This is a genomic window from Amycolatopsis sp. cmx-4-54, from assembly GCF_046548895.1.
Lineage (GTDB): Bacteria > Actinomycetota > Actinomycetes > Mycobacteriales > Pseudonocardiaceae > Amycolatopsis.
This window is the reverse complement of sequence record NZ_JAEBEJ010000003.1, coordinates 1-112,198: the sequence shown is the minus strand read 5'-3', so window position 1 is coordinate 112,198 and position 112,198 is coordinate 1. Positions and strand designations below refer to the sequence as shown.

Sequence of the window (112,198 nt, the reverse complement as noted above, 5' to 3'; positions counted from 1 at the left end):
ACCACAACCACTACACCCGCACCCGCCTGCGCCACCCTGGCCACGCGCTCGCCGACCGGCGCCTCGATCGCGGTGACCTGCTGTCGGTTCCTGAGCTGGCGGCGCTGGCGCACATACCGACCGACGCCGCAATCCCCGGCGTCGAACGCGCCGGAGCCAAAGCCGTCGCCCCACCACCCGGCATCCCCATCCCAAGCCCTGGGGTGATGCCCCTAGGCCAGTCCGACACCGGGCATGCCCGCCCGGTCGGCCTGCGGCTCGCCGACGCCCGCTACCACCTGCACCTCATCGGACCGACCGGCTCCGGGAAATCCACTCTGCTCGGCCAGATCATCCTCGACGACGTCGACGCACACCGTGGTGTCGTGCTGATCGACCCGAAAGGCGACCTGGTCACCGACATCCTCAACCGGCTCCCCCGCAGTGCTGCCGACCGGGTGGTGCTGTTCGACGCCGACTCCCGGCACCGACCACCCGTCCTCAACCCCTTAGAGGGCGGGGAAACTGACCGCGAGGTCGACAACCTCGTCTCCGTCTTCCGCCGCGTGTACTCGGCGTTCTGGGGGCCACGCACCGACGACCTCATGCGCGCCGCCTGCCTCACCCTGCGCGCCCAAGAAGCCGTACCAACCCTCGCCGACCTCCCGAAACTGCTCACCAGCGAAGCCTTCCGCTCCCGCATCACCACCGGGCTGACCGACCCGGTTCTGCGCGGATTCTGGGAGTGGTACGACGAACTCACCGACAGCTCTCGCTCCCAGGTGATCTCGCCGCTGATGAACAAGCTGCGCGCGTTCCTGCTGCGGCCCTTCGTGAAAGAGGCCATCGCCGGAGGACGCTCCACAGTGGACATGTCACAGGTGCTCAACGAGGGCGGCATCTGCCTCGTGCGCATCCCCAAAGGCTCCCTCGGGGAAGAAACCACACGGCTGGTCGGGTCGCTGGTCGTGGCACGAACCTGGCAGGCCACCACCGCCCGCGCCCGCGTCCCGCAGCGCCTGCGCCCCGACGCGCACACCGTGATCGACGAATGCCACAACTTCCTGCATCTCCCCTACCCCATGGAAGACATGCTCGCCGAAGCACGAGCGTTCCGGAACGGATTCATCCTCGCCCACCAGCACCTCGGCCAGCTATCGAGGGAACTGAAAGAAGGCCTCTCCACCAACGCCCGCAACAAAATCATCTACTCCTCCTCCCCCGAAGACGCCCGCGAACTCGCCCGCCACACCACACCCCGCCTCTCCGAACACGACCTCTCCCACCTCGGCGTCTACCACGCCGCCGCACGCCTGGTCGTACACGGCGAGGAAACCGAACCCTTCACCATGACCACCACACCCCTGCCCGACCCGATCCCCGGGCGGGCCCGCGAAATCCGGGCCGCGCTTCGCGCCCAGCGCCGCGCACACACCACCACTACCGGCGACAGCGGCACGACACCCAGCGCCACAACCCCAGCGGCCACCATCGCGACACAGCCCAGACATCGGCTTCCGCCGCCCCGCCCACCCAGGACCGACCCACGCCGCACCCGGCCCTAGACACCCACGCAACACAAACTTTCCCACGCATTACAAGGAAACAGCCACTCGCATCCAGTCCTCGGCCGACGCCTGCACCGGTCTGTCCACAGCACTTGTCCACAGCCTGTTCACAACCACGGGAGTGCCCGTTGATCACGACCACCACCCGCCAGCACACCTTGCGGGATCACCTGCCCGGACCTCAAACCGCCCGAGCCGCCAGTTCCGTTGAGCACCAGGCCATGCTCGCCTCCCGCCTTACCACCCGCGACAAGTGGCTACTCGCTCTGCTGCACGAACACCGGGTCCTGACGAGTTTTCAGATCCAGGACGCCGCCTTCCCGTCTGGCCGCTCGGCACGCCAGCGGGTACGGGATCTCTACCTCTGGCGTGCGGTATCGCGGTTCCAGCCCTTCCAGCAACTCGGCTCCGCACCCATGCACTACGTCCTCGGCCCCGCCGGGGCCGCCGTGCTCGCCGCCGAACACGGCCTCGAGGTCAAAGAACTCGGCTACCGGCACGACCGCGCCATGGCCATCGCCCACAACCAGCGCCTCGCCCACACCGTCGGCGTCAACGACTTCTTCACCTCGCTGATCGCCCGCACCCGCCACAGTGCTGGCGAGGTGGTGGCGGCGTGGTGGTCGGAATCCCGCTGCGCCCGCCACTTCGGCGACCTCGTCATCCCCGACGGCTACGGCCGCTGGCGCACCCGCCACCCCGGCTCCACGCGCGAGGTGGAGTGGTTTCTCGAATACGACACCGGCACCGAGTCCCTCACCAAGGTCGGCCGCAAGCTGGCGGCTTACGCACGGCTGGCCGAGTCCACCGGGATCGCCACCCCGGTCCTGGTGTGGCTGCCCACCACCCGCCGCGAGGCCGGAGCCCGCACAGCCCTGGCCCGCGTGCACGCCGGACTCGACGACCCTCGCGCGGTGCCCGTGGCCACCGCCGCGGCCGACCTGCTCGACCCGGCCGCGCCGCATCCGAGCCCGGCCGAAGCGGTGTGGCTGCCGCTGACCTCAGCACGCCCCGGCCGCGCCGGCCCGCGCTACAACCTCGCCGACCTCGCCGACGCCTGGCCCGGCCTGAAACCACCAGCCGACCCAGGCACCGAGGACAGCGAGGACGAGGCCGGTGACGCCGCGGCGGCCTCGCCGTACCGGCTGCCACCACCGAGTCCGATCCCGCCGCAGGCCACGCCGAACCGGTTCGTACGCGGCAAGCACTAACCCCGGGGGCCCACCCTCCGCCGCACCGGGCCCTCTGACGTTCCGGTGACCACCACCGCGAGAAGGAGCGCAATTCAGCCATGGGAAGCAAACTCGGGGCCGGGATCGCCGCCATGGTCTTCGCCATTCCGCTGCTCATCGGCGCCGGTGTCGCCGGCATCGGCATCGCCCTGTTCGGCGGCAGTGGTGCGGCGAGTTCAATGATCTGCACGCCCGACGGGAGACCGACCGGCGTGGTGCCGGGCCTGACCGCCGAGCAGATGGACAACGCTGGCGTCATCGTCGCGATCGGCAAGCAGATGGGCGTACCCGAGGCGGGCTGGGTGGTCGCGATCGCCGCCGCCATGCAGGAATCCAAGCTCCGCAACCTGCACTACGGCGACCGCGACTCCCTCGGGCTTTTCCAGCAACGCCCCTCGATGGGGTGGGGAACAGCGCAGCAGATCACCACACCGACCTACGCGGCGACCAAGTTCTTCGAACGCCTCACCGCCGCACCGAACTGGCAGACCATGAGCGTCAACGACGCCGCCCAAACCGTGCAGGGCTCCGGCTTCCCCAACGCTTACGCCCAGCACGAAGACACGGCGCGCGCGATCGTTGCTGCTGTGTCCGGCGTGCGCTGCCAGCCCGCGCCCGCGATGGCCGGGACCGGGGACTGCAACAACATCCGGGCGCCGAACGCCGCTGCGATGACCGCGATCAACTTCGCCTGCGGGCAACGCGGGCTGCCGTATATGTGGGGTGGCAACGGCCCGCAGAACGGCGACGCGGGATTCGACTGCTCAGGCCTGACCAAAGCCGCCTACACTGCGGCCGGGATCTCCCTTCCCCGCACCGCGCACACCCAGTACCACGCCGGACCACGAGTGCCCGACGGGTCTCTGCTGCCAGGCGACCTCGTCTTCTACGGCCCGCGCTCGAAAATCAGGCACGTCGGACTCTACATCGGGAACGGGAAAATGCTGAACGCCCCGACCTTCGGCCAGCCCGTGCAGATCGACAACTACCGCTCCCCCGGCGACGATTATGCGGGCGCCACACGACCCGCACGCTAATCAAAGTGTAGCTACCACGGGAACATGGCATGTTCTGCGCCTAAATGACAAGTACGCAGTCTTGACTGTGTTTCACCTTAGCCACTTGAATTCGACGTCGAGGTCACGGGAGGAGGTTGACCAATTCCGACGTATTTGCTTCCGATCCAGTACGGCGCAGTCAGACTGCCGAGCTTTGATCCTTCCGTGCGGATAACGGCGAAGTCACTTGTGTAAGCCGCGTCGTCCGCACGGTGGCCTTCTAGCCTCAGAACGGCAGTGGGGCCACCCTCCTCGTCAAAGTGCGAGAATGCAACCACCTTCGGGCGCTCGAGGCCAGGCTGCTGCCTCGACCGAGCTGCGCCCTCGAGCTGGTTTCGGCAATTCTGCTCAGCTGCGGCCACGACCTGGCACAAGCGGTCATAGTTTTTTTCTTGCGCCAGGTCGATGGCCTGGTTAAGCAGATTTTCAGCCTCCGCGCGCGAGATAGGCGACCGTGAAGGAAGCGGGGCACCGTGGGGCGCGCACGAGGCAACGCCAATCACCGCGAAGCCGACTAGCATCCAGCCGAAAAATGCTGATACTTCTTCCTTCACCTCAACCACCTCAACTTGCCGAGTGCTTCATCTTAGCAAGCAGGCAACACCCGAGTATTACTGGGTATCGTTACACCTGTCTCCGAGACCGGTACCTCGACAAGGAGCCCAAGACATTACAATACGGGGATCGCCCGACACACCTGCACCCTCTGGCGCCGTGAATGAGAAGACCAATTCCGAACCTCGGGTTTTACCCCATGCACGCCCGGCCCACCACGCCTTCAAGTAGACCTGCGGGTTCCATTTATCGATCTTGATCGTATCGCAGGCCGGATAACTCCATTGGCCAGTAATTGGCCCTACTGTAACTCCATAGGCAATTGTCTTGCACTGCCCGACGGGCAGCTCGGAGCGCGGGCTCCAGTCGACCCACCTGGGGTCCGGCGAGGTAATGAGGTTCTGCACCGCACATGCGGTCAAGGTGAATATCTGACGATTCTGCTGAGTGGCACACGTTTGCCACATGCGGAAGATCCAGTTTCCCCGGCCCGCCGTCGGCGGCAACCATCCCAGTTGTGTGCAGGCGTCCTGCCATCCAACTACGGTATCGCCTACCACCCCATCCGGATCCGGATCCACCCAAACAACGCGCCGGAAACACTCGACCGGGAACCAGTTCGGCTCGGCCTGAATTCCCAAAGAGACCCGATCTCTCGACTTTGAGACCTCCGCAGATGACGGCGGAGCGACGTTAAAGCCAAGCACCGAAGCTTCAGATCTCGCACCGTCGCCACCTACCGTTGGCGCCACTTCGGGAACAGGCCCGCCGGAACGGTATGCCGCCGAAACTCCGGATTTCTTCTTTGCGCGAATCGAGACCTCCCCCTTTTGGGAGACCACTTCATAGTCCGCTGGATTTATCTGGATATTATGTCTATCGGCGATGCCGTTTACGAATTCGGCGATCATTTTCTCAGACTGCGATGCCGAGATAGCCTCGCCCGGCTTCCACTCCGAGCTCGAATTCGCGTCCGCTATTGCGACTTGCGGAACGCTAAGTAATGTGGTCGCTGCTACGGCAGCGACCAGCTTCCAATCGGACAAACGCACGGCAGTTGGCCTCCTTTAGTCACTACATCTTGAACGACCAGAAGCAGGACGACCTACTGAAGGCAGACTCGCCCCGACGCGGAAACCTACCGCCACCTTCACCCTCCCCTGGCGAGTGGTTGCACTCCACGTAAATTCAACACAACACGTTAGATACCCAACAGGGGCCAACTGGGTGAATGATCAACTAATGACAGCTTCACAGGCTTGCTCGGTGCAGCTTCAGCGGAGTACAAGTCCGGCATCCGGCCTAACAGGCCTCGCGTAGCACGCCTCCGTAAATAGAGGGCGAATCTTCAGGGCGCCTGCATTCAGGATGTGCGCCTGCGCGAGCGTGGCGTTCGTCACATATCCCTGCCAAGGTGCGATCGTCTTCTGTGCGCTGCCACGTCGCCCGGCCGTCTGTCCCCTTGCTCTTGGTAGCCGCAGCGACGGCTGCAACGGGACTGCGATGACGACTCCCGTCAACGAGTTGCCGCCGGCCGTCGTCGAGCACATGGGCGATGTGCACCTCTCCTTGACTCGGCGCACGACCTGGAGTTCATCACCGGACAATAGCGCTCCATTACTGCCATATGTCTTGCCGCGTATAGGTTTTGTCTAGATCCGCGCGCGATGTCCATCGAATCACCGTGTACGTCCCACACGAGACATCTGACTCGCGCGGACATGAGTGTCGAACATGCAGCGGCCTACAACCAGGTGTGTAAGCCAAGGGAACCCAAACGATCCGGTGACATCGCGACGTGGATAGAGTCAAAACCTATATCCGGCTTGACATCCCGACGTACACGAGCGTCCCTGGACGTGCCATAGCGCGGATCGCGCACCGCATTGTCGAAGGGGTGTGTCTCTTATGGACGAACTACACGCAGCCGTTCCCGGCTGTGCCGCGGTACTTCCGGTGATGCCGGAGGGCGAGGTGTGGGTGGCGATGCCGTACAAACCGGCATTCCCCGGCATCATCCCCGCTGACGAGACACCACCGGGGGTCATAGAGGACCAGACCCGGTTCCCCGTCCTGCACAACCCGGACAACGACGTCGAGGTCGGGTTGCGGTGCCGCCCCACTGTCGCGCGCTGGATCGGGATCCATCTGGAAGCGTTCTACGGCACCGCCAGTACAGCTTCACCTGGCACGGGGACACGCTGGAGATCCACGACGACCCATGGAACGAGTCGGACGAACCCCAGCCGCGTGTGACCCAACCTGGGAACGATGGCCGCTACGAGATCCGGGATCTGTGGTATCCCGTGGCCCCGGTGGCGGTCGATGACTTGTGCCAGCGCCATCCGGACGCGCTGGCAGTGCTGACACGGGACGACGTCCCAGCCCCTGTGCCGCACATGCTGGCGTACTTGACCGACCATCCCGGCGCGTCGTCGAGGATGCGGCAGAACGTCGAGACCGCGCTGGCGAAACTTGCCGCCGAACAAGGTCGGTCACCTCCGTGGTAGCCGTCACGGCGCGTGACATGCCCGAGATCCGGGCACGGATGAGCGAATGGACCCGGGATCCCGGAATGGACGGCGCGGGCAACTGGTTCCGGTTCTTCGTCGGCCCCCGACCTGAGGACACGGCGGGAGAGCCCGCGTTCCCGCCGTTGGACGACGTCGGCGCCACGATCGCGGACACGCTCGGCGCCCAACTTCCCGCCGCCGAACTGTTCTATGTGTCCGCCGACCTGGCCGACATCGCGAGCTACGCCGCGACCACTCTGGTCGATTACCGTCTCCAACCCGAAGACCTGCCCGCCCCCGTGGGACTCATGGTCTACGAACACCCCGCCCGTCGCCCAGACCGCCACCGCACGGCACAACGCGGTCTCCCTTATCTCGTGGGGTCCCGGGCGTGGCGGCTTGTGGGTGCACGGCTGGGGCACCGTCCCCGAGCCACAGCCACTAGCTATCGACATCGGACGCAAACTCGCCCGCGTACCCCGCGACCTTGCCCTCGCCCAGATGCGGAAAGCCGCCGCGCTGAACCTGCCACCACCCACCCAGGACAACAAACCCGCCACCCATAAGGACGCCGTCGACCAAGGCGCCGAACACATCCTGGCCACGTTTCTGCGCAACACCGAACGCGCACCGATTCCGCCGTCGTTCACCCCGCCGCACGGCTACGAATGGTGCGGCCTCACACCCATGTTTTCACGGACATGACGGGCTGGCCGAGCGCGCTGACCGAAGGAACCTCCGCCGATATCGACGTGCAAGTCACCCTGCAGCGCACCATCCTCACCACCTGGCTCCTGATGGGCCAGACCCTCGTGCGTTCCGAACGCACCATCGCGCCCCGCGCCGCCCGCCGCCGCATCGAACGCTACGACCCGCCCTCAACCACGGCGTCCGCATGGTCGACCTCCGGCGCGCCCGCACCACACCCACCGACCGCCCCAGCGACGCCTCCGGCAAAGGCACCCGCGACTACCGCCACAGCTGGATCGTGCGCGGCCACTGGCGCAACCAGTACTACCGCAGCCGAGGCGACCACCGCCCCATCTGGATCGCCGACCACCTCGCCGGACCAGGAGACAAACCACTCATCGGCGGCGAACGCGTCAACGTCCTGCGCCGCTAACCCCGAACAGCCACCGCCCGTTGCCCACACACCCACGTTGGCGCGAGCCGACTACGACTGTCCACAACAGACGACCTGCACCTGCAGGCGACCGAAAACACAAGGAAGGGAACCAGAAACATGACCACCACAGAAGGCACCAGCGCCCCGGCGACCGAATCCGCACCCGCCCCCGTGGCGATCATCGGCGACCTTTACGGCAACACCGTCGAGCTGCCACTTCGGGACATCGCGGCCCGCATCCGCGAAGACCTCATCGCCGTCCAGGACGACGACATGATCCACGCCGACGCGGAATTCACGATCACGGTCGACGAATCCGGCCCGCAAAACCAGATCCACATCACGATCTCGGGCCTGCCCCACAGCGATCACGGCACCGCCGACGCGCCGACCATGGATATCACCCAGGACGTGTTTCGGGTGGCGTTCGCACTGGCTGGCCACTACAACCGGTTCACCAGCAGCCCCTATCAGCTGCGGTACCTCGTGGTCATCCACGCCGTCCACGACAGCGGCACCGTGTATGCCGAAGGCGTCGGCGCCATCGGACTCTGGGGCACGCTGCCCCAGCCCGAACTTGCGAAAGCACCCTCCGACAACAGGTAACAGGTGCCCGAGGCCGACAACAAGCCCACTATGGGGGGCGGCAGTCACGAGCCGTGCTCCGTAGTGGGTTTATGGCGACGGGCCCTTCGCGCGTGGACGGTTTCGACCGCTGCGCGTCATTGCCAGCGATAGTTGTCGCTGGCCAGATCGTCATTGACGGACTTGACTTCGTGCATTGACGGAGGCATCAATGGTGACAACTCCGAGCCCTACCCTGCGCACCGCGAACCTTTGGGAGAGGGCTTCGCGCGGGGAGAGTATCAGCTCAACAAAGAAGGGGAAGGCAATGCCGGGTATGAGCGCCTCTCGTCGTCACCGTGGCGTACGCAAGGTGGATAGTGACCATTTCGATGACGGTCACTACCAGGCCTACGGGTTCAAGCGCGGATACGGCCGCGCCCACAACGGCAAGGGCGGAGGGCGTCTCAGGCGCCGTCTTGTCCGCCGCCGGGAAACCTCGTGTGGCGTCACGACCACAACTAGTGACAGCTTCTTTTGACTAGTTGCCGTTGCCGCATGACACGTCACCGGTTAGTCAACAAACAGCGCTGTCCACATGAGACACATATCTTGTTTGACGGATCGCTTGACAATGGCGCGGTGACGAAGCGTCCATAGACGTGTAGCCCGAACAACCGGATGCGCACCGGCGGGCCACACGGCCCCGGCCGGGGCATGACCATCCCCATTCCATACCTAACGCATGGAGTCCGTCATGTCCCGCAAGAACCACACCACCTCGATCCCTGACGCCACCGACAGCGACCGCCACCTGCATGTCGTGTCCGATGCGCCCGGCACGCAGAACGCGCCCACCACGGAAGACAAAGTGCGGACGGCGCTGACCGCCAATCCCGCCTCCACGACCGCCGCACTGGCGATGGCCGCCGGGGTCGGCCGTTCGACCGCCGCGAAGATCCTGGCCCGCTGGGGGCGCGACGGCACCGCGATCCGGACCGCCGGAGACGGCCCGCGCAATCCCGACACGTGGGCGCTCGCCCCGTCGGACCGTGATGCCACACCCGGCACCGAAGACACGCGACCGGACACCACAGCGAGCGACACCACCGACGGCGCCGAGGCGGCAGCGGAGACCACCTCCGACACCGACGGCGCGACCATCACGGACACCACGGCAGCGCAGGACACCACCACCGGTTCGGACACGGATGACGACGCGGAGTCCCCCGCCACGGACACCACCAACGACAAGGTCGGCCCGGTAACTGCCGCCGACGTCGAGAACGACACCAGCCCGGTGCCCGACACCGCACCGGGGGATCCGGCCGACAGCACGACCGGGACCGAGCCGTCTGCGGCGGAACCGCCTGCGGTCGCCGACACCACCGACACCGCCCGCCCGGACAAGGACCGACTGCCCAAGGGCGGACTGCGAGCCATGGTGGAGGAATACCTGACCGAACACCCGGGCGAGGACTTCGGGCCCGCCAAAATCGGCAAGGACCTCGGCCGTTCGGGCGGCGCGGTCAACAACGCCCTGGAGAAGCTCGTCGCCGACGGGTACGCGCGCAAAACCTGCGAGGCACCGAAGCGGTTCACCATCAACCCGGACAAGACCGACATCCCGAACACGAACAACGACGCCGCCGAGCCCGCGCTGAAAGCCTGACGGCTCGCCCGCCTGGATCCGCGCGCAGGACCGCCACCCCGCCCCAGGGGCAACCGGTCCTGCGCGCGAATCTTCCTGCCTCCGGCGCGTAAGTCGAGACCCAGGTAGTGCCGTGGATCGCCTGCGACACCGGGTGTTAGGCGGCGGTGCCAGCAATGACCTTCGCCGCCCCATTCGGCACGTGGCGGTGACACCTACTACCGCCGCCGTAGGCCGCATCGCGCCCGGCCCTGAACGCGGGGCGGCTGTTCCTTTCGTTGCTCTACAACGTCGATGGGCCGTATATCCCATGGGACTGGTGACAGCGGCGGGACCTGTCGGCTACGTGTCGATCAGGTCGTGCAGCAGGGCGCGGGTTTCGGCATCGGTGGAGTAGAGCACGGTGCCCGCCCTGGCGCGGGTGAGCAGGACGCGGTAGGTGCGGCGCACCCACAGGTCGACGTCGGCCGCTGCCCCGCCGTCGAGGGCGTCGTCGCGGGTGGCGGCGGGATCGGTGACCCACCCATCGTCGCGCCAGAGCAGATCAGGGCCGAGGATGACGCCGCCATAGTCGTACTCGAAGCCTTGCGCGCTGTAGACGCTGCCGACCTGGCCGGCGCCCGCGGGATCGATCGCCCACAACGGCGAGGGCGGCAGCCCGTTGACCGCGCGCTGGCCCTTCACACTCCACGGGCGGCGCCAGTCGCCGATCACGATGTCGTCGACCAGCGGATTTCCTGGCCTCGCCTCGCTGCACGGCCAGCACAGCCCGGCCGTCATTCGAGCGCTCGCGCCGAGGTCGGTTTTCGTGCGCAGCAGCTGCTCCAGCTCACCGGGGCTGTCGGCCACCCGTAGTTCGAACCGCGGCGCGGGTTCCTCGTCCGCGTTCCATGAGGTCGGCAGGCAGGGTGCGCCGTCGAGGCCGAGGAGCCGACGGACCCAGCTGTCGTAACGGACGCTGCGGTGGCGGTGCTGGCTCGTCAGCTCGGTGCTGTGCACGGTCACGCCGCAGGCTTGGGCGGCGGTGGCGAGGTAGTCGCGGGTGCCGAGCTGGCCGGGGCGGATCGCCTGGTCCTCGTCGAGGAGGAACACCACGACGCGGGCGGTCTCGAGTAATTGTGCGGTCTGGGTACGGTCGCTGCGGCGCGAGGCGGGGGTGTAGCGGGTGTTCGAGGTGACCCGGAGCTGGTGCGCGTCGTCGCACACGAGCAGGTCCAGCCTGTCGGGCTCGGTTTCCGTGGCGGTGCCGAAGTACTGGAAGAGCTTCTGGTTCTGGCGGGAGCCGTGTCCGGCGGTCTTGCGCAGCGCGGTGGTGAACGCCTGTGAGCCGGTGGCGTGTCGGGCCCGGTGGCCGGCGCGCAGTGCCTCGCCGAGCAAAGTGAGCGCGAGGGCGCTCTTCCCTGTGCCCGCGGCGCCGGCGATCACCGCTACAGCCTTCGGCCTGTCCTCGTCGGCGAGGCATCGCCGCACGTGGTCGAGGACGGCCTGCTGATCGTCGGCCAAGGTGAACACGTCGGGGTGGAGGAGAGAGCGGGCCGCGAGGTCGAACAGAGTGGGCGTCGCGGAGTGCGAGGGTGATCCGGCGGTCGGCATGACGAGTACGTCCTCCTCGACGCGGCGTTGAACGTTGTGCCAGGGGTCTCAAGACTCGACCTGGCCTGTCTGGAAGCGCCCCCTGGGGGCCCCTTCGGGCGAGCGCCGCGGGGGTCGGATACCGCCCCGGGCACAGTCGCGCTCGGCCGTTGGTGCCTTGCCCGCGCGCTGGCGAAACCGATCACACAGGTTCGCCGGTCTCTCCCACCAGGTCGAGTGCACCTCACCCTCGGATTTCTCCGAGACGGCTGCTGTCCAATTGGGTCGGATCCGGTGGTGAGAGCGTTCATCGCGGCTCTCCTTCGACGGTCGTGTCCCGGTCGGCCGAGGTCTGGTGGTCGGGACGGCTCCAGCGGTGCGCGACCGGATCCCAGGTCGCCGTGGTCATCAGGCGATTGAGGTCGGGCAAGCCAGATCCGTACAGCCAGCCGAACTCGATGCATTCGGCTTCCCCGGGCCACCACCCGGACCACTTGTCCCGAGGGCACCGGCAGGTCTCCAAGTCATGACCGTGGCGCTGCAGCCCGGTGGCCAGACAGCGAGCTACGTCGCACCACTCGTGGTGGACGTGGCCGATCTCGGCATGACAGTCCGGGCAGAACGGCTCCAGCGGCGAAGTGCTCGACGAGAGCCTGGGCGGGGTGGTCATGCTGACCTCCCGGTCGCGTTGTTCTGGGCTTCGATGAACTCATTCCAGTGCCGGGTCTCGGCACTGACGTAGGTGTTGTGCAGGCGCACGTCGGGATTTGCGAGCAGTTCGCGGTGCGCGAGGACCAGGCTGGCCCCGGCAGTGATGGCCTCGGCGAGACGTAGGTGCATGCACGCCCAGTCGAAGCAGCGCCGGTATTCATCCTGGTCGTACGCGCGGCTGCTGAGCGTCGGGTAGATCTCGCGGGCGCGGGTGAACAGGGCCTCGGCGGCTGCGCAGTGCTCGGCGGCGCTGTGCGGCTCTGTGGCGGTGGCCGGATCGGCGGGTGCAGTGTTCGGCGACATGGGATGGCATCTCCTTCACGGTTGCGGCTTGAACGCGGGATGTCAGTGGGCGGTGAGCACCGCGCGGGCGCGCGGATCGGCGAGCATTGGGTGGGTGGTGTTGGCGGCCGTCGTCGGCGATAAGCACGCGTACGCCGAGCGGGGCGGCCCGCCGAGGGGATCGGTCCAGCCGTAGAGGGCGGGCATCGTCGATAAGGCGTGCGCGGTGGCGTCGGCGGCGGGGCCGCCGAAGACCTCGAATCCCAGCTCTGCTGGTGGGCCAGGGCCACGGCCACGCATGGTTGCCGAGGGTCGCCTCGCCGGCCTCGTGGATCTCAGCGGTGTGCAGGAAGAGGGCGGCGAGGGTGATGAACCCTCGCGCGGACGGGCTCGCGTGATCTCGTGGAGCCAGCGGCCGTCCCAGCTGGCTAGGCGGACCGAGCCGAGCCAGTCGGCGTCCGCGCCGCGCCCGAGGTAGAAGTCGTGCGTCGTGCTGCTCATCGGGTGTCACCGCCGATGATGGGCATCTCGGCGGGTTTCTTCCGCATCAGCGGCATCGGCACCGATGGCGGCGCGGCCGGATCACGCAGCCACGCGTACAGGTCCGGCGGGCCGAGGGGTCGTCCCCGCCTTCGGGAAACCAGGGGTCGTGCGAGTCGATGCGGTGCCAGCGGACACCGCCGCCGACGGTGGCGAACACCGCGCTGTCGCCGGGGTCGAAGGTGATGATCCAGCTGCTGTTGTGGCTGGAGTACCACGGCCACGGCCAGCCGAGCTCGCGCCGGTACGCGTGACCGAGCCGTTCGTCCGCCCAGATATCGAAGGTGTCGGCCACGGCCGCGCGGAACGTCGCCTCGTCGGTCGCGGTCACCGCCAGCCGCAAGGGTGGGACGGCGAGGAAGTTCTCGGGATAGCACTCCCCGTGCAGGGAGCCGATCCACTCGGCCGCCTCGCCTCGTCCGAGGTAGAAGTCGGTGGTGCTCGACATCGAGGTCCTCCTTAACGTGACGACGCGATGTGGTTCCGGCACTCTGGCGCCGGGACGCAGGCGTACGGATCGGGTGGCGGGTACGGCGGGGCCCCGTCGTGGCGCAGGGTCTCCCTGTCGCTGTCGGCGACGCGGTCGAGGACGTAGGCGAGCACGATCACCGGGGTCCACGGTCCAGGTAAGACCACGGCCAGCACTGTCCACAAGAGACGCTTCTTCCTGTCCTGCATCAGTTCTCCTCCGATTCGTTTAAGTGGCGCGAAAATGGGGCTGTCTTCCACAGGGTTGGTACTCAGGGCTGCTGCCAGCTGGACACGGGGTCGGTCACGCCGGGAGTACGGAAGGTCGGGAGCCGGAGCGCGGGTGGCGCGCCCGGGTCGCACAGCCACCTCGCGACGTCCGGCGGGCCGCACCGCAACGGCGGGCACGGGTCGTCGGGGTTAAGGCGGTGCCAGCGGTCGCCGCCGCCCGCCGTCATGTGCGCGGCGCCGTCGTAGTGGGTGATGATCCAGTCGTTGCGGTGGCTGGTGTCCCAGTCCCAGGGCCACCCGTTGCGGGGCTCATGTGCCGCGCCGAACTCCTTGACGGCCCAAATCGGCAGCAGGTCTCGCACCGCTTCCCGGTAGGCAGTGGGCTGCCTCGCGGTCAGCGCGGTGCGGCCGTGGGGGTCTTTGAGGAGGTTGTCGGGGTGGCAGACGAACTGCAGGGAACCGAGCCAGGTCGCCGATGGTCCGGTGCCGAGGTAAAAGTCGGTGCGCGTGACCATCACGATGCCTTCTCGCTGGTGGCGGTTGGCTTCGTGAACTGTCCGGTCTGGTGCGGGCATGCCGACGTGTGGCCGACGCCGTACCTCGATTCGGGTGAGCAGGCAACGAGGTGGCTATCGGTCCGCGCACCGAGGAATCGGCCGAGGGACACCAGATCGGTGACGTCCGCCAGTGGCACCTCGCGACCGCAGTCCGGGCACGGCCCCAGGACACGCAGGTCGTCTCCTCTGCCGCTGAATGACGTGAATCGGTAGTCGCTGCCGTCGTCGGTGATGGTCACGCGAAACCAGCGCCACCCGCCGTGCATCCGGTCGGGATCGTCGGTGACCGTCACCGCCGATTGCGCGACCCCGAAGATCTCGGTCACGTCGTGGATCAGCTCGCGGCGACAGGTATCGCGTTCGAAGTCACCTCGGCGGAGGTCGAATTCGGGATCCTGACGGCGGGCCCGGTCGACCGCGTCGCACGCGCGTCCCGCGAGAGTGCTGGCCCCGGTCGCCGGGGTAGCGGACAGCGCGCGGCCGAGGGTGATGTTCTGCCAGTCGTTCTCGGCGTCGTCGATGCTGGGGCGGCCCGCAGGAAGGTACAGGACTCGTCCTCCGTCGAAGGTGTACGAGCTGCCCACGCGAAGGTCCGAACGCCACCACTTGTCCAGCGTCGCGAGTTCGTCATCGCAGCCGGATACCGCCAGTCCGAATCCACTCAGCGTCCACGCCTCGGCCAGGTTGTCCAGCGCGGTCAGGAAATCGGGCTCGGTGGTGGCGGTGAGGAACTCGCGCCCGACGGGAAGCGCCGCGACGGTCTCTGGGTCGGCCACTCTGTCCGGCCATGCGGATCCGAGGTAGCCGTTTAACTCGGCTCTCGGGCCCGTACCGATGAAGACCTCTGCGCGGGAGGAGTCGTAGAAATCACCGGGGCACAAGCGTGAGACGGCAATGGTCATCGAGGTCATTTCTTCTCCTAGGTTTCCGTCGGTGTGGACGGCGCGGTGGTGGCGTCATCGGGACGGAGTGCCTGTGCGAGCGCGGGAATGCGGGCGAGTGCGTCGTCGACAGCCATGGTCAGCGTGATGCTCACGAGGTCGCCGCTGAGGAAGTAGATGCGAGCAGGTTGAGGTGCCTGCGGAAACGCCTTTTCCAGTTGGTCGGCGATCGCGCGCTGAGCTTTGTACAGACGGGTTTGAGCGTGGAGACGTTCGCGTCGGGCGGTCTGGGCACGGTCGAGCCACTGGTGGAAGGCCGGGATCAGCCGCTGGTGAATGTCGGTCGCGATCTCGGCGGCCGGAGCACCGACGGCGAACGTGGCATCGGGAAACGGGTCTCGGCAGTACCAGAGGAAAACGTCGTCAAGTTCTCGCGGCAGGTCCCCCGGAACGAGCCGGTAGTGCCACGCGCCCGGTCCTGGTACCGGCTCGAAGCCGACACGGACCCCGGTGGCCAAGCACACGACGTCGGCGACCTGGTTTCGGCCTCGGCCACGGCCGACCGTCCACTTGCCCGGTAGCGCGGTCGCGACGTCGATCGCGGCGAGGGCCACTCGGTCGTTTTTACTGATGCGTGCGGGTTTGTCAGCCGCCGCGACTGTACTTGTTGTCATGCCAGGGGCTCCTTTCGGTGTCCCGCGCGGAGTTCCGACGCGTTTGCGGAGTAGAGGCAGTGCGGGTGGTGGCCAGGGTCGCCGTGGAATTCGGTGGGCGCGGTGTCGAGACCGTGGTGCTCGGACTCGGGGTCGAGGTACGCGCCGAGGTCGGCGAGGCCGGCGACTCGCGCGATGGGGACCCGCGGTGCCTCGCAGTCCGGGCACGGGCCAAGCAGCAGCCAGGACCACAGCACGGCCCCGGTCACGTCGGGGATGAAGAGCCAAGGGCGGCCGTCGCTGGTGACCTCGATCAAATCTCCCGGGCTGGTACTGGCCTCGGTGCCGTAGTGGCGTTCGGGGTCGTCCCGCACGATCACGGTGTCAACATCGACGCCGAGCGCGGCCGCGATATGGGTGGTGGTGATCGCACGGCGACCCCATGAGGACCGGATCAGGTAGCGGTCGGCGAACCCGTGCGGGGCGATGGCGCGGTGCCGACGGGCGGCGGCGATCGCGCGGTCGGTCAGCGAGGCGGGTGTGCCGCTGTGCGTCTCGTCGGTGGTCATCACGACCACCCCAACGCGTCGGCTACGGGCGCGGGAACATACCCGACCTGGTCGCCCGCACCGAGCCACACCACGGGCTGGTCGGTGTCGGCAGGACTGTCGCCGTCAGCACGGTCCGGGGTGCACGCGACCCGCGCGAGAAGGTGTTCCAGGGGGTAGCCGGGTTGTGTCGCGAGCCGTAGCGGGGCGGCCGGGTCGTATCGGTCGGGGGCGGCGATCAGCTCGCCCACGGTGGCGATGGTGGTGTCGGTCATCGGTAAGTCATCTCCAGGTCTTGGTGTGGGCCCGGGCGGGGCGGAGGTGAGGGGGAGGGTGTCCGCCCCGCCCGGGGTCTGGGGGGTGGTTAGCGTGTGGCGCGTAGCGCGGCGGTGGCGGCTTGCCCGATGGCGCGGGCGGTGGCGGCGGGGTCGGTGAGGGTGTGGTTCGTGACGCCGTCCATCGGCCGAAGCCACGGGCTACCGCCGGGAAGCAGCCACAAGACCGCGCAACCGGTAGCGCGTAGGCGATCGAGGAGCCGCTGGCCCGGGTCGCGGGTCTCGTCTTCGAAGTCGCCGTCGGAGATGACGACCAGGAGCCGGGCGGCGTTCGGGCGGGATAGGTCGAGGGCGCCGTCGAGGGCTTCGATGGCGTCATCGATGACGTGACCGGAGAGGCCTGTGCCGAATTCGGTGATCCGGGCGGGGGTGGCTCCGGGGTGTGTGATCGGGGTGACCAGGCCCGAGCCGAAGGTCACGGTCGCGGTGGTGGCGGGCACGTCGGTGTGGTGGGCGGCGTGGGCGAGAATCCACGCGGCCGAGGCGACGGGTTCCGTGTATTCCTTCATGGAATCGGTGACGTCGCAGGCGATGCCGAGCCGTAGTGGTGGTGCGGGAACGGTTTTGCGGGTGGTGCGGGTGAACGGTTCGGCGGTGGGGATGGCTCCCGCCGCGCGTTGCGCGGCGGCGGTCATCGCACCGCGCACCCGTAGCCGCCCGGGCGGTATCGCGGAGGTGGTCGTGGTGGTGGTGCGGTCACGGACTCCGGCGGTGGTCAGCGCGCGAGCCAAGTGGCGCGCGGCGGTGCGTTCGGCCGTGGTGGGTGGACGGGTGCCCGTGATGTGGGTGGCGTGCGGGCTGGTCCCGCTGCCGAAGGTCTTGTTCGCCACGCGAACCGCGCGGACGCGGGCGGCGTCCTCGGCGGCCCGTGCCTCCATCGCCACCGTGACGGGGTCGGTGGGCGCGGCGTCGGCGGCGGCCGCGCTAGTGATCGCGGCGGCAGCGGCGGTGATCGCTTGCGCCAACGGTGACGGCGCGCCGTTGCCGCTACCGGGTTGCGCGCCCGGGTCGGTGGCGCCGCGTTCGGGCGGCGGCTGGTCGGGGTCGTCGCCGAGTGCTTCGCACCAGCGGCGCCCGAGTTCGATCATGGCGGTGGCGTTGTCGTCGGCGGCACGGTGCGCCGTACGCCAGATAGCCCGCAATTGTGCGAGGGTGTCGTCGCCGAGAATGCCGCGCACGACCCGTTCGACCCGGGCGACTTCCCGACCGTTGAGGACACCGCCGTCCACGCGTGCCAGCAGCAGCGCGGCGGATTGCGCGGCATCCTGTTTGGTCATGGTCGGTGCGGTGGCGGGGTCGTTGGCGCGGGTGTCGGCGAGGATGAGATTCGTGGCGCTTCCGCGCAGCCAGTACCGGTCCTGCGGGCGGCGGCGTAGCTGTGCCGCTTCGATGCGGGACTCTTCCAGCAGGATCGCGGCCGCCGCCGCACCGGGTGGCGCGCCCGGGGGTACACGCCACACCGAGTGTTGCGCGTGGGCGCATTCGTGGGTCAGCAGCCCCCATGCGGTGCGGTAGCGCTTGCGGTCCCCGACCCGGTGCGGCTCGACGGTGGCGGGGTCGACCCCGCTGGGGAGGTGGATTCCGTCGACTTCGATGGCGGCGAGGTCAGGGAAGAAACACGCTGGGGCATCGTGTCCAGCCCCGGGGGCGACGGTGACCACGAGGTCGTCGCGGTCGGCGATGGCGGTGACCTCGTCCCCGAACCGGGCCGACACGGTCAGCCATTCAGGTTTGGCGGGGAACACGGCGGTAGGGGTGGCGGCGGGTGCGGCGATGTGCGCGGTCATCGTGTGTCCTTTCCGGACGGTCGCGGGCGGGCGGAAACCGGTGGGGACCGTGGCTAGAACTGTTCGCCGACGGCGAGCGGGGCGACGTGGGCGCCGAAGACGTTGCGGACCACGTCGGCCACGATGTCTTGGTCTTCTTCCGGCGCGGCGGCGATTAGGTTTCCAGCGGCGGTCATGGGGTCCAGCGCGGCGGCGGTGTCTTTGAACGCCAGCAGTTCCCGCATCTGCGGCGCCCACCCGATCTCGCCCTTTTTCTCCCGTGCGGCGAGGTTTTTCGCCACCCGTACCGCTTTCGGGTCGACCCCGATCCGGGCGGCGAGGTCGTAGTCGGTGGTCACCTGGATCTTGACGCGGAACCGCGACGCCAACGCGGGGCTCAGTACCGCGCCGTGTACCCCGGGGTTGTGCCCGCCCACGACGTAGAAACCGGGTACGGCGTCGACACGTTCCCAGTTGTTGGTCTTGATGGTGATGTGCCCGCGCCCGTCCATGACGGGGTACACCACCGCGAGCACGGGCGCGGGAATCAGGGTGAAGTCGTCGATGAAGAACGCGCGCCCCTCACGCATCGCGGTCACCAGCGGCCCGTGCGCGAACTCGTAGGTTCCGCCCGGGGTGGGCACGTACCCGCCCACGATGTCGTCCACCGTGGTGTCACTGTCGCCCGGCAACGTCACCGCGTCACCGAACGCGGCCTCGACCAGCGACGTCTTGCCAGTCCCCGGGGGCCCGTATAGCAGCGAGGGAATCTTGTTCTGCCGCAACCGCCGCAACACCGTCACATCCGAACTGCCCGCCAGTTTGCGCGGGTGGTAGAGCTGCCCGTTCGGGCGCCGTACCGGCGCGGTCACCAGCGCGGGCACGGTCGCCTTTGTCGGCCCGGGGGCACGTTTCGGTGTCACGGGCGCGGGCGGCGTGGTGGCGTCGGCCGTCGCGGGGTCGGTGGTGCGCGTGCTGATCACGGCGGTCGCGGCAGCGGCGGGAGTGTTGGCGTTCGCGTGGTAGGCACGGGACGGCGGTCCCATGTAGTCCGCTTCCCCGCGCGCTGCCAGGGTTTCCAGGGCGTTGCCCACCGCACCGGATGACCGGTTCAGGAGGCGGGCGGCGGCGCCCGCCGTCAGTCCGGCGTTGGCGGGTTGCTGGGTGAGCAGTTCGGCCACCATGCGGCGGAGTTCGCCGCCGCGCAACCGGTTGGCCGCGCCCGGGGCGGCGGGCGCGGTGCCCGTGGCCGGAGTCGTGGCGTTCGTGGTCATCGTGCTGGTTTCCCTTCACAGCAAATAGGATTCGTCGGTTGTGTGCGACAGGGACCGGGGCGGGTGGGGTGAGCTTTTACGCGCGGCGCAATGTGGTGGTGAGCGCGAGCACGGCGTGCCCTTCGCTGGGGGCGGGGTATTCCGCGCCGTCGGCGGTTACCACCCGCCATTCCGATTGCCGCACGATGTCGGCGGGAAAGTAGCTACCGACGAAACGACCGTCGGGCCCGGTTACCGTGCCGTACAAAAGTTGTTGTTGGTCGGCGGGGTCGATCACCACACCCGTGACGGTGCAGTCGTTGTCGGTGTTGGTGCGGGTCACCACTTCGGGTTGCACGTCGCGGGTCATGGTCGGGTCGACCACGTACACCACGCGTTCTGTTGCGTCGTCGGTGTTGTCGTTCACGGTGTTGCCCTTCCGATGTCGGGTGCGGCGGTTGCGTGGTCAGTGGGCGGCGGCGAAGTCGGCTTCCGCCGCTTCGGCGTCCCGGGTGTGGGATTCAGCGGCCGCGTCGGCGGTGTCGTGGTCGGGGTAGGTGTTGGACCAACCGCAATAGCAATGCGCGGTGGCGGTACCGTCGGGGTTGTCGGTGGTGTCGGCGTAGCACATAGCAATCCCCAATCACGTGTTTTCCGGTTTTCCGCTTTCCGGGGAGATATTCGCGCCCGGTGCGGTGGTTTGTCGTTGTTTCCGGTTTTCCCGGTGACACAACAAACGTAACTCGACCCCGGGCGCCGCGCAATAGGTTTCCGGGGTTAATTTCAGGGAATTTTGCCTATCTTTTTGCGTGAATGCACGCGATTTCATGGAAATGTTTGCGCAGGTCAGGCGCTTGTGGATCGCCGAAAAAAGGGAAGGACGGCCGCAGATGAAACCGCGGATAAATGTAGTCCTTTTCAATAAATAGAAAGAGAATGAAGGAAAGGGAGAAGGCGAGGGAGGTACCAGGGTGAGTGCTGGTGAAACGATGACGGAGCCGCGTGACATCGCCGCCGGGCCTGATGTGTTCACCTGCTTGGTGTCAAGCGAGTCTGGGATACCGGTGGATCCCCCTGGAGGGGGCGTAGCCTGCGAGAACGGCTGACATGGGGGGATCCGTCTTAGGTGGATACCGGAGGACGAGGCTGATAGGCCGGGTCGGCGGCCCTGCGATTGGCAGTCACGCTCCGCGTCGCCGGAGGCGACGGGGGCGGCGCTGAGTGACCGCGCCGACGGTTCGGGCCCGGTATGCAAGGCGGTGTCCGCGCGCCGGATATGCGGGTCGCCACGGCGGCACCAGAGTGTCTTTGCGGCGCACACGAGTCGCCGAGAACACTCGGCGAGAGCCGATGTCAGTGCTGGGGAATTCGATTGTGCGCCCACGAAGTTCTTTTTCTTGGCCTCGATGTTTGTGCTGCCACGGTCGACGCTAGCATCGGCGCGGGCGGAATCGCGGCGGGAAATCGAGGCATTTCGCTGTTCCGCACAAATACCTTTACCGCGCGGAAACGCGCCTCGATCCCGAATGGGCGGGACGTGTTCGCGAACCGGTGGTGTGTTCATTCATGGCGCCGTTGATCGGGAGAAGTCCTCGATCGGTATCCCGGTGTCGCGGGCGCGTAATCGCTGGGCGAGGTCGACGGTGTCCGCGGTGGGCGTGGTGTCGATCTCGGCGAGGCGGGTTCGCAGGAGGTCCAGGGTGCGGGAGATGGCGTCGTGCCGGCCGAGGGAGTGCTGCAGGCGCATGATGTCGCGGTAAATCAGCTCGTTGTGCGGATCGAACGCCCGCGCGGTTTCCAGCAGATCCAAGGTGTAGTCAGGATCGGCTCCAACTCTGGAGCGGGCGAGCGCGGCCACGGCGTCGAGCGCGTCGCGCCGCGTCGCTTCCCGCGCCGCGACAAGCCAGTCGGAATCCAGGCCGTCGGCCAGAGCTCCGCCGTAGTGCGCCACAATCGCCTCGTAGCCCTCAGCGCGCCGCTCGGCGGTGCCGGCGGTCCGACGGCGGGTCACCGCGTCGGCGAAGTCCCAGTAGTCCACCTCCACCACGGCCGGGTCGAGCCGGTACTGACCTTGCTCGGCCAGGACCAGCTCGCCGACGGTGCCGCGGGTGGCGGTGTCGAGGGCGCGGCGGACGCGGGACAGGACCGTGCGCAGCACGCTGGCGGGATTGCGGGGCGGGTCGTTCGGCCAAAGAGCGTCCACGATCGCGTCCCGGGACACCCCGCCGGGATGCACCGCGAGGAAGACCAGCAGTTCGAGCGGTCGGCTGCTCAGCTCCCCGGACAGGTCACGCAGCTCCCCCTCGGCCTGGCCGGGGTCGGGTTGCCAATGCAGGGCCGGGGCACCAAAGACCGTCAGTGCCAGCGGCGCGGGTGGCCTCGGCTCCGTGCCGGCCGCGTGCGGGCGAGGTTCCTCGCCAGGGTCGCTGGCCGGGGACGGCTCCGGCGCGGGCGGTCCCGCGGTGATCTCCAGTCGTCGCGGGTCGCCTGCGGCGTTCCGCGGCGGGGCCAGGAAAGTCGTGTCCTGTGGTGTCGCTGTCTGCCGGGGCTCGGGGGCGTCGCGAGCCGGGTCGGTGTCGGCGATGCCGCTGTCGGTGCTGGCGCGGGGTGCGGCGGTGCGGAGGAAGGCCAGGAGGTCTCGGGTCGCGGTCTCGGGCAGGGTGAAGGCACGGGTCCCGCGCAAAGGTTCGCCGAGGCCGGGATCGGTGGCCGAGATGATTCCGCCGCCGGTGACGTAGGCGGTCACCCCGGCGCGCCACTGGCCCAGCAGCAGCGCGGTGAGGCCGTGCTGGCCGTGGTTGTCGAGCAGGTGCTGCAACCGCGCCTGCCGGCCGGGGTCACCGGGTGGGGACGCGATCAGGACGGCGGGCCGCGGCGGCACCGGGGCCTCGAGGGCGGCCAGGGCGGTGTCCAGGTCGGCCACCACGGTGATCGACGTCGGCAGGTCGGTGGTAGCACCTGGCACACCGAGCAGGCGGGCGACGTCGGCGCTGGGCACGTAGACCCTGCGCGTGGGTGCGTTCCCTAAGGAGTCGGCCAGGAGGGTGAGCAGCAGGGCGCGAGCCGCGGCGTAGCCGCCCGGCCCGACCAGGCCGAGACCATGAACACGGGCCAGGTCGAGAGCGACCTGGGTCCCCTCGCCTGCTGTGGCGACGTCGCCGTCGGCGGGAGAGGGCTTGATGTCGAGCGCGATGTCGACCACTGATGGCAGCGTCGCCGGTCCGGCGCCGCAGCCGGCGGGCATGGCGGCGCCGATCACGCGGCGGACACGAGGTACGACCACCGTCGGCCGGGCCTCGTTGCCCGTCCCTTCCGGTGCGGTGCCCGAGCGCGGCGCCGGGTCTTCGCCGCCGGGATCACGACGCTCGCGCCTGCCCGGGCCGCCGGTCGCGATGCCGGTCTCAGCGTCCAGTTCGAGGTCTTCGTCGTGGTGCTGGGCGCGCAGATGAGCCAGGCGCAGCTGGTACACGACCGGGGCGACGGGCAGGTCGTCGTCGCGCCGGCCGCTGCCGGGCCGGTATCGGGCGTGGTGCCGCCGTCGCGTGAGCACGAGCAGGGCGCTGACCGCGGCGGCCAGGCCCAGGCTGGCGAACACCTCACCGGTCCCCCAGCTCGCCGCGCCACCGGCGGGCCCGTCTACCTCCTGGTCGGCGGCAGGTGTGGCACTGGGTGTCGCGGCCGGGGCAGGCTCGGAGGGAGCTGGCGTGACCGTGCTCGGCGTCGGGGGCGCTGATTCGGGGGCGGGCGCAGAAGGCGTGGATTCCGGCAGAGGCGGCCTAGGCGGGGCGGGCGTCGGGCTGGTGGTGGGGAGGTGGAGGGTGTCGCCGGGGTGGATCAGGTTCGGGTTGGTCAGGGTCCGTCCGACGGGCTGGGCGCGGCCGTGGTTGAGGGCCCAGATTTCCGGCCAGCGATCACCCTCGCCCAGGCAGCGTTGCGCGATCCGCCAGAGCGAGTCGTGCACCCCGTTCTCCGGCGGGCGGACCCGCTCGGTTCCGGGCTCGGCCGGAAGCCGGGCCTGTTCCTGGGCGACCGGTGCCGTGGACGCGGGAGCCGTGACAGCCACCTGGGCATGACCGGCGCGGTGCGCGGCGTCGGCTGTGGTGAGGGGCGCGGCGGTGGCAGTGCGGCCCAGCACGGCCACGAGCAGGGCGCCGACGAACACGGCCGCGACGCGCCGTACCGGGCCTGTCTGCCGTTTCAGGTCCGGCACTCGGGCGCCGCGGGCGACGTCGGCCGCGCACGCGGCGAGGTCGAGAACGAACACCAGCCAGGCCAGCCAGGCCAGGCAGGCGAGGGTGTGGAGCAGGAACCGTGCGGACATGGGTGTCATCAGCTGCGAGCCGATCTCATCCAGGCCCGGCAGGTGATCCGGCAACGGCCAGCCCACGCCGTAGATCAGCGCCCACGGCAGCCCGGCCACCAGCGCTGTCAGCACGACGCCCGCGAACAGCCCACGCATCACCCGGCCCAGCAGCCGCGCGGTGCGCGTGAGCGGCACACGGGAGGGCATCAGCTACTCGCCGCGGCGAGGGTCACCCCGCCGTTGCTGGTGGCTTCCGGTGCGGCCGGTGCGGGCGCGGTGGGCCGGGTGGCGCCCGGTGCGGTGGCCTCAGCGGTGTCCTTGCCGGGGGTGCCGCTTTTCTTCGCGGTGCTGGGGCGTTTACGTTTACCGCCGCGGACGACCCTGGCTGCCTGGTCGCGCCAGCGGGTGAGGTCAGTGGCGGGGACGTCGGTGACTGCGGCGAGCTCGGGCACATCGATGACGTCGCCGGCCGCGGTGAGGACCTCACCGAGCTCGCGTTCGAGGTCGGCGAGCTGCCCGGCCAGCTCGGTGTGCCGGCGGGCCAGCTCCCCGACGGTGGCCGCCGCTCGCTTACGGCGGGCGCTGCGCGCGGAGTCGGTTTCCTCCAGTCGGCGGGCGATCTCTTCGTCCGTGGTGACCATCCCGGTGTTCTCCCTTCACGAAGTGGTGCAGCGGGTGGTCAGGGCTCGATGCCGGTGACCCCGCGCTGCGGATGTGCTGCACCGCGCCCGTGGGTGTGGATGTAGTCGATCCCGGCCAGCGACAGCAGCTGGGTCCGGTAGACAGCGGTGACCTCAACGGTCACCGTGTTCCCGGCCACCACGACGGTGCCGGTCGCGCCGACGCTGGACAGGTACCGCTGCGCGAGGTCACGCGCCCGTACCGGATCGACGCGAACGGTGCCGTTGGCGCGATAGGACGCGAGGTCGAGCGCCTGAGCGCCGGCACGGGCGGCGGACTCGGCCTGCCCGCCGACGCGGACCTTGCTCGCCAAGGCGAGGCCGCCGTCGAGGCTCAGCCCGGTCAGAGCGAGGAGCCCGATCAGGAGAGCGAGCACGAACGCCGTGACCCGACCCTCCTCAGCCCGCCACCACAACCGCAGTCGGCACCCGGGGGTGCCGGGCACGCGGGTGCGCTGCGGGCCAGAGGGGTGACGAGAATGAGCGATCTGACCGCGCTCGGGCACGCCGGGACACTCGCTCAGGCTCGCTCTGTCCTCGATGCGATCCGCGCTGACGAATGGCTCGACGAGGGTGTGACCGTGGAAGACATCCGCCTCGGTGCCTACCTGCACGGCGGGTACGACGACCTCGCCCTGATCGCCCAGGCTCGCCAGGCCTACGGGTTCTCCGGCCGGCAGACCGATCTGCGGGCCGAGATCGCGCAGGACCTCGTCGACCGGCACTTGACGGACATCGGCCTTATCGCGAGGAGATTGCTCGAGCATCGGACGCTGACCGACGCCCAGCTCCGCGCCTGCGTTCCCGCGCTTCCACTCGTGCGCTGACCACGTCATCAGGCACCACCCCGCCGGGCCTGGGACCGGTAGGTGTCGACGACTTCGCTGGCGGACGCGACCAGGGTCTTCCCGCCGGGAACACCGAGCAGGACAGCTTGCCCGAAGTCCACGGTGCAGCGCACGTGCACGGTCACCGCACTGGCGGGAGCCAATGTGCCGGACATCGTGGTCGTCACGTCGCGGCACACCACACCCGCTTGGGTCAGCGCGGCGCCGGCGGTGTCACGGGCGGCGGCGGTGGCGGCCGTGGTGGTGCGGTGCAGGGTGGCGGCGCGGGCGGCCTGGTGGGCGGCGTCGTCGAGCCGCAGCCGCGCGTCGACACCGCGGTGCACCACCACAGCGGTGAGAGCCAGCAGCATCACCAGGACCGGTGTCAGCAGGACGGCTTCGGCGGTCACCGAGCCGCGCTGGACACTCCACCAGGCCCGTGCCCTTCCCGCCTGTTGGTTTCCTCGCCGCGTCATGACTGCCCCTTCCCTGCCGGGCCGCCGGCACCGGGCGGACTGGTCGTCGCACGGTGAGGTAGCAGCAGCGTGAGCCGGGGCCACTCCACAGGTGGACGCTCCCAGGGGAATTCCCCTGCCTGGGCGAGGTCGCGGGCGGCGGTGACGTGAGCGAACACGTTCTGTGGCAACGCTTCCGCGGCGCCGGTCAGGCGGCGCAGCTCGTCGCGGCCGGGCAAAGCGGCCAGGACACGATCGGCGCGGTGAGTCAGGTCGGTGCGCCGCAGTTTCGCTTCCCACGCGCGAGTCAGCAGCAGGCAGCCGCGTAGATGCCGGGCGACCTCGGCCAGGTCGTGGTCGATCGTGCAGGCCGCTTGGCGTGCCGCGGCCACCAGGTCCTCGCCGGCGTCGGGATCGGTTGCGAGTTCCTCGGCGAGGGCACGCGCGTCGCGGCCGCGGTCGAGACAGCACAAGGCCTCCCACACCACCCGGTGCGCCTCGCCGGGCAGGGCGGGGTCGATCCAGGCGCGGGCCGGTGTGCGGTGCAGCTCGTCGACTCCGGCCAGCAATTCCCGCACCAGCCTCGCGGTGTCGGCCCCGAGGTCGGCGAAATCCTTACTGCGCCAACCCTCGCCGCGGCGCAACCGGGTCCGGGGAGTGTCACCGTGCGGCCCTCGCTCCTCTTTGGCCGCGCAGGCAGCGCGCCATCCGGCGAGCACGACGATCAGGGCCACGGTGGTGAAAATGAACTTCCCGGCGAATCCGTTTCCCGCCATCAGCGGGAATCCCACGACAGTCGCCCCGGGCAGTCCTTTCAGGACGGTGCCCGGTCGCACTGCGGCGGCGATCTGCCGGCGCCGCCAGTGGCGCGGGATGAGGGCGGGATGGAGCAGCACGGTGTCCGGCCCGTCCGGGAACACGCCGTCGAGCACCGGCGAATGACTGAGGTTGCCCATTAGGAGACTCCTGTCGGTCTCGCACCAGAAGCTGTCTCTGGATAAGGAAAAGTCAGGGTGTGGTGCCCGTGTCGGGCACGAAGCGCTCGACCTCGCCGGAGGTGTCGGCGTGCACGTGCAGCTGCACGCCGGGCAGGACCGTGGCGGCCTCGCCACGGATACTCACCGACACTGAGGTCGCGTCACGGGTCACGGTGAGCTGGGGCTCGCGTAGTGGGCCGGCGGCGAGGTCGTTGAGCAGCCGCTGTCCCGCGGCGTATCCCGTGGCGGCGGTGCCGTGCTGGACGCGGGCCGCGGCAAGGGCTCGTGAGGCGGCGGTCTGGGCGACGTGGGTCGCGTGGGACCACACGGCGAACTGGATGATCGCCAGCAACGCCAGCAGCAGCAACGGTGTCGCGATGATCAGCTCGACGGTGACCGCGCCCCGGTCCCCGGACAGGGCGTGCCGGACGCGGTGAGCCAGCAGACCGCGCGGTCGCCGCGGTGAGCGGTTCCGGGTCGGCATGGTCAGCCGATCCCGAGGTTGATCGAGTTGGCCTTTTCGGTCAGTTTCGCCACGATGATCGCGATGATGGCGATCGCGGCGATGGCCATCAGCGCGGTGACGATGACGGTGGTGGTGATCTCACCGCGCTCGGGTTCGGCTCGTAGAACGGCGATCTTCGCCGCCACGACTGTCCATATCGTACGGACGTATTGCTTCATGGCTCCTTCTTTCGTTTCCGTGCAAGGCTTCTCGTTGCGACTCCACGCGGGCTAAAGCCCGTTGAGGACCTGAATGACAGCGGGATAGGCGATGAATCCCAGGAAGCCGAGGAACAGCAACGTCACCGGCAGTGCCATGCGCTCGGTGGCGGCCTGGGCGTCGGTTTCGGCGTCGGTGACCTGATGGGTCCGCAGTGCTTGGGCTTTCGCCGCCAGGGACGCTCGGACGCGAGCACCTTCGGTCCCGGCCAGGGAGATCGACGCGGCGAGTTCGGCGAGTTCGGTGATGTCGAGTTCCTCGCCGAGCCGGCGCAGCGTGGCCCAGGGGGTGGTGCGGGTCAGTTGGGCGGCGTGCAGTGCGCGGCGGATCTTGTCGAACGCCGGCCCTGTCCCGACGGCTGCGGCGTCGCCGAGAGCGGCCTCGACCCCGGCTCCCCCGGCGAGGGTGATCCAGACGAGGTCGAGGAAGGCCGAAAGTGCGTCGCGGAACTCGCGCCGCGACCGGGTGGCTTTGGCGCGGACATCGAGGTCTGGAGCCAGGAAGCCGAGCGCGGCGAGCGCGAGCCCGGCCAGCAGTGACACCTCGACACCCAGCGGCAGCCCGCCCAGGGCCAGCAAGGCTTGCAAGAGCCACGGCGCCAGCAGCCCGGACATGGCGAGCACGGCCTTGGATGCCAGGTGGGTGTCGACGCCGCGGCCGGTGACCCGCAGATCGGCCTCGATCGTCGTACCGGGCAGCCCGAGCATCCGCAGGCCGGGCACGAAAACGCGGCCCCAGGCGCGCACCCACGCGGCGTCCCCGGTGAGGACGATCGGCGTAGCCAGCCGCCTGGCACTGACCTTGGCGAGCTGGTCGCTCAGCGCCGGGCGAGGCGGCACGGCCCAGGCCAGGAGCAGCCAGAGCCCTGTGCCAGCACCGGCGCCGAACGCGAGTGCCGGGATCATGAGGGCCCACCTTCGCCGTCTCGAGCGCCGACAGCCGCTGGGCTGTCCAGGATGAGCACCCGTGGTTGCCGTCCGCCGGTCGCGATCCGGGCGAGCCACGCGAACCCGGCGGCGAACAGGGCCCCGATGAGTAGCAGGACGAGCTGGCCGGTGGCGGTGTTGTAGACGTCGAGGTAGGCGCGGTTGAACACCACGACCCCTGCGGCGAAGGTGAGGGTGGTGGCGACGATGACCCGTACCGAGGTCCGGGTCCGGGCGCGGCCGGTCTCCACGCGCATCCGCATCGCGGCCTGCTCGCGGGCGGTGGTGGCCAGGGAGCCGAGCAAGTCGCCGAGCTGGCGGGCCTGGTGCTCGGCCGCGAGGACGAGGGCGGCCAGGACGAGGTCCGCGGTCGGGTCGTCCAGCTCGCGCGCGAGAGCCCGCAGGGCCGGCGCCAGGCGCTGCCCGCTTTCCAGCCTCGCGGTGAGGGTGGTGACCTCGCCGCGGATGGCCGCGGGCGCGAGCGGGGCGGTGGCGAGGATGGCTTGCTCGAGCCCCGCCGCGGCGGACAGGACATCGCGCAGCATCTCCGTCCAGGACGCGATCGCCTCGATCCGCGCGACCCGGCGGGCGTGGGCGCGGTCCGGACCGACCAGCCGCGGCAGGAACCACGCTCCGGCGGCGGCCAGCACCGCGCCGACCACCCACCCGGTCGCGGCGCCGGTCAGTGCGCCCACGCCGACCGCCACGGCCAGGCGCAGCAGCACCCGCCGGCTCCCGGCCTGCTCGCGTGCGGCGCGCAGCAACATGGGAGGACGCGAAGGTGGCGGCACCGCCGCGAGCCGGCGCCAGGCGGCCACGATCAGCAGCAGACCGACGCCCGCGCCCAAGCCGAGCGCGGCGGCGATCATGGTGGTGGTGTCGATGCTCACGGCGTCCACCACCCCTCCGGACGGGCCAGCAGGTCGGGGTCGAAGCCGGCTGCGGCGAGGTCGTCGAGGGTGTCGGCGCGCAGGGCGCCGGCCACCGGGACGGCGCGGCGGTCCGGGCCGCGGCGGTAGACCTCGTTGGAGATCACCGCCCCGTCCTCGGCGTCGATCACCTCGCGGATCGAGGCGATCACCCGCGTCGTCCGGTCGACGGCTCGGTCGAGGTGGACCACGAAATGGACCGCGCTTGCGACGAGCAGCGCGGTGGCTTCGAGGGGTAGCCGTTCCGGTCCTTGGGCGGCGTAGGAGGCGAGGCGGGTGAACGCGATCTTCGAACTACTGGCATGCAGGGTGGCCATGGAGCCGTCATTGCCTTGCGACATCGCGTTGCACATCGGAATGACCTCAGACCCACGGATCTCCCCGACGATGACCCGGTCCGGCGACATGCGCAGGCCCCAGCGCACCAGCTCCGCCTGATCGATGGCGCCCTCGCCCTCGACATTGGGTTCGCGGGCCTGCAGAGCGGTGACATCGGCGTGCCGCTCGGGATCCCGGTCGAGACCGAGTTCGAAGGCATCCTCGACCGTGACGATCCGCTCCAGCGGGTCCATCTCCGCCGCCAGGCCCCGCAAGAGCGTCGTCTTCCCGGCGCCCGTGCCGCCGGTGATCAGCACGTTTTTCCGCGCCCGCACCATCGCCCGCAAGAACCGTTCCAGACCGATGTCGAGGGTGCCGCGACGACGTAACTGCGGAAGGGTGGCGGTGAGGTAGCCGTGCCGGCGGATCGTGCACGCCGTCACCCCTCCCGCCGTCAAACCGAGGACCGCGAAGAGCCGCTCACCGCCGGGCAGCTGAAGATTCAGCGCCGGACTGCCGCGATCGAACCTGCGTTCCTCCGACGACGCACGGGCCGCGAGGGTGCGGATCAGGTCGGTGAATTCCCCGTCCGACGCCGCCACCGGCCCTACCTGGGCACGGCGGCCGTCGTTGTACTGCACGAACACCCGGTCGAAGCGGTTGACCGCGATCGTCTCCACCGAGCGATCCGCCAGCAGCGGCTGCAGCCCGCCCAAGCCGAACACCTCGTCCAGAACCTGGTCGACGACCCGCTGCTCCGTCGTCGAATCCACCAAGGCACGCCCGGCCAGAAGTTCGGCCTCGCTGTGTACGGCGACCGCGGTGTCGAGGACCTCGCGACCGATCTCGCGACGCCGCGCCACGCTCAACGCACTGCCGCTCGTCCGGGACGCGGTCTCGACCCGGCCGGGCAGGTCCGTGGTCAGCGCCTGCCGGAGCCGGGCGCGTAACCGCTGCTCGACATCCCCCGTACCAGCGCCGACGGGCATGGCGGGGTGGTCGGTCCGTGTCATGCGCGGGGCTCCTTCCAGGCAGGGCTGGGCTGATGGCCGTTGTGTCGCGGATCCCTCACTTGCGGCGGCGGCGCGGACGCTGGTTGTGGCCCGAGGCTGGGCGGGCTGATGAGCACGCCACCGGGTCTGCGCACCTGCTGGGCAGGTACACCCGGGACACCAGCGGACGTGGTCACCGGTGGTGAGGCGATGGGAGTAGCGGGTTCGGCCAGGGTGCGGGCGAGAGCGGCGGCGTGGCGGGCAAGGCCACCGTTGTTGCCGCGGCGGCGGGCCAGCGGGTGACGATGACCTGTCAGTGTGGCGGCAGTGGCCGGGTCGTGCGGGAGACGCCCGATCGCGGGTATCCCCAGCTCACGCTCCACATCCACGGTCGGATAGCCATCACCGGTCAGCAGCAAGCCGGGACGCGGTGTCCAGCGCGCCAGGTCTCCCAGCCGCACCGCGGCATGGGCGAGGTCGTCGCCCTGAGTGCCCGTCACCAGCACTAGAGCGTCGGCGCGGCGCGCGATCGCCTCGGCCGGTGATCCGGGATCCACCCGTCCGCAATCGGCGAACACCACCACGTCCATGTCGTGGGCCACGACGGGCAACAGCGGCCCGTCCGGAGCCGTGGTCAGAGTCGACAGGGCGGCTCGCGCGTGCGTGCCACCAGGAGGTGCCACCAGTGCGCGGGCGCCACCGGGCAAGGCCTGGGTGTGGTCCCACACCACTGCGGGATCGTGGATGCGGCGTGCCGCGGCGGCGAGGCTCACCAGCCCTGGGGCGGCCGGCAGGCCGTACCGCATCGCCAGATCGCCTCCGGAGGGGTCGACCTCGGCGACCAGACGGCGCATGCTCTCGGCATGTGGCCAGGTCATGGCCAGCGCGACAGCCAGGGTCGTCACGCCCGGCGAGCCTTTCACTGAACACAAGGCGACCAGCATCACCGCTCACCGCCCGCCGGCTGCATCACCAGCGCCAGCTGACCGGCCGGGACCTGTGCCAGCTGCGACGCCCCGGTCGTGTCGAGATCCAGCGACACCACGGTGGACTGATCCGTACCCGAAGGAGCGACTCCGACGACTGTGGCACGCCAGGAGGTGCCTGGCGCTTGTCCGGTGGCCGAGGCGCCTGCCGCTGTGGCAGCGGTGACGACGACGGTCACCGGGGATCCGGCGGCCAGCTCGGGCGGGGCCTGCCCCGGCTTCACGACGACCCCGACCACCGCCCGGCCCACCTCCGGGATCGCGGCAGCGCCCACCGCGTCCGGCGTCAGCAGCGCTCCTGTGCCGAGGCTGGTCGCCATCGGCCGCCCCAGCACGCTCGCCGCCCGATCCGCCGGAACGAGTGCCACGCCAGGTGCGGCGGACACGTCGATGCTGCGCAGGTCTGCAGGCGTCAGCACATGCCCGAGCGGGACCGGCTTCGCCAGCGCCAGCACCGGAACCCGGTCCTGGGTGCTGGTCGTCCACCACACCGCGCCACCGACACACAGCACCACCAGCAGCACCCCCGCCACCAGATGCGGCAACCGGCGCCGCCGACCCCGGCGCGCAGCCGCCTCTGACGGGGAACCCGAGGCGTTCAGCCACGGCACCGGCCGTGCTTCACCGGCCGCGCTGTTACCGCGCACGGGACTGTCGGTACTGGTCACGAGAAACCCCTCTTGGCATAGCTCGCCCGCACCACGTATTCACCCGGCCAGAAATGTCGCCGCGAATACCCGGTCAGGAAAGGAAAAGAAACAGAACTGTGGATTCAGTTGGGAAGGTCGTCCGGATCAGCCGGTGCCCAAGGCTTGGGCTTCGGCGACCCGGAAGGACGCCGCCGCACTGGTGGTCATGTCCGGGAACGTTCCCGAGGCTCCGGCACCGGACCAGGTGATACGCCACGACACGGTCGCCGTGGCCGGAAACCGTTCGGCCGGCGCACCAGCTGACGAACGCTGGTAGATATGGCCGCAGTCAGGCGATGCCGACCGCGGATCTCCTTGGGCGGGGAACGGCGTGCCGGGGCCAGTGCAGGACACGGTGCTGCCGTCGCCCATCGCCCAGGACACCGAGGCAGGGGTCGCGGTCGCGGTGACCAACACTCCGGGAACCGAAGCCGTCGCCGACTGCGTCCGCCACATCTCCCGGTCCAGCCACAGCCACGTCGGCAGCTGCACCAGCTGGGTTCCAGCCGGGCTGGAGCCAATCACCGGACTCGGCAACCGCAGCTGCGACCGCGCCTGCTCGGCTAACTCTTCTGGCGAGGGCAACGGCGCGGCACCCGGTGCCTGACCATCGGCAATCCACACCGGCGCCCGGTAGAGCGCGTCCCGCTGCCCCTGACCGGAACACTGATAGACGTACCACCCGCCGCCGGAACCTTGCGCCAGCACCACTTCTTGGGGCCGCGGGCGGGCCAGCGACACGAACTGCACCCCACCGTAACCCCAGCGGCGCGGGTGGAAGCTGATCGTCTGCACACCGTTCGCCGGTGGCTGATAGTTACTGCGCACGTACGAGCAATCGGCTTGGTTGCTGTTGCCTCCGACGATTCGATCGCCCGGCAGCGCCGGGGCCGCACCCCGGCCCCCAGCCTGCGATTTCGGCGCACCAGGTTTCGGTGCTGAGCCGGGTCGCGGTGCGGGCTGCGCGCCGCGCCCTGCGTTGAGGTCACAGTAAGGCGAGGGGTCGCTGGCGCAGTCGACACTGCCCCAGCCGCCGGCTAGCGCCGGTGTCGTCGCGCAAAGGAACAGGCCGAAAGCGAGGCCTGTGGTCGCACCCGTTTTCCTTAACATGTTCCTACGTCCTGAATTGCGAAGTCAGTGATTTTCCAGGACCCGTCGAACGCCTTTTTCGCCATGGCGTTGATGTGCCGACGCCCTCCCGGGCCGTCGTTTGCCGGTTGGCCGTTGTCAGCGCGGTACTTGATCCAGCGGCTGTCGTCGCCGCAGTCCACGATGTTCACCGTGGTCGGATTGTCGGCGGGTTCGACGGATTCGACCGTGGGGGCGTTCTCCGGCTTCCCCTTGGTGACGAGTCCGTTGTAGTGATCGGCATACAAGCCACGAGAGATCTTCGACAGCGCTTCAGCTGTCGCGTTCTGGACCAATTTCGGCGATTGCCAGTCCGAGGTCGTCGCGGCCTCGGCCATGTCGCTCCACATGCCCAGGTAGGCGGTGGTGGCCTTCTGCTTGGCGATGTCGGCGGGCGAGGCGGGCGTGGTGCTGGGGGCGAGTGTCGGTTCCGGCGTCGTGGAAGTCGGGGTTGTGCTGTTGTCCGGGCTGCAGGCACTCAAGCCAAGTCCGGCCGCGGCGGCGAGGATGGTCAGGGCGAGGCGGGTGCTGCGGTAGTGAGCCATTATGGTCCCCCGTTTTGTCGACGATCGCAGGTCAGCGTGGGCGAGCCACACTGCCGTGACACTCCACTGCAGCGAGTTCACCTCAAGACCGACTTTCGTGGTGATGGCGCTCCGGACCGCTGCTCTCGCGTGAATTCACCCGTTGGTTTGAGAGCCGGTCGGTCGGAAGATCGGGCGGGCAGGATGGCGTACAAGGTGATTCGCTGAGGGGCGGAGGAGTCGTGCAGCTGACGACGAGCGGCTGGTGGTGGAGTGGCAGCGCTGCCGCTGGCCTGATGCTCGGTGCGGCGGCAAGCGGGCTCGCGCGCCGGTTCCTGCGACATGAGCGGACACTGGCCGGGGCGTGGTGGTTCGGCGCGATGCTCACGGCCGCCGTCCTGGGGTCGCTGGGCTGGCGCGTGGGCGCACGCGGCGAACTCGCCGTCTACGGGTTTGTGGCCGTCCTGGCGATTCCCTTGGCCGTGATCGACTGGTGCGAGCATCGGCTTCCCCGGGCATTGATGTGGCCGCAGCTTGCCGGCGCCATTCTGGGTTTCGTGGTGCTGTGTTTGGTACGGCACGACCCCGCGCCAGGTGTTCGAGCGCTTGCCGCACTCGTCGCGGCGGGCGGGCTGTTCCTGCTCCTCGCCGTCGCGACCGGTGGGGGTGTCGGTGCAGGCGACGTCAGCGTCGCCGCGGTTGTCGGCCTGGCGACCGGCTGGATCGGCTGGGTCCAGGTCGTCGGAGCGCTGCTGACAGCCTCGCTGCTCGCGTTGGTCATGATCGCTGTGCCCGGCGTCCGACGCCGCGACGACGACGGCGCCGTGATGGTGCCATTCGGGCCATGTCTCCTGACGGGCGCGCTGGTCATGGTGCTGGCAAGCTGACAGAACGCCTGTCGCCGTGCGGCGCAATTCCATGGGTGCCTGGCTCGTCATCGTTCTTCCCTACTTCTCTGACAGCGCTCGTGGCGGGACTGTCCTACCAGCAGGCTTTGTCCGCCTGCGGGGTTGCCGGGGTGGCGCTTGAGGGGAGGGGCGCCACCCCGGCGGCTTCCGTCGATCCCCCGATGACACCGACGGAGCGCTTTCTCTTGAGCGATTAGTTGGGGCGCGGCGTGACAGGCCAAAATGGGGCAGAGACTTTGACCCCCTGCCACGCCGCGTCCGGGGCGCTGACCTCCCCGGAGCGCCAGAGCAACCGCCGATCAGCAAAACCCGGGTCGGCGATGACGGCGCTGGCGAGCCTCGATCACGCTGGACCGTAATAGCCCGGGATACAGCGGGTACCCCCGTTCCACCATGCTCCAACCACCCGCCATCTGATGACCGGTTGAAGGTCGGTGGTGCCGGGTCCGACGCAGTAATGGAAGATGTTGCCGAAGAAATCCTCTACATCCAGCATCACAGTGGACCCGGTCCCGCCGTCGCAGTGCCGGTACTTTCCCCAGCCGAGATAGCCGCATCCCTCGCTGACTGTGACGGGACCGCGAGCTGCTGTTTCCTTTGCGGTAGCGGCGTTTGCCGTCACACCAGACCCCGCGACGGCGAGCGCAGCGACTGCTCCAGCCAGACCGTATCGAACCGCAGTAGTCCGCGAAATTCCAATCATATCCTCAACCCTTAAGAGTAATGGAGGTGAATAGCCGAACAACGATCCCGCACAATCCGAGCGATCGATTAAATCAAGTTGTGACGGTTGCGCTGCTTCTGATTTCACTATCCTCCAACGCGAGATGAGCGGGAACCCCCAAGGCGAGCACAACGTTGTGCCGATTCTGTGTTGATCTTGTCCTTGCCCAGTCATGACGGAAATGGTTCTCATTAGCGCTGCCTACGCGCAGGACCAAGGGAAACTACGAGGTATGTCGTGACGAAACAGTTGAGCCCAGCCAGATGTAGCCTGACTGGGCGCACACTGAAGGTCGGAATCGTAAAGTTAGAACACGTGTCAGCTTAGCTGCACGGCAGACCCGAGCTATCACGCTCAACTGTGACTAGGGACGCTTTATCGCGTCCACGAAGGCAAGCGTTGAACTGGGCCGGCGGGCGCGTTCTTTGACGCCCACTGGTGTTTTCCTCGCACTGCGGCGCGCGCGCGGATTTCGTGCGCCCGGGAATCGCGAAGGCTTTCCAGAATGTCGGCAGCTTGTTCGTAGGCGGCTGTGGCGTGTGGACGAAACCCTAGGGCTAGCAGGGAATCTGCTCGGGCGATCAGGGTGTCGGCGAGGTTCCATTGTTGCCATGGGCGCCGCCGAAGGACGGCCGCGGAATCGAATTGGGTCAGGGCGGTCCTATGCTCGCCTCGACGCTGCAGCAGGATGCCGAGGCTATGGTGCGCGAGGCTTTGGATACCGTCGGAGCCGTGCCGCTGAGCGAGGTCGAGCGCTTCGCGCGCGGTGTCGAGAGCACGCTCGCGATCACCGGCCTCATGGAAGGCGAGGGCGAGTGCTGCCCGATTCACAACGCCGCCGATGTCGTGGCGAAGTGTCCGGAACCGGTCGTCCGCCGCCTGGAAATGGGCGATCGCGTCACCGTGCCGCTGGCTATCGGAGAGTGCGAGGGCCAAGCCGTGTGCGGTCCATGCTGCGGGCAGCTCGTCCCCCAGTTCGCCGTAGAGCTCGAGGGCCTGCGTGAGGTGTGAGATGGACTCAGATGTCCGACCGAGGTCACGCTCGGCCCAGCCGAGGACTTGTAGGCTACGAGCGATGCCTGGGGTGCTTTCCGCCGCGGTTGCGGCGTCGAGCCCGTCGTTGGCGGCAATAAGCCAGTCGGTCCAGCTTCGCGTGATGGCGAAGTAAGGCAGGAATGCCGTCGGCAGGACCCACAAGAGGTCCTTTGCGAGGTGGCTGCGGGTGTTCTTCGCGATTTGCAAGGCGGTCGCGACCTCGCTCTGACACCAGGACATCGCCTCGTCGAAGCCAGGACCGGCTTGACCGAAGTCGGCAAGCAGGCTGTTGATCGTCGGGTCGCGCCAGTTCAGGATGAGCGAGTTGTTGGCGGCGAGCGCTCGTGCCGTGTACCACCTGAGAACTCGGTCCTGGGCCTTCTCGACTTCCCGGAGGTGCTCCTCGACCAGCGCGCGCTGATGTGCGTATGCCCGCAGGAGGTAGTCAATGCAGTAGCGACCATCCGGCATGGGCGTTACCAGGTGAGACTGCCGAAGTACGGTGAGAAGTGACTCCGCGAGGTCGGGCTCGATGTCGGCGAGCACGGCAGCGGCGTCCGCGCTGACGGTGTACGCGGGGCTGATCCCCAACAGGCGGAACAGCCGTGCTGCAGCCGGTGGCAGAGCGAGGTAGGACAGGTCGATGACGCCGTGGACGTTGACCGTGGGGTCTGGCGAGGTGAAAAGGTCCAGCCGGTGGCGGTCGGTCGCCAGCTGATCCGCGATCTTGCCCAGCGTGCTGTCGGGCCGTTGTTGGAGGTGTTCCGCGACGATCAGGACCGCCATGGGCAGTCGGCCGCAGCGTCGTACGACCGCTTCCGCGGCCACAGGGTCCGCCGCTACCCGGTGACCGCCGGCGCGGCTGGCGAGCAAGGTCAGCGCGTCGTTGATCGGCAAGGCGGGCAAGTCGATCGACACGCCACCGGTCCGCAGCAGCAGGCTGGCCTGGTGCTCGCGGCTGGTAGCGACGACGACGCTGCCGCCGCCGGGCAGCAGATGCCGCACCTGGCTGTAGTCGGCGATGTTGTCGAGGACCACCACGGCGGGGCGTTCGGCGAGGATCGATCGGAATCGTGCGGCCCGGACCTCAAGCGGGCCGTTCAGGTCCGCTTGGCCAGCGCCCAATGCCTGTAAGAAGCCGTCCAGTACCTCCTCCGGCGTCCTGGGCGCACCTGGGCCGAGCCCGCGCATATCAGCGAAGAGGCAGCCACCGGGAAATCGGCCGAGGATACGGGTGACCCAGTGCACGGCCAACGCCGTTTTCCCGACCCAGAAGCCGCCTTCGATCACGATCGTGTGGGCGCCCCCGTTTGCCTGGCTCGTGAGTGCGGCGTCCATGGCCTGCAGGACGTCGGCTCGACCGACGAAGCCAGGGACGTCGGCGGGCAGTTGCATCGGTTTGTTCCCACCCGCTGAGCCTTCGGAGCGTTGCTGCTCGGCGAGGCGTTCGAGTTGCCCCTTCGCGCCGAGGACCGTATCGATCTGGCGCACGACCTCGGGCAGAAGGGCCCGGTGACCGTGCAGCAACTTGGACAAGTAGCTCGGGCTGTAGCGGGCTTTCGCCGCCACGTCGCCCAGGCTCATTCCACGCTCACGGCGCAGCCGGTGCACCGCCTCGGCAAAGCTGTTGATGTGTCGCATCTGCGTCTCCCCATCCGCAGAGCAATCGACCGCGCTAGACGCGAGCCGCTCTTGCCCCGCTACGCCGGGGCGCGCCCGGCCATTCCCCGTGCACTGGTGCCGTTGAGGGCACATCGACCTCCTTGCGACCTCGCAAGGTCTGCGTTTTCGTACTCCGCCCGAGTGGCTAGCTTTCTCCTCAGTTGAGCTGAGATGCCTTCGAGACTATTCTCAGGAGAAAGTCCTTTTCAACTGACGAGAAAGTGATCACCCGATTGGGTGTCTCATCAGTGACGACACAGCGGCTGTCATGGAGGCCTGGGGTGGGAGGGCAAGCGACGCGAACGCTCGCCGCGAAGCTGAACGACCTCTTCGCGACGAAGAAGCGACCGGACGGCAAGGAGTACAGCAACGAGCAGGTCGCCGCAGCCATTATTGCTGGCGGATACGTCAAGACGGCATCTCAGAGCTACATCTGGGGACTCCGTAACGGCACGAAGAACAACCCGACGAAAGGTTATCTGGAGGGACTCGCGGCGTTCTTCGAAGTTCCGGTCGCGTACTTCTTCGATGACGACGTCGAACTTGTACGGCAAGTCGACCAGCAGCTGGAAGCGCTGAAGGCGGAGCGCGCGAGGATGGCCAGCCTTTCGGGTGATGAGGAGATTCAGTTGCTGGCGATGCGCGCCGGGCAACTGTCACCCGAACGCCTGAAGCTGGTGAGAGACATGCTCGATGTCGTCTACCAGCAGGAACAAGCCGAGAGGCGTTCACCACCCGATGGAGGGCTTCCGAACGATTAGCGCGGACCCGCTATCTCGGTTTCTGCGATGCTGCCCGAAGTCGCTACCGCGGAGGGGAGGGTACGGATGTCAGAACGGCGCATACGCCGACAATGCCGCGAGATGCTGAGCAAGCTCGACATTCGCCCACCTCTGGACGTCACCGAGCTATGCCGTCAGATGGGCGAGATCCGCGGCAAACCGATCCGCCTGATCGCCTATCCCATCCCCGTGCCCGGCCCATTCGGCATGTGGATCTCCACCCCCGAAACGGATTACATCCTTTTCCAAAAGGAAACATCCAAACGGCACCAGGACCACATCGTCCTGCACGAACTCGGCCACATCCTCGGCGGCCATCAGGGTGCCCTCGACAGCGACGTCCTTCCCGACGGACTCACAACGCCAGGCACGCAATCCTTGAGCGAGCAGTACCCGGATATGGGCGATGACGCGGTGAAACGAGCGCTCCGGAGAACTGCCTATGACACCGAGCACGAACGGGAAGCCGAAGCAGTCGCGACGATCATCCTCGAATGGGCATCGATCCTGAACATCGCGGCCCCACGGCCCTCTGACGGCGCCGCACGCGGCATGGACACCGCTCTCGGCGCCCGGATCGGCTGGCTATGAGCTGGCTCATCAGCGCCGCGCTGATCAGCTGCCTCCTCGGCGGCCTGATCTGGAAGGGCTATCAACTCAGTCGGCAACCCTGGAACCTGCCCCTGCAAGGCATCGTCGGCTTCCTCGCCTTCGCGCTCATCGGGCGCATCCTGCGTGACGTCGTCGGCGACGCGTCGCTCGTGCGCGGGGGCCCGGTGTGGTCCGCTGTCGCATGGCACGCTCCCACATCGGCCGCTGTTCTCTCCCTGCTGTTCTTCTTCGATGCGGCGACGCTGCATCGACAGGTGGCCAAACGCCGCACTCGCCGCAATCTGATCGTGCTCGTCACCGCCGAACTCGTCATGATCGGTGCCGCAGCTTCGGCGCCGGCGCCACGGTCCGTTCCGCACATGTCGGTCATCTACTTCGCAGCCAACCTCTTCATGGGCTGTGCGCTGGCAGCATGCGCGGTCTCGGCACTGCGCTACGCCCGCCAGGCCGAACGTCGGCTGAGTATTGGACTTCGCGTCGCGGCCGTCGGCTTCGTCCTTGTCGCGGTGACCAGCGGAATATTCGCCACGATAGACGTTGAGTACTGGTTCACCGGAACCCTGTTCATGGACATCATCAGTGTGAACGGGACACTGTCGTTCGTCGGCATAGTCGCGATCGTGGCCGGTCTCCTCTACCCGGCGGCCCGCATGCGACTGACCGCCATACGGATCTGGTGGCGGCAACGCCACGCCTACCACGCGCTTGGGCCGCTATGGACAGCCCTCCACAACGCATTTCCGGAAGACGAGTTCCTCCGCGCCTCCACTACGCCATGGGACTCCCTCCGCGTATGGGACGTACACCGGCGCTACTACCGCCGCATGATCGAATGCCGCGACGGGCTCGTCCGGATCAGCCCTCGTGTAGCGAAACTCCGCGAACACCACACGGACGACACACCGCTGTCAGACCTTATAGCCGAAGCGCTCCAGGGCTCCCCTCACGACCACGGTGAGCAACAGCGGGCCGTCCCTCTCGCAATCCCGGACACCAACTCAGCGCATGATGAGGTCGACGAACTCGTAGCGCTTTCACGTGCCTTTGCTGCCAGAAACTCAGCCACCTCAGGGAGGGCCGCGTGACCCATCACGCGATCATCGTCGGCGGCGGCATTGCGGGATCCGCAGCTGCCATCGCTCTGCGCAAAGCCGGTGTCACAGCCGAAGTCTATGAAGCTCGGCACGACGGAGGTGACTACAGCGGAGCCGCACTACGCCTCCCACGCAACGGTCTCAGCGCCCTGCGCGCCCTCGACGCACACGACCTCGTAACCGACATCTCCTACCCCGTCGCCAACACCGAACTCAGCTCAGGCACCGGCCGCCACCTCGGCACGGTCTCCTTCACCGGCAACGGACACAACGACGTCCCCCGCACGATGCCCCGCGCTCGCCTCGCCCGCGTCTTGCGCTCCACGGCCGCCGACCGCGGAGCGGCCGTCACCATGAACAAGCGCCTGATAGCCGCGACGAGCCGCTCCGGCAGCGTCATCGCAACCTTCGACGACGGCTCCACCACCGAGGGCACGGTGCTCATCAGCGCAGACGGACTGAACTCGACAACCCGTCGCTTGACCTTTCCCTCCGCCCCTGAACCCCGCTACGCCGGCACCCACCTCATCTACGGCTACGCCCCCGCGACCACAACCGTTCCCCCTTCACCGAATGCCTTCCACATCTACTGGGGCAAGAAGGCGACCTTCGGCTACACATCCGCCGCTGGCGACATCTACTGGTACGCCAACATCGCTTCACCAGCACCTCTAGCAGCAGACGTACCGCGCGACATCGAAACTTGGCGCGAACGCCTCATAGGACTCTTCCGACGCGACCGCACACCAGCCACGGACGTCATTCGAGCCGCAGACGTCATCTTGCCCTCCAACGCACGCACCCTCGACACGTTGCAGACCTGGCACACCGACCACACCATCCTCATCGGCGACGCAGCCCACGCCGTCCCACCCGCAACAGAACAGGGCGCCGCGCTCGCCCTCGAAGACGCTGTCGTCCTAGCCCAAGCCCTCCGCGACAACGACCAGACCGCAGCGGCGCTCGAAGCATTCGAAGCCACCCGCCGCGAACGAGTCACACGGGCCGGAGCAAGCCGCCGCAGCCGCACAAGGCATCGACGCGGCACACCACGCTGGCTCGAACAACGAAATCGCGACCGCAGAATCGCCCAAGCAGCTCAAAGCGGCGCCATGAATCCACCCGCGTGGCTACACGACCACCAAATCACCTGGAACGAGATCCCCAACGACAAAGCTCGTTAGAGCACCCGCCCGTCTTTACGTCGAGCAAGCACCATCCGGACTCCCGTGGATCCCTTCTCCACAGCATTAACTTCAAAGGATGCTGCGCACGTGTCCACCCAAGACGTGAACGCCGCCCCAGCACCGTCTGGTTTGTCGTCGATCAACTGAACGATCTCGTCGACCAGGCCCGCGTCGCAGAACGATTTTGCAACCTCCGACCGACCAACCAGCAAGAGAGACCGCACCCCGCCGGTGTAAAGCTCACGAAGGTATAACTCAGGCTCTTGACCTCCGTATGCCGTCGGCAGAGCAAATACTTCGGGAAGGTGCACCCCGGACGCCCCTTCCTCGACTCTTCCATTCGAAAAGATGACCGCGTCACTGACGGAACGGAAGTAGGCGAACTCAGACGACCGTTCAAGGTCTTCGTAGTCATCCAGCAGGCGAACGAACGGCAACTTCGTCTCCAACGAACGCATCCATGGTCCCACCACCAGGAGTGCTTCACCACCAAGGACACCGTCTTCGACATCGACGCCCGTGGAGCGAAGTCGAGATGCGCCACCTTCTTCCCTCGATGTGGGGTCCATGAGGGCGATCACCACTCTGGTCACACCGGCGTCGAGTAGCGCCTGCCTGCAAGGCGGCGTTCGTCCGTGATGGTTACACGGCTCAAGGGTGACGACAGCGGTCCCACCGCGAGCATTGTCACCGGCGGCGGCCAGCGCGTTGACCTCGGCGTGCGGCTCACCCTTTCTGAGGTGAAATCCCTCGCCCGCGAGTTGGCCCTCCGGGTCAAGGATAACGCAGCCAACGGGCGGGTTCGGGCTCGTTGTTCCAAGCCCTTTCGCGGATAAGGCAATCGCACGGCGCATAGCGGCGATCTCTCGAGGTGACACCATTTCAGCTGTTACCCGGCAGCCAGTTCGGCGATGAGCTGCGAAACCGGGGCAAGCTGGGCATGATCCCTTAGTCTGCCGCCAACAGCTTTGACATCAGCGACCGTCCGGAGCGAACTCCCGCGACGCCCGATGCGTAAGGCTTCCACCGCGACTCTCGCTGCTTGTTCCGGTTCTCCATACGACACATACGCCTGTGCCAGCTGCCCGAGTGCCACACCGCGGTCTCGCTGATACACAGTCGGAAGTCGCGGCACATGGTGCTCAAAGAGTTCGATCGCCCGAGCCGGATCGCCCAGGGCCAGCCAGCACCGAGCCCGCTGCAACTCGAGATAGTCCTGCGTGCAGAACGATCCATGACCTCCTCGAGCTTCACCGTTGATGTCGGTGGCCGCCCAGTTTTGCGCCTCGTCGATTCGGGTCTGTGCCTGGAGTTCATCACCGTCGAGCGCGAGCCCGTAGGCCTCCTGCTGCGCGAGGGCCGCACGCATCGGCGTCGGAAGATCCCGTGAAGCACGCCTCGCAGCTTGAACAAGACTGAGGATCTGACCAGCGTTTCTTTCGGCCACCTGCTGACTCCTGCGGAACAACGCCCACGTGACCATCGGCTGGTCGTCCGCCTCCAATCCCCATTCGAGCGATTGGCTGCACCAACGGCGCGCCGCCGTCACATCGCACATGTCTTCGTACAGCCAAGACGCTGATTCCGCGTACTGAGCACCGACACGGACGATGTCGCGGCGCTGCTCTGGCCTCACGGACGCGAGGAGTTCCTCAATGGCGTCCAGCTGGCTCAGCACCCCGGACAGGGCATATCGAGGCCCCAGGAGGTTGTCGGTCTTGACGAGAAGGTGCCACTGCTCGCGTAGATGCGACAAGACGTCCTCAAGATTCGGTCCCAACTGCGGAGAAACGCTCGTCGAGTCCGTTTCCGCGAGGCGCAGAGCGAGTCCCTTCTGATCGGCGGCTTCGACGACGTTGGCCGGGCCCGTTGCCGCGCTCAACCTCAGGTCTCGCTGCTCGCGCTTGGCTTGGCCTCGTAGACCACGCAGGGCCCCGCCGGCCCCGAGCACCGTGTCAATGGCATTGACAAGGGGTTGGGACGGCAGGTTCCCACTACGCCGCTCGGCCATCGAGACGTAGTTGCGGCTGTATCCGATTCGCTGCGCGAGCTCCGGCTGGCTGAGCTTCGCCGCTTTGCGAAGTCGTCGAATCTCCCCAGCAAGACGCGCGTGGGCGGTGTCGGGCGTCGCACTGTCGTCGGTCACGGTCAACTCCGGCTTGGCCAAAGGGTGAACGGGGTAAACGCCATGCGTGGCGGGTTTACCCCGTTACGTAATCATAGCTGGTCACGGTGTCATGGTGATCGTTCCCACACGTGCAACTGTGCCGGAGGATCCCCGTGACGACAACCGCCAGGCGTGGCACCGCGCATCTACGTCGACCGCTTCACGCGCACGCCGACGACCAGGCCAGCGGCATCATCCTGGTTCTGGCAACCGCGACAGAAACGTCGCGTTCGACCGGACTCTCCTCACACAGGGCGTTGATCGAATCATGACCTGGTTAGGCGTTTACGCCCTGACGGTGCTCGCTCTTCCGATCACGCTAGCCCTTCGCTGGATTGCCGCCGACTGGCTCAAGGCGCGTCGACGTGCCCGGTTCGCCGCGCAAGCAGCCGCACGATGGTCTCCTGCAGCCATTGCAGCACGCCTCGAGCATGAGAACACCAGCGGCCACCCCCATTCCTTCGAGCGTTACCCCCGGCGCTAGCCGCGAAGCCCTCGCCGACGCAACCGTCCCACCGAGAAAGTGATTCACCGTGCGCAAGCAAGCCCCCAACGCAGTGTCATCCAAGCGCTCCGAGGAGACGACAGCCAAGAGCCGAGAGATAGGTACCGCTCTTCGGCGGGCCCGAGAAGAGGCAGGGTTGAACCAAGTTGACATCTGCCGCCCCCTCGATTGGGGAGCCCCACGAGTATCCCGAATGGAAAGCGGCCAGCGCGAAGGATCCACCATGGAAATCGTCACGTATCTTGCGCACGTACGGACCGCCCCTAAAGAATTCGACCGACTGAAGCGGCTATCCGAGATTCCCGCCAACGGCTACGACCTCCAGCGCCACCCAGTCGGCCTCCACGACCAACTCCCCACGCTCGAGTTTCTCCACGCGAGCGCCAAAAAGATGACCTTCTATGAGCCGCAGCGGATCCCTTCACTGCTGCAGACCGAGCAGTACGCGGAAGCGGTTCTGCGGCGGGACCGAGATCCCAAGGATCCTGTTGTCACAGCAGGTGTTCGCTCCCACATGGCACGACAAGACATACTCAAGAACGCGCGACCAGGCTTCGATGCCACGTTCTACATCGACGAGATCGTCCTTCGAGACATCACCATGCGCGAAACCATGGAGGAGCAGCTCATTAATTTGACAATCGCCGCATGTCTGCCACATTGCCACGTGCGCATCATCCCGACAACGTGCTTCGATTACGAACTTAGTATCCCTTTCAGTCTCTTCGATGACTTCGATAATAATTCGGTTCTCACCATTCACACCGCCAGCGCAACTTTGATTCTGGAAGATACAGAAGACATGGTTCCGTACCTACGGAAGCTGGAGAAGTTCCGCGAGAGCGCTTTGAGTGACCACCAGTCAGCTCAGAAGATCAACTCTATTTATAGCACCGATGACAGAGCGGTCCAGTCCAAGACTGGAATCCCACTGCGGCCACATCTCCCAGCCTCGGAGTTCGTCCACTAACGCTTCATCTCGGTCCATACCGCCACGCCACCTATCGAGGCGACGAGATTCTTCACAACACCGCAAGTACGTGAGGTAGCCATGAACCGTAATACCTCAGCACTGGTACGGGAGTTGACCGGCTGCGCCAAGGACATTCCACTGGCGGTCACATCATTGCTCGCGAACCAGCTGTCCGCCGCTGCGCAACGCGCCCTTGCCGACCAGCTGAAGACGACCGCCGAGCTACTTCGAACGCACGCCAATGAACAGGAAATGTGGAACACCCCAAAGCCAGCACCGGAGAAGCGCCACGACGAGCAGGGCGACTGACGATGTCGCAGAAGTCCGATGCGTGCGGGGTGTGCTCGGCTGGCTGATGCACGGCCGCAATCAGGCCCGCAGTGCCTCTAGCGTGTTGTGCAGGGTCTCGGCGATGTACGTCGAGCTGCCCGGCCCCCACGTGATTTCGAGGTCATCGGTCCCCGGTCGGAGATACGTCAGAAGCCTGCCATGGTCTGCCGTGTCGACGGCCGTCAGTGGCACGCTGGCTCGTCTGATCCCGTTCGAGCGAGCGGCAACGTAGAGCTGATGGCTGGCGAACCGCCGCGCGGCCATCAGACCGCGCAACTGGTCGGCCGGATCATCGGCTGTGTAATCCGTCCCTTTGTCCAAGGTGTACGAGTCATCGTCCGCGCTTGCCAGGTACTCCATGCGCGGAACCGATCGCTCGGTGACCGCGGCAGGAGGGTACTCCGGCAGCGCCTCGGCAACCGACCGGACGACCCGGGTAGACCGAATCTGTTCCAGCGTCAGGAGGTCGTCCTCGACGGTGATGAGGGCACCGTATTTTCCTGCCGGTACCGCCAGGATCGAGCGATTCCGGCCGGTGCGGTCGGCTGAAAAGCCATAGCACTCTTGGCTCGACGAGGCGATGGCCAGCATCAGGTCCCGGAACCATCCAGCGATCCGGCCGCGCCGTAACTCGTAGAAGCCGGGCTGCGCGAGGGCCTGCCGGGCCAACTCCGCGAGCTCGCTTTCCGCGTCAGACTCGACCCACACATCCACTGGGCCGATCACCGGGTGCACCGGCCCGATCCGCTCCCACTCCCACGCTTGAGCCACCGCCAGACGCGGTACCGTCACCGGCTCGTCGAGCACCCCACTGTCCCCCTCTGCCGGTCCTACTTACCGATCACCGGCGGCGGTACCCGTCCGGTGTAGCCAAACAACCCCTGCGGGTCCGGCTCCTGCAGATACTCCGGAGACTTCTTCTCTTTGTCCTCGTCCTTGTCCTTGCCACGCCCGGCAACCGGAACGACCGGCGTGCCTCCTGCGCCGCGGCTACCTGCCGACCCCTGACCGCCTGCGCCGACACGTCCAGCAGCCTCACCAGCCGCCCCGTATGGCCCCGGGCCCGCCGACCTGCCCGGACCTCCCGGCCCTATCACACCGGGAGAACCACCGCGGCCGTACGGCGGCACGACCGGAGCGGCACCAGGCCGGCCCGGTCCCGCCACGTAGTTCAGTGTGTCCGCGCGGCCACCTGCGGCCGGGAGATTCCCCACGCCTGGTCCAGGCACGTTCGGGACGTCGATGCCCGACGGGGCCGGGCGCCCGAACCCAGCGAGCTCTGTCCCGTCATCCGTGCCAGGCAGTAGAGAGGCGCTGCCCTGCCGCAGTTCACCTGCCGCCTGTTTCGGCAACGTTTCCCCGTCTTGCCCCGGCCCGGCACCCGCGCGATGGTCGGCCTGCACGGCGCGTCCGGTAACGCCGACGGGTTCACTGTCGGATGGCCTGCCGGAGCCCGTGATCTCGCGATTCTTCGCGGTCCCACCAGTGCCGGGGGTCTGGCCGATGGAGAAGGCCCCGTCGGACTCGTCGGCGATCTGGCCGAACTCGACCGGCATCATCTGGGCGTGCCCGTCACTGGTGCGCGTGAAGGCGTTGTAGATCTCGTTGTTGCGCTGGATCGCGGCGTTGCGTTCGTTTAGCTGGATCTCGGTGTCGGTGTCCCATGGGCTCGCGACGTCCAGGACGTTCCGCTGTGGTGGCGTATCCGAGACTTCGACCATCGAATCCCGCGTTGTCTGGAACGCGTGGTCCTGGTTGGCTAGCGTGTTCTGGCTGACGTGCAGTGCGGCGGAGGCCTCGGTCGCTGCCTGCGCGAGCGGGCGCAACCCGGCTCGGGCCGCGTCGCCACTTTGCCCCGACCAGGCGTTCTCCAGCCGCGCGACCGCGGCCAGCGTGTCCGCCTCGATACCTTGCTGTTCCTGGGCCTGCAGCACTCCCGCGCGCTGGGCCTCCCCCAGGCTGGCCGTGCCGGATCCGGTCTTGACCATGCGGACAAGATCTGCGGGCACGATCAGCTTGCCTTCGGCCTGCAGTTTCTGCAGGTAAGCCACCATGGCCTCGGTCGGGGCGAAGCTCATCAGGCACCGCTCTTCAACGTCGTCACGGCCAGATCCGCAACCATCCGGGCATCCTTGCAGGGATCCACGGTTCCTGCCTTGGCGTCGGCGACGTTCACGTCGACCTCGAAGACCGCGTTATCCGCGACCCCGACCAGCACCGAGCAGTCTCCCAACGTCTGTCGCGTGTCCTTCGCTCCATACGCCACCGCCGGGTAGCCCTGCACCGGCTCCAGCAGCTGCCACAAGCCGTTGCTCTGTTTCTTCGCGTAGAACTGGCTCAGGCCGTCTCTCGCCGCGTACAACAACTGAATCCCGATACTCGAACCACGGCTGATATCGGCCCACCGGCACTGCTGCGCGACCCCGGTGTCCCGCGCCGGCTGCACCTCCGGCTTCCCCTGAAACAGCGAAGAGATCTGCGCCGGGGTCAGCACGTCGCACGGATCCCGCTGGATCACCGACGCAGACATGGGGTTCTCGACCTTCGGCGCGTCCGCGTACGGCAGAGCCGCCTTGGATAGCGAAGGACCCGAGCTGGTGCCTGGGGGCGTCTCCGGCTTCTCAGTGCATCCGGCCAGCAGCAGGATCGCGGCTGCCGCCAGCACCGTCAAGGTCACGCACCGCATCAGAAATGTCCTCCACCTACGTTGCCGATCTCCGCGGCAGCCTGCTCGTCGTGCTGTTGCGTAATCCCCAGGGCGGTCTGAATCTTTCCGATAATGGTCGCCACGAACTGGCTCTGCCGGGCAAGATGCTCACCGTAGGACGTACCGGAAGTATTGCTGGCATTGGTGTTGCGCACGGATGCCGGGTCGCTTCCGGGGGAGACGATCGACCACAGTGGTGCAGCGCGCTCTCGCTGGGCCTCGATCCGATCATGAAGCCTTCGCAGATTCTCCAGCTCCGCTGTCATCTCGTCGCGACTCAGGGAGAAGCCGCCTGCGGAACCTGCCGCGTTGAGGTCGTCGGCGACGAAGAAGTTCAGTCCTGGCAAGGAGAAGTCGTCGACCGTGTTCTGTTCAGCCATGCCTTCCTCCTAGCTTCGAAGGTTGTCGATGACGAACTCGGAGATCTTCTTAGCCGCGCCGCAGGGATCGTTCCTCCACGGACCTGCTTCTGGCCTTTCCTGCGTGTTGGCTCCGATGTACACCAATGTGCTGTCGTCGACGCCGAGCGCCAGCCTGCACGCCCGAGGGCCATTATCCTTCCGCGTCGGAATGTTCTCTTGGACCTCCACGATCACGGCTGGGTAGCCGTTGATCGTGACTTCTTCCCAATTCTTGCTGGAATGGCGACCTCGGGCATGGTCGCGATACAACGTGCCGATATTTTCCGGCAGCACCGGGTACCATAACGCGGTCACCTCGACCAACCGGCCGAACGCGATCAGGCACTTCCCATCCTGGCCCCGCTGCACGGTGCCGTTGTCGCTGAAGCCAATTCCCTGCAGCTGTTCCACGGTGATCGCCGTGCACGGATCTGCCTTGAACTTGGCGCCGTTCAGCTGTGCGGGGAGCGGCGGGACCGACACCGACGGTTCCGGTGGCGGAGGCGGCGGGCTCGTTTCGCAGCCGGCGAGCACCACCATCACACCAGCGATCAGTATGGCGAGCCCTCGGGACAGAGGTGGTTTCACGAAGGATCGGCTCCTAGTTTGATTCGCCAGCGGCGGGGTTCGGCGACCACCTCGACACTTGTGCCGACATCCGGGATCTTCGGGAAGGTGGTTTCGATGGTCGTCAGCTCGAGACCGCTCCCGACCAGCGCTCCGATGTCGGTGATCATGCCGGCCATGAGCGTGTTGCAGTCACGCCAGAACTTCTCGAAGGCCGAGTTGATCGCATCCACGAAATCCTTGACCGCAAGAACGGCCAACGGTGGAAGCACGACAGAGCCGGCGACAATCGCGAACTTGCCAGTCAACTGCGCGAGGTTGGCCGCACAGTTCCCGAGCGCGAGCAACAGGTTCTTGTACGTGCTGATCACCGTCATAGCGACCGTGCTCATCGTTTTGGTCAGACTCGTCAGGGAGACCTGGCCCTTGTTCAGGCCATCGACGACCATCCCGGAATACATCGAGAACTGGTCGAACGCGTCACCATGCCACGCGGCGTTAAGCGACAGCTTGGCGTCATTGACCGTTTCTGCCGCGACCTTCAGCGAGCTCTCCTGAGCAAACGCGCCTGCCAGATTCAGTGTCTTCTTCAGGTCGCCGGCGACGAACACGCGGAGCTTGTCGAGCAGCCCGATGATCCCGTTCGCGCCGATCAGGTCTGCGTACTGCCGGATCTTGGCGTCCGCGCCCTCCGGGTAGCTCATGGTGGCAAGATCCGCCGCAGCCTGGCCCGGGTCGGGGGTCGTCACTTGATCTCACCCTCCAGCTTCTTCAACCGCTCATAGGCTTCCTGATCGAGCTGCTCATAGTGCTGGGCAGCCTTGCCCAGTGCCGCGCTCAGCACGGCGAGCTGGGTCGAATTCTCGGCCGTGATCCGTCGAATCGCGTCGATGGCCGAGTTGTACCGGTCCACCGTCCCTGTACCGTTGAGCCCGGGCATCATGTTCGTCGCCGTCCCCGGCAAACCCAGGTCATAGGAGCCGAGCGCGACATCCGCAAGCTCCACTACCGCGAAGTTCTGCAGCAGTCCCGCCGCGTCCGCGATCGCGTCGGCCGCGGCCCGCAGCTTCTCCGGATAGACGTGATAGCCCTGACCGGCCCCGGGGTCGAACGGATCCGGGAAGCTCATACCAGCCTCTCCTCATCCTGGACCGCCGCGATCGCCGCCTCATACCGGCGGGCCGCGACCTCCTCGGCTCGCTGGATCCCCAGCAGCAGCTGACGAGACAGACTCGGCGCGCTGTAGTCCTTCATCGTGGCCACGTCCACCGACACATCGACCAGCTCACCGGCACCGGACACCGTCACCGACCCCAGCTCCCCCGGCAACCTCCACACGACACGGTCCCGCGCCGCGCCCGTCGCGGCCTGCTCGACCGCGGCCACGGTCGCGTCGATCTCTTTCGCCAGGTGATATAGCTCGTCCTGGTAACTCACCAGCCATCCCGCCCCTCGTCCTCGAGATCATCGTCCAGGAAGTCGAGCTGGTCGAAGCTCTCCTCCTCGACCTCGTCGGTGTCCCGGCGCGTTCCACGAGACCCGGCTACCGCCTCGGCCCGGGGAACAGGCGGCGGAACACAATCCACCCGTTGATCAACCGCCGCGCCGTGGGCGGGTTCGGGTGCCCACTCCTGGTCCTTGTCCACTACGGCGCGCATCTTGGCGACACCGACCTGCGCGGCCTCACGTCGAGCCGCCGACACTGCCTCCAGGACCGCGGGCCCCAGCCGCTGCGGATGCGTACTTCGGATCACGTGATCCGCGATCGTCAGGTCCACCAGCTTGCCCTGACCGGTCACCACAGCCGACGCGATACCGTCAGCCGACCGCCCGGAATACCTGGCCTGCTCCAGCTCGGCATCAAGTTCACCAGCCTGCTGCCGCAACTTGGCCACGTTCAATGACACGTCGGCTCGCCCTCCCCGTCGCCCGACATCTTCTCTACCAGCCGCCCCCACGGCCCGGCCGCTCCACTCGCGATCAACACACAAGCGTAGTCGGTCGAGCGGTCAGCGTAGTCGAAACCGCGAATCCGTGGGTCCCGTTGTTCCCATCACTGTGCAGCGATCATCAACAGTTCAGTGTGCCTCTGCCTGAGGCCCGACTTCACCCTTGGCCCGTCACCGGCGGCTTCGCGATGTCAGGATCCGTCATCGAACTCTCTCCGGTGCACGTCCGCCGGTCGGTACGATCGGCCGCTCCTGAGTCGCCGAGCTGAACATCTGTTCGACATGTGGCGTGGTGTCCTCGGGTCCTGCGCGCCCTTCCCTCTCTGTGCACCGGACCCGCCATCCCGGACGACGTACCGCCGAGATCCACTCCGCCTCACCGCTCCCGACGCGCAGGCATGTAACCATTCGACCAGGTACTTGCCGTCCTTGCGGTTCCAGTACGCCCGCTCGCCATAGACGGCCAGCACTGCTAGGTGGCATAGCGCCTGCCTCCGTGTTCGGCGAAAATTGCGGCCTTCGCTGACTGCAGACAACCAGCGCTGCTCCACGAGAGGAACGCGTTCACTCCTGAGGTCTAGTTGCGCTCCTGGCTGGCTGCGGCAGCCAGCGCTGCCACACGAGGTCGGGCGCGGGCTGGTAGGCAACGTAGTTGCGATGCTCGGCGGCTGCGGGCAGCCAGCGCTGCTGACAGGAGTCGAGGTCGGCAACCTCATGAACATGTTGCGATCCTCACTGGCGGCGGATAGCCAGCGCTGCCCTAGATGACCAGGCATGCGTCTGAATTGAGCTAACGGCAATCTCGGCGATCCCACATAGCAAGATGACACGCCGGATAGCGCTTGAGGACTCTGGCGTGTCGGGCGACGCTTGGGGTTCCCAACCGCTACACGATCAAGCGTCCTTGGTGCGGCGGCTCGACTGCGGCGCCGAGGTGCCTGGCTTGTCCGAAGGTTCCTCCGTCAAGTTGATAGATCCGGATCGAGTCGGCATCGGGGTCGATGATGTCGCGCAGGTTCGCCTCGAGCCCCAGCCGCTGGCTGGGGTTGCAGACGACCTCGAAGACCGATTTTGTACGCGGTATCCGATCTCCTCGGCGTGTGGACACGGCTGCACGAGCGACTGCTGGCTGAATTGCACGCCGCCGACACCCTCGACTGGGACCGCTGCGTGATCGATTTCTTCTCATGTTCGGACCGCTCGTCATGGCCCAAAAGCGGGCCGAGCCCGGTCGACCGCGCCCGGCCGGGCTCCAAGCACCACATCCTGACCGAGGGCGGCGGAATCCCACTGACAGCCACGCTGACCGGCGGTAACCGCCACGACATCACCCAGCTGGAACCTCTGCTCGAGGCGGTGCCGGCTGTGCGCGGCCGACGGGGGCGTCCCCGCCGACGCCCGAAGACGGTCTATGCCGAACGTGCCTACGACCACGACAAGTACCGCAGACGCTTACGCACCAAGGGAATCGCCACCCGGATCGCCCGCCGTGGGCAACCTCACGGCTCCGGACTCGGCACGACCCGCTGGGTCGTGGAACGCAGCATCGCCTGGTACCACGGCATGAACCGGCTACGCATCCCCTGGGAACGCCGCGACGACATCCACGAAGCCTTCCTCAGCCTCGCCACCTGCATCATCTGCTACCGCCACCTCAGCAGATTCTGTTAGGACCTCTAAGCACGAACGCCGCAGGAACCTCGCACCACGCTGTCCGCTAGAGCAATCAGTTAGAAATCGACCCGACCATCCGCATGCGCGGCCGCAATTTCTAGTTCAGCTTGAGATAAGGCTTGTTCAACCAGCTTCGTTGCGTCCATTCTTTGCGAGTGCGCCTTCATTAAACCATCACGGAACTCTCGCCCCAAATTCTCCTGGGTCCGAATTGGCGGAAGCGGAATGGGCATGTCGACTACCGCATCTCCGGTAATGCCCGCGAGATTAGTCGTCATCTGCGCCCTACCCTGAAACCACGCTCTGACCAGAGGCGTCGCAAGAAAGGCATTAACATACTCGGGATGAAGCTCTTCAAGGTTCAGAGCAAGACGGAATACATGGTCATCGTGCACACAATCCTCGATCTGCCCCTCCCAAAGCGCAGCCTTTCCGACTAGCTCCATACTATTATTTCGACAAATCAAGATATCACCGGCGTTAATCCGCAAGCTTTTCAAGCTTGACGGGGGAACATCGATCTCTTTAACATCCGATAGATCCAACCCCCACTTCTGAATGTTTGCCACCCGAATGTAGGGTCGCGCATTGTCACCGGGACGGTTTCGCGGCGACTTGGACACCCCACGCTTCAGCACAGACAGATCGCCGCTTCCGAGCGGAGCGGATCGATAGCGCCCGTCCGCCAATGCAGACCCTCCCTGGAGGATTGACATAGCAGAGCGAAATGTCCAACGATAAAGTGACCCACTCTCCACAGCGACAAACTTTCGCCCATGCTCAATAGGCCGGTAAACAAGCCCGAGAGCGTCCATGAATGCTCGAACTGTCAAGCCCTCGGTATCTACGGCATCCACAATGAGTTGCTCGGCAACATCCAATTGACGGCGGTATTGGTCAACAATACGACGTTGCGTCGATTTGCCGACCACTGGAATCAGCAAATCTTCGAAGCTTTCTGGAGTCACACGCCTACGACCGCTGTGTCCGACCGCTAGCGCCTCGACTTGACTCCGGAAGATTTTTGTCCTGCAGAGTATTTGCAAGAATTCTGGCAGAAACCCACCCGAAACATGTACATCGTAGATGGGGTATTCAGAGCTAAAAGCGATCGACTCGAACTCCTTCGGGATAACGGCGATCGCCCCATTTCTAATATCAATCTTCGAGAAGACTAGATCATCTGCACGTGCTATCCACGTCTTACCAGCGATTTTCGTTCCTTCGGCCCGAAGTGACACTGACCCGTCAAAATGGATCGAGCCGTATCGAACGCCATTCGCATCGATATTTTCTTCCCGTCGCCTCCGAACGAATCGCCCGATCGGGCGCTGCGCTTCCTTGCTCCCTTCCCAGTTCTTCGAAAGTACACTCTTAACGTCCCATCGCGAAAGAGCCGTCGATGCTACAATCGTCGTAGTGAACATCTGCACACCTCCTTCTTGCAATCTAAATTCTAGAATAAAGCAACTTCTTGCGTTTCGATAAATCTTGCTTTATTCTCGTCAAAGTCACGGAACGCTTGGAGCACCTCCGGCAATTCATTCGGGACATGTGTGCCAGTATCACCGGAACCGGTGATTCCAGCAGAGGAAACCTCAGCCATAAATACTGGGTAGTTCCAGCGCGCCTTCCTCCTTTCCTGCAGCTCGCGCTCGAGTTTCGCCTGCAGTGCATCTTCTTTCGCTCGCGCCATCCGTATTAGTTTCCTCGAGCTTGCGCGACCAGACGGCCCCATTGCCTCAGATAGTTTTCTGGCCGCTTTCAACCTGGCCACGGATGAAGCTTTGTCTTTTTCGAGTTTCTTTAACTCATCCAGCAGAGGCAGCAGCGCTTCGTTGCCACCAACTTCGGCCAATCGAAAATCGTTCTCACCCTGAAGTATCTCGTCTTTGAATTCACTTTTTAGTTCATTGGCAATAGAGTTTGTGAGCTCCTCCCAGCCCCTCGCCTCGTCGTCGCTAAATTTCCGAAGAAAAACTAGCGAAGTTTTCACTGTGGCATTAGCCGAGCGAAACACTTCGTGCGGTATGGAAACTACTGCGAGAAGTTTCGCTCGACTCTCGACGTAGTTTCTCAACCATGCGGTAGTAGGGTTGTTAAGGATCCCATCGGGTAGGACAATGCCGAGCTTTCCGCCAGGTTTGAGCAGTGAGATGCAGCGCTCGACGAAAACCTCTTCAGTAGCACGTGCCGGCCTAACACTTCCTTGGCCCATAGGAGAGCCGACTGGATTGCGGCCGACGTCGAACAGTTCGAGAATTGGCCGCTGAAGACGGGCGGCCTCTAGCATTGCACGATAGTAACCATGCCACTCTTCGCCATATGTCTCGATATTCTTCCGCACCTGAGTGGCAGTCATAGGCGCCACGGTGGTTTGCTCTGTCGTACCAACCAGCTGATCACGGCCCACTGTTGCACCGAAAGGCGGGTTACTAAGCACGATATCGAACCGCTGCGGAAATATCGCGTCGATATCAAGCAGGCCATCGTGATAGTAGATACCAGCATGACCATCACCGTGCATGATCATATTCATCTTCGCCGTACGGGCAGCTCGCATTTCTGCATCGACGCCGAAGATCGAATCACCGCTAACCGCCCGGATGCGTGAATTTTCAACAGTCTCGTCGAGTCGCGCATTAACAGCAGAAATGTTTGCATCGATCTCGGTTTCCAACTTTTCCGTCGACCAGTTGTTCTTCTTTGCCTCCAACAACAGACTTGACTTGGCGTCAGCCTTCTCGCGTGCAGCGTCGGCCTCAATCCCGTTCCTGATATATTCAAAGGCCTTGATAAGAAAGCCCCCCGTTCCGCAAGCAGGATCACATACGCGCTGCCCCTCCCGGGGATTCAACATCTCGACCATGAAGTCGACAATCGGCCTCGGCGTGAAGAACTGGCCAAGCTCGCCCCGGAACGTGGCTCCCAGGAACCGCTCAAAAGCCAACCCTTTGATATCATCCCCGGTGCGCGAGAGATTGAAGCGCTCCAACATGCGGACGATTCGCTCAAAGGTCGGGTAAGAAACCTTAATTCTGTCGTCGTCCGAAAACAAATCGTCAGCTGCGAATTTGCCTTTGGTCACAGAGAACAGCTGTTCAAGGACTTCACTGCCGTCTCCTTCGATAAGGTTAGCTTGCTTCACCTTCCTGATCTTTTCGGTCGTAAAGACCTCTGATTTACCTGTACGCTCATACGCCATCTTGATAAAGAGGATCTTTGATATCTCGTCGAAGGCGGCGCCTGGGTCCATCTTATGGTTGTCTCGTAGGATGGAGTGGCAATCATGCAGGAGCCGCTGAAACTCGTCTCTAGTAAATGCCTTGGTAGCTCGACGGACGGACTCTAGGCGTGCTGGGTCAGACAGATCAGCAGCAGACGGTATCCGAGTAATCTGAATGCGATCGCCTGGAGCCCCGGGCGTCAGGCGAAATACAGCCTGATCTCGATTGTTTAGACAAACAAGGAATTCAGCGTTCACCGCCCTAGCGTAGCTCTCCCCTTGTGCATAGTCGCGTACATCAATCGAGACATTATCTGACTTAACTTCAGCCACCATCAAGTAGTCTCGGTTGTCCTTTAGAGCTTGTGCGTCTCGAGCAACAACCAGGTCAGCGCGACTCGATGAGCGTCCCCTTTGAGTTCGCCTTTCTTGAGCCATCTGATCTAACTGGAAACCATACTGCACAACAAGGCGGTAGATAAATTGCTGGCGAACTTCCTCTTCTGGAGTAAGCAATAGCCAGGCGTCTCGTAAAGGAGCCCATACATACCCTGAGTCGACATGCAGGGGCTGCTGGTCATCGCCGTACGGGCTGGTGGGCACCCGCCTGGGTTTACGCCTAGTAGACACCGCCATGGGTGATCCATCACCTTCCGTTCGAGCCACTACCGATCGCCGTGAAGCTTAGTTCTTCTTAGGCTTTGCTCCCCTCAACGACCCCACGGATCACCAGACGGCCCGGCCAACCGCGGCAATACACTTCACCGGCGCGAGGTCCATCTATGCGGCACTTGCTGACTTGCAGCACGAGGCGTGCAAGCTAGCGAACCCACAAGCCACACGAGAGATCGGACTCATACGGCCGATCATGGAGCCGCTGCATACCAACATCGCCGTCACTTCCTGAGCCTCCGCCCACTCGACGAAGTCAGAGCACGCGGCACATGGTCCCGCTAGCGCAGGCGGTCCAACGTTCAGGCGTTGCCTGTTGCAAGCTACGAGGACTTCGCCAGCAGGCCTGGGTGACTAGCTGCATTGGATCGCTCACAGCCAGCGTGCCCCTTCTTGCCGTCTCATGTCCGCCTCGTCGCGGGGAGGGCAGAACATGCATCGGGTGAAGCCTGCGTCGTCCTTCTGGGAAACCATCCCAGCCAAGCGGGACAGCGCCCATAGCCAGCCCGGTCCGCAGCGTGACGTCATCAAACGCGTACGGCTCTGAGCTTGCCAACTTTCGCCGCGGCTTTCGGCACAGCAGTGAAAACGGAGACGAAACGGAGCCCAATGAGACCAAACCAAATGTGAACAACACTCACATAGAGTGGAGGACCGGCAGGTCAACGCCATGTTGATCTTGAGCCGCCAAGGGGGCTCGAACCCCTGACCTTCTGTTTACAAGACAGATGCTCTACCAGCTGAGCTATAGCGGCCTTGCCCAGGGCAGCCCGGGCACGGCCAGTATATCGGCGCCCGTTCAGCCGTCCGCAGGGCGCACCCGGGGGTCTCCGGCCACCGCCCGGAAGGCGTGCGCGAACGTCACGGCGGTCGCCGGATCGCGCCGGTCGGCGACGTAGTACCAGTTCATCCGGACGGCTTCCGGGGTCACTTCGAGGACGCCGGGGCCGTGCGAGTCCAACTCGACGAAGCGCACGTGCGGGTTCAGCGCGCGGATCGCGGCTTCCACCTTCAGCGAGCCGGTGCGCGGCGGGACGCCGAGCTGCTCGTCGATGTTGTCCGAGGTGACCGACGGGCAGACGAACTCCACGGCGACGCTCGTCCCGTCCCGCGGCACGTCGTTCGCCCAGGACGAGTGAACGTCGCCGGTCAGGAACACCGTGTTGCCCCGGCCCTGTGCGGCGATGGTGTCGAGGACCCGGCGACGGTCGGCGGTGTAGCCGTCCCACTGGTCGGTGTTCACCGTGGTCGGCTGGCCGTCGAGCAGGTCGTCGAGCGCGAGCCGTTCGCGGGCGGGCAGCGCGGGGACCTTGATCGGCGTGACCATCACCGAGTTCCCGATCAGGTTCCAGGACGCGGTCCCGCGGGCGAGGCCGTCCAGGAACCACCGCCGCTGCTCGGCGCCGAGGATGGTGCCTTCCACCGAAGCCGGGCCTGGCTGCCGGGTCCGGTACGTCCGCAGGTCCAGCATGGTGAGGTCGGCCAGCCTCCCGAATTTCAGCCGCCGGTACAGCCGGTCCCCGCGGTGCCGCACCGGCATCCATTCGAAGTACGCCTGGTGCGCGGCCCGCATCCGGTCCAGCCAGGGTCCTTCGGTCGCCGGGTCGTGTGACGGCGACCCGCCGGACCAGGCGTTGTCGGCGGCCTCGTGGTCGTCCCAGGTCGCGACCATCGGGTGACGCGCGTGCAGCCGCCGGAGGTGCTCGTCGGTCTTGTACATCGCGTGGCGTTGCCGGTAGTCCCCCAGGGTGATCAACTCGTTGGGCGGTACCGAAGGCCGGAGATCACCCACAGGGTTGGGATTCCCTTCGTAGAGGTAGTCACCCAGGTGAATGAAGGCGTCCAGATCGTCGCGGTCGGCCAGATAGCCGTAGGGAGCGAAGTGACCGACAGCCCAGTTGGCGCACGAGACCACACCGAACCGGAGGCCGGCGACGTCCGCATCGTGCGGAGGCGCGGTGCGTGTCCGCCCGAGCGGCGAGACCTTCCCCTGAGCCGTGAAGCGGTACCAATACGCGGTCGACGCGCACAGCCCGCCCGCCGTCACCTTCACCGTATGGTCGCGTTCCGGCCCTGTCCGGACGTGACCGCGAGCGACGACGCGCGCGAATCCGGCGTCTTCGGCCACCTCCCACCGGACGTCCACCGTGGCCTCTTTTCCGGATCCCGGAACCGCCTCCGGCGAGGGCGTGACGCGGGTCCAGAGAAGCACCGAATCGGGCATTGGATCGCCCGACGCCACCCCGTATGCGAAAACCGGGGTCTCCGCCCCGCTAGATGCCCCCGAAAGGGTGAATGTCGCGGCTGTTCCGGCGGCCGTGACCCCGGCCGCGCGAAGAACGGATCGCCTGCTCACGGAGGACGCCATGGCATGCAGTGTGCCCTGGACCGCCGCCCCCGTGATGATCTTCCTCCGACGTGGTGGACGCCACTTCGGGTTTCCTGCAACGGTCGAGGCACCGGCCCCGATGCTCCTCGGGAAAGTCCCTCGAACCAGAGTGAGGAGGTGGATCGATCATGAAGATCAACGAGCACACCAAGGGAGCCCGACGGGGCGAACACGGTGGCGAAAAGAACCAGGACGAAACACCCGAACGTGGCGAATGGCTGCTGGAAGCGCCGCGCCAGCGTGACGGAGAGCGATCGATCCCCCAGGCTCGCTCGCACCGGCCCAATCTGCTGCGCCGCCGCGCCTGGCAGATCCTCGAGGCGCCGACGGCCGAGCAGCCCGCCGTCGAGGCCGACGAGGCGATGGGCCCGAAACCGCCCGACGACTCGACGGTCAACTTCGTCCTGGACCTCGCCCTGCGTATCGGCGAGGTCCAGATGTCGAGCGGCGCCGGCGCCTCCGACGTCACGGCCACGATCATCGCGCTGACCTCCGCGCTCGGCCTCCCGCACTGCGAGGTCGACGTGATCTTCACGTCGATCACGGTGACCTGCCACCGCGGCACCGACATGGCCCCGGTGACGGCGCTGCGCGTGGTCCGCTCGCGCAGCCTCGACTACACGCGGCTCACCCAGACGGAGACGCTGGTCCGCCGGATCGTCCGCGGCAACATCGGCGCCGAAGAGGCCCAGCAGGAACTCCAGCGGATCACCACCGCGCCGCACCCGTACCCCCGCTGGGTGGCCACGGCCGCTTGGGGTGGGCTGGCCGCGTTCATCACCCTGATCCTCGGCGGCAGCATCGACGTCGCGCTGGTCGCGCTCGTGATCAGCGCGGTCATCGACCGCCTCGGCCGTTACCTCAACCGCTTCGCGCTGCCGTTCTTCTTCCAGCAGGTGATCGGCGGCCTGGTCGCGACCCTGTCGGCGATGGCGATAGTCAGCAGCAATCTGCTCACCACGGACAAACCCACGCTGGTCGTCGCGGCGGCCGTCACCGTGCTGCTGTCCGGTCTCTCCACGGTTTCCGCCGTGCAGGACGCCATCACCGGCTACTACGTCACAGCGGCCGGGCGCACGATGGAAACGGCGCTGATGAGTGCCGGGCTGATCGCGGGCGTGGTGCTGGCGCTGAAGATCGCGGTGCTGCTCAAAATGCCGCTCACGCCGTTGCCCGAGGTCGTCTCGTCGACGCCGCAGGACCTGCCGATCATCGTCCTCGGCAGCGTCGGCGCGTCGGCCTGCTTCGCGCTGGCCTCCTACTCGACGCTGCGCGCGATGATCGTCGCGGGAGCGGCGGGCGCCATCGGCGGCGCGGTCTACGGCGCCTTGATGCTGACCGACTTCCAGGCCGTCAGTTCGTCCGCGGTCGCCGCCACGCTGGTCGGTTTCTGCGGCGGCGTGCTCGCCAGGCGCCTCAAGGTCACCCCCCTCGTGGTGGCTGTGTCCGGCATCACGCCCCTCCTCCCCGGCCTCTCCACCTATCGTGGTCTATACCAATTGGGCGTCGAGCCCGGCGGGAACATCTCGACGCTGATGACCGCGGTCGCGATCGGGCTTGCCCTGGCAGCGGGTGTGGTACTCGGTGAATACCTCGCGCAGCCGGTGCGCACGGGGCTCGGCAGGCTCGAACGCAAGTTCGCCGGGCCGAGGATGGCGGGCCCGATGGAACCCGCCGAACGACGCTTGGAGTGATCGCTCGCCGACCGGCCGCGACCTCCTCGCGCGATAGGGTTTCCGCTTAGGGCAGCGACCCGCGAATCGAGGGAGCGGCTGGTGGACGAAGTGATTGCCGAGACGAGCAGAACGGCCTCCGCGGATTTCGTGGTGGTGGCGAACCGGCTCCCGGTGGACCTCGAACGGACCGCCGACGGAAGCAGGCGCTGGACGGCGAGCCCCGGCGGGCTGGTGTCGGCGCTCGAACCGTTCCTGCGGTCACGCAAGGGAGCCTGGGTCGGGTGGCCGGGTGTGCCCGACGTCGACGTCGAGGAGTTCGAGGACGACGGCCTGGTGCTGCACCCGGTCTCCCTGACGTCGGACGACGTCCGGGACTACTACGAGGGCTTCTCCAACGCGACGCTCTGGCCGCTGTACCACGACGTGGTGGAGCGGCCGGTGTTCGACCGGAGCTGGTGGGAGTCCTACGTCCGGGTGAACCGGCGCTTCGCCGAGGCGAGCGCGAAGGTCGCCGCCGTGGGCGCGACCGTGTGGATCCAGGACTACCAGCTGCAACTGGTCCCGGCGATGCTCCGCGAACTGCGTCCCGACCTCCGGATCGGGTTCTTCCTGCACATCCCGTTTCCCCCGGTCGAGTTGTTCATGCAGATGCCGTGGCGGACCGAGATCGTCCGCGGCCTGGTCGGGGCCGACCTCGTCGGCTTCCACCGGCCGGGTGGCGCGCAGAACTTCCTCTGGCTGGCGCGGCAGCTGGCCGGCCTGGAGTCCAGCCGCGGCGCGGTCGGCATCCGCACCCGCCCCGGCCTGATGCAGGTCGGCGACCGCACGGTGCGGGTCGGCGCGTTCCCGATCTCCATCGACGCCATCGGCCTCGACAAACTCGCCAAGACCAAGGGCGTCGCCGAACGCGCCGCCCAGCTGCGGCGCGACCTGGGCAATCCGAAGAAGGTCCTGCTCGGCGTCGACCGGCTCGACTACACCAAGGGCATCGACCTGCGGTTGCAGGCGCTGCACGAGCTGCTGCACGAGGGCCGCGTCCGCCCGGAGGACGTCACGTTCGTCCAGCTGGCCACCCCGAGCCGCGAGCGTGTCGAGCACTACCAGCGGATGCGCGGCGACATCGAGCAGATGGTCGGGCGGATCAACGGGGAGTTCGCCCGCGTGGGTCACCCGGTCGTGCATTATCTGCACCAGTCCGTGAACCGGACGGAGCTGGCCGCGTTCTTCTCCGCGGCCGACGTCATGGTGGTCACTCCCCTGCGTGACGGGATGAACCTCGTCTGCAAGGAGTACGTCGCCTGCCGCCACGACCTGGGCGGTTCGCTCGTGCTCTCGGAGTTCGCCGGCGCCGCGGCGGAGCTCACCAGCGCGCTCCTGGTCAACCCGCATGACCTGGACGGGGTGAAGAACGCCTTGGAGACAGCCATTACGCTCGACCCCGCAGAGGGACGCCGCCGTATGCGCGCCATGCGTCGACAGGTCCTCACGCATGACGTCGACCGCTGGGCGCGCTCGTTCCTGCAGGCGCTCGGTGCCGAACCGGCCGACTGATTCCCCGACCCCCGCTACGTTCCCGAGGAGAAATCGTTGACCGCCGAGGCACTGCCCGCCGAGCTGCGGCGCGCGATCGTCCAGGTCGCGCGCACCCCGCGGTTGCTGGTCGCCTGCGACTACGACGGCACGCTGGCTCCGATCACGGCCAATCCGGACGAAGCCCGGCCGCTGCCCGAATCGGTAGGCGCGCTCAGGTCGCTCGCCGGCCTGCACGAGACGACCACCGCGGTCATCTCCGGCCGCGCGCTGCGTGATCTCGCCACCCTGTCCCGTCTCCCGGCCGAGGTGAACCTGGTCGGCAGCCACGGGTCCGAATTCGACATCGGCTTCATCCACGCGCTCGACGACAAGGCCCGCGAGCTCCACAGACGGCTCGAAGCCGAGCTGGAGAACCTGGTGCTCGACGTGCCGGGCGTCTCACTCGAGGTCAAGCCCGCCAGCATCGCGGTGCACGTCCGCCGCGCCGAGCACGAGGCGGGCCGCCGGGTCCTGCGCGACGTCCACAATGGACCCTCGCAGTGGGAAGGCGTGTCCACGACCGACGGCAAGGAGGTCGTCGAGCTCGCGGTCGTCCAGACGGACAAGGGCCGCGCGCTGGACACCCTGCGCCACCAGGTCGGCGCGACGGCCGCGGTCTTCCTCGGCGACGACGTCACCGACGAGAAGGCGTTCGCCCGGATCTCCGGCCCGGACCTCGGCGTCAAGGTCGGCGACGGGGAAAGCCTCGCGCAGTACCGGGTCCCGGACACTGTCGACGTCGCGATGGCGCTCGCCTTCCTCCTCGAAGAGCGGCGCAACTGGCTCTACGGCGAGCAGGCGCCGCCGATCGAGCGGCTTTCCATGCTGGCCAACGAACGTTCGGTCGCGCTGGTCACGCCGGACGCCCGGCTGACCTGGCTGTGCCACCCGGGGCCCGACGCGCCCGCGATCTTCGCGGACCTGCTCGGCGGCGCCGGCGCCGGACACTTCTCGATCAAGCCGCACCGCAACGGCCTGCCGCTCGGGCAGCGGTACCTGCCGAACACGATGACGGTCGAGACCCGCTGGTCGCGGTTGCTCGTCACCGACTACCTGGAGCCGGAGAGCCCCGCGCACCGCACGGATCTCGTCCGGGTGATCTCGGGCGAGGCGGCGGCGGAGATCGTGTTCGCGCCGCGGCCCGAGTTCGGCGGTGTGCCGGTGAAGCTGGTCACCCAGGGCGACGGGCTCCTGGTGCAGGGCACCTCGGAACCGTTCGCGCTGCGGTCGCCCGGCGTGGAGTGGGAGATCACCTCCGACGGCATGAACGACACCGCGACGGCGCTCGTCACCCCCTCCCCGGACAATCCGGTGGTACTCGAACTCCGTTGCGGCACCTCGGACCTCGGCGCGCACGAACTGTCCGAAGTGGATCGACGGGCCCGCGCGGGCGACTACTGGAGCAGCTGGGCGCGGACGCTCAAACTGCCCGGCGTCCAGACCGACCTCGTCGGCCGCTCGGCGCTCACGCTGCGCGGGCTGGTCAACACCGACACCGGCGGCGTGCTCGCGGCGGCGACGTCCTCGCTGCCGGAGGAGATCGGCGGCGTCCGTAACTGGGACTACCGCTACTGCTGGATCCGCGACGCGGCCATGACCGTGCGCGAACTGGTCCACCTCGGCTCGACCGAAGAGGCGGAAGGCTACCTCCGCTGGCTGCACGGCGTACTGTCCACTTTGGCCGGTCCGGAGCGGCTGCACCCGCTGTACACGTTGGCTGGCAGCGTGATCGGTGCCGAAGCGGTCATCGAGTCGCTGCCCGGGTACGCCGGTTCGCGGCCGGTCCGCGTCGGCAACCTGGCGAACCACCAGGTCCAGCTCGACGTGTTCGGCCCGGTCGTCGAACTCGTGCAGACGCTGGCGGCGGCGCGCGGCGAACTCCGCGACGAGGACTGGCAGATGGTGCGCGCGATGGCCGAGGCCGTCACGCGGCGCTGGAACGAGCCGGACCACGGCATCTGGGAGGAGCGGCACGTGCCGCGTCACCGGGTGTACTCGCGGGTGATGTGCTGGGTGACCATCGACCGGGCGATCAAGCTCGGCGAGGTCTACGGCCGTGCGGTGCCGGGCGCGTGGCCGACGCTGCGTGACGAGATCGCCGCGGACGTGCTGGAGAAGGGCTGGAACGACGAGGTCCAGGCCTTCACCACCGCTTACGACGGAACGGATCTCGACGCCGCGTCGCTGTTCGTCGGGCTGACCGGGCTGATCGATCCGGCCGACCCGCGGTTCCAGTCCACGGTGACCGCGATCGAGGCGGAACTGCGCAGTGGGTCCACTGTGTACCGTTACCGCCGCGACGACGGCCTTCCCGGCGGCGAGGGTGGTTTCCACATCTGCGCGGCCTGGCTCATCGAGGCGTACCTGCTCACCGGGCGGCGCACCGAGGCCGAGGAACTGTTCACGCAGATCGTCGACGCCGCCGGCCCGACCGGGCTGCTGCCCGAGCAGTTCGACCCGATCGCGGAACGCTCGCTGGGCAACCACCCGCAGGCGTACTCGCATATCGGGCTGATCCGCTGCGCGAACCTGCTTTCCCAGTAGCGGTTCTCATGGTCGTGAAGGCCTCCTTCCCTACTCGCAAGGTAGGGAAGGAGGCCTTCACGACCTCCGCTGCCTGATCAGCCACCGGCGACCGACGGGATGATCTGGACCTCCTTCGCTTCGGCGAGCGAAGTCTTGGCACCGTCGAGACGGCGGCACTCCTCACCGTCCACATAGAAGTTCACGTAGCGCCGCAGCGCGCCGGTTTCGTCGCGCAGACGGCGTTCCAGCGCGGGGAACCCGTCACCGAGCGAGTCCAGGACGCCGTCGAGCGTCGAGGCCTCGACTTCGAGCGTGGCGCGGCCGTCCGCGAGCGGCCGCAGCATCGCGGGCAGCAGGACCCGGACCACCTAGACCACCTGGGCCCGCACGCACAGCACGTCCGGCAGATGCGCGGCCACCTGATGCCAGGTGTCGCCTTCGTCGGGACTCGCCCACACTTCGCCGGATCGCGTGCCGAAGTAGATGCCGTCGCGCGAATCGACGCACATCCCGTCCCGCAGCACTCCCGCGTAGAAACCCTTGTCCGGCAGGCCGTTCCCCAGGCCGGTCCAGGTCTCGCCCGCGTCCTCGCTGCGGTAGACCCGGCAACGGCCTTCCGGCGGGAAGCGGAGAACGTCGGCCACCAAGGGAAAGTTGTAGACGGTGTCCGGTTCGGACGGATGGATGGCCATGGCGAAGCCGAAATCGTTCGGCAGACCGCCGGCGATCGACTGCCACGTCTTCGCGTCGTCGTCGCTGCGGTACACGCCGCCGTGATTCTGGAGGAAGAACCGCTCGGGACGCGACGGATGCATCGCGACCTTGTGCACGCACTGCCCGAACTCGGGTTCCTCGTCGGGCAGGAAATCCGCGCTGATCCCGCGGTTCGACGCCGTCCAGCTCTTGCCGCCGTCCTCGGTGCGGTAGACCCCGCCCGTCGACATGGCGACGGTGATCCGCCCGGGATCCGTGGGATGCGGCAGGATCGTGTGGATCATCTGGCCGCCGCCACCGGGAGTCCAGTGTGGACGGTGCTCGTGATCCCACAGCCCGCGTACGAGTTCGAAGGTTTCGCCGCCGTCCTCGGAGCGGAACAGCGCCGACGGCTCGACACCGGCGTAGACGACGTCCCCGGCGAGCACGATCTGCCAGATGCCTTCGAGCGCGGTCTCCGTGTCGGCGGGGAAGGCGATCGGGGCGTGATCGGGTTCGGACCAGGTCTCGCCGAAGTCTTCCGAAGTCGCGATCGTCGGGCCGAAGTGCTCGTTGACCGCGGCCGCGTAGACCTTGGCGGGGGCCAGCGCGACCGCCCGGACGGCCTCCATGGGGAACTTCGGTTCGGAGATTTCCCAGTTCTCGCGATCCTCGCTGCGGGCGAGGAACAAGCCCTTCCTGGTACCGATCCCCAGCTGGAACTCCACGACGCCATCCTCTCGGTCGATGCTGTGACTCAGGTCACCTCGCACCGTACTACCGGAAGCGCGTGAAGGCCCCTTCCCTCGGCTGAGCCGAGGGAAGGGGCCTTCACGCGCGAATGGAGGCGTCGCGCCGGCTGCAGTCCAAGGGGTCGTGGCCCTCGCCTTCTCGGGAGAACGAGGGTCACAGACGAACAGCCGGCGCGACGGGTTTCGGGGCGGTCAGGTCCCGCTGATCAGGCGCAGCGCCAGATCGGGGCTGAACTGACCGGCTTCGACGTTCGGCGCGATCCCGCATTTGCCGTCGGAGTCACCGGGCACCTTGACCCAGAGCAGCATCTCGGCGCCGCCGCCGGTCTGCGAGGTCGCCCCGAGCTTGCGCCCGGCCGGGTTGCACCACTCGGAGCCCTTGGGACCGTTGCCGTTGCGGCTCGTGTCGATCACGAACGGCTTGGTGTAGCCGTACTTGCTCGACAGCGCGGCGCTGACGGCCTTGCCGTAGTTCGCCGAGTCGGTGGTGGTCTTGTAGTTCGACACGTTGATCGCGAGACCGCGGATCGACTTCACCCCGACGGCGTTGAGCCGGTCGGCCATGGTCGCGGCGGGGATCCAGGTCGAGTTTCCGCCGTCCATGTACGCCCAGGTGTTCGGGGCCTTCGCGGCGAACTGCTCGGCGGCGTACTTGAGCAGGTCGAGGCGGGTCTGGCGCTCACCGGCGGGCAGGCAGTCGACCTGCGCGAGCGCGTCCGGCTCGATGACGACGACCGCGGGCTTGCCGCCGATACCGTCGGCGAAGTTCGAGATCCAGGTCCGGTACGCCTCCGGGCTGCCCGCGCCGCCACCGGAGTGACCGCCGCAGTCGCGGCCGGGGATGTTGTAGGCGACCAGGATCGGCAGCTTGTCCGCCACGTCGGCGGCGTAGGTGTAGCCGTCGACGGCTGTCTTGACGTTCCCGCTCCAGTTGCCGAACCATCGCGCGCCTGCCTTGGTGGAGATGGCGGCCTTGATCTTGTCGGCGGTGCTGCCCGGGTGATCCCGCACCCAGACCGCGGGGTTGGAATTCGGATCGACGTAGAAGCCGTTGGTCTTCTCAAGGGGGTTGCCGTCGGCGGCTTGGGCCGGAGCGGCGATGAGGGCCAGCAGTGAGGCGGCCAGCAGACCGAGCGTCTTGATGCGCATGCCGATCAGCTTCGAGCCCACCCGTACAAGATTCGTACAACTCATGCGTTTCGTCCTCTGAACGCGGTCCTTGCGCGGGCAAGTAACGCATTCAGAGGACGAAACGCTTTGGGGGTCAGGCCGAGTAGCCCTTCGGCGGGATCAGGGTGGCGAGCTGGTTGAAGGTGAGCCAGTAGATCTGGTTGCCGCCGAAGTTGGCCGGGTCGGCGATCTTCACCGTCATGTTGCCGCTGTTGTAGCCGATGATCGTGAAGTAGTGGTAGATCGTGTAGTTCGGGTAGCCCGGCGGATGGTTGTTCGCCGGGGCGACGATGTTCGCGACGATCGCGTAGCCCTTGTCGACGTCCAGCACGATGTCGCGCCACAGGAGGTCGCGCTGCGCCTGGGTCGGCGGGTCGTTCGGCATCTCCTTGGTCTCGTACCAGCCACCGGCGACGTGGTTGTTGAGGACGCGGGTGACCTGCCCGATCCAGTCGGTGCCGTTGGTGCTGGTCGGCAGCTCGTTCGCGAGCTGCTGCTGGCTGGGCGGGTTGCCGTTCTTGGCCGAGATGGCGATCCGGGTGGCGGCCGGGCCGCACCAGTACCCGGTCTCCTGGATCTGGTACTGGATGTTGAGCTCCGCGGCCGCCCTGACCCCTTCGACCTTGGCGGGCGGCGCCATCGAATGCACGAAGTCGGGCGCGGGTACGACGTTCTCGCCTTGGGCGACGGCCGCCGCCGGAACGGTGATCAGTGCGGACACCGCGAGCGCGGCCACGACCGCGGTCCTGAGTCGACGCATGGTAATCCTTCCCCAGTTTCACTTTTGGATGGTGAATCCTGAACAGGATCTCCGGTCACGCGGCTTTTGTCTGCGGTGTCACCTGCGCTTTCCCCGTTCGGCCCACGACGAAAGTAGGATTGGATGAACGCTCCGGGGGCCATCGGGCAATAGCGATCGTGCAGGTGATGAAAGACGATCACGAGCAGGCCGGCACGGGCGGGCTGGACAGGCCGGATCTCGGTGGTCCGGACCCCGCACCCGTCTTCGGCATGCTCTTCGACGCCCACGCGGCCCCGCTCCAGCGCTATCTCGCACGCCGCGTCGGCACGGAGACCGCGCACGACCTCGTCGCCGAGACCTTCCTTGTGGCATTACGGCGACGCGAGACGTATCGCCCCGAGGCGGGCACGGCGCGCGCGTGGCTCTACGGGATCGCGACGAACCTGCTGCGCCACCACGTCCGCACGGAGACCAGGGCACTCAACGCGACGGCCCGGCTCGCGGCCGCCGACCAGACGGTCTCGGCCGGACACGACGGCCGCGTCGCCGAGCGGGTCGACGCCCAGTCCCGCGCGGCCCAGCTGGCGGGCGCGCTGGCCGAATTGAGCGTCGCGGACCGCGACACCCTGCTGCTGGTCTCGTGGGCGGGCCTGGATCCCGGCGAGGTCGCCGAGGCACTGGGAATCCCCGCCGGGACGGTCAGATCACGGTTGCACCGGATCCGGAGATGGCTGCGCGCCAACGCACCGGAGATCACCACTGAGTCCACTGAGTCCACAGCGTCCATATCGGAGGGCGGCGAAAGTGCACGGCGATAACATCCGGAAGGTGTGGTCCGAGGCCGAACTCGACGAAGCGCTCGCCGGCCTGCACGCCGAGCCGCGAACAAGGCAGGACGAACTCGCCCGCGCCAGGGCGGCGCTCCTGCGCGCCGCCGGCGAGGTGGAGGACGAACTCCTCCCCATGACCGCGCCCCCGGTGAAGAAGCGGCCGGGCTCGTGGCGGTGGATCGCGGCCGCGGCCGCCGCGGCACTGGTGTCCGGCGGCGGGATCGTGGCGACGAACGTCTTCACCGCCGGCGACGGCCCGGACCCCGCGGCCCACTCGACGGTCACCCAGGGCGAAAACGCGCTCGACGGCCTCCACGCCGACGACTCCCCGATCCGGGACGACCAGTACCGGCTCGTCACCGAATCCACGTGGACCACGCATGTCACCAAGGCTGGGCTAGTCTTCCAAACCCACGAGATCCGCGAACGATGGCTTCCGCCGCGCAACTGGATGCGGATCAAGACGCGCTTCACCGGAACCGGCGAGATCCGCTGGATCAAGGGCGACTACCAGACGGCCATGGCCAACGGCGTGGCACTTCCGGGGCCGTCGTCCCACGTCACCATGGCGGAGGTGTGGCCGACGCGCACCACCACCACGTCACCGGTGCCCCCTCCGCTGAAGACCTCCGAGGCGGGGCCGCCGGATCGGCTGCCGTCGGAAAGCGGATGGACCGACCCCTCGCCGGAGTTTCTCGCCGAACTGCCCGCCGACCCGGCGAAGCTGTCCGACCGGCTCCGCCGTGACGGCCTCTGGCCGGATGGCCGCTCACCGGAGCAGCAGAACTCCACCCCTGAGATGTTCGAGATGGCCTTCAACGTCCTCCGCTCCTCCCAGGGCTTCGGCGAGATGCGGGTGGCACTGTACAAAGCGCTCGCGAGGATTCCCGGCATCACCGTGGCGAGCGTGGCCGCTCCCGGCGGACGGCCGGCGGTGTCCTTCACGGTCGCGCTGCCGAACCAGACGCGCACGTTCGTCGTCGACAAGACGACGGCCGCCGTCGTCGAGAACCGCGCCGTCCGGTCCAACGGAAAGTACGAAGGCTGGCCGGGGCTGACCTTATTCGACACGACGATCTCGGTGGCGATCACCGACGACGACGGCCCCGAGCCCAGCTAGCGCGCGTGCTTGGCGGCGTTGAGCGCGCTTCCGACGTCCGGGACCTCCAGCACCCGGATCCCCGGCGGGATTTTGCCGGAGTCCGGCGGCACGAGCGCGTAGGTGAAGCCGAGCCGGGCGGCTTCCGCGAGCCGCCGCCCGACGCTCGGCACCCGGCGGACCTCGCCCGACAGCCCGACCTCGCCCATCGCGACGAGTTTGGGCGAAAGCGGCGTGTCCCTCGCCGAGGAGATCAGGGCCAGCACCACCGCGAGGTCGATCCCGGGTTCGGTGATCTTCATGCCGCCGACCGTCGCCACGTAGACGTCCTTGTCGCCGACCTTGATGTTCGCCCGCTTCTCGACCACCGCCAGCACCATCGCGACACGTGCCGAATCGAGACCGCTCACCGCGCGCCGGGGCTGCGGTGACTGGGTCGCCGACACGAGCGCCTGCACCTCGCCCAGCAACGGCCGCTTGCCCTCCATGGTCACCGTGACCGCGGTGCCCGCGACCGGCTCCGCGGTGTGGCTGAGGAACAGGCCAGACGGGTCGGGCACGCCGACGATGCCCTCCTCGACCAGTTCGAAGCAGCCGATCTCGTCGGCGGCGCCGAACCGGTTCTTGATGCCGCGCAGCATCCGCAGCGTCGAATGCTTGTCTCCCTCGAACTGCAGGACCACGTCGACCAGGTGCTCCAGCACGCGCGGCCCGGCGACCGAACCGTCCTTGGTGACGTGCCCGACCAGCACGATCGGCAGCCCGCGCTCCTTGGCCAGCGCGACCAGTCCGGAGGTGACCGCGCGGACCTGGGTGACGCCGCCCGGCGCCCCCTCCACCTGCGGCGAGGCCATGGTCTGGACCGAGTCGACGATCAGCACCCCCGGCTTGACCGCGTCGACGTGCCCGAGGATCGCGGAGAGATCGCTCTCGGCCGCGAGGAACATCTCGTCGTGGACGTTGCCGGTGCGCTCGGCGCGCAGGCGCACCTGCCCCGCCGACTCCTCACCGGTGACGTAGAGCGCCCGGCCCGCGGTGGCCGCCCATTGGTAGGCGACCTCCAGCAGGAGGGTCGATTTGCCGACACCGGGCTCGCCCGCGAGCAGGATGACCGCGCCCGGCACGAACCCGCCACCGAGCACACGGTCCAGCTCCGAGACGCCGGTGGGCTTCGCGCGCGCCGTCTCGACGTCGACCTCGCCGATCGGGCGCGCCGGTGCGCTGGGCGCTCCCGCCGAGACCCTGGCTATCGCGGGGCGGGCGTCGCCGCGTTCCTCGATGGTCCCCCACGCCTGACATTCGGGGCAGCGCCCGACCCACTTCGGCGCCTCGTACCCGCATTCACCGCAGCGGTACGTACTGCCTTTCTTGACCACTCCGCGAGGCTAGCGGCCACCACCGACAAACCCCGGCAACGACGCAAGTACATGAAGGCCCCCTTCCTTGCGCTGAACGCAAGGAAGGGGGCCTTCATGTACTGCGAGGTCTCAGTGACCGCCGCCCTTGGCTTCCTTCTCCGGCGCGGGCGCCCGGCTGCCCGGGTGCGACGGCGCCGCGACCGGCAGGTCGACCGTGATCGAGCCGGAGTTCTTGAAGACGAAGGTGACCTTGACGGTCTGGCCCGCCCACACCGGCTGCTTCAGGCCCTGCAGCTCGATCGTGGCCTTGCCCACCTGGTCCGGCGCGTTGGTCGTCTCCGGGCCCGCGGACGGCGTGACCGTCCCGGCGGAGCTCGACGGGGCACCCGAAGACGACGGGGCACCCGACGAAGACGGCGCGCCCGAGGACGACGCCGGCGCGGAGGACGGGGCGCTCGTCGGGGCGACCTCCTTGGTCGACTCGACCGAGTCGGACGGGCCGATCACAAGCGCGTGGCTCGCGGCGATGACCTTGGAACCGGTGATCTTGGCGTCACCGGCGGCGGCTTCGGAGGAGACGGAGACGAGCTCGTCGTCCAGCTTGCCCTGGTTCACGATGGTCAGCGTCAGCGGCGCGGCGGAACCGGCCGGATACGCCTGCCCCTCGGTCGGGAACTGGAGCGCGGCGTTCCGCAGCACCAGGTCCTTCGCCTGCGCGTACGTCCCGTTGACCGCGGGCTGCTGCGAGTCGGTCTGGGTGATCTGACCAGCACTGCAGCCGGCGAGCACGAACGCGGCGCCGAGCGCCAGCACACCTGCGCCGAACACGCGCCGATTCTGCAGCCTCACGTCGGAGTCCTTCCATCTCACGGCCTCTTCACCGCGAAGACTAGCCGGGCGCCTTCGCGGACGGAGAACCCGGTGCGTGTTGACAGCCCACCAATGCGGTGACGTGCCCAAGATCAACCGTCCACAAAGGATTTGGAAATCGTTCGCTTCTCACCAGCGTGAGCATGGGCGAATTGGGTTTGTCAACCCCCGGGCGGAGCACCGTCAGGCCGCTGACCTGCGACGACGATCGCGGGCCGCTAGGTGGGCCTCGTCGGCACGTGCTAAGATGAATTCAGCGAAAGGGGCAGAGGACACATGGTTTTCAAGGTCGGAGAGACCGTCGTCTACCCGCACCACGGTGCCGCACTCATCGAAGCCATCGAGACCCGCGTGATCAAGGGCGAGGAGAAGAAGTACCTCGTCCTCAAAGTCGCGCAAGGGGATCTTACGGTTCGCGTGCCCGCTGACAACGCCGAGATCGTCGGCGTTCGTGATGTCGTCGGGCAAGAAGGACTGGACAAGGTTTTCGACGTTCTGCGTGCTCCGCACACCGAAGAGCCCACCAACTGGTCTCGTCGGTACAAGGCCAACCTCGAGAAGCTCGCCTCCGGCGATGTGAACAAGGTGGCCGAAGTGGTGCGCGACCTCTGGCGGCGAGAGAAGGACCGCGGACTTTCAGCCGGCGAGAAGCGCATGCTGGCGAAGGCGCGGCAAATTCTGGTCAGCGAGCTGGCGCTCGCGGAGGGCACCGACGAGGACAAGGCTGAAGTCCTCCTCGACGAAGTTCTGGAAACCGCGGCAGTCTGAACCGGCGGGTGTCCCACGCCAGGTGAGGCTGCGGGGGATACCTCTACGATCGCGCACATATGAGCGCCGTCCATATGAGCACAGTCGTGTTCGTCACTGCCGTTCGACACCATGCCTCCGACGCGGAGCTCGCTCTCGCGCCGGTGAATGGTGAAGCTCTACTCACGCACACTGTGCGGGGGCTGCTCGCGCTGCCGGATCTCGATCTGGTGGTCGTAGCGGCCCCCGAGCGGTGTGTTGATTTGTTTTCGGCCGCTTTGAGCGGCTTCGAAGAGCGTTGCCGGATAGTACCCGGCACGTCGCTCGAGCATGCTTTCGCCACGGTCGAAAAAGAGATCACCGGAAATCCGGTCTTCCTCGTGCACGACGCCTTGCGCGCCTTCACTCCCGCGGACACGATCCGTGCCGTCGCGGACGCGGTCCGTGCGGGCTCGCCTTTCGTGGTTCCCGTACTGCCGATGGCGGACACCGTGAAGGTGACCGACGCGGCGAAGGTGATCACAGGCACCGAAGACCGCGCATACCTGCGTACGGCCCAAACCCCGCTCGGCTTCACCCGTGAGACTTTTCTCTCGTATGCCGGCAAGCCGTCTCTCGACGGTGCGCACACCATCCCCGGGCACCCCGACGCGATGCGCGTCACCAACGCCTTCGAACTGAAACTGGCCGAAGCGATCGCGGTGGCCGGGAAAGAGGAAACCCTGTGAGGATCGGCAACGGCGTCGACGTCCACCCCGTCGAGGCGGGCCGCGAATGCTGGATCGCCGGTCTGCTCTGGCCCGGTGTCGACGGTTGCGCGGGCCATTCCGACGGCGACGTCGCGGCGCACGCGTTGTGCGACGCGCTCCTGTCCGCGGCCGGGCTCGGCGATCTCGGCGCGGTGTTCGGCACCGGCGATCCGCGCTGGGCGGGCAAGCACGGTGTCGAATTCCTCGCGGAGGCGCGGCGCCTGGTCGAGGCGGGCGGCTGGACGGTGGGGAACGCGACCGTCCAGATCGTGGGCAACGCGCCGCGTGTCGGGAAGCGCCGCGAAGAGGCGCAGAAGGTGTTGAGCGAGGCCGTCGGCGGGCCGGTGAGCGTCTCCGGGACGACGACCGACGGGCTCGGCCTGACCGGACGCGGCGAGGGCATCGCGGCGTTCGCGACGGCGCTTCTCCTGCCCTCGCAGGAATAGCCGCCGCCGGGAGCCGGTTCGGGCTGTCATGGCAGTCACACTTCCCGAAGCGGTCCGCGAACTGGTGGACGGCAAGAACTTCGCGACCGTGGCCACGCTGGACGCCGACGGCGGCCCGCAGACCTCGGTCATCTGGGTGGGCCTCGACGACGGCGATCTGGTCTTCAGCGCCACCGAAGACCGGCTGAAGGTACGGAACCTGCGTCGCGATCCTCGCGCGAGCGTGTCGATCACCGACGCGGAGAACCCGTACCGGCACACCCAGCTGCGCGGCACGGTCACGATCACCCCGGATCCCGGGAAGACGTTGCCGAAGACGCTCAGCCACAAGTACCTCGGCCAGGACCCGCCGCCGGAGGGCGAGGAGGTCGAGCGGGTGATCGTCCGCCTGCGGGTGGACAGGATCGCGGGGAACGTCCGGTGACCGGGCCGCTTAGGATTCAGCCATGGGTGTGACCTTCAACGACGCGACCAAGAAACTCCTCGACGGCAACAACTTCCCGGTTCTGGCGACCATCAACGCAGACGGCTCCGCGCAGACGTCCGTGCTGTGGGCGAAGCGGGACGGCGACACGGTGATCTTCGCGACCGTCCGCGGCCGTCTCAAGGAGCGGAACATGGCCAGGGACCCGCGGGTGTCCGTGTCCGTCTTCGACCAGGAGAACCCGTACGACTACGTCGAGATCCGCGGGACCGTGGAGATGACCGACGAGGGCGGGCGCGAGCTGATCAACGAGCTCTCGCACAAGTACCTCGGCAAGGACTACCCGGAGGAGCCGGCGGACGTCGTCCGCGTGCTGGTCCGGATCACGCCCACCCGGATCACCGGCAACGCCGCCTGAAGCTGAGATGAAAGGCCCCTTCATTGCAAAATTTGCAATGAAGGGGCCTTTCATGTCACACGCGGGGGGCGGCGAAGGTCCCACGATCGTGGCTAATGTGGGGCTCGTGACCTTTCGCGCTGTGTTGTTCGACTTCTCCGGCACGGTCTTCCGGCTCGAACAGGACGACTCCTGGCTCGCCGACCTCACCGACCACGATGGCGAGCGGCTCGACATCGAGGCCCAGACCGAACTGATGCGCCGGATGACCGCGCCGGTCGGCCAGGTCGTCGATCTCGACGAGGAGCACCTGCACGCCTGGAACCACCGCGACCGCGACCCGGTACTGCACCGGAAGGTGTACCTCGAGGTCCTCAAGCAGTCCGGGGTGCCGCACGCCGACCAGGCCGTCGCGCTCTACACCCGGCTGATCGATCCCACCCAGTGGACGCCGTACCCGGACACCGAAGCCGTCCTCAAGGGCGTCTCCGGCAAGGGCGTCAAGGTCGGGGTGCTGAGCAACATCGCCTTCGACATCCGGCCCGCCTTCGGCCGCCGTGGCTGGGACGCCTACGTCGACGAGTTCATCCTGTCGTTCGAGGTCGGAGCGGTGAAGCCGGAGCCGGAGATCTTCCGCGCGGCCGTCGAGCGGCTTGGGGTCGACCCGGCGGAAACGCTCATGGTCGGCGACAGCGAGGAGGCCGACGGCGCCGCACGCGAGATCGGCTGCGCGTTCGCGCTGGTAGAGCCGCTGCCGACGACCGAGCGGCCGGACGCGCTGCTCAGCGTCATGCGCGCCCATAACGTGCTGTAATACGGTCACTGCGACACCGCTCACGCCGACCCCGTACCCTTTTAGGGTGGCACTACACCTCTATGACACGGCGACCCGGAGCGTGCGGGAATTCCATCCCGCCCGTAGCGGAACGGCGTCCATGTACGTGTGTGGTGCCACCGTCCAGGGCGTACCTCACATCGGCCACGTCCGTGGCGCGCTGAACTACGACGTCCTGCGCCGCTGGCTCGTCCACAGTGGACTAGACGTGCTGATGGTCCGCAACGTCACCGACATCGACGACAAGATCCTCACCAAGGCCGCCGCGGCGGATCGTCCCTGGTGGGAGTGGGCGGCGACGCACGAGCGCGCCTTCGAGTCGGCGTACGAAACCCTCGGCTGCCTGCCACCCTCGATCGCCCCTCGGGCGACAGGGCATGTCACGCAGATGGTCGAGCTGATGCAACGGCTGATCGACGGCGGGCACGCCTACGCTTCGGGCGGCGACGTGTACTTCTCGGTCAAGGCGTTCGACGGCTACGGCGATCTCTCCGGCCAGAAGCTCGACGAGGTCCAGCAGGGCGAGAGCCTCGGCGAGGGCAAGCGCGACGCGCGCGACTTCACGCTGTGGAAGGCCGCGAAGCCGGGCGAGCCGTCGTGGCCGACGCCGTGGGGCTCCGGTCGTCCCGGCTGGCATCTCGAATGCTCGGCGATGGCGACCGCGTACCTCGGCGCCGAGTTCGACATCCACGGCGGCGGCGTCGACCTGGTGTTCCCGCACCACGAGAACGAGCGCGCCCAGTCGAACGCGGCGGGTGACGGGTTCGCGCGGTTCTGGCTGCACAACGCCTGGGTGACCCTGTCCGGCGAGAAGATGTCGAAGTCGCTGGGCAACACCGTCTCGATCCCGGAGATGCTCAAGAGCCACCGGGCGCCCGAACTGCGGTACTACCTGGTCCAGCCGCACTACCGGTCGACGATCGAGTACTCCGACGGAGCGCTCGCCGAAGCCGCACAGGGCTACCGGCGGATCGAGCAGTTCCTCCGCCGCACGGCGGGCATCGCCGGCGCGGTCCACCTCGGCGACATCCCGGACGGGTTCGCGGCCGCGCTCGACGACGACCTGGCCACTCCGCAGGCCTTCGCAGTGCTGCACAACACCGTCCGCGACGGTAACGCCGCCCTCGACGCGGCCGACAATTCCAAGGCACTCGAAATCGCCGCCTCCGTGCGCGCGATGACCGACGTGCTCGGCCTCGACCCGCTCTCCGCGCGCTGGTCCGAGGCGGGCGGCAATGAAACGCCCACCCGGCAGGCGCTGTCCGATCTCGTGGAAGGGCTGCTCACCGAACGTCAGCAGGCCCGCGCCGAGAAGGACTTCGCCCGTGCGGACGCCGCGCGTGACCGCCTCCAGCAGGCGGGCATCGTGGTGGAGGACACCCCGAACGGTCCACAGTGGACCGTCAAGGACGTCTGACACTTACTCGGTCTCTAGCTCAAGGATTCTCACTGATGGCAGGCAACTCCCGGCGCCAGGGCGCTATTCGCAAGCCCGGCACGAAGAAGGGTCAGGTCGTCGGCTCCGGCGGCCAGCGCCGGAAGGGCCTCGAAGGCAAGGGCCCGACGCCCAAGGCCGAGGACCGGCCCGGCCACAAGGCGTACCGGATGGCCAACGCGCGTGACCGCAAGGACCAGGCGCGGCAGAAGAAGGCCGACAAGCCGGAACTGATCGCCGGGCGCAACCCGGTGGTCGAGGCGCTGCGCGCCGACGTGCCCGCCACCGCGCTGTACGTCGCGATCAACATCGAGATCGACGACCGCGTGAACGAGGCCGTCCGGCTCGCCGGCGACAAGGGCATCTCGATCCTGGAGATCCCGCGCGAAGAACTGGACCGCAAGACCAACCGGGCCATGCACCAGGGCCTCGGCCTGCAGGTCCCGCCGTTCGTCTACGCCGACCCGCGTGACCTGATGGCCGTGGCGAAGGACTCGGGGCAGACCCCGCTGTTCGTCGCGCTCGACGGCGTCACGGACCCGCGCAACCTCGGCGCGGTGATCCGCTCGGCCGCCGCGTTCGGCGCTCAGGGCGTCCTCCTGCCGGAGCGGCGCAGCGCGGGCATGACCGCGGTCGCGTGGCGGACCTCCGCCGGCACCGCGGCCAAGCTGCCGATCGCCGTCGCGACCAACCTGACCCGTCAGCTGAAGGCGTGGAAGGACGACGGCCTGATGGTCGTCGGCCTCGACGCGGACGGCTCGGTGGACATCGACGAGCTCGACCTCGCGGCGGATCCGCTGGTCATCGTGCTCGGCTCGGAGGGGCGCGGTCTCTCCCGGCTGGTGCGCGAGACCTGCGACGCGACCGTGTCGATCCCGATGGCGGCGGGCGTCGAGTCGCTCAACGCGTCGGTCGCGGCCGGAGTGCTGCTGGCCGAGGTGGCGCGTCGCCGTCGGCTCGCGGGACGTGTCTGACCCCGCACTTCGTCACACGGCGCGGGGTGCACGGTGACTCTTGGTGAACCCGCCGTTGTCGGCACAGCGGGTTCGCGCGTGTGGTCACTTTTCCTGGGCCATCTCAGCTCCACCAACCGGCGCGCAGGCTAAGGTCACCAGCGGATGATGCGTAACCGCCCTGGGGGACCCCGCACCGATGTCGTTCATTTCACCGCTTTTCCTGTGGTACTTCATGCCGGCGGTCCTGCTCGCCGTGCTGGTGTGCCCGCGCAGCTGGCGGAACGGCATCGTCGCGGTCGGCAGCCTGATCTTCTACGCCACCGGCGCCGGGCCGTACACGCTGGTGCTGCTCGGCTGCATGGTGGTCAACTTCCTGGCCGGGCCCGCGCTGGAGCCGAACGCGTGGGACCTGCAGAACAAGCGGCGCAAGCGGCTGCTGCTCGGGGTCATCGGCCTCAATGTCGGCATGCTGCTGATCTGGAAGTACGCGGGGTTCGCGACGCAGCAGATCGCGGCCGTGACGCACTGGTTCGGCGGCGATTTCCCGGTGGCCGAACTGGTCATCCCGATCGGTATCTCGTTCTACACGTTCCACCACATCTCCTACGTGGTGGACATCTACCGCGGTGAACGCCGCGCGCTGCGCAACCCGGTGTCGTTCGCCGCGTACATCGCGATGTTCCCGCAGCTGGTGGCCGGGCCCATCGTGCGGTTCCGGGAGATCGCCGACCAGCTGCCGCAGCAGCGATCCCACCGCCTCGACGACATCGCCGCCGGTTTCCCGCGGTTCGCGCTCGGGCTCTGCAAGAAGACGATCATCGCGGACTCGCTCAGCCCGATGGTGGACGCCTGCTTCAGCACGCCGGCGGACCAGATGACCTTCGCGATCGCTTGGCTCGGTGCGATCGCGTTCACGCTTCAGCTGTTCTTCGACTTCTCCGGATACTCCGACATGGCGATCGGGCTCGGCCGCATGCTCGGCTTCCGGCTCCCGGAGAACTTCGCGAGACCGTACTCGTCAGTGACCATCACCGAGTTCTGGCGGCGCTGGCACATGTCGCTGTCGCGCTGGTTCCGCGACTACGTCTACATCCCGCTGGGCGGCAACCGCACCGGTGCCGGGCACACGTACCGGAACCTGTGCATCGTGTTCGTGCTGACCGGGTTCTGGCACGGCGCGCAGTGGACGTTCCTGATCTGGGGTGTCTACCACGGCGCGATCCTGATCGTGGAACGCGCTTTCGGCTACGACGCCACCCCCAAGTCGCAGGCCGCCCGTATCGGCCGCCGCGCGCTGACGCTCGTGCTGGTGGTCTTCGGCTGGGTGTTCTTCCGCGCCAAGGATCTGCCGCAGGCGCTCGGCATGATCGGGCACATGGTGCTGCCGGACTTCACGGGCCTCACCGACCTCGTCGAGAGCGCGGTGACCAACCAGCGGCTGGTCATCCTGCTGTGCGCGCTGGCGGTCGTGTTCCTGCCCGCGCATCCGGTGACCGGACCGCTGCTGGAGTCCTCACGGAGCCGCCCGGCGACGGCGTTGCGGATCGGCGTGATGACCGTCGGGCTGGTGTACGCGGCCATCCTGATCGCGACCGGGACGTTCAGCCCGTTCCTCTACTACCAGTTCTGAGGGAGCCCGGACGATGACCGAACCGGCCGATCTGGCCAAGCTGCCCGGTGTGATCCCGTACGTCGACAATCACGACGGACCGCGGCGGCTGCTCACCATCGACATTCCACACGTCCGCCATGCCCAGATCTTCGCGCCTCTCGCGAGCATCGACGGCAGGCAATACGTGGTCTCGTGGGGCGCCGTCATGTTCGAGATCCCCGCGGACCGGAATGTGCACGTCAGCGTGCATCTGCATACCAATTACGCGGGCCGCCTGGGAGACACGTCGACCCAGTTCGCGTCGATCGTCCTCGCGCCCCACGCGGCGCCGGTCCGGCTGGCCGCCCAGTTCCCGGCCCACGGGGAGGGTTCGCTGCTGCCGGTCGGTTAGCTTGGCCGCATGACGGACGCTTGGCAGCGGGACCGGATCGGTTCGGCGCTGCGTGGGGAGAACCCGACGGTGCTGCGGCGGCTGGACGCGGGCTTCGCGGTGATCGGCGATACGCAGTTCCTCCCGGGCTACTGTGTTCTGCTGACCGATTCCCCCGCCGTCGGCAGGCTGACCGAGCTGCCGCGGCCGCGACGGCTTGAGTTCCTGGCGGACCTGGAGTTGCTCGGCGAAGCCGTCGAAAACGTCTGCGGGCGTAGGGATCCCGGCTTCCGCAGGGTGAATCTGGAGATCCTCGGCAACACGGATCCGTTCCTGCACGCCCACGTCTGGCCGCGGTACGACTGGGAACCGGCCGACGTGGTCGGACGGCCGGTCTGGCTGTACCCGGTGGAGAACTGGGCCGCTTCGCCCGCGGCTCGGCACGATTCGCTGCGTTCCGAACTGACGGCGGAGATCGACAGGCTGCGAGCCTGAGCAACCCCGGGGGCGCTCTCTCAGACGAGGCCGGTCAGCAGGTCAGCGAAGACCCTCGGCCTGCTGAAGTAGCCGACGTGCGACGAGTCCAGAGTGCGCACCTCGAACGGGTTGTGCGGAGTCAGCTCGTCGGCCTTGCGGATCATGTGGTCCTGGACCGCCGGGGTGATGCCGCGGTCCGAGGCGAGGCCCCAGGCCCCGGCGTTACTGGAGCCGCCGTGAACGAAGACGAAAACGGGGCGCGAAAGTGCGCGCATGGTGAAAATCCTTGTCATCCTTTTGGCGAACGGTGGACGGTGGACCTCGACGCCGCCGAAGGGGCGGCACCAGGTCAGCGCGTCGACCGGAGGCGAAGGGCCTGCCAATTGTGGATGACGGAGCACATGGTGATCACCTAGCCGCGGGCGGCACCGGGGCGCCTCTGCTTTACCGGGTGCTGGAGATCGACAGGCTGCGAGCCGCGTCGAGGACGAGCTGAGTGAACTCCTTGCCGCGCACCATCGGCAGATAGTGCCCGGCTTTCGGAACCGAGATGAGCCGTCCGTCCGCACAGGCGTCGAGAAAGCGGCGTTCGTGGCGGCGGAAGTGATCGCGTGAGCCGTTGATGAGCCACGTCGGGCCCGCGTATGTCCTGAGTTCCGCGAGCACGTCGAAGTCCGCGAAGGCCTTGGCGACGTCCGGGACGACCTCGGTCGCGATGCCGCCGCCGATCACCGCTTCGGCGAGTTTCGGGGGCAGGACACTTCGGAACTGCCATCGGCTCAGCCGTTCGCCCCGGTCCGGCAGTCGCATGAGCGACCGGTGCGCCAGGCGGAACGGGATCTCCAGTGCTCGGCCGGGCAAGAAGGTCGAGTCCGCGACGGCGAGGCCGGCCACGCGCTCGGGATACCGCGCGGCCGCGGCGATGGCCGCGTAACCGCCGAGAGAGTGCCCGACGACCAGCGCGGGTTCGTCGATGGCTTCGGCGATCACGGCCGCCGCCGCGGCCACGGTGAAGCGCTCACCCCGACGAGTGCCGTGGCCGGGGAGATCGACTGCTTTCGCGGTCTGTCCGAGCAGTTCGAGTTGCGCCGTCCAGGCGGCACCGCTGAGCCGGATGCCGTGGACGAAGACGAGGGGGACCATGGACTACCTCCTGAATGCAACGCATCGTTGCGTTGCAAAGTACGCCACCTCGTCGCACAACGCAACGGTGCGTTGTATTGTGTTCCCGGTGAGCACCCGGAACGGCCCGCGCAAGGCCGACGCGATCTTCGCGGCCACCCTCGAACTTCTGGCCGAGCACGGTTACGACAAGCTCGCCATCGAGGCCGTCGCCGCCCGGTCCGGCGTCAACAAGACGACGTTGTACCGATGGTGGCCGTCGAAGGACGCGCTCCTGGCCGCCGCGCTGCGCGACTCGGGACTGTTCGCCGTCGACGTCCCCGACACCGGCAGCCTGCGCGGTGATCTGCTCGCCGTGGCAGCGCAAATCCACCGCTTGCTGACCTCGGAACGCACCGCGCCGGTCGTCACGGCGGCCCTGACCGCGGGCACCCGGCGCCCCGAACTCGGTGACGTGTCACGGAGTTTCTTCGCCGACCGCATGGCACGCGAAGAGCCGATCTTCGAACGCGCCGCCGCGAGAGGTGAACTGCGCGCCGGTGCCGACCCGGTTCTGGTGATGGATCTGCTCGCGGGAGCGATCTGGTTCCGGCTGCTGCTGCGCGGCGGCGAAGCCGGTCCGAAATTTCTCGAAGAGGCCGTCGACACAGTGCTGGGTGGTGCCGCGTGACAATCACGCTGAAGATCGAATCCGAGCGGCTCGAGGACTATCTCGCCGCCGACGCGGTGGTCGATCACGATCACCCGCTGATCCGCGAAACGGCTGACAGGCTGTCACCGACCGGCGGCACCGAGGTCGACGTGATTCGTTCGATGTTTCACTTCGTGCGCGACGAAATCGCCCATACGGTGGACGCCGCCGATTCCCGGGTCACCCTTATGGCCTCCGAGGTTCTGCGCGAAGGAGTCGGGCTCTGCTACGCGAAGGCCCATCTGCTGGCCGCTTTGCTTCGCAGCCAAGGCATCCCGGCCGGGTTCTGTTATCAGCGGATCGGCGTTCTGCACGGGCTCAACGGCGTGTACCTCGCCGGTCCGGACCGGTGGATCCGGCTCGACCCGAGGGGCAACAAGAACGGCGCGGACGCGCATTTTCCTTTGGTAGAAGCGGGTTCACCGGAAGATGAGCGGCTCGCATGGACGCTCGACCCGAGCAAGGGGGAGATCGACTTCCCGACGGTGTACGCCGCACCGTCTTCGGCAGTCGTCGAAACCTTGTCGTCGGCGAAGCCGGGACCCGCGTGGTACGAAGGAATCCTTCCGCACGCTCCGTGAGTGGTTTTTCCGCGATCCGGCGAAACCTCCGATGCGAAACCGGCATCGCCGTGCGTCACATTCGTTGTTGGTCGCTTTCCCCCGAATTTCTTATTTCGACATTGTCACGATGCGCGTAGAGTAACTCCCCGCACTCGAACAGATACGCACTGCGTTCGTCCGTTCGAGTGCCGATCAAGGAGGTGACCTTCGTGCCCGCGGAAGCCGATCGGCTCCGCCGTACCCCGTTGCAAGAGATCTTCTGGACCAGGACGAGTCTGCTGCTGTCCGTACTGGTCGTCGTCGCGGGCCTCAGCCTGTGGATCTCCAGCATGATGGATCCCGGCGCCGGCAAGACACTGCTCACCTCAGTGGGCACCGGCACCCTGATCTCCGCGGTGGTCGGCTTCGGCCAGACCCTGATCACCGCCACCGCGTCACAGCGCGCGATGGTGACCCCGGTGATCGAGGAAAGCCGCCGGGCGCTGGAAGCGCTCAGCGCCGAATACCGTTCGCTCAACAAGGAATTCTTCCCGACCCACGTCTTCGAGGCGACCACCGATCCGGACCCGTTGTTCAACCGTGTCATGACCGAAGACCTCGACGTGACCAGGCATTACTTCTTCCGCGGGTTCTCCGGTAGACACGCCGCGGCCCGATTGCTGTTGTCCCGTACCGAAAGGGAGCTTCGCGTGGTCATCGCCGACCCACGCGACGAGGGCGCGATCGGCGGCAGGGCGCGCTATCTCCTGCGCAGCGAAGAAGCGGGAATGGACTACGAGACGATCCAGAAGCGGCTCAACGACGAGATCAGCATCGGCCTCGTCGGGCTGTTCCTGGCGCGCAGCCGGTGCTCGCTGGTGGACATCACTGTCGTAGCCGACCCGCCACTGGACCGGCTCGAAGTGTTCGACGAGAGCGTTTGGGTGACCTTGTACAGCGACATCCGCGGCGCGACCACGTTGTATCCGCGCACGCTGCGGTTCAGCGAAGGTTCGTTCCTGTACAACAAGGAACGCTCCGAGTTCCTGCGCGTGTCCCAATCCCGTTCCGGACGGCATTTCCGCATCTCGACCACGACGACCAGGGCGGATTTCCTCGCCTTGTACGAAAAGATCACCGGCTCTCCCCTGTCCGAAGAGAACTTGCTCGAACTGGAAGGGAAATTCCACACCTTCCGGAAGGAGTTCACCACACTCGCCGAGTTGAACCCCTGACCTCTCGGCGTCGCACGGCACTAGATTTGAGGAGCTGAAGTTGCTCACTCGCTTGTCCCCCCTCACCCAGCTCTCCACGCTGCTCCGGACCACGGACCTGCCGCTGACGCAGCACTGGCGGATCGTCGACGGGATCTTCCGCGACTGGACGTCGAGACCAGCGCTGCGCGACGACCTCCGGCGGCATTTGGCTTCGTTGAGCCCGGACGAGGCGAGCGCGGTCCTCGAGCGGTCCCGGGAGACCACCACCCATTTCGCCTGGTGCCTGCTCGATTGCCCGACAGACCCCTTTTCGATCTGGCTTCACGAGTACAAGGCACCGTCGGACTGGCGTGAGGGGTACGCCGATTCCGTGCACAACCACAGATATCACTTCTGCACCACGATCCTCCGTGGCAACTATGTTCACGAGCGTTATTCGACCCTGCGAGATCAACTTTCCGGATTGATCACATCGGTTCGGTTACGACGCAGCACGCTGTGCCAGACGGGTTCGGCGGGCGTCATGTACGCGGATGAGTTCCATCGGATTCCCGAGGCCACCGAAGGGACTATGACGTTTCTGGTGAAGTCACGACCCGTGAGTGAGTTCAGTCTTTCCTATGACCCGAAGACCGGAATCGGACATCGTCACGTTCCGGTCGAGGTCCGATTGGGGGACCTGGCAGGCCGCATCTGACTACACACCGCCGTCGAAGGCGCATACCCTTACTCCACCCGTCTGTAAACGGGATCGGAGAGGTGTATGCGCGCGCGAAAGAGCACGATTCCTTCCCAGACCATCGAAGCCGTCGAACACCATGTCCGGCGACTGTGCTGGCGTTATGCGGACAAACTGCAGTTCCACGGCTGGCATCACGTGAGTTTCGTCCGGGCCAAGGCCGCGGGGTTCGCCGAACACAACGGCGCGGATCGCGCCGTCGTCGAGGTGGCGGCGCTGGTGCACGATGTGAACTACATCGTGCACCGGAACTCCCCCGCGGCCGCCGGACGAGACCTCCGGATGAGCATCCTGCGGGAATGCGGTGTCGAAGAGACCGTGGCCCGGTGGATCGACGACATCATCGACGAAGCCGAGATGGCCACCAGAGGCCGGAACATCTCGCTCGAGGCCCAGGCACTGAGCGACGCCGACACGCTGTTCAAGGCGCTGCCGGTGACGCCTGTCGTACTCGCCCACCGCTACCTGCGGGAGAACGGGTTGAGCCTCCGCGAGCTGGCGCACAAGATCGTCGGCGAACAACGCGACGTCCACGACAGCGGCTACTACTTCTACAACCCCAAGGCGGCGGAGAACTACTCCCGCTGGGCGCTGGCGAATCTTCAGTTGTGGCAGTGCATCAAGGAAGCCGTCGACGATCCGACGGTCGTCGAACTTCTCGACGCGGTGCACGCCGTGGACGCCACGGACTTCGAGGCAGAGCCCGCCGCTTCCTGAGGTGGCGTGATCCCGCTTGCCGTTTGCTCGTCAGTCGCCGGCGATCGGCGGGTTTCGCGTGATCAAAGACGGATTTCGCGTGGCCAGAGGCGCGACTCGCGTGATCGGAGGCGGGACACGCTTGATCGGAGACGCAACTCGCGTGATCAGAGGCGCGACACGCTTGATCGGAGACGCAAGTCGCGTGATCGGAGGCGGGTCTCGCATGATCAGAGTGCAACTCGAGTGATGAGGTGCGACTCGTGTGATCAGAGGCGTGTCTTGCGTGATCAGAGACGCAACTCGCGTGACGTCAGCGCTGGCCGTAGCCGCGGAGTTTCTCCACGACGTGCTCGATCTCGGCGGGCGGGAGCAGGTTCGGTGTTCCCGCCACCCGAGCCGTCAGCCACACCTGGCAGACCCACTCGAGCTGCTGCGCCCGGCTGTACGCGGAGCCGAGGCTGTCGCCGAAGGTGATGGTGCCGTGGTTCGCCAGCAGGCAGCCGCGGCGGCCCTCCAGGGCTTCCAGCATCACTTTGGCGAGTTCTTCGGTGCCGTACGTCGCGTAGGCCGCGACGCGGGCCGTCGGGCCGATCGCGGCGAGCATGTAGTGGATCGGCGGCACCTCGGCGACGAGGGTGGAGACCGCGGTGGCGTGCACGGAATGCGTGTGCACCACGGCGGAGACCGGTTTGCCGTCGGGATCCGCCGCCCGCCGGTAAACCGTGAGGTGCATCGGGAGTTCGCTAGTCGGTTTGAGCGAGCCTTCGACGGTTTCCCCGTCGAGGCCGACGACCGGTACGTCTTCCGGCCGCAGCGCGGCGTAGTCGACTCCTGTCGGGGTCACCGCGATCAGCTCGCCCTGCCTCGCGGAGACGTTCCCGGAGGTGCCGACCACGAGCCCGTCGGTGGTCATCCGCCGGGCGAATTCGCAGACCGCCAAGCGTTCTTTGGCCAGGATCACCGTCACAACCTCCAGAGTCCGCGGGCCGCGGCCAGTGAGGCCTGATAGTCGGCGTAGCCCTGCGCGTAACACTCTACGTTCTCTGGCCGGACCTCGACGACACGTGCGCTTTCCGCCCAGAGCTCCCGATCGACCGGCTCGCCGAGGGCGTCGGCCGCGACGATCACCGCGCCCCGGGCGCCGACCCCGGGATCGCCGGGGATCACGATGGGCCGCCCGAGAACGTCGGCGAAGATGCGGGTCCACTCGAGCGAGCGGACTCCGCCGCCGCAGGCGTACAACGTGCCGGTGAGCCCGGCGGCGTCGAAGCAATGCCTTGCCGCGTAAGCGATCGACTCGCACAGCGCACGGACGATATCGCCACGTTCGCTCTCCAGGCTCAAACCGGAGAACTGCGCCCTCGCCGAAGCGTCGACGAACGGCGCCCGCTCACCGGAGGCGGAGAGGAACGGCAGCGCGCGAACACCACCCGCGCCCGGCCTGCTCGCATCGAGCAGCGGGCCGATCTCCTCGACCGCGATGCCGAACAGACGGCACACCCAGTCGATACCCGCGGTGCCGACCATCGCGGGCATCGCCCGCAGGAACTCCCCTTCTTCCGGCGTGCAAAGGAACATGCCCGCCGGCTCGCCCTCCGGATCGAACTCCGCCGAGTCCGTCAGGACCTGGCACGCGAGTGTGGTGCCCGCGGTGAGGATGCCGTCGCCCGGGCGTCGTACACCGGCGCCGATGGCACTCGCGGGCAGGTCGAACGGCCCCGCGGTGACCGGCAGCCCGACCGGAAGACCGAGCAGCCCGGCTCCGCGTTCGTCCAGACGAAACACGGTCTTCGGCGCCGCGGGCTCCACGAACAGGCTCCGGCGGTGAGAGAGCCCGACGGCCGCGATGGCGTCTTCGTCATAACGGCGGGTCGCCGGGTCGAGGAACGGCAGCGAAGCGTCCGACGCGTCGACGGTGATCTCGCCGGTCAACCGCTGGAGCACCGCGTCGACGCAGTAACCCGCCACTGCCGCCCTGTCGAGCGACTCCGGTTCCTGAGTGTCCAAAAAGGACATGATCGCCGCGGCGCAGCCCGGGAACATGCCCGAGCCGGTACGGCGGAACACTTCCCGGGTCACCCCGTCGGCCTGCCAGGCGGCGAGCAGCGAGTTCGCCCGTCCGTCGAGCCAGGAGATCGCCGGACGCACTGCCTCGCCGCTTTCGTCGCGCAGCCACAACCCGTCGCCCTGTCCGGTGAGGGCCAACGCGGTGACCGGGCCGTCGACCCCGGCGGCGACCTCGCGTACCACCGTCGCCACGGTGCCGAGCACCTGGTCGAGGTCTTGTTCGACCAGCCCGCCCGGCAGGTGGTGCACCTCGGACGTGGTGCACGCGCTCGCCACGGACATCCCGGCCTTGTCGAAGACGACCGCCTTCGTCAGTGACGTGCCGATGTCGACGCCGATGATCATGGCCGCAGGACCTCGGGGTTCGCCAGGTTCGCGAGCGCCTCCCCGCGGACGTACCGGCCGACTTCGGCGGCGACGATGTTCGCCGCCCGCTCCGCCGTCTGCCTGCTGGCCCCGGCGAGATGCGGGGTCGCGATCACGTTCGGCGCGTCCCGCAGTGCCCAGTCCGCGGGCGGAGGCTCGACGTCGTACACGTCGAGCGCGAGCGCGCCGAGCTGTCCCGAACGCAGCGCTTCCGGCAGCGGGGAGTAGTCCAGCAGGCCGCCGCGCGCGGTGTTGACCAGTACGGCGCCCTTCGGCAGCAACGCGAGTTTGGCGGCGTCGATCAGATGCCGGGTCTCCTTGGTGAGCCGGGCGTGGAGGCTCACCACGAAGCTGCGGCGCAGCAGATCGTCCAGGTCGACGAGTTCCGCGCCGTCCGCCGCGATCTTGGCCGGGTCGGCGAACGGGTCCGACACCAGCACCTTCGCGCCGAACGCCACGAGTACCTTGGCCACCCGCGCGCCGATCGCGCCGTACCCGACCAGCCCGACGGTGGTCCCGTCGAGTTCGAGGCCGGCTTGGTCGTAGGCGTAGTAGTCACCACGCCAGGTGCCGCCCAGCAGCTCAGCCGAGGACGTCGAGATCCGGCGCATCGCGGCCAGGATCATCCCCACCGCGAATTCGGCGGCGGCACCGGCGTTCCGGCCGGGCGCGTACGTCACCGCGACACCCGCCTCGGTGGCCGCCGCGAGGTCCACGTTGACCGGGCCTCCCCGGCACACCGACACGAGTTTGAGCCCCGGCGCGGCGGCGAACACCTCCTTGGTGAAGGGCGCCATCTGGGTCACCGCGACCTCGGCTCCCGCCAGCGCCTCGATCACCTGCTCCTCGGTGCCGCTCGCTTCGTGCACGTTCGCGACCGGGCCGAACGGCTCCACCGGCCAGGGCAGCGTCAGTTCCGAGAACCGGTGCCCGGCGCCGACCTCGGCACGGACGGCGTCGGCCAGCAGGCCGGTGCCGACGAAATGGTCTCCCGCAGCGAGTATCCGCAACTCTGCGTCCTCTCTCCGTGCCCGCATCGGGCAGTTCTCAGTGTCCGTTGGTGAATCCGCTACCGCAATCGACGCCAACCGGCTTTCACCGGCCGGTTCAGTGCGCTTGCTCGTATTCGGTGATGTGCGCGACCTTGCTCGCGCTGGCCGAGGCCGGGTCGAAGCGGTAGCCGACCCATTCGGCGACGATCTTCTTCGCCAGCTCGGGGCCGATCGCCCGGGCGCCGAAGGTGATCACCTGGCAGTCGTTCGACTTGACCGAACGCTCGGCGGAGTACGAGTCGTGCGCGACCGTGGCCCGCACCCCCGGCACCTTGTTCGCCGAGATGGCCATGCCGATCCCGGTCCCGCAGACCAGCACACCGCGATCCGCCTCGCCTCGCGCGATCGTCTCCGCCGCCGCGAGACCGAGCAGCGGATACGCCTTGTCGTCGGAGCCATCGGCCACGCCGAGGTCGGTGACCTCGTCCACCCGGTCGTCGGCGAGGAGCAGGTCACGGAGCTGATCTTTGAGGGCGACCCCGGCGTTGTCCGCCGCCACCACGATCCGCATCAGTCTTCCTTTCCCAGAGCCTGGCCGACCGCGGTGACGAGCAACGCGAACGAAGTGGCCCCGGGATCGGGATGCCCCTTGCTCCGCATCGCCAACCGCGCCGCCCTTCCTTTGGCGGGCAGCAGGTCCGCCGTGGCCTCGGCCGCGCTCACCGCGGCCTGGGCCGCCTTCTGCCAGGCCTGTGGGACGTCCGCGCCCGCCTCGGCCTGTTCGCGCAACGCCAGCCTGAACGGCTCGATGGCGTCGAGCATGGTCTTCTCGCCGGGCTCGGCCTTGCCCAGTTCGACGAACGCGGCCACGGCCCCGTCGACGGCGTCCGCGAGGGCCACCGTGGTGACCTCGCCCGCCGCTTGGCCCCGCAGTCCCGCGCCGGTCTCGGCGAGCAGGACCCCGTACAGCGCGCCGGACGCCCCGCCCGCCGCGTCGGCGAACGCCGTCCCGGCGGCCAGGAGCGCGGTGGACAGCGAGTCTTCGTCGCGCCGCGCCGCGGCCACCGCGGCCCGCATGCCCCTGGTCATGCCCAGACCGTGGTCACCGTCCGCCGCGACCGCGTCCAACCTGCCGAGTTCGGCTTCGTTGGCCTCGATGTCGTGGAGGGCAGCCGTCAACGCGCGGTCCACGATGCCCTGGCCCGGCGCGGTCTCGGCCAGCAGCGAGTCCACTGTGGACTCCAGGGGAACCTGTGCCAGCGCGGCACCGGTGCTCCGGTAGCCCGGGGTGTCGCAAGGAGCCGCGTAGAGCTCGGCCAGTTCGTCGTCGAGCACCAGGATCGACAGCGAGACACCCGCCATGTCGAGTGACGTGACGAATTCGCCGACCTCGGTGTGCAGCGGGCTGAGCCCCGCCGCGGCGAGCCGTTCGTGCACGCGGGTGTAGGTCGCGAACATCTCCTCGTACTTGGTGCGGCCCAACCCGTTCAGCAGGACCACCACCCGGCCGTCACCGGCGGGCAGCTCCGGGAGGAGGCCGTCGACCAGTTCGTCCGCCAGCTCCCGTGCGCTCAGCCTGCCGACCGTGCGCACGCCGGGCTCGCCGTGGATGCCGAGGCCCAGCTCCATCTCGCCTTCACCGACGGTGAACAGCGGCGCGGAAGCGCCGGGCAGGGTGCACCCGCCGAACGCGACGCCGAAGGTCCGGGTGTTCGCGTTCGCCTTCTCCGCCACCGCGTGCACGGCGGCCAGATCGTCACCGCGTTCGGCGGCGGCGCCCGCGACCTTGAAGACCAGGAAGTCGCCCGCGACGCCACGACGCCCTTCCGGCGCGTCGGCGGGACCGCTGGCGATGTCATCGGTGACCAGGATCGTCCGGCTTTCGACGCCCTCCGCGGCCAGCCTGCGCGCCGCGAGCCCGAAATGCAGCACGTCGCCCTGGTAGTTGCCGTAACCGAAGAGCACGCCGGCGCCGCTCTCCACGGCCCGCGCCGTGCGATAGACCTGCTCGGCGCTCGGGCTGGTGAACACGTCACCCACCACGGCGCCATCGGCGAGCCCGGGACCGACCAGCCCGGCGAACGCGGGGTAGTGCCCGCAGCCACCGCCGATCACCACCGCGACCTTGGGCGCCGAATCTTCCCGGCGCAGCACGCCATAGGCATCGGGTACCTTGCGCACCGAACGCCCGTAGGCGGTGACGAACCCGTCCAGCCAGTCGCGTTTGAACGTCTCCGCGGCACCCAGGACCGTCATCGCCCGCTCGTTTCCGCGAGTTCGCCGGACAGGTACGCGAGCAGCTTGCGCCGCACGTCGTCGTTGTTCTCCGCGATCTCCGCGGCCAGCTCCAGCGCGTCCGGCTTCGGCGGGTACACCGGGTTCGGCAGCGCGATCACGGTGAGCCCGGCCGCGGCGGCGGCACGGATGCCGTTGCTGGAGTCTTCGACACCCAGGCATTCCTCGCCGGACCGGCCCAGCCTGGCCGCGGCTTCGAGATAGACGTCCGGACTAGGCTTGCCCCTGGCGACCTCGGCACTGGAGACGGTCGCGGAGAACTCACCGGTGAGCCCGTGCTTGCCGAGTACGGCGTCGATCACCCGGCGGGCGGCCGACGACGCCAGCGCGACCGGCACCTTCGCGCTCACCTCGCGGACCATCTCGTCGGCGCCCGGCAGCAAAGGCGCTTCGCCCGCCTCGATCGCGGCGATCATGCCGTCCACCACGGCACGCTCGACCTCGGCCACGCTTTCCGGGGTGCCGGACCGCTTCGCGAGGTACGCGGCCCATTCGGGCGCGCTCATCCCCTGCACGGACGCGGTGTCCTCAGCGGTCCACTCGGTGTGGTGCCGGGCGGCGTACGCCACCCAGTTCTCCTCCCAAAGGTGTTCACTGTCGACGAGGACACCGTCCAGGTCGAACACCACCGCGGCGAGTGCCATCCGGCATCTCCTTTCACATCGATGCTGTTAAGTTAACATCGATGATGTGATTTGGACAAGCCCGAGGAGGGATCCCGTGGTCGCACGGTTGTTATTGGCACGGCACGGTCAGACCGAATGGCACGCCGAGAACCGGTACGCGGGCAGCAGCGACGTCGCGCTGACCGAGGAAGGACTGCGCCAGGCGGACGAACTCGCCGGCTTCGCCGCGGCGGTCGAGCCGTCGGCCGTCTTCTGCTCGCCGCAGAGCCGGGCTCGTCGCACGGCGGAACCTTCGGCCGAGGCACTGGGCCTGCCGTTGCGAGTGGTCGACGGACTGCGTGAAGTCCACTTCGGACTGATGGAAGGGCGCACCCGGGACGAGCTCGCGGCGGCGGATCCCGATGCGGTCGCCCGATTTCTCGCCGATCCCGTGACCGGCGCCTTCCCCGGCTCGGAGCCTCCGGGGGAAGCGGCCGCCCGCGGAGCCGGGGCCTTGCGCGGGATCGCCGCCGAGGTCCCTGGCGAGACGGTGCTGGTCGTCGCGCACAACACGCTGATCAGGCTGACCCTGTGCGCACTGCTCGGCATCCCGCTCGAGACCTACCGCACGGTGTTCCCGCGGCTGGACAACGCGGCCGTCACCGAGATCGCGATCGACGGCGCGCGCACCGGCCTGCTGCGCCTCAACCAGCCGGCGCACACGCGATACTGAACGGTATGAGCGATGAGAAGACGGCCGGTGCGAGCGCACACTCTCGTAACACGCGTCAGCAGCTGATCACCGAACACGTCTTCACGACCGGCTCCGCGAGCATCGCCGAACTGGTGGAACTCACCGGCGTCAGCACCATGACCGTGCACCGCGACGTCGACGAACTGGCACGTCGCGGCCTGCTCCGCAAGTACCGGGGCGGTGTGTCGGCCATGCCCTCGACGGTCTTCGAAAGCAACGCCGACTACCGGATGAACGTGCATTCGGAGGAGAAGATGGCCATCGCCGCGCACGCGCTCGCCCGCGTCGAACCGGGGATGTCGATCCTGCTCGACGACTCCACGAGCGCGCTCGCGCTGGCGAAGATGCTGCACCGCGTCACCCCGCTGACCGTCGCGACGAACTACCTCGGCGCCATCGAACTGCTCAAAGGCGTCCCCGACCTGCGGCTCATCTGCATCGGCGGCGACTATTCGGCGACCCACGACTCGTTCCTCGGCATGCAGAGCCTCGAGGCGATCGAACGGATCAACGTCGACGCGACCTTCGTTTCGACCTCGGCGATGAACACGCGGATGACGTTCCACCAGGAGCCGGAGATCGTGATGCTGAAACGCGCGATGCTGGCCAGCGCGCGGACGAAGGTGCTGCTGATGGACCACAGCAAGACCGAACGCGCGGCACTGCACCGGCTGGCGCCGTTGAGCGACTTCGACGTGCTGATCGTCGACGACGGGGTGGAAGAACACCTGGCCGAGGAGATGCGGAGCCAGGTGGAAGTGGACATCGCGGAAATCTGAGGGCTCCGGCGGGCCCGCGGTACAGGGGGTCGTGAGTGTTTTGGGTCGCCAGAACGACCCAAAACACTCACGACCCCCTGTACCGATGCCGACATTTCGTGTGCTCAGACGGACGACACGCGTGCCTGAATGGACGACACACGCCTGGCGGCGGCCGACCGCAAGACGTTAAGCCCGAGCACGCGAGGCTAACACGAAAATCCACCGATGTAACATCTTGAAAGTTAAGTTAACACGATCCATGATACGCTGAACACGACGTCATGGAGGCGTGCATGAACCAGGCAACACCGTCGTTATCGCGATCCGGGAGCGGGTTCGCCCGCGTACTGAACCGTTGGGGCCTGCCCGCCCCGCTGTTCCTCGGCTACGCCGGGCTGCTGCTGTTCATGATCGGCGACGGGGTCGAGTCGGGCTTCATCGCGCCGTTCATGGCGGACAACGGCGCGGGCACCGAGATCAAGGCATCGTACGTGATCACCGTGTACGGCGTCGCCGTGATGCTGGCGTCGTGGTTGTCGGGCGCGCTGTCGGATCTGTGGGGGCCGCGGCGCGTGATGATGATCGGCCTGGCCATCTGGCTGGTGTTCGACGTGCTGTTCCTCGCGGTCGCGGTCTCCGGTGAGAGCTACCCGTTGATGCTGGTGTTCTACGGTCTGCGCGGTTTCGGCTATCCGATGTTCGCGTTCGGCTTCCTGGTCTGGATCACCGCGGTGGCGCCGGTCGCCAGGCTCGGCGCGGCCGTCGGCTGGTTCTACTTCGCGTTCACCGGCGGGTTGCCGACGCTGGGCGCGCTGGTCGCGAGCTTCACGAACCCGGTGCTGGGCCAGTACGGCACGCTCTGGTTGTCGGTGGGGCTGCTGGCGCTCGGCGGTCTGCTGGCGATCTTCGGGGTCCGGCAGCGGACGGGGTACACGCGGCTCGCGCCGCCGGACGTGAAACCGGTGCAGAGCCTGGTGTCCAGCGTCTCGATCGCGTGGAAGAAGCCCCGCGTCGGCGTCGGGATGCTCGTCCGCGTCATCAACACGGCGCCCGAATTCGGGATGCTGGTGTTCTTCCCGACGATCTTCATCGAGGACATCGGGTTCGGGGAGAGCCGCTGGCTCCTCCTGGTCTCGGTCATCTACGGGACGAACATCTTCTTCAACCTGATCTTCGGGGTGCTGAGCGACCGGATCGGCTGGCGCACCACAATCTTCTGGTTCGGCGCGATCGGCTGCGCGATCTCGATCCTGTTGCTGTACTTCGTCCCGATCGCCATGGGCGCCGAGTACTACTGGCTCGCGCTGCTCGTCGGCGCGCTGTACGGCGCCACGCTCGCCGGGTTCGTGCCGATCTCGGCGCTGCTCCCCTCCCTCGCCCCGGAGAACAAGGGCGGTGCGATGGCGCTGCTGAACCTGGGCGCGGGCGCGGCGGCGTTCGCCGGGCCGGCGATCGTCAGCGTGTTCCTCGGCCCGCTGGGCGCGGCCGGAGTGGTGATCATCTTCGCCGTGCTGTACCTGGTCGCGGCGGTCATGGTGCGCTACCTGAAGCTGCCCGATGAGACGGCGAAGGCGATCGAAGAGGACAAGAGTCTGCAAGAAGTCGGAGAGAAGGTCGTCACCACGTGAACGAACCCGTCACGATCGGCATCGACGTCGCCACCGCGGGGGTCCGCGCCCTCGCGGTGGGCGGCGGCACCGTCCTCGCTTCGGCCGCCGCGCCGCTGCCCGCACCGGTCCGCGACGGCCGAGGGCGCAGCGAGCAGGACGCCCGGTCCTGGTGGCCCGCGGTGAAGGCGGTGCTGGCGCAGGTCACCGGCGAGCTGCCGGGCAGGGGCGGCGAGGTCGCCGCGGTGGCCGTCGCCGCGACGTCGGGGACGATCGTCGGGGTCGACGCCTCGGGCGAGCCGGTCGCGCCCGCGCTGATGTACGACGACAGGCGTGGCGCGGAGCTCAACCGCGAGGCCACCGAGTTCGGCGCGGATCGCTGGCGGCGGCTCGGTTTCGGCGTGTCCGCCACGGCCGCGCTCGGCCGGATCGCGTGGCTGGCCGAGCACGTCCCCGGCGTCGACGGCATCCGGCACACGCCCGATCTGATCGCCGCCGAACTCCTCGGCGGGCCGGTGGCCGCCGACTGGTCGCACGCGCTGAAGAGCGGCTACGACCCGCTCGCCCTTGAATGGCCGAGCGAGGTGTTCGATGCCTTGGGGGTACCGGGAAGCCTGCTCCCGCCGGTGGTCGCGCCGGCCACCGTGCTGGGCGAGGTGGCCCGTCCGGTCGCGGGGCTTCCGGCAGGCTGCCGGGTCGTGGCCGGGATGACCGACGGCTGCGCGGGCCAGCTCGCGGCCGGGGCGGTCACCCCCGGGAGCTTCGTCGGCATCCTCGGCACGACCTATGTACTCAAGGGCGTCACCGAAGAACTGGTGCCGGACCCGACGGGGGCGATGTACAGCCACCGTCATCCGGACGGCTGGTGGCTCCCGGGCGGCGCCTCGAACACCGGTGGCGAAGCCGTCGCCCGGCAGGAGTGCCTTCCCGAACTCGACGCGGCGGCGGCCGCGCTGGGCCCGGCGAAGGTCGTCACGTATCCGTTGCGGCGTAAGGGCGAACGTTTCCCGTTCGCCAGTGCGGACGCCGAGGGCTTCGTATCCGGCGAGGCCGACGAGGTCGAGCTGCACCGGGCCAGGCTGGAGGGAGTCGCCTTCCTCGAAAGGCTGGCGTTGGATCACCTCCGCCGCCTCGGCGTCACGATCACCGATCCGCTGCTGGCGGCGGGCGGTGGCAGTAAGAGTCCTTTGTGGACTCGGATCCGGGCGACCGTCACCGGTCTCGGCCTGCGGGTGTCACCACAGGCCGAAACGGGGTACGGCGCCGCGCTGCTCGCCGCGGCGGGTGTCCTGCCGGGCGGGCTCACGGAGGCTTCCGCCGGGCTCGGTCAAGGAGTGCTCGTCGAACCCGACGAGCGCGAAACCGCCGCGCTCGCCGAGTCGTACCGACGGTTCTGCACCGAGCTGCACACCAGGGGCTGGATCGACGACGAGCTGTTCGCCGTCGCCCAGCGCTGAGAGATCAGGAAGGACGTGGGCCGTTGGTCTTGTCAGGAGTGGGCTTCGGTGCCTCGGCGTCCGGAGCGGGAGCCAGCAGCTTGATGGCCTCCTGGACGGCGACGTCCGTCGCGGAAAGCCGCTCGGCGACCTTCGACCGGAGTTCCAGCGAGAGCTTCCGAGCCTGCTGAGCTTCGGCCTGCTGGGTCTTCGCGTCGGCGAGGGCCTCCGCGACCTGCTCCTGCTTCGCGGCGATGTCCTCCGCCGAAGACTTCTCCGCCTTGGCGATCTTGTCCGCCGAGAGCCGTTCGGCTTCGGTGCGCTTGGCCGTGGACACCCGGTCGGCTTCCGCGATCTTGTCCGCGGACGCCTTCTCCGCCTCCGCGCGACGAGCGGCCGATGCCTCCTCGGCCTTCTTGTCCGCCGCGGCGCGGGCCCGGACGCTCTCCATATCCAGTTCCTTGCGCTTCTGCGCCGCTTCGGAGTTCAGGCGTTCGATCCCGGCCTTGGCGTCCGCGAGCAGCTTCTCGCGTTCCGCCTGCGCGTCCTTGGCCGCCTTGTCACTCGCGCGCTGGGTCTCGTGGGCGTACCTGTCCGCTTCGGCCCGTGTCGACTTGGCGTCGGCTTCCGCGGCGGCCTTGAGGTCGGCGATCTCCTCCTCGGCGAGCTGCATCATCATGCGGACGCGTTCGGCCATCGCGCCGGCGCCGGACGGGCTCGAGCTCATCCGCACGAGGGCGGCCTTGGTCTCGTCCAGTTCCTTCTGGGCGTGGCCGAGCGCCTTGGTGAGCTCACCGGCGGTCGCCACGGCCTCGTCGCGGCTGCGTGAGGCCTGCTTGATTTCGGCCGCCAGCTCGGCGAGACGCTCGTCGACCTGACGCTTGTCGTAACCACGGACTGCGCCCGCGAACTGGGACGATTTCGCTGAGGGCGCCTGAGGCGCCGTCTTCTCAGGAGCGACCATGGCGGCCACCTTAATGAGCAGGGGCCCGTCGGGCAGTACCGCCAAACGGCTGCACTCGGCGTACGGCGGGTCGATCACATGGCATTCTGCATCGTTGACGGCTCGTAAGCAGGGAGGACCGGTTGGCCATCTCGGCGATCCTCGAAGACATCCGCGAGCATTGGCACGTCTACGCCACGATGCCCTTCATCGCCGCGCTCATCGGGTACATCACGAAACGCGTCGCCATCGAGATGATGTTCCGGCCGCTGGAGTTCGTCGGGATCAGGCCCTTCCTCGGCTGGCAGGGGGTCATCCCGGCCAACTCCCGCCGGATGGCCACCACCGCCGTCGACCTGCTGACCAGGAACCTCGTCGATCCGCAGGAGATCTTCTCCCGGCTCGATCCCGAGAAGGTGGTCGAGGAACTCGAGGAGCCGCTGCTCAAGGCCGTCGAGGACGTCACCCGCGAGGTCATGGAGCAGTACCAGCCCAGACTGTGGGAACTGCTGCCGACCCGGGCGCAGCGCATGCTGGTCGACCAGGTCCGGGCGCAGGCACCGAAGGTCGTCGCGCGGCTGATGCGCGAGGTGTCGACGAGCATCGACGAGGTCCTCGACGTCAACGAGATGCTGATCAACGCGATGGTCCGCGACAAATCGCTGACCTGCCGCCTGATCAAGGAGGTCGCGACCCCGGAGCTCCGCTTCATCGCCCGGTCCGGCATCTGGTTCGGTTTCCTCATCGGCCTGATCCAGTTCGTCGCGTGGGCGCTGACGAAGCAGCCGTTGATCATGCCGATCTTCGGTTTCGTCACCGGGTTCGTCACGGACTGGCTGGCGCTGAAGATGATCTTCTACCCCCGTGAGCCGCGCCGGTTCCTGTTCTTCAGCTGGCAGGGCATGTTCCAGAAACGCCGCCAGGCGGTCGCCAAGGACTACGGCGCGCTGATCGCGGACGAGGTGCTCACCGTGCGGAACGTGATGGAGGCCGTGCTCACCGGGCCCAAGTCGGACAAGCTGTTCACGATGATCACCCGCGAGGTGCAACGCACCATCGACGCGCAGGCGAGTATCGCGAAACCCTTGGTGGCGCTGACCGTCGGCGGGATCCAGTACCAGGAGATGAAGAAGGCCGCGGCGGAGAAGGCGATCGCGTATCTCCCCGAAACGGTGAAACACGTGGAGAGCTACGCCACTGACGCGCTCGACGTCCGCAACACCATCGTCACGAAGATGCAGCAGCTGACCCCGCTCGAGTTCGAGGGGATCCTGCGACCCGCCTTCCAGCAGGACGAATGGAAGCTGATCGCGGTCGGCGCGGTGATCGGCGGGCTCGTGGGTGAACTTCAGGTCCTGCTACTCCTCCACTGAGGACAGGCGGCTAGGTTGCCCCTCAAGCGCGACGCGGGAGGGGCTGGGAAGTGGACGCCGTCATCGCCGATCTCGGCGAGCACTGGCCGGTGTACGTCACCATGCCGTTCATCGCCGCGCTGATCGGTTACGTCACCAAACGTGTCGCCATCGAGATGATGTTCAAACCGGTGGAATTCGTCGGTGTGAAGCCGTTCCTCGGCTGGCAGGGGGTGCTGCCCGCCAACGCCGAGCGGATGGCCGCCACCGCCACCGAAATGCTGACGACCAACCTCGTCGACCCGAAGGAGATCTTCGCCAGGCTCGACCCGGCCCAGGTGGCGAAGGAGATCGAGCAACCGCTGCTGCGGATCGTCGAGGACGTCACCCGCGAGGTGATGGAGCAGTACCAGCCCAGACTCTGGGAAGTACTCCCGAACACCGCACAGCAGCTGCTGCTCAAACGGGTGCAGGCCGAGGCGCCGCGCGCGATCACGAAGATCATGGGCGAGATCGCGGAGAACATCGAGGACGTGCTCGACCTCAAGCATATGGTCGTGACGAACCTGGTGCGCGACAAGGACTTGCTGAACCGGCTGATCCGCGACATCTCGCGGCCGGAGATGCGGTTCATCGCGCGGTCGGGGATCGTGTTCGGGTTTTCGCTCGGTTGCGTGCAGCTGCTGGTGTGGGCGCTGACGAAGTCGCCGATCGTGCTGCCGCTGTTCGGTATCGGCATCGGCTGGTTCACCGACTGGATCGCCCTGAAGATGATCTTCCTGCCGCGGGAGCCGAAGCGGTTCTTCGGCTTCTACACCTGGCAAGGCGTCTTCCAGAAGCGCAAGGACCAGGTCTCCGCCGACTACGGCGACATGATCGCGCGCGAGATCATCACCATCCCGAACCTGCTCGAAGCCGTGCTGAGCGGGCCGAAGTCGGACAAGCTGTTCACGATGATCACCCGCGAGGTGCAACGCACCATCGACGCGCAGGCGAGCGTCGTGAAGCCGTTCGTCGCGCTGGCCGTCGGGAGCAGGCGGTTCCAGGAGATGAAGCAGACGGCGGCGGAGAAGGCGGCGGCACGGATCCCGGAGACGATCCGCCACGCCGAGAGCTACGCGGTCAACGCGCTCGACGTCCGGAACACCATTGTGGACAGAATGCGGCGCCTGAGCCCCCTCGAATTCGAGCAGCTGCTGCGCCCGGCGTTCCGGCAGGACGAGTGGAAGCTGATCGCCGTCGGCGCGGTGATCGGGGGCCTTGTCGGTGAACTTCAGGTGCTTCTGCTGCTTCACTGAAGGTCACCCGATACCGTTTCCCCTTTCCCAGAGCGAAGCGAGGAGGTCGTGTGGACGCCGTCCTGGACGACCTCGCCCGGCACTGGTGGCTGTACGCCGCGATCCCGTTCGTCGCCGCGCTGATCGGCTACGTCACCAAACGCGTCGCCATCGAGATGATGTTCAAACCGCTCGAGTTCGTCGGGATCGAACCGTTCCTCGGCTGGCAGGGCGTGGTGCCCAGACACGGCGGGCGGATGGCCGCCGTCGCGACCGAGCTGCTGACGTCGAATCTGCTCGACGTCAAAGAGGTCTTCCGGCGGATCGATCCGGCGATCATCACGCGCGAGATCGAGCAGCCGCTGCTGCGGGCGGTGGACGAGGTCGCCCGCGAAGTGCTCGAAAAGCACCATCCCAGGCTCTGGGAGGTCATGCCGACGATGGCGCAGGAGCTGCTGATCAAGCAGGTCCAGGCGTCGACGCCGCGGCTGGTGCGCGAGTTCACGGCGGAGATGACCGAGAACCTCGACGAGGTGCTCGACTTCCAGCACATGACCGTGCAGCGGCTCACCAGGGACAAGAAACTGCTCGTCCGCCTGATCCGCGAGACGTCGCGGCCGGAGATGGCGTTCATCGCGCGCACGGGGATCTACTTCGGCTTCGGGCTCGGCATCGTGCAGGCGATCGTCTGGGCGGCGACGAAGGAACCGTGGGTGCTGCCGATCTTCGGCGGCTGCATCGGGCTGTTCACCGACTGGCTCGCGATCAAGCTGATCTTCGTGCCGCGCGAGCCGGTGCGGGTCGGCCGGTTGGTCCTGCAGGGCAAGTTCCAGCGGCGGCGGGCGGAGGTCGCGCACCAGTACGGCGAGCTGATCGCGAACGAGATCCTCACCGTGCCGAACCTGCTCGACGCCGTCCTGCGCGGGCCGCGGTCGGATCGGCTGTACGCGCTGGTCGAGCGGCTCGTGGCGCGGGCCGTCGACGAGCAGGCGAGCGTCGCGAAACCGATGGTCGCGATGGCCGTCGGCGGACAGCGGCTGAACGAGATCAAACAGGCGGCCGCGCGGAAGGCGCTGGAGCGGCTGCCGCCGACGATCCGCCACGCCGAGGGCTACCTGACCGAGGCGATGGACGTCGCGAAGATCGTCGAGCGGCGGATGCTCGGGCTGACGCCGCTGGAGTTCGAGGGGCTGCTGAGGCCCGCGTTCCGGCAGGACGAGTGGAAGCTCATCGCGGTCGGCGGGCTCATCGGATTCCTGGTCGGTGAGCTGCAGGTCCTCCTGATGCTCCACTGACCTGCGTTTAGCGGGCTAAACGCGATCCGCTAGCGAAGGGCGGGCTGCGCCGTCGCCGCCGGCTCGACGCGGACCCGCGACGAACGCCCGCGCAGCCACGCGATGAGACGGCAGACGAGGTAGATCACGAACGAGATCGTCGTGACGAACGCGCTCACCGGCTTGCCCGGCGCGAGCGAGAGGATGATCCCGCCGAGTGCCGCGATCTCCGCGAACACGATCGACAGCACGGTCGCCTTCCACGGGCTCGCGGTGACCCGCGCGGCCGCCGCGGCCGGGGTCACCATCAGCGAGACCACCAGCAGGGCGCCGACGATCTGCACGCCGAGCGCGCTCGAAATCCCGACCAGCACCGCGAAGATCAGTGACAGCAGCCGCACCGGCACACCGCGCGCCGTCGCTACCGCCGGGTCGACCGTGGCGAACAGCAGCGGCCGGTAGATCACCGCGAGCACCACCAGCACGACGACCGAGGCACCGACGAGCAGGTTCAGGTTGGTCGAGTCGATGGTGATGATCTGCCCGACCAGGATGCCGAACTTGTTGGCGCTGCGGCCTTCGTAGAACGACAGCAGCAGGACGCCCATGCCGAGGCCGAAGGCGAGGATCACGCCGATCACGGAGTCGCGTTCGGACTCGCGGCCACCGAGGAGCCCGATCAGCAGGGCGGCGATGACCGCGCCGGCGAGGCCGCCGAGTTCGACGCCGACCCCCAGCAGCAGCGCGCCGGCCGCGCCGGTGAAGGCCAGTTCGGCGGTGCCGTGCACGGCGAACGACATCCGCCGCATGACCACCAGCGGGCCGAGTACCCCGGCGACCAGGCCGAGGACGGCGGCCGCGAGCAACGCCGTCTGGACGAAGTCGAGACCGAGGAGTTCGCCGGTCAGGGCGAAGTCGAACATCTTGTCCACGGTGGTTATCCAAGACCCCGCGACCGGGATCGCGTCGCCAGGGCGCTGGTTCGCGCCGTCGGTCGAGTCGGTTCGCCCGGTTCGGCGTGTGGTCCGGACCGCACGAATGACCTCACTTCGTCGTCCACGGCGTCAGCCGGCCTGTTCCTCGATGTGGTGGGGTTCGTCCTCGCAGAGGGCGCTCTGCGCACCGGCGACGTGGATCTGCCCGCCGACCTTCAGCACCTCGATGCGGGTGCCGTACAGCTCGGACAGGGTCTCCGAGTTCATCACCTCGTCCGGCTTGCCGACCCGGAACTGCCCGTTCACCAGATACAGCACCCGGTCCACATAGGACAGGATCGGGTTGATCTCGTGGGTCACGAACAGGACGGCCGTTCCGGCGGAGCGCCGCCGCTCGTCGATCAGTTCGCTGACCGCGCGCTGATGCGCGAGGTCGAGGGAGAGCAGCGGCTCGTCGCAGAGCAGGACTTCGGGGTCGCCGACCAGGGACTGCGCGACGCGGAGCCGCTGCTGCTCGCCGCCGGAAAGCCGTCCGACCGGCTGCTTCGCGTACGCCTGCGCGCCGACGGACTCGATCGCCCGCGACACCAGCTGACGCCGCTTAGCAATCCCGAAGAGCCCGGTACCCCACCGGTGCCCGTCCAGACCGAGGCCGACCAGGTCCACCCCGCGCATCGTCAGGCCCTCGTCGAGGGCGCGCTGCTGCGGGATGTAGCCGATCCGCCGATTCGTCCCGCCGGGGCGCCGCCCCGCGATCTCGACCGTGCCCTCGGGCAGTCCCTGCTGGCCGAGCAGCACCTTGAGCAGGCTGCTCTTCCCGGAGCCGTTCGGCCCGAGGATCGCGAGGAACTCGCCGGGCTCGACGTCGAGGTCGAGCCCGGACCAGAGGGTCCTGGTGCCGAACGCGAGGCTCGCCCCGCGGACACGGACCGCGGGGCGAGCTCCGGCAGGTACGGAGGTCACTACTTCAGTGCTCCCGCCAGCGCGTCCACTTCCTTGGTCATCCATGCAATGTAGTCGGTCACACCCTGGGGCAGCGTTTCGGTGACATCGACGACCGCGATCCCGGCGTTCTTGGCGTCGCCGACGACCTGCTGGGTGACCGGGGTGGTGGTCTGCGCGTTGTTGATCAGCGCCTTGACCTGCTTGCCGGAGATCAGCTGCTTGACCTCGTTCAGGGCGGCGGCGGGCACGTCCTGCTCCGCTTCCACGGCCTCGGCGAAGGCGGGCGGGGTCGCGTCGGTGACCTTCGCGCTGTCGAGCAGGTAGTGCGCGACGGGCTCGGTGGCGACGACCTTCGCGTTCGAGGCGCCCAGGCCCGAGACCTTCTTCAGCAGCTCCTGGGTCTTGCCCTTGAACGCGGTCGCGTTGGCGGTGAAGGCGTCCTTCGAGGCCGGCTGGATCTCGCCGAGCTTCGCGGCGACCTGGTCGGCGATCTTCTCGACGCCGGGCAGGCTGTACCAGACGTGCTCGTTCTCGTTGCCGGTCGCGGCGATGTCGACGGCGACCAGTTTCTGCGCGCCGGCGGCCTGGTCGGCGAGCTTGGCGAAGAACTCGTCGTAGCCGCCGCCGTTGGACAGCGTCAGCTTCGCGTTCTTCGCGGCGATGGCGTCGCTCGCGGTGGTCTCGTAGGAGTGCGGGTCGGCCGAGGGGTCGTGGATGATCGAGGTGACCTCGACCTTGTCGCCGCCGACGGCGGTCACGACGCTGCCCCAGACGTCGGTCGAGGCGACGACCTTGATCTTCTCGCCGCCGCCCGGGTTCGCGGCGGACGCGTTCTGCGAACCGGAGCCCGTCGACGCCTTGTCGCCCGAGGCGCAAGCCGTCGCGCCGAGGGCGAGGACGGCCATGGCCGACACGGCCGCGAAAACACTCTTGGTACGGCGGGAATTCATTTACTGCACTCCTGCGGATGCCCTGGCCAGGTGTCCCCAATGCCGGGTAATGGAAACCGTTGTCAGATTCAACTGTACCCCATCCGGACGATGGCGCCTCCGGTCCAGGTCCGAGCTGTACCCAGGGTCACTCTGAATCGAGACCTGCCACACGTCGGGTGATGCTTCTGCAAAACGTTCTGAACCGTTACGGTTTGCGGATGGGCCGTCCTATCCGCACCAGGAGGCAGGCGACACTGGCGTCGTTGGCCGCAGAGCTCGGTGTGTCGAGGACCACCGTCTCGAACGCCTACAACCGACCGGACCAGCTGTCCCCTGAGCTGCGCCGTCGCGTCCTCGAGACCGCACGCCGCCTCGGCTACCCGGGCCCGGACCCGGTGGCCCGTTCACTGCGGACGCGCAAAGCCGGCGCTGTGGGTCTTTTGCTCACCGAGAACCTTTCCTACGCCTTCCGCGACCCCGCCGCCGTCGGCGTGCTCGAAGGGCTGGCGCTGGCCTGCGAGGACGCGGGCGTCGGCCTGCACCTGGTCCCGGCGAGCCCGGGCAGGGAGGACGTCGCGGCCGTGCACCGCGCCGGCGTCGACGGTTTCGTCGTCTACTCGGTGCCCGACGACGACCCGCATCTCGGCGCCGTGCTGGAACGCCCGGTGCCGACGGTGATCGTCGACCAGCCACGGGTGGACGGTGTCGACCGGGTCGGCCCGGATGACGCGGCCGCGGTCACCGCCATGGCCGAACACCTCATCTCGCTGGGCCACCGCCAGATCGGCGTGCTGTGCATGCGGCTGGCCCGCGAGCGCAACGACGACTTCGTCTCCATCCAGCGGCAGAGCGCCGCGCATTTTCACGTCCAGCGGATCCGGCTGGAGGCGCTGGCCATCGCGTTCTCGGCGGCCGGGGTCGACTGGGCGACGGTGCCGGTGGTCGAGCGCTTCGACCACACCGTGGACGACGGCGCGTCGGCCGCACGACAGCTGCTCGACGCGTATCCGCAGGTCACCGCCGTGATCTGCACATCGGACATCCTCGCCCTCGGCGCACTGGCCGAGGCGGAGCGCCGGGGCCTGCGCGTGCCGCAGGACCTGACGGTCACCGGATTCGACGGCATCACCGAGGCCGAGCGCTCCGGGCTCACCACGGTCCACCAGCCGGTGCTCGAAAAGGGCAAGGCGGCGGGCAAACTGCTGCTCAGCTCGGCCGACCGGGTGGGGCCGAAGGTGATCACCCTGCAGACGGAACTGCGGATCGGCCGGACGTCCGCGCCGCCACGAACGGCGGAAGAACGCTGGTTCGGGCCGTGATCTGCGCCCGCACACGTTGCTCTCCCCCGGCGTGTCGGTTCCAATGAGCGTGTGACCTCAATCGACGTACTGCTGAAGCGCAACCAGGAGCTGGGCGATGTCACTCCTGGTGATCGCTCGTCCCCGAGGCCCTCACTCCAGGTGGCGATTCTGACCTGTATGGACGCCCGTATCCGGGTGTTCGAGATGTTCGGCCTGATCCAGGGCGAATCCCACATCCTGCGCAACGCGGGCGGGGTCGTCACCGACGACATGATCCGCTCGCTCGCGCTCAGCCAGCGGAAACTCGGCACGCGCGAGGTGCTGATCGTGCAGCACACCGACTGTGGCCTCTCCATGGTCACCGAAGACGACTTCAAGGACGAACTCGAAGCAGCCAGCGGACTGCGCCCGACATGGTCGGTCGAGGCCTTCCGCGAGGTGGAGGACAGCGTGCGCCGCTCGGTGCAGCGCGTCCGGCGCAGCGACTTCCTGCCGCACACCGACAACGTGCGCGGGTTCGTCTACGACGTGAAGCTGGGCCGGTTGTCTGAGACATCTGACGCGCGCTGACGAAAACCCGCCGAAGGGGCGCCGATCCCGCTGAACGTCACGTTGAGCGAAGAGGCGCCCCTTCATCGTGTTTCCGTGGGCCTCCGGCCCAAAGAGGGCGCGCGTCGGTGAAGTCTCCGTCGGGCGCGGAGCGCCCTTGGGGAGACACCTCTGGGGCCGGTGGATCGCACCTTTAAGCTTGGCCTGGTGGGCGTCGACGCGGATGTGCTGACCGAGTGGTTCGACGAAGTGGGGCGCGACCTCCCTTGGCGTGAGCCGGAATGCACCGCCTGGGGTGTGCTCGTCAGCGAGATCATGTTGCAGCAGACCCCGGTCGCGCGGGTCCAGCCGATCTGGCTCGACTGGATGGCGCGGTGGCCGGTGCCGTCGGCGCTGGCGGCGTCGTCGCAGGGCGAGGTCGTGCGCGCCTGGGGCAAACTCGGCTACCCGCGGCGCGCGTTGCGGCTGCACGCCGCGGCGGCCGCCATCGCCGCCGAACACGGTGACGTCGTTCCGTCCGATGTGGACACTCTGCTCGCGTTGCCCGGCATCGGCGCGTACACCGCGCGCGCCGTCGCCGCCTTCGCTTACGGCAAGCGGGCACCGGTGGTGGACACGAACGTCCGGCGCGTGGTGGCGAGGGCGGTGCACGGCGCCGGAGACGCCGGGCCGCCGTCGAACACCCGCGACATGGCCGACGTCGAGGCGCTGCTGCCGCCGGACGACGCGCCTGCCGCGAAACTCTCGGCCGCGCTGATGGAACTCGGCGCGCTCGTCTGCACGGCGCGTTCGCCGCGCTGCGCGGACTGCCCGATCTACGACGATTGCGCGTGGCAGCACGCGGGAAGGCCCGCGTACGCCGGGCCCGCGAAGCAGGTCCAGAAGTTCGCCGGCACCGACCGTCAGGTGCGCGGCCTGCTGCTCGACGTCCTGCGCGGCAGCGAAGGCCCGGTCGAGAAGGCGCGGCTCGATCTCGTCTGGCACGAATCCGGGCAGCGCGACCGCTGCCTCGACTCCCTGCTGGTGGACGGCCTGCTCGAACAGACCGGAGACGGCCTGTTCGCCCTCCCCGGCGAACACTAACGCATTACGACAAAAGTTGGTCAATGGTTGTCATCAGCGCGATGGCGGGTTAGTTTTCCGGCCAACGCGCATGATGGGAGTTACGCCCGTGGCCGACTTCGACCGACGTACCGCGCTCAAGGGCGGCCTGACGGCAAGCGCCGTCGGGCTATTGGGGACAGCGACGATTTCCGCCGCCGACGCGGCGCCCAGGGTGACAGAACCGAGGATCTACGGCACATCCGCGTGGAACGCGCGGCCGCCGAACGGCGCGATCGAGGTGCAGAACCACAAGCCGACGTACATCGTCGTGCATCACACGGTCGACCCGGGGAACGTCACCGACTATACGCTCGAACACGCCTTCTGGGCGTCGCGTGCCATCCAGAACTTCCACATGGACACCCGTGGCTGGATCGACACCGGCCAGCAGTTCACGAACAGCCGCGGCGGGCACATCACCGAAGGGCGGCATCGCAGCCTGGAGATCCTGCGCGGCGGGACCCGGCACGTGCTGGGCGCGAACGTGGGCAACAACAACAGCACCTGCATCGGGATCGAGAACGAAGGCCTCTACAGCAAAGAGGACGTCACGCCGGCGCTTTGGGACTCGCTGGTGAAACTGGTCGCGTACATGGCTTCGCAGTATGGGATCTCGCCGGAGTTCATCAAGGGACACCGGGACTTCAACTCGACCGAATGCCCCGGAACCGTGTTGTACGACCGGCTTCCGGAACTCCGCGCCGAGGTCGGCAAGCTGCTGGGATACTCGTCGCCGAAGGTGGATCCGCCGGAGTGGCCGCTGCTCAAACCCGGCGACAGCGGGCCGCGCGTGCGCACGGCACAGGAACTCATGCGGGCACGCGGCTTCGCCGTCCCCACCGATGGCCTGTTCGGACAGTCCACAAAGGACGCGGTCGCCGCGGTGGCGGCGCGGCACGGGTTGGAGCGCGACGCCTGCGGCGCGACCGCGGTGACCGACGAGACCGGCTTCCTCGGGTCCGACGTCTGGCCGCTCATCGTCGGGTCCGGCACCGATCTCCGGGCATTGAAAGCACGACTCGCCGGCTGAACAGCAGCGGCGTCAGGATCACCAAGGCGGCGCACCACGGGAGCAGGCCCGTCCCCAGCGGCAGCAGCAGTCCGCCGATGAGCGCGCCCCCGGCGACGGCGCCGTTCCAGGCCGCGATCGTGAGCGACTGGGCGGCGTCGGCCGTGGGGCCCGCGAGCAACGCGGTGACGGCCTGGAAAGCGGTCGGCGCGCCGCCGAACCCCAGGCCCCACAGGCCGGCGGCCGCCAGCACCAGACCGTGGACACCGTCGCCGACCCCCAGCAGGACGATGGCGGCGGCGGTCACGGCGGTGCAGGAAAGCAGCACGGCGCGCGGACGGCTGTCGAGGGTGGAGCCGACCGCGGCCATCCCGCCCACCGCGGCGCAGCCGAACACCAGCAACGCCGCGCCCAGCAACGCTTCCGCGTCCAGCCCGGCGAGCACCGGCCCGACGTAGGTGTAGGCCACGTTGTGCCCCAAGGAAAACAACGCCACCGTCGCGAGCACGGGACGCATTCCCGGCAGCCGTGACGCGGCCAGCGGCCGGGTGGTGCCTGCCGGATCCACGGGCACGGCGGGCACCGCGACCGACACCCAGACCAGCAGCGGCACGGTGATCAGCGCCATCGCGGCGAACGCCCAGCGCCAGTCGGCGAGTTCGCCGAGCGCGGTACCGGCCGGCACGCCCAGCGCGAAGCCGATCGGTGTGCCGGACATGGCCACGGCCAGCGCCCGCCCGGTGAGCCCCGGCGGGGCGAGACGCATCGCGTAGCCGGCCACGAGCGACCACATCACCCCGGTCAGCGCCCCGGAAACGACGCGTGCGGCCAGGATCAACGGGTACGACGAGGACCCGGCGATCACCAGGTTGGTGATCAGGAAGCCGGCGATCAGCGCCAGCAGCAAGCGTTTGCGCGGTACCCGGAGGGTCGCGCCGGTGAGCGGGACGGCGGTGATCGCGGTGGTGAGCGCGTAGACCGTCACCAGCTGCCCGGTGGCCGACGGGGAAACGCCCAGATCCTCGGACATGCCCAGCAGCAGCCCGGCGGGCAGCACCTCGGTGAGGCAGCCGAGGAAGACCGTCGTCGTCAGCGCGAGCAGCGCCGGGAGGGGCAGCATGCCTCGACGATCGCGTTCCGGTGCGGCGCGGGGTAGTCCCTGGCGGGTATGCCGAGGAGTTATCGGCCGGGATAACCCGGTGGCATGACCGGCTGGCAGTGCCGCGCGCGGCGCGGGCGTACGCACGATGACCGGACACCCTCCCCTTGAGAGAGAAGGCTCGTTCATGACCGTGCGGCTTCGGTGGCAGGAGCCACTGTGCACCGCGTTGCTCGCCACCACGATGATCGGCGCCTGCCCGGCTTCCGCGGCGGCCCAGCCGGCACCCGGCAGCGACGGATACGTGCACGTCTCACCCGACGGGACCGTCCTCGGACCCGATCCTTACTACCCGAAGGACGGCAACGGCGGTTACGACGTCGGCAAGTACTCACTGGCGCTGCATTACGCGCCGTACTCGATGCTGCTGAGCGGCAGGGCGACGATCACCGCGACGGCGACTCAGGACCTGAGCCGGTTCGATCTCGACCTGCGCGGGCTCACCGTCCGGTCGGTCACCGTCGACGGGGTAGCCGTCGCGTTCCGGCGGACGGGTGAACACGAGCTGGTGATCACCCCGCGGACCCCGGTGGCGGAAGGCAGGCAGTTCACCGTGGTGGTCGATTACGACGGCCGCCCGGAACCGATCCCGACCGCGCGGGGCCGGGTCGGCTGGCTCGCCGCTTACGGCGATTCCGCCGTGGCCACCGGGCAACCGCGTTCGGCGATGACCTGGTTTCCCGTCAACGGCACCGAAGCCGACAAGGCGGCCTTGCAGGTCTCCGTCACCGTCCTGGACGAATTCTCCGTACTGGGCAACGGTTCCCAGGTCTCCGACGTGCCCGCGGGCGCGGGACGGCACACCGTCACCTGGTCGGAGGAAACCGCCCTCGCGCCGAGCACGGCGATGCTCGGCATCGGGCGGTGGGAGGTCGAGCGGATCACGCTGCCCGGCGGGCGGACGGCGATCAACGCCTACCACCCGTGCGCCGTGGACAAGAAGAAGATCGGCGGACGGCTGCCCGAGGTGCTGGAATTCCTCACCGGGAAGTTCGGCGACTACCCGCAATCGGCGGCGGGCGGGTTGTTCCTCGACCGCTCCCTCGGCTACACGCACGGCGCGCAGACCCGGCCCGTGTACGGGCGCGCCGCCACCATCGCCGATCTGGTGTACGCCACCGCGTACCAATGGTGGGGAGCCGGGGTGAGCGGCAAGATGTGGCGCGACGCGCTGATGCCCGAGTCCGTCGCACGGTACGCGGTCTGGCTGTGGGACGAGGCCAAGAACGGCGCCGACCTGGACCTTCGCTACCGGGAGATGGTGGCCGAGGTGCGCGACGACCCGGCTTTCTGGGCACCCAAGCTCACCGATCCTGGCAAGGGCACCGAATTCGCGCCGACGGCCAAGGCGGTGCTGATGGTGCACGCGCTGCGCCGTCTCATCGGGGACGACGCGTTCTTCCAGATCATGGCGGGCTTCCCGATGATCAACCCGCAGGGAAACCAGAACTGGCACGATTTCGAGCTCTACGTCTCCGCGATGACCCAGCGCGACCTCGGCGAGTTCAACGCGGCCTGGCTGGACGGCACGGTGCGGCCGCCGGACGAGCTTCTCTTTCCCGGGAAGTGACCGGGCCGGCCGGGCAGGTGGGGCGTGTTGCGAAAGCCACTTTCGCAACGTTGAAGGTTGCGAAAGTGTCATCTCGTCGAGATCGGCGGCGTCGTCGTTGACCAGGCTGAGCCGATGGCCCAGCGGATCGTAGTGGTAGATCCCGCGGTCCAGC

General features: G+C 67.5%; 118 protein-coding genes, 1 tRNA gene and 1 pseudogene (1 of these 120 cut by a window edge). 51 read left to right on the top strand and 69 right to left on the bottom strand.

The genetic code is table 11. From position 1 onward, the window contains the following. The 3 genes from ACLJQ7_RS10725 to ACLJQ7_RS10715 all read left to right on the top strand — a co-directional run. Positions 1-1,544: the 3' portion of a type IV secretory system conjugative DNA transfer family protein gene (locus tag ACLJQ7_RS10725; protein ID WP_410648017.1), read on the top strand. It extends 1,024 nt beyond the left edge of the window; the window shows 1,544 of its 2,568 coding nt (coding positions 1,025-2,568); its start codon lies off the left edge, out of view; the stop codon is at positions 1,542-1,544. Between the two features lie 131 nt (positions 1,545-1,675). Next, positions 1,676-2,758 carry a replication-relaxation family protein gene (locus tag ACLJQ7_RS10720; RefSeq protein WP_410648016.1) on the top strand — a complete coding sequence of 361 codons (1,083 nt, stop codon included), beginning with the start codon at positions 1,676-1,678 and terminating at the stop codon, positions 2,756-2,758. Positions 2,759-2,838: 80 nt separating this feature from the next. Beyond that, positions 2,839-3,816 (top strand): C40 family peptidase, encoded by a 978-nt coding sequence (locus ACLJQ7_RS10715; protein WP_410648015.1) that lies wholly within the window; start codon positions 2,839-2,841, stop codon positions 3,814-3,816. 77 nt (positions 3,817-3,893) lie between these two features. Here ACLJQ7_RS10715 and ACLJQ7_RS10710 read toward each other — a convergent pair whose 3' ends face one another. Together ACLJQ7_RS10710 and ACLJQ7_RS10705 are read right to left on the bottom strand one after the other, a co-directional pair. Further along, positions 3,894-4,391 (bottom strand): hypothetical protein, encoded by a 498-nt coding sequence (locus ACLJQ7_RS10710; protein ID WP_410648014.1) that lies wholly within the window; start codon positions 4,389-4,391, stop codon positions 3,894-3,896. 57 nt (positions 4,392-4,448) lie between these two features. Then, positions 4,449-5,444, bottom strand: a complete 996-nt coding sequence (locus ACLJQ7_RS10705; RefSeq protein ID WP_410648012.1) for a hypothetical protein — start codon at positions 5,442-5,444, stop codon at positions 4,449-4,451. 856 nt (positions 5,445-6,300) lie between these two features. On the opposite strand from ACLJQ7_RS10705, the gene ACLJQ7_RS10700 reads away from it, so the two are divergent. The 6 genes from ACLJQ7_RS10700 to ACLJQ7_RS10675 all read left to right on the top strand — a co-directional run bounded on the left by ACLJQ7_RS10700 (position 6,301) and on the right by ACLJQ7_RS10675 (position 10,267). Next, a complete protein-coding gene (locus ACLJQ7_RS10700) occupies positions 6,301-6,648 on the top strand; it encodes a hypothetical protein (protein WP_410648011.1) in 348 nt (115 codons plus the stop codon). A 59-nt stretch (positions 6,649-6,707) separates the two neighbouring features. Further along, positions 6,708-6,902, top strand: a complete 195-nt coding sequence (locus tag ACLJQ7_RS10695) for a hypothetical protein (protein WP_410648010.1) — start codon at positions 6,708-6,710, stop codon at positions 6,900-6,902. A 504-nt stretch (positions 6,903-7,406) separates the two neighbouring features. After that, the gene (locus ACLJQ7_RS10690) at positions 7,407-7,610 is read left to right on the top strand and encodes a hypothetical protein (protein WP_410648009.1); all 204 of its coding nucleotides are present in this window, start codon (positions 7,407-7,409) and stop codon (positions 7,608-7,610) included. A 190-nt stretch (positions 7,611-7,800) separates the two neighbouring features. Next, positions 7,801-8,028 carry a hypothetical protein gene (locus ACLJQ7_RS10685; RefSeq protein WP_410648008.1) on the top strand — a complete coding sequence of 76 codons (228 nt, stop codon included), beginning with the start codon at positions 7,801-7,803 and terminating at the stop codon, positions 8,026-8,028. 120 nt (positions 8,029-8,148) lie between these two features. Beyond that, positions 8,149-8,637: a hypothetical protein gene (locus tag ACLJQ7_RS10680; RefSeq protein WP_410648007.1), complete on the top strand. Its 489-nt coding sequence runs from the start codon at positions 8,149-8,151 to the stop codon at positions 8,635-8,637. Between the two features lie 715 nt (positions 8,638-9,352). Further along, positions 9,353-10,267 carry a hypothetical protein gene (locus ACLJQ7_RS10675; RefSeq protein WP_410648006.1) on the top strand — a complete coding sequence of 305 codons (915 nt, stop codon included), beginning with the start codon at positions 9,353-9,355 and terminating at the stop codon, positions 10,265-10,267. Between the two features lie 321 nt (positions 10,268-10,588). Here the strand turns inward: ACLJQ7_RS10675 and ACLJQ7_RS10670 are convergent, their stop codons facing one another. The 19 genes from ACLJQ7_RS10670 to ACLJQ7_RS10580 form a co-directional block, all read right to left on the bottom strand. Continuing rightward, positions 10,589-11,839 carry a DNA/RNA helicase domain-containing protein gene (locus ACLJQ7_RS10670; RefSeq protein ID WP_410648005.1) on the bottom strand — a complete coding sequence of 417 codons (1,251 nt, stop codon included), beginning with the start codon at positions 11,837-11,839 and terminating at the stop codon, positions 10,589-10,591. Positions 11,840-12,125: 286 nt separating this feature from the next. After that, complete coding sequence (locus tag ACLJQ7_RS10665) at positions 12,126-12,488, bottom strand: hypothetical protein (protein ID WP_410648004.1); 363 nt, start codon at positions 12,486-12,488, stop codon at positions 12,126-12,128. After that, positions 12,485-12,832, bottom strand: a complete 348-nt coding sequence (locus ACLJQ7_RS10660; RefSeq protein ID WP_410648003.1) for a hypothetical protein — start codon at positions 12,830-12,832, stop codon at positions 12,485-12,487. Before ACLJQ7_RS10660 ends, ACLJQ7_RS10665 begins: the two co-directional genes overlap by 4 nt. Positions 12,833-12,874: 42 nt before the next feature. After that, complete coding sequence (locus tag ACLJQ7_RS10655) at positions 12,875-13,111, bottom strand: hypothetical protein (protein ID WP_410648002.1); 237 nt, start codon at positions 13,109-13,111, stop codon at positions 12,875-12,877. Positions 13,112-13,358: 247 nt separating this feature from the next. Next, positions 13,359-13,799: a hypothetical protein gene (locus ACLJQ7_RS10650; RefSeq protein WP_410648001.1), complete on the bottom strand. Its 441-nt coding sequence runs from the start codon at positions 13,797-13,799 to the stop codon at positions 13,359-13,361. An 11-nt stretch (positions 13,800-13,810) separates the two neighbouring features. Further along, positions 13,811-13,987, bottom strand: a complete 177-nt coding sequence (locus tag ACLJQ7_RS10645; RefSeq protein WP_410648000.1) for a hypothetical protein — start codon at positions 13,985-13,987, stop codon at positions 13,811-13,813. Positions 13,988-14,091: 104 nt separating this feature from the next. Next, positions 14,092-14,568: a hypothetical protein gene (locus tag ACLJQ7_RS10640; RefSeq protein ID WP_410647999.1), complete on the bottom strand. Its 477-nt coding sequence runs from the start codon at positions 14,566-14,568 to the stop codon at positions 14,092-14,094. Next, on the bottom strand, positions 14,565-15,518 hold the full coding sequence (locus tag ACLJQ7_RS10635; protein WP_410647998.1) for a hypothetical protein: 954 nt from the start codon (positions 15,516-15,518) through the stop codon (positions 14,565-14,567). The genes ACLJQ7_RS10640 and ACLJQ7_RS10635 overlap by 4 nt, the downstream gene beginning before the upstream one ends. 8 nt (positions 15,519-15,526) lie before the next feature. Next, positions 15,527-16,162, bottom strand: coding sequence for a hypothetical protein (locus tag ACLJQ7_RS10630; protein ID WP_410647997.1), 636 nt, complete (start codon positions 16,160-16,162; stop codon positions 15,527-15,529). After that, complete coding sequence (locus tag ACLJQ7_RS10625; protein ID WP_410647996.1) at positions 16,159-16,710, bottom strand: hypothetical protein; 552 nt, start codon at positions 16,708-16,710, stop codon at positions 16,159-16,161. Before ACLJQ7_RS10625 ends, ACLJQ7_RS10630 begins: the two co-directional genes overlap by 4 nt. Then, positions 16,710-16,964: a hypothetical protein gene (locus ACLJQ7_RS10620; RefSeq protein WP_410647995.1), complete on the bottom strand. Its 255-nt coding sequence runs from the start codon at positions 16,962-16,964 to the stop codon at positions 16,710-16,712. The genes ACLJQ7_RS10625 and ACLJQ7_RS10620 overlap by 1 nt, the downstream gene beginning before the upstream one ends. Before the next feature lie 89 nt (positions 16,965-17,053). Continuing rightward, positions 17,054-18,811 (bottom strand): hypothetical protein, encoded by a 1,758-nt coding sequence (locus tag ACLJQ7_RS10615; RefSeq protein WP_410647994.1) that lies wholly within the window; start codon positions 18,809-18,811, stop codon positions 17,054-17,056. Positions 18,812-18,864: 53 nt separating this feature from the next. Further along, positions 18,865-20,064, bottom strand: coding sequence for an AAA family ATPase (locus ACLJQ7_RS10610; RefSeq protein ID WP_410647993.1), 1,200 nt, complete (start codon positions 20,062-20,064; stop codon positions 18,865-18,867). A gap of 76 nt (positions 20,065-20,140) precedes the next feature. After that, positions 20,141-20,470 carry a hypothetical protein gene (locus tag ACLJQ7_RS10605; RefSeq protein ID WP_410647992.1) on the bottom strand — a complete coding sequence of 110 codons (330 nt, stop codon included), beginning with the start codon at positions 20,468-20,470 and terminating at the stop codon, positions 20,141-20,143. Between the two features lie 39 nt (positions 20,471-20,509). After that, positions 20,510-20,674, bottom strand: a complete 165-nt coding sequence (locus ACLJQ7_RS10600) for a hypothetical protein (RefSeq protein WP_410647990.1) — start codon at positions 20,672-20,674, stop codon at positions 20,510-20,512. 12 nt (positions 20,675-20,686) lie between these two features. After that, positions 20,687-21,076, bottom strand: a complete 390-nt coding sequence (locus tag ACLJQ7_RS10595) for a hypothetical protein (RefSeq protein WP_410647989.1) — start codon at positions 21,074-21,076, stop codon at positions 20,687-20,689. Positions 21,077-21,607: 531 nt separating this feature from the next. Further along, on the bottom strand, positions 21,608-24,553 hold the full coding sequence (locus ACLJQ7_RS10590; RefSeq protein ID WP_410647988.1) for a BTAD domain-containing putative transcriptional regulator: 2,946 nt from the start codon (positions 24,551-24,553) through the stop codon (positions 21,608-21,610). Continuing rightward, positions 24,553-24,987: a hypothetical protein gene (locus tag ACLJQ7_RS10585; RefSeq protein WP_410647987.1), complete on the bottom strand. Its 435-nt coding sequence runs from the start codon at positions 24,985-24,987 to the stop codon at positions 24,553-24,555. The genes ACLJQ7_RS10590 and ACLJQ7_RS10585 overlap by 1 nt, the downstream gene beginning before the upstream one ends. 38 nt (positions 24,988-25,025) lie before the next feature. Then, complete coding sequence (locus ACLJQ7_RS10580) at positions 25,026-25,403, bottom strand: hypothetical protein (RefSeq protein WP_410647986.1); 378 nt, start codon at positions 25,401-25,403, stop codon at positions 25,026-25,028. A gap of 102 nt (positions 25,404-25,505) precedes the next feature. On the opposite strand from ACLJQ7_RS10580, the gene ACLJQ7_RS10575 reads away from it, so the two are divergent. Next, positions 25,506-25,853 (top strand): hypothetical protein, encoded by a 348-nt coding sequence (locus ACLJQ7_RS10575; RefSeq protein WP_410647985.1) that lies wholly within the window; start codon positions 25,506-25,508, stop codon positions 25,851-25,853. 8 nt (positions 25,854-25,861) lie between these two features. On the opposite strand, the gene ACLJQ7_RS10570 is transcribed toward ACLJQ7_RS10575, so the two are convergent. The 11 genes from ACLJQ7_RS10570 to ACLJQ7_RS10520 form a co-directional block, all read right to left on the bottom strand. After that, the gene (locus ACLJQ7_RS10570) at positions 25,862-26,329 is read right to left on the bottom strand and encodes a TadE/TadG family type IV pilus assembly protein (RefSeq protein WP_410647984.1); all 468 of its coding nucleotides are present in this window, start codon (positions 26,327-26,329) and stop codon (positions 25,862-25,864) included. Continuing rightward, positions 26,326-27,264, bottom strand: a complete 939-nt coding sequence (locus tag ACLJQ7_RS10565; protein ID WP_410647983.1) for a hypothetical protein — start codon at positions 27,262-27,264, stop codon at positions 26,326-26,328. The genes ACLJQ7_RS10570 and ACLJQ7_RS10565 overlap by 4 nt, the downstream gene beginning before the upstream one ends. Positions 27,265-27,316: 52 nt before the next feature. Continuing rightward, positions 27,317-27,769, bottom strand: coding sequence for a TadE/TadG family type IV pilus assembly protein (locus ACLJQ7_RS10560; RefSeq protein ID WP_410647982.1), 453 nt, complete (start codon positions 27,767-27,769; stop codon positions 27,317-27,319). A gap of 2 nt (positions 27,770-27,771) precedes the next feature. After that, on the bottom strand, positions 27,772-27,969 hold the full coding sequence (locus tag ACLJQ7_RS10555; protein ID WP_410647981.1) for a hypothetical protein: 198 nt from the start codon (positions 27,967-27,969) through the stop codon (positions 27,772-27,774). 51 nt (positions 27,970-28,020) lie between these two features. Beyond that, the gene (locus tag ACLJQ7_RS10550) at positions 28,021-28,914 is read right to left on the bottom strand and encodes a type II secretion system F family protein (RefSeq protein ID WP_410647980.1); all 894 of its coding nucleotides are present in this window, start codon (positions 28,912-28,914) and stop codon (positions 28,021-28,023) included. Then, on the bottom strand, positions 28,911-29,804 hold the full coding sequence (locus tag ACLJQ7_RS10545) for a type II secretion system F family protein (RefSeq protein ID WP_410648564.1): 894 nt from the start codon (positions 29,802-29,804) through the stop codon (positions 28,911-28,913). The genes ACLJQ7_RS10550 and ACLJQ7_RS10545 overlap by 4 nt, the downstream gene beginning before the upstream one ends. A gap of 17 nt (positions 29,805-29,821) precedes the next feature. Next, positions 29,822-31,195, bottom strand: a complete 1,374-nt coding sequence (locus ACLJQ7_RS10540) for a CpaF family protein (protein WP_410647979.1) — start codon at positions 31,193-31,195, stop codon at positions 29,822-29,824. Next, positions 31,192-32,079 carry a carbon monoxide dehydrogenase maturation protein gene (locus ACLJQ7_RS10535; protein WP_410647978.1) on the bottom strand — a complete coding sequence of 296 codons (888 nt, stop codon included), beginning with the start codon at positions 32,077-32,079 and terminating at the stop codon, positions 31,192-31,194. The genes ACLJQ7_RS10540 and ACLJQ7_RS10535 overlap by 4 nt, the downstream gene beginning before the upstream one ends. A gap of 38 nt (positions 32,080-32,117) precedes the next feature. Further along, on the bottom strand, positions 32,118-32,828 hold the full coding sequence (locus ACLJQ7_RS10530; RefSeq protein WP_410647977.1) for an SAF domain-containing protein: 711 nt from the start codon (positions 32,826-32,828) through the stop codon (positions 32,118-32,120). A 126-nt stretch (positions 32,829-32,954) separates the two neighbouring features. After that, on the bottom strand, positions 32,955-33,677 hold the full coding sequence (locus ACLJQ7_RS10525) for a hypothetical protein (protein ID WP_410647976.1): 723 nt from the start codon (positions 33,675-33,677) through the stop codon (positions 32,955-32,957). Positions 33,678-33,952: 275 nt separating this feature from the next. Further along, a complete protein-coding gene (locus tag ACLJQ7_RS10520) occupies positions 33,953-34,522 on the bottom strand; it encodes a hypothetical protein (protein WP_410647974.1) in 570 nt (189 codons plus the stop codon). A gap of 221 nt (positions 34,523-34,743) precedes the next feature. Here ACLJQ7_RS10520 and ACLJQ7_RS10515 point away from each other — a divergent pair, with 221 nt between their 5' ends. Continuing rightward, on the top strand, positions 34,744-35,388 hold the full coding sequence (locus ACLJQ7_RS10515) for a prepilin peptidase (RefSeq protein ID WP_410647973.1): 645 nt from the start codon (positions 34,744-34,746) through the stop codon (positions 35,386-35,388). A 364-nt stretch (positions 35,389-35,752) separates the two neighbouring features. On the opposite strand, the gene ACLJQ7_RS10510 is transcribed toward ACLJQ7_RS10515, so the two are convergent. Further along, positions 35,753-36,112, bottom strand: coding sequence for a DUF6355 family natural product biosynthesis protein (locus tag ACLJQ7_RS10510; RefSeq protein WP_378239486.1), 360 nt, complete (start codon positions 36,110-36,112; stop codon positions 35,753-35,755). Between the two features lie 396 nt (positions 36,113-36,508). Further along, positions 36,509-38,809, bottom strand: a complete 2,301-nt coding sequence (locus tag ACLJQ7_RS10505; RefSeq protein WP_410647972.1) for a helix-turn-helix domain-containing protein — start codon at positions 38,807-38,809, stop codon at positions 36,509-36,511. Positions 38,810-39,111: 302 nt separating this feature from the next. On the opposite strand from ACLJQ7_RS10505, the gene ACLJQ7_RS10500 reads away from it, so the two are divergent. The 4 genes from ACLJQ7_RS10500 to ACLJQ7_RS10485 all read left to right on the top strand — a co-directional run bounded on the left by ACLJQ7_RS10500 (position 39,112) and on the right by ACLJQ7_RS10485 (position 42,502). Next, complete coding sequence (locus ACLJQ7_RS10500; RefSeq protein ID WP_410647971.1) at positions 39,112-39,591, top strand: XRE family transcriptional regulator; 480 nt, start codon at positions 39,112-39,114, stop codon at positions 39,589-39,591. A gap of 66 nt (positions 39,592-39,657) precedes the next feature. After that, on the top strand, positions 39,658-40,203 hold the full coding sequence (locus ACLJQ7_RS10495; RefSeq protein ID WP_410647970.1) for a hypothetical protein: 546 nt from the start codon (positions 39,658-39,660) through the stop codon (positions 40,201-40,203). Continuing rightward, the gene (locus tag ACLJQ7_RS10490) at positions 40,200-41,309 is read left to right on the top strand and encodes an MAB_1171c family putative transporter (RefSeq protein WP_410647969.1); all 1,110 of its coding nucleotides are present in this window, start codon (positions 40,200-40,202) and stop codon (positions 41,307-41,309) included. The genes ACLJQ7_RS10495 and ACLJQ7_RS10490 overlap by 4 nt, the downstream gene beginning before the upstream one ends. After that, positions 41,306-42,502 (top strand): FAD-dependent monooxygenase, encoded by a 1,197-nt coding sequence (locus ACLJQ7_RS10485; protein ID WP_410647968.1) that lies wholly within the window; start codon positions 41,306-41,308, stop codon positions 42,500-42,502. Before ACLJQ7_RS10490 ends, ACLJQ7_RS10485 begins: the two co-directional genes overlap by 4 nt. Here ACLJQ7_RS10485 and ribD read toward each other — a convergent pair. Together ribD and ACLJQ7_RS10475 are read right to left on the bottom strand one after the other, a co-directional pair. Then, the gene (ribD, locus tag ACLJQ7_RS10480; protein ID WP_410647967.1) at positions 42,499-43,359 is read right to left on the bottom strand and encodes a bifunctional diaminohydroxyphosphoribosylaminopyrimidine deaminase/5-amino-6-(5-phosphoribosylamino)uracil reductase RibD; all 861 of its coding nucleotides are present in this window, start codon (positions 43,357-43,359) and stop codon (positions 42,499-42,501) included. The genes ACLJQ7_RS10485 and ribD overlap by 4 nt on opposite strands. 35 nt (positions 43,360-43,394) lie before the next feature. Continuing rightward, positions 43,395-44,651, bottom strand: a complete 1,257-nt coding sequence (locus ACLJQ7_RS10475) for a helix-turn-helix domain-containing protein (RefSeq protein WP_410647966.1) — start codon at positions 44,649-44,651, stop codon at positions 43,395-43,397. Positions 44,652-45,205: 554 nt separating this feature from the next. Here ACLJQ7_RS10475 and ACLJQ7_RS10470 point away from each other — a divergent pair. Both ACLJQ7_RS10470 and ACLJQ7_RS10465 read left to right on the top strand, forming a co-directional pair. Further along, positions 45,206-46,147, top strand: coding sequence for a helix-turn-helix domain-containing protein (locus ACLJQ7_RS10470; RefSeq protein WP_410647965.1), 942 nt, complete (start codon positions 45,206-45,208; stop codon positions 46,145-46,147). Between the two features lie 81 nt (positions 46,148-46,228). Continuing rightward, the gene (locus ACLJQ7_RS10465) at positions 46,229-46,459 is read left to right on the top strand and encodes a hypothetical protein (RefSeq protein ID WP_410647964.1); all 231 of its coding nucleotides are present in this window, start codon (positions 46,229-46,231) and stop codon (positions 46,457-46,459) included. A 60-nt stretch (positions 46,460-46,519) separates the two neighbouring features. On the opposite strand, the gene ACLJQ7_RS10460 is transcribed toward ACLJQ7_RS10465, so the two are convergent. The 10 genes from ACLJQ7_RS10460 to ACLJQ7_RS10415 all read right to left on the bottom strand — a co-directional run bounded on the left by ACLJQ7_RS10460 (position 46,520) and on the right by ACLJQ7_RS10415 (position 53,293). Next, positions 46,520-47,287, bottom strand: a complete 768-nt coding sequence (locus ACLJQ7_RS10460) for an ESX secretion-associated protein EspG (protein WP_410647963.1) — start codon at positions 47,285-47,287, stop codon at positions 46,520-46,522. A gap of 23 nt (positions 47,288-47,310) precedes the next feature. After that, complete coding sequence (locus tag ACLJQ7_RS10455; protein WP_410647962.1) at positions 47,311-48,558, bottom strand: hypothetical protein; 1,248 nt, start codon at positions 48,556-48,558, stop codon at positions 47,311-47,313. Then, positions 48,558-49,157 carry a DUF3558 domain-containing protein gene (locus ACLJQ7_RS10450; RefSeq protein WP_410647961.1) on the bottom strand — a complete coding sequence of 200 codons (600 nt, stop codon included), beginning with the start codon at positions 49,155-49,157 and terminating at the stop codon, positions 48,558-48,560. Before ACLJQ7_RS10450 ends, ACLJQ7_RS10455 begins: the two co-directional genes overlap by 1 nt. 8 nt (positions 49,158-49,165) lie before the next feature. After that, the gene (locus ACLJQ7_RS10445) at positions 49,166-49,567 is read right to left on the bottom strand and encodes a hypothetical protein (protein ID WP_378239474.1); all 402 of its coding nucleotides are present in this window, start codon (positions 49,565-49,567) and stop codon (positions 49,166-49,168) included. Between the two features lie 9 nt (positions 49,568-49,576). Then, the gene (locus ACLJQ7_RS10440; RefSeq protein WP_410647960.1) at positions 49,577-50,176 is read right to left on the bottom strand and encodes a DUF3558 domain-containing protein; all 600 of its coding nucleotides are present in this window, start codon (positions 50,174-50,176) and stop codon (positions 49,577-49,579) included. Next, positions 50,173-50,904 carry a hypothetical protein gene (locus tag ACLJQ7_RS10435; RefSeq protein ID WP_378239472.1) on the bottom strand — a complete coding sequence of 244 codons (732 nt, stop codon included), beginning with the start codon at positions 50,902-50,904 and terminating at the stop codon, positions 50,173-50,175. The genes ACLJQ7_RS10440 and ACLJQ7_RS10435 overlap by 4 nt, the downstream gene beginning before the upstream one ends. Then, on the bottom strand, positions 50,901-51,284 hold the full coding sequence (locus ACLJQ7_RS10430; protein WP_378239471.1) for a hypothetical protein: 384 nt from the start codon (positions 51,282-51,284) through the stop codon (positions 50,901-50,903). The genes ACLJQ7_RS10435 and ACLJQ7_RS10430 overlap by 4 nt, the downstream gene beginning before the upstream one ends. Continuing rightward, positions 51,281-51,592, bottom strand: coding sequence for a hypothetical protein (locus ACLJQ7_RS10425; RefSeq protein ID WP_410647959.1), 312 nt, complete (start codon positions 51,590-51,592; stop codon positions 51,281-51,283). Before ACLJQ7_RS10425 ends, ACLJQ7_RS10430 begins: the two co-directional genes overlap by 4 nt. Then, complete coding sequence (locus tag ACLJQ7_RS10420) at positions 51,589-52,062, bottom strand: YbaB/EbfC family nucleoid-associated protein (protein ID WP_410647957.1); 474 nt, start codon at positions 52,060-52,062, stop codon at positions 51,589-51,591. The genes ACLJQ7_RS10425 and ACLJQ7_RS10420 overlap by 4 nt, the downstream gene beginning before the upstream one ends. Before the next feature lie 928 nt (positions 52,063-52,990). After that, positions 52,991-53,293: a CRISPR-associated endonuclease Cas2 gene (locus ACLJQ7_RS10415; protein WP_410647956.1), complete on the bottom strand. Its 303-nt coding sequence runs from the start codon at positions 53,291-53,293 to the stop codon at positions 52,991-52,993. Here ACLJQ7_RS10415 and ACLJQ7_RS10410 point away from each other — a divergent pair. Beyond that, positions 53,200-53,775 (top strand): annotated as a pseudogene (locus tag ACLJQ7_RS10410) (IS5 family transposase); the annotation flags it as partial. The gene ACLJQ7_RS10415 and the pseudogene ACLJQ7_RS10410 overlap by 94 nt on opposite strands. Before the next feature lie 59 nt (positions 53,776-53,834). Here ACLJQ7_RS10410 and ACLJQ7_RS10405 read toward each other — a convergent pair. The 4 genes from ACLJQ7_RS10405 to ACLJQ7_RS10390 form a co-directional block, all read right to left on the bottom strand. After that, positions 53,835-55,205 carry a hypothetical protein gene (locus tag ACLJQ7_RS10405; RefSeq protein ID WP_410647955.1) on the bottom strand — a complete coding sequence of 457 codons (1,371 nt, stop codon included), beginning with the start codon at positions 55,203-55,205 and terminating at the stop codon, positions 53,835-53,837. A 29-nt stretch (positions 55,206-55,234) separates the two neighbouring features. Then, entirely contained in the window at positions 55,235-57,607 is a 2,373-nt protein-coding gene (locus tag ACLJQ7_RS10400; RefSeq protein WP_410647954.1) for an N-6 DNA methylase, read from the bottom strand. Between the two features lie 751 nt (positions 57,608-58,358). Next, positions 58,359-58,431: transfer RNA gene (locus ACLJQ7_RS10395), tRNA-Thr, on the bottom strand. Between the two features lie 44 nt (positions 58,432-58,475). After that, positions 58,476-60,044, bottom strand: a complete 1,569-nt coding sequence (locus tag ACLJQ7_RS10390) for an alkaline phosphatase D family protein (RefSeq protein ID WP_410647953.1) — start codon at positions 60,042-60,044, stop codon at positions 58,476-58,478. Between the two features lie 149 nt (positions 60,045-60,193). Between ACLJQ7_RS10390 and ACLJQ7_RS10385 the strand changes: the two genes are divergently transcribed. The 3 genes from ACLJQ7_RS10385 to otsB all read left to right on the top strand — a co-directional run bounded on the left by ACLJQ7_RS10385 (position 60,194) and on the right by otsB (position 65,857). After that, the gene (locus ACLJQ7_RS10385) at positions 60,194-61,759 is read left to right on the top strand and encodes a threonine/serine exporter ThrE family protein (RefSeq protein ID WP_410647952.1); all 1,566 of its coding nucleotides are present in this window, start codon (positions 60,194-60,196) and stop codon (positions 61,757-61,759) included. Between the two features lie 81 nt (positions 61,760-61,840). Beyond that, complete coding sequence (locus ACLJQ7_RS10380; protein WP_410647951.1) at positions 61,841-63,292, top strand: trehalose-6-phosphate synthase; 1,452 nt, start codon at positions 61,841-61,843, stop codon at positions 63,290-63,292. 36 nt (positions 63,293-63,328) lie between these two features. Continuing rightward, on the top strand, positions 63,329-65,857 hold the full coding sequence (gene otsB, locus ACLJQ7_RS10375) for a trehalose-phosphatase (RefSeq protein WP_410647950.1): 2,529 nt from the start codon (positions 63,329-63,331) through the stop codon (positions 65,855-65,857). A gap of 77 nt (positions 65,858-65,934) precedes the next feature. Here the strand turns inward: otsB and ACLJQ7_RS10370 are convergent, their stop codons facing one another. The 4 genes from ACLJQ7_RS10370 to ACLJQ7_RS10355 all read right to left on the bottom strand — a co-directional run bounded on the left by ACLJQ7_RS10370 (position 65,935) and on the right by ACLJQ7_RS10355 (position 69,214). Next, positions 65,935-66,207 (bottom strand): MoaD/ThiS family protein, encoded by a 273-nt coding sequence (locus ACLJQ7_RS10370; RefSeq protein WP_410647949.1) that lies wholly within the window; start codon positions 66,205-66,207, stop codon positions 65,935-65,937. After that, on the bottom strand, positions 66,208-67,260 hold the full coding sequence (locus ACLJQ7_RS10365) for a WD40/YVTN/BNR-like repeat-containing protein (RefSeq protein WP_410647948.1): 1,053 nt from the start codon (positions 67,258-67,260) through the stop codon (positions 66,208-66,210). It lies immediately after the preceding gene. Positions 67,261-67,476: 216 nt separating this feature from the next. Next, positions 67,477-68,433, bottom strand: coding sequence for a glycoside hydrolase family 6 protein (locus ACLJQ7_RS10360; RefSeq protein ID WP_410648563.1), 957 nt, complete (start codon positions 68,431-68,433; stop codon positions 67,477-67,479). A 115-nt stretch (positions 68,434-68,548) separates the two neighbouring features. Continuing rightward, entirely contained in the window at positions 68,549-69,214 is a 666-nt protein-coding gene (locus tag ACLJQ7_RS10355; protein WP_410647947.1) for a C39 family peptidase, read from the bottom strand. Between the two features lie 158 nt (positions 69,215-69,372). On the opposite strand from ACLJQ7_RS10355, the gene ACLJQ7_RS10350 reads away from it, so the two are divergent. Further along, a complete protein-coding gene (locus tag ACLJQ7_RS10350; RefSeq protein ID WP_410647945.1) occupies positions 69,373-70,014 on the top strand; it encodes an RNA polymerase sigma factor in 642 nt (213 codons plus the stop codon). Between the two features lie 10 nt (positions 70,015-70,024). Beyond that, complete coding sequence (locus ACLJQ7_RS10345) at positions 70,025-71,146, top strand: CU044_5270 family protein (RefSeq protein WP_410647944.1); 1,122 nt, start codon at positions 70,025-70,027, stop codon at positions 71,144-71,146. On the opposite strand, the gene radA is transcribed toward ACLJQ7_RS10345, so the two are convergent. Both radA and ACLJQ7_RS10335 read right to left on the bottom strand, forming a co-directional pair. Continuing rightward, positions 71,143-72,501, bottom strand: coding sequence for a DNA repair protein RadA (gene radA, locus ACLJQ7_RS10340; RefSeq protein WP_410647943.1), 1,359 nt, complete (start codon positions 72,499-72,501; stop codon positions 71,143-71,145). The two genes, ACLJQ7_RS10345 and radA, sit on opposite strands and share 4 nt — an antisense overlap. A 111-nt stretch (positions 72,502-72,612) precedes the next feature. Continuing rightward, entirely contained in the window at positions 72,613-73,332 is a 720-nt protein-coding gene (locus ACLJQ7_RS10335; RefSeq protein WP_410647941.1) for a hypothetical protein, read from the bottom strand. A gap of 297 nt (positions 73,333-73,629) precedes the next feature. Here ACLJQ7_RS10335 and ACLJQ7_RS10330 point away from each other — a divergent pair, with 297 nt between their 5' ends. The 11 genes from ACLJQ7_RS10330 to ACLJQ7_RS10280 all read left to right on the top strand — a co-directional run bounded on the left by ACLJQ7_RS10330 (position 73,630) and on the right by ACLJQ7_RS10280 (position 81,819). Further along, on the top strand, positions 73,630-74,121 hold the full coding sequence (locus ACLJQ7_RS10330; RefSeq protein WP_005165253.1) for a CarD family transcriptional regulator: 492 nt from the start codon (positions 73,630-73,632) through the stop codon (positions 74,119-74,121). Between the two features lie 59 nt (positions 74,122-74,180). Beyond that, entirely contained in the window at positions 74,181-74,828 is a 648-nt protein-coding gene (locus ACLJQ7_RS10325; protein WP_410647940.1) for a 2-C-methyl-D-erythritol 4-phosphate cytidylyltransferase, read from the top strand. Further along, complete coding sequence (ispF, locus tag ACLJQ7_RS10320; RefSeq protein WP_034310203.1) at positions 74,825-75,295, top strand: 2-C-methyl-D-erythritol 2,4-cyclodiphosphate synthase; 471 nt, start codon at positions 74,825-74,827, stop codon at positions 75,293-75,295. The genes ACLJQ7_RS10325 and ispF overlap by 4 nt, the downstream gene beginning before the upstream one ends. Positions 75,296-75,323: 28 nt before the next feature. Continuing rightward, positions 75,324-75,719 (top strand): PPOX class F420-dependent oxidoreductase, encoded by a 396-nt coding sequence (locus tag ACLJQ7_RS10315; RefSeq protein WP_410647939.1) that lies wholly within the window; start codon positions 75,324-75,326, stop codon positions 75,717-75,719. A gap of 22 nt (positions 75,720-75,741) precedes the next feature. Beyond that, positions 75,742-76,137 (top strand): PPOX class F420-dependent oxidoreductase, encoded by a 396-nt coding sequence (locus ACLJQ7_RS10310; RefSeq protein ID WP_410647938.1) that lies wholly within the window; start codon positions 75,742-75,744, stop codon positions 76,135-76,137. 106 nt (positions 76,138-76,243) lie between these two features. Beyond that, positions 76,244-76,930 carry an HAD family hydrolase gene (locus ACLJQ7_RS10305; protein WP_410647937.1) on the top strand — a complete coding sequence of 229 codons (687 nt, stop codon included), beginning with the start codon at positions 76,244-76,246 and terminating at the stop codon, positions 76,928-76,930. A 46-nt stretch (positions 76,931-76,976) separates the two neighbouring features. Continuing rightward, the gene (cysS, locus tag ACLJQ7_RS10300) at positions 76,977-78,368 is read left to right on the top strand and encodes a cysteine--tRNA ligase (RefSeq protein ID WP_410647936.1); all 1,392 of its coding nucleotides are present in this window, start codon (positions 76,977-76,979) and stop codon (positions 78,366-78,368) included. A gap of 35 nt (positions 78,369-78,403) precedes the next feature. Continuing rightward, positions 78,404-79,360, top strand: a complete 957-nt coding sequence (gene rlmB / locus ACLJQ7_RS10295; protein ID WP_034310192.1) for a 23S rRNA (guanosine(2251)-2'-O)-methyltransferase RlmB — start codon at positions 78,404-78,406, stop codon at positions 79,358-79,360. Between the two features lie 178 nt (positions 79,361-79,538). Further along, positions 79,539-80,972 carry an MBOAT family O-acyltransferase gene (locus tag ACLJQ7_RS10290; protein WP_410647935.1) on the top strand — a complete coding sequence of 478 codons (1,434 nt, stop codon included), beginning with the start codon at positions 79,539-79,541 and terminating at the stop codon, positions 80,970-80,972. Between the two features lie 13 nt (positions 80,973-80,985). Then, positions 80,986-81,345 carry a hypothetical protein gene (locus ACLJQ7_RS10285; RefSeq protein WP_410647934.1) on the top strand — a complete coding sequence of 120 codons (360 nt, stop codon included), beginning with the start codon at positions 80,986-80,988 and terminating at the stop codon, positions 81,343-81,345. A 9-nt stretch (positions 81,346-81,354) separates the two neighbouring features. Beyond that, positions 81,355-81,819, top strand: coding sequence for an HIT family protein (locus ACLJQ7_RS10280; RefSeq protein ID WP_410647933.1), 465 nt, complete (start codon positions 81,355-81,357; stop codon positions 81,817-81,819). A 20-nt stretch (positions 81,820-81,839) separates the two neighbouring features. On the opposite strand, the gene ACLJQ7_RS10275 is transcribed toward ACLJQ7_RS10280, so the two are convergent. Both ACLJQ7_RS10275 and ACLJQ7_RS10270 read right to left on the bottom strand, forming a co-directional pair. Next, positions 81,840-82,076, bottom strand: coding sequence for a hypothetical protein (locus ACLJQ7_RS10275; RefSeq protein WP_410647932.1), 237 nt, complete (start codon positions 82,074-82,076; stop codon positions 81,840-81,842). A gap of 169 nt (positions 82,077-82,245) precedes the next feature. Further along, positions 82,246-82,944 (bottom strand): alpha/beta fold hydrolase, encoded by a 699-nt coding sequence (locus ACLJQ7_RS10270; protein WP_410647931.1) that lies wholly within the window; start codon positions 82,942-82,944, stop codon positions 82,246-82,248. Between the two features lie 88 nt (positions 82,945-83,032). On the opposite strand from ACLJQ7_RS10270, the gene ACLJQ7_RS10265 reads away from it, so the two are divergent. From ACLJQ7_RS10265 to ACLJQ7_RS10245, 5 genes are all read left to right on the top strand, one after another. Next, positions 83,033-83,593 (top strand): TetR/AcrR family transcriptional regulator, encoded by a 561-nt coding sequence (locus ACLJQ7_RS10265; protein WP_410647930.1) that lies wholly within the window; start codon positions 83,033-83,035, stop codon positions 83,591-83,593. Further along, a complete protein-coding gene (locus ACLJQ7_RS10260; protein WP_410647928.1) occupies positions 83,590-84,195 on the top strand; it encodes a transglutaminase-like domain-containing protein in 606 nt (201 codons plus the stop codon). Before ACLJQ7_RS10265 ends, ACLJQ7_RS10260 begins: the two co-directional genes overlap by 4 nt. A 149-nt stretch (positions 84,196-84,344) precedes the next feature. Beyond that, positions 84,345-85,391: a hypothetical protein gene (locus tag ACLJQ7_RS10255; RefSeq protein WP_410648562.1), complete on the top strand. Its 1,047-nt coding sequence runs from the start codon at positions 84,345-84,347 to the stop codon at positions 85,389-85,391. A 40-nt stretch (positions 85,392-85,431) separates the two neighbouring features. Continuing rightward, positions 85,432-86,070 (top strand): hypothetical protein, encoded by a 639-nt coding sequence (locus tag ACLJQ7_RS10250; protein WP_410647927.1) that lies wholly within the window; start codon positions 85,432-85,434, stop codon positions 86,068-86,070. Between the two features lie 66 nt (positions 86,071-86,136). Continuing rightward, entirely contained in the window at positions 86,137-86,829 is a 693-nt protein-coding gene (locus tag ACLJQ7_RS10245) for an HD domain-containing protein (protein WP_410647926.1), read from the top strand. 292 nt (positions 86,830-87,121) lie between these two features. Here the strand turns inward: ACLJQ7_RS10245 and ACLJQ7_RS10240 are convergent, their stop codons facing one another. The 6 genes from ACLJQ7_RS10240 to ACLJQ7_RS10215 form a co-directional block, all read right to left on the bottom strand. Next, positions 87,122-87,772, bottom strand: coding sequence for a class II aldolase/adducin family protein (locus ACLJQ7_RS10240; protein WP_410647925.1), 651 nt, complete (start codon positions 87,770-87,772; stop codon positions 87,122-87,124). A gap of 2 nt (positions 87,773-87,774) precedes the next feature. Next, positions 87,775-89,223, bottom strand: coding sequence for an FGGY family carbohydrate kinase (locus ACLJQ7_RS10235; RefSeq protein ID WP_410647923.1), 1,449 nt, complete (start codon positions 89,221-89,223; stop codon positions 87,775-87,777). Beyond that, positions 89,220-90,254, bottom strand: a complete 1,035-nt coding sequence (locus tag ACLJQ7_RS10230) for a 2-hydroxyacid dehydrogenase (protein WP_410647922.1) — start codon at positions 90,252-90,254, stop codon at positions 89,220-89,222. The genes ACLJQ7_RS10235 and ACLJQ7_RS10230 overlap by 4 nt, the downstream gene beginning before the upstream one ends. 97 nt (positions 90,255-90,351) lie before the next feature. Beyond that, the gene (locus tag ACLJQ7_RS10225) at positions 90,352-90,807 is read right to left on the bottom strand and encodes a ribose-5-phosphate isomerase (RefSeq protein ID WP_005165292.1); all 456 of its coding nucleotides are present in this window, start codon (positions 90,805-90,807) and stop codon (positions 90,352-90,354) included. Next, positions 90,807-92,492 (bottom strand): dihydroxyacetone kinase family protein, encoded by a 1,686-nt coding sequence (locus ACLJQ7_RS10220; RefSeq protein ID WP_410647921.1) that lies wholly within the window; start codon positions 92,490-92,492, stop codon positions 90,807-90,809. The genes ACLJQ7_RS10225 and ACLJQ7_RS10220 overlap by 1 nt, the downstream gene beginning before the upstream one ends. Further along, positions 92,489-93,175: an HAD family hydrolase gene (locus tag ACLJQ7_RS10215; protein ID WP_410647920.1), complete on the bottom strand. Its 687-nt coding sequence runs from the start codon at positions 93,173-93,175 to the stop codon at positions 92,489-92,491. The genes ACLJQ7_RS10220 and ACLJQ7_RS10215 overlap by 4 nt, the downstream gene beginning before the upstream one ends. 76 nt (positions 93,176-93,251) lie before the next feature. Between ACLJQ7_RS10215 and ACLJQ7_RS10210 the strand changes: the two genes are divergently transcribed. The 4 genes from ACLJQ7_RS10210 to ACLJQ7_RS10195 all read left to right on the top strand — a co-directional run bounded on the left by ACLJQ7_RS10210 (position 93,252) and on the right by ACLJQ7_RS10195 (position 97,715). Further along, positions 93,252-93,869 carry a histidine phosphatase family protein gene (locus ACLJQ7_RS10210; protein WP_410647919.1) on the top strand — a complete coding sequence of 206 codons (618 nt, stop codon included), beginning with the start codon at positions 93,252-93,254 and terminating at the stop codon, positions 93,867-93,869. A 5-nt stretch (positions 93,870-93,874) separates the two neighbouring features. Further along, complete coding sequence (locus ACLJQ7_RS10205) at positions 93,875-94,669, top strand: DeoR/GlpR family DNA-binding transcription regulator (RefSeq protein WP_410647918.1); 795 nt, start codon at positions 93,875-93,877, stop codon at positions 94,667-94,669. A 275-nt stretch (positions 94,670-94,944) separates the two neighbouring features. After that, on the top strand, positions 94,945-96,279 hold the full coding sequence (locus ACLJQ7_RS10200) for an MFS transporter (protein WP_410647917.1): 1,335 nt from the start codon (positions 94,945-94,947) through the stop codon (positions 96,277-96,279). Continuing rightward, a complete protein-coding gene (locus ACLJQ7_RS10195; RefSeq protein WP_410647916.1) occupies positions 96,276-97,715 on the top strand; it encodes an FGGY-family carbohydrate kinase in 1,440 nt (479 codons plus the stop codon). Before ACLJQ7_RS10200 ends, ACLJQ7_RS10195 begins: the two co-directional genes overlap by 4 nt. Before the next feature lie 4 nt (positions 97,716-97,719). Here the strand turns inward: ACLJQ7_RS10195 and ACLJQ7_RS10190 are convergent, their stop codons facing one another. Next, positions 97,720-98,658, bottom strand: a complete 939-nt coding sequence (locus ACLJQ7_RS10190) for a hypothetical protein (protein WP_410647915.1) — start codon at positions 98,656-98,658, stop codon at positions 97,720-97,722. A 122-nt stretch (positions 98,659-98,780) separates the two neighbouring features. Between ACLJQ7_RS10190 and ACLJQ7_RS10185 the strand changes: the two genes are divergently transcribed. From ACLJQ7_RS10185 to ACLJQ7_RS10175, 3 genes are read left to right on the top strand one after another with little or no spacing between them, the layout of a single operon-like run. After that, a complete protein-coding gene (locus ACLJQ7_RS10185; protein WP_410647914.1) occupies positions 98,781-100,010 on the top strand; it encodes a DUF445 family protein in 1,230 nt (409 codons plus the stop codon). Positions 100,011-100,060: 50 nt separating this feature from the next. Continuing rightward, positions 100,061-101,287, top strand: coding sequence for a DUF445 domain-containing protein (locus ACLJQ7_RS10180; RefSeq protein WP_410647913.1), 1,227 nt, complete (start codon positions 100,061-100,063; stop codon positions 101,285-101,287). Between the two features lie 50 nt (positions 101,288-101,337). Continuing rightward, positions 101,338-102,561, top strand: a complete 1,224-nt coding sequence (locus tag ACLJQ7_RS10175) for a DUF445 domain-containing protein (protein ID WP_410647912.1) — start codon at positions 101,338-101,340, stop codon at positions 102,559-102,561. Between the two features lie 29 nt (positions 102,562-102,590). On the opposite strand, the gene ACLJQ7_RS10170 is transcribed toward ACLJQ7_RS10175, so the two are convergent. The 3 genes from ACLJQ7_RS10170 to ACLJQ7_RS10160 all read right to left on the bottom strand — a co-directional run bounded on the left by ACLJQ7_RS10170 (position 102,591) and on the right by ACLJQ7_RS10160 (position 105,370). Beyond that, positions 102,591-103,472, bottom strand: a complete 882-nt coding sequence (locus ACLJQ7_RS10170; protein ID WP_410647911.1) for a metal ABC transporter permease — start codon at positions 103,470-103,472, stop codon at positions 102,591-102,593. Positions 103,473-103,604: 132 nt separating this feature from the next. Next, positions 103,605-104,438 carry a metal ABC transporter ATP-binding protein gene (locus ACLJQ7_RS10165; protein WP_410647910.1) on the bottom strand — a complete coding sequence of 278 codons (834 nt, stop codon included), beginning with the start codon at positions 104,436-104,438 and terminating at the stop codon, positions 103,605-103,607. Then, positions 104,438-105,370, bottom strand: coding sequence for a metal ABC transporter solute-binding protein, Zn/Mn family (locus tag ACLJQ7_RS10160; protein WP_410647909.1), 933 nt, complete (start codon positions 105,368-105,370; stop codon positions 104,438-104,440). The genes ACLJQ7_RS10165 and ACLJQ7_RS10160 overlap by 1 nt, the downstream gene beginning before the upstream one ends. Before the next feature lie 200 nt (positions 105,371-105,570). Here ACLJQ7_RS10160 and ACLJQ7_RS10155 point away from each other — a divergent pair, with 200 nt between their 5' ends. The 4 genes from ACLJQ7_RS10155 to ACLJQ7_RS10140 all read left to right on the top strand — a co-directional run bounded on the left by ACLJQ7_RS10155 (position 105,571) and on the right by ACLJQ7_RS10140 (position 109,336). After that, on the top strand, positions 105,571-106,671 hold the full coding sequence (locus ACLJQ7_RS10155; RefSeq protein ID WP_410647908.1) for a LacI family DNA-binding transcriptional regulator: 1,101 nt from the start codon (positions 105,571-105,573) through the stop codon (positions 106,669-106,671). Positions 106,672-106,722: 51 nt separating this feature from the next. After that, on the top strand, positions 106,723-107,223 hold the full coding sequence (locus ACLJQ7_RS10150; protein WP_410647906.1) for a beta-class carbonic anhydrase: 501 nt from the start codon (positions 106,723-106,725) through the stop codon (positions 107,221-107,223). Between the two features lie 186 nt (positions 107,224-107,409). Next, complete coding sequence (locus ACLJQ7_RS10145) at positions 107,410-108,285, top strand: A/G-specific adenine glycosylase (protein WP_410647905.1); 876 nt, start codon at positions 107,410-107,412, stop codon at positions 108,283-108,285. Between the two features lie 88 nt (positions 108,286-108,373). Further along, positions 108,374-109,336: an N-acetylmuramoyl-L-alanine amidase gene (locus ACLJQ7_RS10140; RefSeq protein ID WP_410647903.1), complete on the top strand. Its 963-nt coding sequence runs from the start codon at positions 108,374-108,376 to the stop codon at positions 109,334-109,336. Here the strand turns inward: ACLJQ7_RS10140 and ACLJQ7_RS10135 are convergent. Then, a complete protein-coding gene (locus ACLJQ7_RS10135) occupies positions 109,281-110,435 on the bottom strand; it encodes an MFS transporter (RefSeq protein WP_410647902.1) in 1,155 nt (384 codons plus the stop codon). The two genes, ACLJQ7_RS10140 and ACLJQ7_RS10135, sit on opposite strands and share 56 nt — an antisense overlap. 166 nt (positions 110,436-110,601) lie before the next feature. Between ACLJQ7_RS10135 and ACLJQ7_RS10130 the strand changes: the two genes are divergently transcribed. Then, complete coding sequence (locus tag ACLJQ7_RS10130) at positions 110,602-112,044, top strand: M1 family metallopeptidase (RefSeq protein ID WP_410647901.1); 1,443 nt, start codon at positions 110,602-110,604, stop codon at positions 112,042-112,044. The last annotated feature ends 154 nt before the right edge of the window (positions 112,045-112,198 follow it).

Bases quoted from the DNA above. Each gene is read 5' to 3' on its own strand.
- ACLJQ7_RS10715 (WP_410648015.1), top strand. From the start codon at position 2,839: ATGGGAAGCAAACTCGGGGCCGGGATCGCCGCCATGGTCTTCGCCATT.
- ACLJQ7_RS10700 (WP_410648011.1), top strand. From the start codon at position 6,301: ATGGACGAACTACACGCAGCCGTTCCCGGCTGTGCCGCGGTACTTCCG.
- ACLJQ7_RS10690 (WP_410648009.1), top strand. From the start codon at position 7,407: ATGCGGAAAGCCGCCGCGCTGAACCTGCCACCACCCACCCAGGACAAC.
- ACLJQ7_RS10685 (WP_410648008.1), top strand. From the start codon at position 7,801: ATGGTCGACCTCCGGCGCGCCCGCACCACACCCACCGACCGCCCCAGC.
- ACLJQ7_RS10680 (WP_410648007.1), top strand. From the start codon at position 8,149: ATGACCACCACAGAAGGCACCAGCGCCCCGGCGACCGAATCCGCACCC.
- ACLJQ7_RS10675 (WP_410648006.1), top strand. From the start codon at position 9,353: ATGTCCCGCAAGAACCACACCACCTCGATCCCTGACGCCACCGACAGC.
- ACLJQ7_RS10670 (WP_410648005.1), bottom strand. From the start codon at position 11,839: ATGCCGACCGCCGGATCACCCTCGCACTCCGCGACGCCCACTCTGTTC.
- ACLJQ7_RS10665 (WP_410648004.1), bottom strand. From the start codon at position 12,488: ATGACCACCCCGCCCAGGCTCTCGTCGAGCACTTCGCCGCTGGAGCCG.
- ACLJQ7_RS10660 (WP_410648003.1), bottom strand. From the start codon at position 12,832: ATGTCGCCGAACACTGCACCCGCCGATCCGGCCACCGCCACAGAGCCG.
- ACLJQ7_RS10655 (WP_410648002.1), bottom strand. From the start codon at position 13,111: ATGCGTGGCCGTGGCCCTGGCCCACCAGCAGAGCTGGGATTCGAGGTC.
- ACLJQ7_RS10650 (WP_410648001.1), bottom strand. From the start codon at position 13,799: ATGTCGAGCACCACCGACTTCTACCTCGGACGAGGCGAGGCGGCCGAG.
- ACLJQ7_RS10635 (WP_410647998.1), bottom strand. From the start codon at position 15,518: ATGACCTCGATGACCATTGCCGTCTCACGCTTGTGCCCCGGTGATTTC.
- ACLJQ7_RS10630 (WP_410647997.1), bottom strand. From the start codon at position 16,162: ATGACAACAAGTACAGTCGCGGCGGCTGACAAACCCGCACGCATCAGT.
- ACLJQ7_RS10625 (WP_410647996.1), bottom strand. From the start codon at position 16,710: ATGACCACCGACGAGACGCACAGCGGCACACCCGCCTCGCTGACCGAC.
- ACLJQ7_RS10620 (WP_410647995.1), bottom strand. From the start codon at position 16,964: ATGACCGACACCACCATCGCCACCGTGGGCGAGCTGATCGCCGCCCCC.
- ACLJQ7_RS10615 (WP_410647994.1), bottom strand. From the start codon at position 18,811: ATGACCGCGCACATCGCCGCACCCGCCGCCACCCCTACCGCCGTGTTC.
- ACLJQ7_RS10610 (WP_410647993.1), bottom strand. From the start codon at position 20,064: ATGACCACGAACGCCACGACTCCGGCCACGGGCACCGCGCCCGCCGCC.
- ACLJQ7_RS10600 (WP_410647990.1), bottom strand. From the start codon at position 20,674: ATGTGCTACGCCGACACCACCGACAACCCCGACGGTACCGCCACCGCG.
- ACLJQ7_RS10590 (WP_410647988.1), bottom strand. From the start codon at position 24,553: ATGCCCTCCCGTGTGCCGCTCACGCGCACCGCGCGGCTGCTGGGCCGG.
- ACLJQ7_RS10585 (WP_410647987.1), bottom strand. From the start codon at position 24,987: ATGGTCACCACGGACGAAGAGATCGCCCGCCGACTGGAGGAAACCGAC.
- ACLJQ7_RS10575 (WP_410647985.1), top strand. From the start codon at position 25,506: ATGAGCGATCTGACCGCGCTCGGGCACGCCGGGACACTCGCTCAGGCT.
- ACLJQ7_RS10570 (WP_410647984.1), bottom strand. From the start codon at position 26,329: ATGACGCGGCGAGGAAACCAACAGGCGGGAAGGGCACGGGCCTGGTGG.
- ACLJQ7_RS10565 (WP_410647983.1), bottom strand. From the start codon at position 27,264: ATGGGCAACCTCAGTCATTCGCCGGTGCTCGACGGCGTGTTCCCGGAC.
- ACLJQ7_RS10560 (WP_410647982.1), bottom strand. From the start codon at position 27,769: ATGCCGACCCGGAACCGCTCACCGCGGCGACCGCGCGGTCTGCTGGCT.
- ACLJQ7_RS10555 (WP_410647981.1), bottom strand. From the start codon at position 27,969: ATGAAGCAATACGTCCGTACGATATGGACAGTCGTGGCGGCGAAGATC.
- ACLJQ7_RS10550 (WP_410647980.1), bottom strand. From the start codon at position 28,914: ATGATCCCGGCACTCGCGTTCGGCGCCGGTGCTGGCACAGGGCTCTGG.
- ACLJQ7_RS10545 (WP_410648564.1), bottom strand. From the start codon at position 29,804: ATGATCGCCGCCGCGCTCGGCTTGGGCGCGGGCGTCGGTCTGCTGCTG.
- ACLJQ7_RS10540 (WP_410647979.1), bottom strand. From the start codon at position 31,195: ATGACACGGACCGACCACCCCGCCATGCCCGTCGGCGCTGGTACGGGG.
- ACLJQ7_RS10520 (WP_410647974.1), bottom strand. From the start codon at position 34,522: ATGGCTCACTACCGCAGCACCCGCCTCGCCCTGACCATCCTCGCCGCC.
- ACLJQ7_RS10510 (WP_378239486.1), bottom strand. From the start codon at position 36,112: ATGATTGGAATTTCGCGGACTACTGCGGTTCGATACGGTCTGGCTGGA.
- ACLJQ7_RS10505 (WP_410647972.1), bottom strand. From the start codon at position 38,809: ATGCGACACATCAACAGCTTTGCCGAGGCGGTGCACCGGCTGCGCCGT.
- ACLJQ7_RS10495 (WP_410647970.1), top strand. From the start codon at position 39,658: ATGTCAGAACGGCGCATACGCCGACAATGCCGCGAGATGCTGAGCAAG.
- ACLJQ7_RS10490 (WP_410647969.1), top strand. From the start codon at position 40,200: ATGAGCTGGCTCATCAGCGCCGCGCTGATCAGCTGCCTCCTCGGCGGC.
- ribD (WP_410647967.1), bottom strand. From the start codon at position 43,359: ATGCGCCGTGCGATTGCCTTATCCGCGAAAGGGCTTGGAACAACGAGC.
- ACLJQ7_RS10465 (WP_410647964.1), top strand. From the start codon at position 46,229: ATGAACCGTAATACCTCAGCACTGGTACGGGAGTTGACCGGCTGCGCC.
- ACLJQ7_RS10455 (WP_410647962.1), bottom strand. From the start codon at position 48,558: ATGAGCTTCGCCCCGACCGAGGCCATGGTGGCTTACCTGCAGAAACTG.
- ACLJQ7_RS10445 (WP_378239474.1), bottom strand. From the start codon at position 49,567: ATGGCTGAACAGAACACGGTCGACGACTTCTCCTTGCCAGGACTGAAC.
- ACLJQ7_RS10430 (WP_378239471.1), bottom strand. From the start codon at position 51,284: ATGAGCTTCCCGGATCCGTTCGACCCCGGGGCCGGTCAGGGCTATCAC.
- ACLJQ7_RS10415 (WP_410647956.1), bottom strand. From the start codon at position 53,293: ATGAGAAGAAATCGATCACGCAGCGGTCCCAGTCGAGGGTGTCGGCGG.
- ACLJQ7_RS10405 (WP_410647955.1), bottom strand. From the start codon at position 55,205: ATGTTCACTACGACGATTGTAGCATCGACGGCTCTTTCGCGATGGGAC.
- ACLJQ7_RS10390 (WP_410647953.1), bottom strand. From the start codon at position 60,044: ATGGCGTCCTCCGTGAGCAGGCGATCCGTTCTTCGCGCGGCCGGGGTC.
- ACLJQ7_RS10385 (WP_410647952.1), top strand. From the start codon at position 60,194: ATGAAGATCAACGAGCACACCAAGGGAGCCCGACGGGGCGAACACGGT.
- ACLJQ7_RS10360 (WP_410648563.1), bottom strand. From the start codon at position 68,433: ATGCGCATCAAGACGCTCGGTCTGCTGGCCGCCTCACTGCTGGCCCTC.
- ACLJQ7_RS10355 (WP_410647947.1), bottom strand. From the start codon at position 69,214: ATGCGTCGACTCAGGACCGCGGTCGTGGCCGCGCTCGCGGTGTCCGCA.
- ACLJQ7_RS10330 (WP_005165253.1), top strand. From the start codon at position 73,630: ATGGTTTTCAAGGTCGGAGAGACCGTCGTCTACCCGCACCACGGTGCC.
- ACLJQ7_RS10325 (WP_410647940.1), top strand. From the start codon at position 74,181: ATGAGCGCCGTCCATATGAGCACAGTCGTGTTCGTCACTGCCGTTCGA.
- ACLJQ7_RS10315 (WP_410647939.1), top strand. From the start codon at position 75,324: ATGGCAGTCACACTTCCCGAAGCGGTCCGCGAACTGGTGGACGGCAAG.
- ACLJQ7_RS10310 (WP_410647938.1), top strand. From the start codon at position 75,742: ATGGGTGTGACCTTCAACGACGCGACCAAGAAACTCCTCGACGGCAAC.
- rlmB (WP_034310192.1), top strand. From the start codon at position 78,404: ATGGCAGGCAACTCCCGGCGCCAGGGCGCTATTCGCAAGCCCGGCACG.
- ACLJQ7_RS10290 (WP_410647935.1), top strand. From the start codon at position 79,539: ATGTCGTTCATTTCACCGCTTTTCCTGTGGTACTTCATGCCGGCGGTC.
- ACLJQ7_RS10285 (WP_410647934.1), top strand. From the start codon at position 80,986: ATGACCGAACCGGCCGATCTGGCCAAGCTGCCCGGTGTGATCCCGTAC.
- ACLJQ7_RS10280 (WP_410647933.1), top strand. From the start codon at position 81,355: ATGACGGACGCTTGGCAGCGGGACCGGATCGGTTCGGCGCTGCGTGGG.
- ACLJQ7_RS10275 (WP_410647932.1), bottom strand. From the start codon at position 82,076: ATGCGCGCACTTTCGCGCCCCGTTTTCGTCTTCGTTCACGGCGGCTCC.
- ACLJQ7_RS10270 (WP_410647931.1), bottom strand. From the start codon at position 82,944: ATGGTCCCCCTCGTCTTCGTCCACGGCATCCGGCTCAGCGGTGCCGCC.
- ACLJQ7_RS10245 (WP_410647926.1), top strand. From the start codon at position 86,137: ATGCGCGCGCGAAAGAGCACGATTCCTTCCCAGACCATCGAAGCCGTC.
- ACLJQ7_RS10235 (WP_410647923.1), bottom strand. From the start codon at position 89,223: ATGATCATCGGCGTCGACATCGGCACGTCACTGACGAAGGCGGTCGTC.
- ACLJQ7_RS10225 (WP_005165292.1), bottom strand. From the start codon at position 90,807: ATGCGGATCGTGGTGGCGGCGGACAACGCCGGGGTCGCCCTCAAAGAT.
- ACLJQ7_RS10220 (WP_410647921.1), bottom strand. From the start codon at position 92,492: ATGACGGTCCTGGGTGCCGCGGAGACGTTCAAACGCGACTGGCTGGAC.
- ACLJQ7_RS10215 (WP_410647920.1), bottom strand. From the start codon at position 93,175: ATGGCACTCGCCGCGGTGGTGTTCGACCTGGACGGTGTCCTCGTCGAC.
- ACLJQ7_RS10205 (WP_410647918.1), top strand. From the start codon at position 93,875: ATGAGCGATGAGAAGACGGCCGGTGCGAGCGCACACTCTCGTAACACG.
- ACLJQ7_RS10200 (WP_410647917.1), top strand. From the start codon at position 94,945: ATGAACCAGGCAACACCGTCGTTATCGCGATCCGGGAGCGGGTTCGCC.
- ACLJQ7_RS10190 (WP_410647915.1), bottom strand. From the start codon at position 98,658: ATGGTCGCTCCTGAGAAGACGGCGCCTCAGGCGCCCTCAGCGAAATCG.
- ACLJQ7_RS10160 (WP_410647909.1), bottom strand. From the start codon at position 105,370: ATGAATTCCCGCCGTACCAAGAGTGTTTTCGCGGCCGTGTCGGCCATG.
- ACLJQ7_RS10155 (WP_410647908.1), top strand. From the start codon at position 105,571: ATGGGCCGTCCTATCCGCACCAGGAGGCAGGCGACACTGGCGTCGTTG.
- ACLJQ7_RS10135 (WP_410647902.1), bottom strand. From the start codon at position 110,435: ATGCTGCCCCTCCCGGCGCTGCTCGCGCTGACGACGACGGTCTTCCTC.
- ACLJQ7_RS10130 (WP_410647901.1), top strand. From the start codon at position 110,602: ATGACCGTGCGGCTTCGGTGGCAGGAGCCACTGTGCACCGCGTTGCTC.